Origin of the sequence: Mycobacterium sp. (genome assembly GCF_052143115.1) — a bacterium.
Lineage (GTDB): Bacteria > Actinomycetota > Actinomycetes > Mycobacteriales > Mycobacteriaceae > Mycobacterium.
The window spans coordinates 1-81613 of sequence record NZ_JBKQTQ010000050.1 but is presented as its reverse complement, the minus strand read 5'-3'; the positions used below and the strand labels follow the sequence as shown (position 1 = coordinate 81613).

The following is an 81613-nucleotide window of genomic DNA, read 5'->3' as shown; positions in this document are numbered from 1 at the left end:
CGAGCACCTTCTTGGCGCGCGGAGTGAACGGGATGTGCCCCGACGGGGCCTGCTGGCCCTGGCCGATGATCTCCTCGACCTGGCTGCGGACGCCCTCCAGCGAGATGCCCAGCGACTCCAGCGACTTTGCGGCTACGCCTTCGCCTTCGTGAATAAGACCCAACAGGATGTGCTCAGTGCCGATGTAGTTGTGGTTGAGCATCCGGGCCTCTTCTTGCGCCAGGACGACGACCCTGCGGGCACGGTCGGTAAATCGTTCGAACATCGGTGGTTACCTGCTCTCCCTCACCATCGGTACAACGGACGACACCGCGTACCTGCCATCCACTGTAATGGGCGGCTCGCCGGGCTTCCTACCTTGCGGTCCATTACGTCACACGCATATACCCGGTTACGTCACAGCCGTAATAGGAGCAACGCGGTAGAACGGCAAATCGTTTCCCGACCCAGCGGGCGATCAGTTCGCCACCAGCGAAAGCCGGACCAGCCCACGTTCGATGCTGGGCCGGCGTCGCAGTGTCAGGTGGACGGTCAGGTCGCGGCGTGGAATGCGTCGATGACGTCAGCCGGGATCCGGCCCCGCGTCGACACGTTGTGCCCGTTACGACGGGCCCATTCCCGGATCGCGGCGCTCTGCTCGCGGTCGATGGCTCCGCGGCCGCGACCGGCGCTGGCACGTCCGCGTCGACGACCGCCGACGCGACGGCCGGCTTCGACCCACTGCTTCAGATCGTTGCGCAGTTTCGTCGCATTTTTGGTCGAAAGGTCGATCTCATAGGTCACCCCGTCGAGACCGAATTCGACGGTTTCATCGGCGGCGCCCTCACCGTCGAAATCATCGACCAGGGTGACGGTCACTTTCTTCGCCATTGGCTGCGCCTCACACTTTCTTCCTGAGCACTTACTGTGCAAGTTGTTGGACCGCCCCCGTGGGCATCAATCTGCCATAGGAAGGCGCGGTATTCAATACACCACCATAGATGAGATCAGTTGCTATGCGGACGGACAATCGGAAACAATACTGTCTCTCTAATTGACAGGCCAGTCAAAGCCATCAACAACCGATCGATACCCATTCCGGTTCCCGTGCATGGCGGCATGGCGTACTCCAAGGCAGCGAGGAAATCTTCGTCGAGCGCCATCGCTTCGTCGTCACCGGCAGCCGCCGCTCGCGCCTGCTCAGCGAACCTCTCCCGTTGCACCACCGGGTCTATCAATTCTGAGTATCCCGTCGCCAGCTCGACCCCGCGTATATAAAGGTCCCACTTTTCAGTAACACCCGGGATGCTGCGGTGCTGACGCGTCAAAGGCGTTGTCTCTACTGGAAAATCCCGAACAAAGGTGGGCGCCGTCAAGCTGGCGCCGACAGCGTGTTCCCACAATTCCTCGACCAGCTTGCCATGCCCATACCCCCGGCCCGCCGGCACCTCCACACCGAGCGACTCGGCGATGCCGCTTAAGCGCTCAACCGTGGTGTTCGGTGTGATCTCTTCGCCGAGTGCCTCAGATAGCGACGGATACATTTGTATCGACGCCCATTCTCCGTCGATGTCATAGACAGTCCCGTCCGGCAGCGACAGTTCTCGGGTGCCGATCGCCTCGTCGGCCACCTGTTGAATAAGCTCGCGGGTGACGACCGCCGAATCATCATACGTTCCATACGCCTGGTAGGTCTCCAACATGGAGAATTCCGGGGAATGCGTGGAATCGGCTCCTTCGTTTCGGAACACCCGATTTAGTTCGAAGACCTTGTCGAACCCACCAACGACGCATCGCTTGAGGAACAGTTCCGGTGCGATCCGAAGGTACAGATCGATGTCGAGGGCATTGGAGTGGGTGACGAACGGCCGGGCCAGTGCGCCGCCGGCCAAAGTTTGCAACATCGGCGTCTCGACTTCGAGAAAGCCACGCTGCTCCAGAGCGGTCCTTAACGCGCGAATGACGGCGATCCGCAGTCGGGCAACCGTGCGTGCCTGGGGACGGACTATCAGGTCCACGTAGCGTTGCCGCACCCGCGACTCTTCATTCATCTCTTTATGCGCCACCGGCAGCGGCCGCAACGCTTTGGACGCCATTTGCCAACTATCGCCAAGGACAGACAACTCGCCGCGCCGTGAGCTAATTACCTCCCCGCGAACGCAGACGATATCGCCGATATCCACGTCGGCCTTCCACGCATCAAGCGCTTCTTCACCGACGCTGGCAAGGCTGAGCATCACCTGGAGTTGGGTGCCGTCGCCCTCTTGGAGTGTCGCAAAACACAGCTTGCCCGAGTTACGCGCGAACACCACCCGGCCGGCCATACCGACGATGTCGCCGGTGGTCGAATCAGCAGCCAGGTCGGGGTAAGCGGCACGGATCTGCGCCAGCGTGTGGGTGCGCCCGACTTCGACCGGGTAGGGGTCGCGCCCCTCAGCCCACAGCCGAGTCCGCTTGTCCCGGCGGATCCGGAACTGCTCGGGGATGTCCTCAGGTAGGTCTTGACCGCCGGCGTCCACGACGTGCCAGCTTAATGAATACCCGCGATGGGAATTCGCCGGTCAGGGCTAGCGCGCCGTCTTGAGCCGTCCGCGCTGGCTGTCCCGGTTGCGTTCGAACACCAGCCGCAGACCGTGCAGGGTCAGGTGCTGGTCGTAGTGATCCACGGAATGCAGTTCCGCCAACAGCAGCGGTGCGGTGTGGCCGGTGGCCACCACGGTGACGTTGTCGCCCGCGAAACCGTCCACATCGTCGCGGATGCGTTGGACCAGACCGTCCACCAATCCGGCGAAACCGAAAACCGCACCCGCCTGCATGCATTCGACGGTGTTCTTGCCGACCACCGAGCGCGGCCGGGCCAACTCGACGCGCCGCAATGCGGCAGAGCGCGCAGCGGCCGCGTCAGAGGAGACCTGTATTCCCGGCGCGATAGCGCCGCCGAGGAATTCGCCTTTGGCGGACACCACGTCCACGCAGATCGATGAGCCGAAATCGATCACGATGGCGGCCGTCGTGTACTTCTGAAAAGCCGCGAGGCAGTTGACGATTCGATCGGCGCCGACCTCTTTCGGGTTGTCGACCAACAGCGGGATGCCGGTGCGGACCCCAGGTTCGATCAGCACATGCGGCACCGTCGGCCAGTACTGGTCGAGCATCACCCGCACCTCGTGTAGCACCGATGGGACTGTGGACAGGGCGGCCGCGCCGGTGAGCTGGTCGGAATCCTCGCCAATCAGACCATCGATGGTCAACGCCAGTTCGTCGGCAGTGACTTCGGATTCGGTGCGAATCCGCCACTGCTGCACTACCTTCGCGTGCTCCTTTGCACCGGAAAGCAGTCCCACAACGGTGTGGGTGTTGCGGACGTCGATTGCCAGCAGCACGCTACCGACCCTTCATCGCGGCGAGACCAGCTCGCCGGCATCGGCAGGTACGAACGCCGGGTCGCTCCCGAGATCGATCGCCTGGTTGTCGGCGTCGACGAAGACGATCTTCGGCTGGTAGCTGCGCGCCTCGGCGTCGTCCATCGTCGCGTAGGCGATTAGGATCACTAAGTCACCGGGATGTACGAGATGCGCTGCAGCCCCGTTGATTCCGATTACGCCGCTACCACGCTGACCGGTGATCGCATAGGTGACAAGCCGGGCGCCGTTGTCGATGTCGACGATGGTCACCTGTTCGCCCTCGAGCAGGTCGGCCGCATCCATCAAGTCGGCGTCGATCGTCACCGAGCCGACGTAGTGCAGGTCTGCCTGCGTGACGGTCGCCCGGTGGATCTTCGACTTGAGCATTGTTCGTAACATCAATTCCTCCAGGGTGATTCGAGGGTCCGATTGCCGGTAACCGCGGGCTCTCGCCCGTCGGCGCCGACGGCAGTGCTGATTTCAACCGCGACATTGTCAAGGAGCCTGGTAGCACCGAGCCGGGCCGCGACGAGCAGCCGGCCCGGGCCATACGCCGGGGCGGGCCCGAGTTCAGGGTCACGCACCTGAAGGTATTCCAGGTCGATCGCGGGTATCTCGGACAGCACGGCGCAGGCCGCCGCCAGCGCCGTATCCGCACCACCCGAGGCCGCACGCGTCCCGGCCAGCAGTGCCGCCGATAGCACGCCGGCCAGTTCGCGTTGCGTGGGATCGAGGTAGCGGTTGCGTGAGGACATCGCCAGGCCGTCTGATTCGCGCACGATCGGCACACCGATCACCCGCGTATCGACGTTGAGGTCGGCGACCATCTGCCGGACCAACACCAGTTGCTGATAGTCCTTCTCACCGAAGAACACTCGGTCCGGGCGCACAATCTGCAGCAGCTTCAGCGCCACGGTGAGCATGCCGGCGAAATGGGTGGGCCGGGCGGCTCCCTCGAGTTCGGATCCCAACGGACCCGGATGCACCGCCGTACGCGGGCCGTCGGGGTACATCGCCGAAACACTTGGGGTGAAAGCTATTTCAACGCCTTCGCCACGCAACAACGCCAAATCGTCTTCGACGATCCGCGGGTAGGCGTCGAGATCTTCATCCGCACCGAATTGCAGCGGGTTGACGAAGATCGACACCACCACCACCGAGCCGGGCACCCGTTTGGCGGCGCGGACGAGGGCGAGGTGTCCGTCGTGCAGCGCCCCCATGGTCGGTACCAGCATCACTCGCCGACCGGTATGGCGCAGCGCACGGCTGACCTCGCCAACATCGCTGGGGCTCGCGTACACGTTGAGTTCGCCGGCGTTGAACTTCGGCGGCCTGTTGACGGTCACCGCGCCGAAACCTCAAGCATCCGGAGGACCTCGTCGGGCGCATGCGCGCGTTGCGCGGTGCGCAGGGCATTGACCCGGTAGGCCTGGGCCAGTTCCGCGTTGACCGCCGCCAGCGCGCTCAGGTGACCGGCGACCGCGCCGGCATCACCGCGCGCGACCGGACCGGTCAGCGCCGCCTGCCCTCGTCGCAGGGTGTTCTCCAACGCCGCGCGGGCCAGCGGCCCCAGTATCCGTTCGGCGACGCCGCCGGGTTGATCGTCGACGAGCTGTTGACCGAGGAGTTCGGTCCCCGACAGCGCGGCTCGCAATGCGTCCAGGGCATCGGCGAGCACCGTGACGATGTGGTTACCGGCATGGGCCAACGCGGCGTGATACAGCGTCCGCGCGTCCTCGCGGACCCGGAACGGCTCACCGCCGATCTCCAGCACCAGGGACTGCGCGATCGCGTAACCGACCTCGTCGGCCGCGGTGATCCCGAAGCAGGTGTCCGGCAGCCGGGCGATGTCCTCGTCGGAGCCGGTGAACGTCATCGCCGGATGAATGGCCAGCGGTATGCAGTCCTGCCTGCTCAGCGGCCCCAGCACGGCCACGCCGTTGGCGCCCGAGGTGTGCGCGACGATGGTGCCCGGCCGCACCGCCGAGGTGGCGGCCAACCCCGAAACCAGCGCTGGCAGCTCGGTGTCGGGCACGGCCAGCAGCAGGAGCTCGGCGTTGCCGGCAACGTCCGGTACCGGCGACACCGGGGTGTCGGGCAACCAGCGTTCGGCACGGTGGCGCGACGCCCGGGAAACCGCGCTGCACGCCACCACGACGTGGTCGACGCGTTCCAGCGCGACCCCCAACGCCGTTCCCACCCGGCCGGCGGAGATGATGCCCACCTTGAGCCGGGCGGGGCGCAATCCGTCGAGCTGCACCATCGCAGACGACCCTCACAAGTCTCTTGTTTCGTTCCAGTCCCGCGGTGCGGGTACCGGACGGTCGCTAAGACTCTACCCCGCCGAAGACGCGAATCGCGCTGTGGTCTTCGCCTCAGTCCTCACGGCGCCGGCGTCGGCCGCCTCCGGACGGGCTGGTTTGCAACCGCGCCAGCAACTCGGCGACCGACTGGCCGCCGGATTGCGGAGCGTCGACATCCAACGGATCGGTGCCGCGATGCCGGGCCGCGGGTGGGGGTGCCGGCGGTGGCGGCGACATCACCGGCTCCCTGTCGGGTGGCGGCGGGGGCGAGGGTGGTATCGGCGGCGGTGGCGGCGACATTGCCGGCGCCGGCGTCGCGGGTCCGCCGATGCCGGAGTCGGGGTATGCGGAGCTTTCAGCGGAATGACGAGCCCGCGCGGGACGATCTGGCTCGCGCCAATCGGATTCGGATTCGCCGATCTGACTTGCCGACTCGACGGCGCTGGAATGGCGGCCGCGCCGCTCAACCGGCGGCGGCGACGCCGGCGCGGCTTCACTGATGCTGGGAGAACTGTGCGAAGTCCGGTCGCGGGACGGGGAGTTGTCGTATTTCCACGGCCCGCTGCCGGCGTTTTCGCCCGATTCGGGATTCCAGTTACCGCCAGGTGCTCCGGCGGGGAGCCATTGTCCTTCGGGGCTCACCGGCTGCCAGGCCGCGGGCGTTTCTTGATGCCGGGGCTCCATGGTGGGCGCCGACCACTCGCGCCGCGGTTGTTCCGGCGGCGGCTCGGGCGGCGCGGGTGGAGGTACAAACCGCGGCTCGGGTTGTGGGGGCGCCTCTTGCCGCCGGTGCGAACGGCGTGGCGGTGGCGGCTCGTACCGCTCTCCGGGGCTCGCGGATGAGGCCGCGGGCGCGGCCCAACCACCGTTCTCCGACGCTTGCTCCGGCGGGACCCAGCCATGGCCCTCGGGTTGCCGCTCTGCCCCGCCCGCGGATGACACTCCCGGCGGGGCCCAACCGGTGGGTGGTGTCGCCTGATCCGGTCGGGCCCCAGCGGATCGCTCACCCCAGCGCCGATGCACACCACGGTCCGCCTCTGCCGGCTCATTCACCTCAGCGGCGCCGTTTGCCCCGGAAGCCTCGTGAGCCCCAGCGGGTTGGTAGGCGTAGGCCGCAGGCTGGTAGCTATCCGCGGCCGGCTGCCGCGGCGGCGGCGCCAGCGGTTCCTCGTGCACGTCGATGATCGAGCTGTCGTCCGTGCGCCGAGGAGGCTCTTCGGCCCGCACCGAGGTCACCCGGTTGACCCGTTCGCGTACGCTTTCGTGTTCGCGATCCCAGTCGCTGGAAGCACGCACGGTCCTGCGTTCGGTCTCCAGTGCCGGCCGGTCGCTGAGTTCGGCGTCGAACAAGATCTCCAAATTGGTGCGCAGCGCGGCCAACTCGGCCCGCAGCGCCGAGACCTCGTCTCCGGCGTGCGCGCGCAGTTCGCTGGCCAGCTCGCGACGCAGCTGAGACTCCACCGTGAGCTCATACTCGCGGCGAGCCGAGATTTCGCGGTCCAGTTGCAGGTCGTAAACCAGCTTCAGGTCCCGCGCCCGGGCCTGATCCACGTCGCTTTGCCGGCGATAGATCACCGACACGAACGCAGCGACGACGGCGGCCCACAAGGCGAGGATCACGGCGAGCTTGAGGAGCTCCACCCGGCTGGTGAAAACCAGCGCAGAACTGGCGCCGATAGCGAGCACCAGCAACGCCGTCAGCAGTACCCAACCCGGTCTGCGGCCGCCGCGCCGCAACCGGGCGCCGCGGGACAGATCGGTCATGGCCCGACTGTACCGGGCCGAGGTCACTCCGCGTGTCGCCGTGCTCCGGCGATTCTCACGTGGGCTGATTGCCCGCCGCTCCCCCGCAAGCGGGAGGTGCCTCCACCTCGGGCCGTTCCGGCGGCCCGCATCGTCACCGAGCGAAACTCATCGCCCGCCTCCCACTCGGGCCGCCGGACGGCCCGCATCGTCACCGAGCCGAGCTAATTTTCGGCGCCCTCGCCATGCTCGGTCGGATCCGCCGGCGACTTGCAGCAATGTTGCAGCCACAGCGCGGCAACCACCAAAGCCAGCGCGCTGACCGCCGCCACCGCCGTACCGGCGGTGTCTTCGCCAGCCACCCTCAGCCACGACCGCCGCGGCAGCAAGTAGACCAGAACCCCGACCCACCAACCCAGCGCCAACGCGCCCACCCAGGCCGATGCTTTGGCGATGACCAGGCTGCGGGCCACCGACAGCGGATGTAGCCAGCCGGGCCCGTCACCGATCTCGCCGTCACTGATCTTGGCCCGGACATAACGCCCCCACAGCGCCTCGGCGACGCCGACCGCAAGCAACGACAGCCCCGTCCACACCGTAATCGGTGGAAACCACCGGTATAGCAACACGACAAGCAGGTATCCGAGCACCGCGGTGCCGATCACCGCGGCCGTCAGATCACGTTTCCGGGTCGGACCCATCAAGTTTCCGGGGCCGAGTCGAATTCCGTACTCTCGCCTCGCGGTTCGAGCACCAGCCCGGTCAGTTGCACACTGGCGCGGTCGGCGGGATCCAGCTGCGCGAGCAGCTTTGCGACGGGCTGCTTTCCACCGGCCACCGTCAGCGCCGCCTCCGGGTCAACGGCCAGCCACGGAATCATCACGAAGGCTCGCAAGTGAGCCAGCGGATGCGGCAGGGTCAGACCATCTTCCAGCGAGAACACTTCGGTGTCCCCGGCTGCCGACGTCTGATAGCAGCTGATCAGGTCCACATCGAGAGTGCGCGGGCCCCAACGCTGTCCCCGGACCCGATCCGCCGACTGCTCCATCTCCTGGGCGCGACGCAACCAACCGTGTCCGTCGAGCGTCGCGTCCTCGGCGATCAGCACGGCGTTGAGGAACGGGCCCTGCTCGACGCCGCCCCAGGCCGCGGTCTCATAGACCGGAGAAACCGCTTGCACCGCCTCGCCCAGCCGGTCGAGCACCGACTGCAGCCGCGCCAACCGGTCACCGAGGTTGGATCCGATCGACAACACCACCCGCATCAGCGTCCCCCTCCGGCAGGAATCACCGAACCCCGTCCGCCGCGCCGCGACCGTCGGGCCACCACCGCCACATCGCCGAAGGTCTGGGGTATCGGAGCCTGCGGCTTGTGCACCGTCACCTCAGCGGCGTGCACCCGCTGGTCTTTCATCACATCCTCGGCGATCTCGGCGGCGACCGTTTCGATCAAATTGCGAGCCGGCCCGGCGATGATAGCGGCCGCCCGCTGAGCCAGGACACCGTAGTCGTAGGTGTCTGCCAGGTCGTCGCTGGCCGCGGCGTCCACCAGGTCGATCCAGACAGTGATATCGACGACGAAGTCCTGACCGTCGGCACGCTCATGGTCGAAGACCCCATGCTGGCCGCGAACCGTCAAGCCGCGCAACTCAATTCGGTCAGCCATCGGATTCGACCGCCCCGGCTTGCGTCCATGCGTCGACGACCTTCAGCGCGTCGACCGAGGCCCGCACATCGTGCACCCGCACCCCCCATGCGCCATGCAGCGCGGCCAATGCTGAAAGCACCGCGGTAGCCGTCTCACGCCCGTCAGGTGGCCGTACCGCACCATCGGGACCAGCCAGCAGGGTACCGAGAAACCGTTTCCGCGACGCCCCGACCAGAACCGGGACACCGATCGCCACTAGCTTCGGCAAGGCATGCAGCAACGCCCAATTATGTTGGCCGGTCTTGGCGAATCCGAGACCGGGGTCGATGATCAGCTTCGCCGGATCCACGCCCGCGGCAACCGCGTCGTCGATGCTGGCGAGCAGCTCGGCGCGCACTTCGGCAACCACATCGCGGTAGCGGGGCACTTCGTGCGGATGGTCAGAGGAAACGGATCGCCAGTGCATCAACACCCAAGGCACACCGGCCTCGACGAGCAGATCGGCCATACCCGCGTCGGCGCGTCCGCCGGACACGTCGTTGACTATCTGGGCGCCATTTTCCAGCGCCGCCCGCGCCACGCCAGCGTGCATGGTGTCGATGCTGACTGTAATGCCCTGCGACGCCAACTCTTTGACGACAGGAATGACGCGGGCGGTCTCGACCCGCGGATCTATCCGGACGGCACCGGGCCGGGTCGACTCTCCCCCGACGTCGATGATCGCCGCGCCGTCGGCGGCCAACGCCAAGCCCTGCTCGACAGCATGCTCGGGGTCCAGGTAGTGCCCGCCATCCGAGAACGAGTCGTCGGTGACGTTCACCACCCCGATGACCTGGACGCACATCGTGCTCACTTGCGCAAGATCAGTTCGAGCGCCTCAGCTCGAGATGCACTGTCGGTCTTGAACTGTCCACGCACTGCCGACGTCGTGGTGACAGCTCCGGGCTTGCGGACGCCTCGCATGGACATGCACAGGTGTTCGGCTTCGATGATGACGATTACCCCGCGCGGATCGAGTTTCCGCATCAGCGCGTCGGCGATCTGGGCCGTGAGCCGCTCCTGCAGCTGGGGCCGCTTGGCGTAGAGGTCGACCAGCCGCGCAATCTTCGACAATCCGGTGACCCGGCCGTCGTGACCGGGGATGTATCCCACATGCGCCACACCGTGGAACGCCACCAGATGGTGTTCGCAGGTGGAGTACAGCGGGATCTGGTTGATCATCACCAACTCGTCATGCTGCTCGTCAAACGTGGTGTCCAGCACGGCGTCGGGATCGGTGTACAGACCGGCGAACATCTCCCGGTAACTGCGTGCGACGCGGGCCGGGGTGGCCAGCAGACCGTGCCGATCCGGGTCCTCTCCGATCGCGTACAGCAGTTCGCGGACCGCGGCCTCGGCACGCGCCTGGTCGAAGACCGCGGTGCTCAGGGTCGCGGTTCGGGAATTCGGCTGCGCCATCGAAGCCTCCGTTCGTTTCAGCCGTGCGTCGACGGGTTGGACGGGCTCGGGCCGCCGCTTGGCGGGTCGACGGCCTGCCCTGCCTCCGGTGCGGGTGTACCAGGCGGCGGATACGGCGGATACGGGGGATAGGGCTGGCCCTGGGAGCCCGCGTAGTTGTGCGGCGGTGGCGGCCAGTGCGGTGGTGGCGGCGGGGAGGATGGCGGCGGGTACCAGTAGCCCGGCGGCTGTTGCGGGGGTGGCCATCCTGGAGCGTGCCAGCCCGCCGGTGCACCGTAATCGGGTTGTGTCGACTGGTGCGGCGGAACGCCTGCAACGGCAGGGCCCTCGGGGCCGCCCGGCGCACCATGAGAACCGTTGGCGCCGTTGGTGGCCCGATCGGCCTCGACCTGCGCGGCATCCCGCGCCGCCGCCGCGATGGCAGCCTTGAAGGCCGGTTCGGGCGCCGGTTTCGGCCACGGCTCGCCGCGCTCGATGGCCAGCTCGCCGGGTGTTTTGATTGGCGGCTTGTCCGACGGAATGCGGCCACCGAAGTCGTCGAACAGGGTCAGCCGGGGCCGCTTTTCGACGTCGGCGAAGATCGCCTCCAACTCGGCCCGGTGCAGGGTTTCTTTCTCCAGCAACTCGCCGGCCACGATGTCCAGCACGTCGCGGTATTCGGTGAGAATCTCCCACGCCTCGGTGTGCGCGGTCTCGATGAGCTTGCGCACCTCGTCGTCGATATCTCGCGCGACCTCATGGGAGTAATCGGCTTGGTTCCCCATGGTCCGGCCGAGAAAGGGGTCTCCGTGTTCGGTGCCGTATTTGACCGCGCCGAGTTTGGAACTCATGCCGAATTCGGTGACCATGGCGCGGGCGATTTTGGTGGCCTGCTCGATGTCGGACACCGCGCCCGTGGTGGGCTCGTGGAACACCAACTCTTCGGCGGCACGCCCGCCCAGCGCCATCACCAGCCGGGCGATCAATTCCGAGCGAGTGTGCAGGCCCTTGTCGTCCTCGGGCACCGCCAGCGCGTGGCCGCCGGTGCTGCCCCGGGCCAGGATCGTCACCTTGTAGACCGGGTCGACGCCCGGCATCGCCCAGCCCGCCAGCGTGTGCCCGGATTCGTGGTAGGCGGTGATTTTTTTTTCCTGCTCGCTGATGATCCGGCTCTTGCGGCGCGGGCCGCCGACCACCCGGTCCACCGCCTCTTCCAGCGCGGCGCCGGTGATCACCGTGCCGTTCTCGCGGGCAGTCAGTAGCGCCGCCTCGTTGATGACGTTGGCCAGATCGGCGCCAGTCATGCCGACGGTCCGCTTGGCCAGCCCGTCGAACTCGACGTCGGGGCCGAAGGGCTTGCCCGTGGAGTGCACGCGTAGCACCGCACGTCGGCCGGCCAGGTCGGGGCTGGACACCGGAATCTGGCGGTCGAACCGGCCGGGCCGAAGCAGCGCCGGGTCGAGGATGTCAGGCCGGTTGGTGGCCGCGATCAGGATGACGCCGGTGCGGTCACCGAACCCGTCCATCTCGACCAGCAACTGGTTGAGCGTCTGTTCGCGTTCGTCATGGCCGCCGCCCAGCCCGGCGCCGCGCTGGCGGCCGACGGCGTCGATCTCGTCGACGAAGATGATGCACGGGCTGTTCTGCTTGGCCTGCTCGAACAGGTCACGGACCCGGGATGCGCCGACCCCGACGAACATCTCGACGAAGTCCGACCCGGAGATGGTGAAGAAGGGCACGTTGGCCTCCCCCGCTACAGCGCGGGCCAACAGCGTCTTACCGGTTCCCGGCGGCCCGTACAGCAGCACGCCCTTGGGGATCTTGGCGCCCAGGGCCTGGTAGCGCGAAGGGTTCTGCAGGAAGTCCTTGATCTCGTAGAGCTCCTCGACCGCCTCGTCAGCGCCGGCGACGTCGGCGAAGGTGGTCTTGGGCATGTCTTTGGAGAGCTGCTTGGCCCGCGATTTGCCGAAACCGAAGCCCATCCGGGCACCGCCCTGCATGCGGGAAAACATCATGAACAGGCCGACCAAGAGCAGCAACGGCAGCACGTAGATCAGCAGCGAGCCCAGGATGTTGCCCTCGGTGACGACAGTGCTGGTCTGGGCGTCTTTACTGGTCAACGCGTCGAACAGGGGAACCGCGTAACCGGTCGGGTACTTGGTGATGATTTTGTCGGACCCGTCGGTGCCGCTGTTGGCGCTTTTCAGCGTCAACCGCACCTGTTGTTCGCGATCGTCGATCTGTGCACTTTTGACGTTGCCGGACTTGATCTGGGCCATCGCCACCGAGGTGTCGACCGGCTTGTAGCCGCGGGTGTCATCGCTGAAGTAAAAGAATGACCAGCCAAGCAGCAACACGACAGCGATCGCCGTGAGGGTGCGGATCACATTTTTCCGGTTCATCAATCATCGGCCGTCGCCGGCCAGGTCCCTTCCCGATACACGCAGCTGGAATAGTCCAGGTTACCGCCCCGTGGCGATTGCCAGCCCGGCACGGCCGGGCGCAGCAGGTCACCGCGATGTTCACGGTCGGATTGCCCGGCTCCCCGCGTCCGCGGGGTGGCCGCCTCGTCCGATGCCGGGAGCTGGCCGCCAGCAGCAGCGGAACAGCGAACCTCGGGCCGGAAATCATCCCGTTTCGATCTGCCGTGAAAAACAACGAATGGCAGTTCCCGACAATCCTCATCGCCGGCGCAGCCAACTCCCGAACACCTTTCGGGCGGACCCGGGGGTGTGCTTTGGTGAGACGGTGCCCGAGAGCGTACCCATCACCGCGCGGATCATTGAAACGAATGGCGTGCAGTTGCACACCGTCGAAGCGGGTGAGCCCGGCGCACCAGTGGTAGTGCTGGCTCACGGTTTTCCGGAACTCGCCTATTCATGGCGTCACCAGATCCCGGTGCTGGCAGCCGCCGGGTACCACGTGCTGGCGCCGGATCAGCGCGGCTATGGCGGTTCCAGCCGACCCCAGGACATCTCCGACTACAACATCGCCAAACTATCCGCCGACGTGATCGGCTTGCTCGACGACGTCGGCGCCGAGCGGGCGGTGCTCATCGGTCACGACTGGGGCGCCCCGGTGGTGTGGAGCTCGGCGCAACTGCATCCCGATCGGGTCGCGGCCGTGGTCGGTTTGAGCGTTCCGCCGGTGCCACGCGCCCAGATCCCACCAACGCAGGCGTTCCGCATGCTGTTCGGCGACAACTTCTTCTACATGCTCTATTTCCAAGAGCCGGGGGTCGCCGATGCCGAACTGGCTGCCGACCCGGCCAAGACCCTGCGGCGCATGATCGCCGGACTGCGCGCGCCGGATGACCATGCGGCCGCAATGCGGATGATCGCGCCCGGGCCGGAGGGCTTCATCGATCGGCTGCCCGAACCCGACGCCCTGCCGGGCTGGATCAGCGCCGAGGAGCTCGACCACTACACCGCCGAGTTCAGCCGCACCGGATTTACCGGCGGACTGAACTGGTACCGGAACCTGGACCGCAACTGGGAGATCTTGGCCGACCCGCCGGCCGCCACCATCACGGTGCCGGCGCTGTTCATCGCCGGCACCGACGATCCGGTGGGGGGCTTCATGCGCCGCGACCGTACCGGCGAAGTGGTCACCGGTCCCTACCGCGAGGTGATGATCGACGGTGCCGGGCACTGGCTGCAACAGGAGTGCCCGGATCAGGTCAACGAGGCGGTACTGGACTTCCTATCGGGCGTGAAGCTGACATGAACCGCCCGCTGAACTTCGGCGTCTTCATCACCCCATTTCACCCGACCGGCCAATCTCCTACGGCGGCACTCGAATACGACATGGAGCGAGTGGTCGCGCTGGACCGTCTGGGTTTCGACGAGGCGTGGTTCGGTGAACATCACTCAGGCGGCTACGAGCTGATCGCCTGCCCGGAGGTGTTCATCGCCGCGGCAGCTGAACGGACCAAGCACATCCGGCTGGGTACCGGTGTGGTGTCGCTGCCCTACCACCATCCGCTGATGGTGGCCGACCGCTGGGTGTTGCTGGATCATTTGACCCGCGGGCGGGTGATGTTCGGTACCGGTCCGGGCGCCCTGCCGTCGGACGCCTACATGATGGGCATCGATCCGGTCGAGCAGCGCCGGATGATGCATGAATCGCTGGAGGCGATCCTCGCGCTGTTCCGGGCCGCACCTGGTGAGCGGATCAGCCGCCACTCGGACTGGTTCACGCTGCGCGATGCCCAGTTGCACATCCGTCCCTACACCTGGCCTTATCCGGAAATCTCGACGGCGGCAATGATTTCGCCGTCCGGGCCGCGGCTCGCCGGCGCGTTGGAGACGTCGCTGCTGTCGCTGTCGATGTCGGTGCCGGGCGGTTATGCGGCGCTGGAAAACACCTGGCAAGTCGTGAGCGAACAAGCCGGCAAAGCCGGCCACGACGAGCCCGACCGGGCGAACTGGCGGGTGCTCGGCATCGTGCATCTGGCTGACAGTCGAGATCAGGCCATCGACGACTGCACCTACGGCCTGCAGGACTTCGCCAAGTACTTCGGCGCAGCGGGGTTCGTGCCGCTGGCCAATCTGGTCGAGGGCGCGCAGTCACCTCGGGAATTCGTCGAAGACTATGCGGGACGGGGCAATTGCTGCATCGGCACACCCGAGGATGCGATCGGCTACATCCAAGATCTGCTCGACCGGTCCAGCGGATTCGGCACCTTCCTGTTGCTCGGCCACGACTGGGCGTCGCCGGAGGCGACGTATCATTCCTATGATCTGTTCGCCCGCAAGGTGATTCCGCATTTCAAAGGTCAATTGGAGGCGCCGCGGGCATCACATGAATGGGCCAGGGGCATGCGTGACCAATTACTCGGCCGCGCCGGCGAGGCCGTGGTGAAGGCGATCACCGAGCACACCGATGAACTCAAGATGGAAAGCGAGAACAGCTGATGCGCGCCGCGGTGCTACGAGAAGGCCGCATGGTCTGTCGGGACGACGTACCTGACCCCGTCCCCGGTCGGGGCCAGGTTCTGGTCGGCGTGCGATCGTGCGGAATCTGCGGCTCCGACCTGCATTTCGCCAAGCACGGCGCCGCGGTGCTTTCGTTGAGCGAGGAGATGGCCGACAGTCTCGGCGGTGGTATGAACGTCGACTTGAGCCACGACATCTTCATGGGCCACGAGTTCAGCGCCGAGGTGCTCGAAGCCGGCCCCGACACCGATACCTATCCGGCGGGCACGCTGGTCACGTCGATCCCGGTGCTGATCTCAGGCCAACACGTTGAACCGATCGTCTACAGCAACAACACGCTCGGCGGCTACGCCGAGCGCATGCTCCTTTCGGCGCCGTTGCTGCTGCCTATCCCCAACGGCCTGGACCCGCGACACGCCGCGCTGGCCGAACCGATGGCCGTCGGGCTGCACGCCGTCAACAAGTCCGGTGTTCAGCCCGGCGAAACCGCGCTGGTGCTCGGCTGTGGTCCGATCGGCATTGCGGTGATCGCTAATCTACGAGCCCGCGGAGTTGAAACCATTGTGGCAGCGGACTTTTCGCCAAAGCGACGCGAGGTCGCCACCATCATGGGCGCACATCAGGTGCTTGACCCCGCGCAGGGCTCACCATTCGACACCGTCACTCCCGCTGTGATATTCGAGGCGGTTGGGGTGCCCGGCATCATCGACGACGTGATGCGGAGAGCCGCGCATGGCACCCGGCTGGTCGTTGTCGGCGTGTGCATGCAGCCCGACACCATGCATCCGTTCTTCGCCATTGCCAAGGAGATCAACGTCCAGTTCGTTCTCGCCTACGACCCGAACGAATTCGCCGATTCGTTGCGCGCGATCGCCGAGGGTGGCATTGACGTCGCCCCGGTCATCACCGCCGATGTCGGTCTCGAAGACGTCGGCACGGCGTTCGACGATCTCGCCGATCCCGAACGGCACTGCAAGATACTGGTCACCCCGTAGCCGCCGGCCGCTTTGCCAGTGCTTTTGTCGGGCAGCCGGATCATCCGTGCGTTATCTTGAGCCAGGCTGGCTAGCTCACGGAGGAGGCACCATGCCGACGCCGGCGCTCAGCTTGCGAGGGCAGATGCTGCGGCGCCGGCCCGTGAGCGGCGCGCCGGTCGCGAACGGGGCCTCCTATCAGCTGGAACGCAGCCTTGGAACCTTCCTGCTCACCATGTTCGGCGTCGGCGAGACGGTCGGCGCGGGCATCTTCATCGTTCTCTCACAGTCCGTGCCGCAAGCCGGCCCTGCAGTGGTCATCTCGTTCATCATCGCCGGCATCGCGGCGGGTCTGGCCGCGGTCTGCTACGCCGAGATGGCTTCGGCGGTACCGGTTTCCGGATCGGCCTACTCGTACTGCTACGCCACCCTGGGCGAGCTCGCGGCAATGGGCGTCGCAGCATGCCTGCTGTTGGAGTACGGCGTGTCCACCGCCGCGGTGGCCGTCGGGTGGAGCCAGTATCTGAACAAGTTTTTGGACAACGTCTTCGGATTTCATCTGCCGCAAGTCATTTCGGAGGGACCGTGGGGTGACGTGCCGGGTGTCATCAACCTGCCGGCCATCGTCTTGGTGGCGATGTGTGCGGTCCTGTTGATCCGCGGTGCCCATGAATCCGCTAAGGCCAACGCGGTGATGGTAGTGATCAAGCTCAGCGTGCTGGTGGTGTTCGCGGCCATCGCGTTCACCGCGTTCAAGGCCGACCGCTTCAGTGACCTGGCACCGTTCGGCGTCTCGGGCATCAGCTTGGCCGCGGGGACAATCTTCTTCGCCTACATCGGCCTTGACGCGGTATCCACCGCCGGCGACGAAGTCAAAGATCCACAACACACGATGCCGCGGGCAATCATTTACGCCCTGCTGATCGTCATGGGTATCCATTTGCTCGTCGCGGTTGCCGCGATGGGTAGCCAGCCGTGGCAAGACTTCAAGGGTGAAGAGGCAGTGCTGGCCGTGATCTTGGATCGCATCACCGGAAACACCGCAGGCAGCACCCTGGTGGCTGCCGGCGCGGTCATATCCATCTTCTCCGTCACCCTCGTGACGTTGTATGGCCAGACACGCATCCTGTTCACGATGGGCCGTGACGGCCTGCTGCCGGCCACATTCGCGAAGGTCAGCCCGCGCACGATGACGCCCGTCAGAAACACCGTGATCGTCGCGCTCGTGGTGGCCATCCTGGCCGCGCTGGTGCCGCTGGACCGCCTGGCCGAAACGGTCTCCATCGGCACCCTGACCGCATTCATCGTGGTGTCAGTGGGCGTGATTGTCCTGCGCATTCAGCAACCGGATTTGCCCCGCGGTTTCAAGGTGCCTGGCTATCCGGTGACACCGATCTTGTCGATCGCGGCCTGCGGTTACATCCTGTACAGCCTGCACTGGTACACCTGGATTGCGTTCAGCGCCTGGGTAGCGGTGGCGCTGATCTTCTACTTGGTATGGGGCCGCCGGCACAGCGCACTCAACGACACCGGGAACGGCGGCATCACAACGGCCGTGCCCGTCCCCGATGACGTCGCCTAGCCGAGCCGTCGTGCTCCCAACCCGTACACCAGCGCGCGGGCACTGCCGGGATCAGGTCGACGTGGTGGAGGCTATATTTTGGCGAAGCAGCCCCAATCTCCGTTGGTATTCCTCGTCGTCGACCTCGCCGCGCGCGTAGCGTTCAGCCAGCACTTGCTCTGCGTTGCCCGCTCCCCCGGCGTGCGTCGTGCCGGCGGGCCGCTGCGACAACGACAGCAAATACCGCGCGAGAACCACCACCGCAGTGATTACCAGCGCCCAGAACACAATCGTTGTTCCGGTCGTGAGGATCCAGCTGCCCCATCCCCAGTGACCATCGTCCATCATCATCATCGAGACCGCCTTTCCAAATTCACTATGCCCCAACGCCTTCAACGGTGTGGGTGCTGCGACTAGTCCTGCTGGGCCTATGTTGAGGTTTGCATGCATCCCCGGACCCCACACATGAGAGCGCCAGACGCAGTCCGCGACGGCGATCAGCGGCCCGGCAGCCATGATGGCAATGACACTCGTCAGCGCAGCTCGAGTTTTGACTTTCATCGACTCCTTCGGCGGCCTCGCCAGCCGTTCGGCTCGCGCCAGTACGGCCAAATCGGCGGCCGCGAGCGCTTCAGCTGGGGCCGCCGTGCACAGCGTGATCAGCCCAGACAGCAGCGCTCGGCTGCTATGCCGGCGCACCGCAACGTCATCCGCGCACATCTCCAACAATCGCGAAACCTGTTGTTCCCCTTCGGTAATTAGGCTTATCCGAGGAAACACCGCGGCCAGAGCGCGCAGCACGCTGACGATCACCGCGTGGTGCCCGGCCAGGTGGGCTCGTTCATGGGCAAGCACCGCGGCCAGTTGGCGATCATCGAGTGCGGCTCGGGCGGCGCTGGTCACGACGATCGCCGGCGGTCGACCCGCGACACAGTAGGCGGCAGCTTTGGCGGCCTCGACCATCACCACGTCGGCCTCACCGGTGCGATGACCAACCAACCGCACAGCCCGAGCGTGCTCGTGCGCGCGAGCACGCATTCCCAGCACGGCGGTGGCCAGCCGCACACCGATGATCGCGGCCGCCACCGTAGCCGCCGCAGCGATCGCGAGCAGCGTGATCTGCGGCGCAATCCCGGCATCTCCGCTCATCGTGCGCTGCAAGCGGGCCAGGCAGGACGCGGCAACCGTGCGGGGATGAGTCCAATGGCTTATCACTTCGATGATGACCATCACCGAAGTCGCCACCCAGGAACCCACCACAGTGCCGATCGCGCTCAACCATGTCACCACCCCAAGGCGCGGGGCGTTTCCGCTGCCGGTCATTGCCCGTAGCAGCGGAGGCGCCGCGACGAGCATCGCCATGCTGTACAGCAGCAGGCCAACCACAACGCTGATCACTGGTTCCTTCCTTTGGCCAGCCGTCGCAGAACAGAGCGCAGGCGCTCGGATTCCTCGGCGCCGATTTGTTCGACGAAATGCTGCAGTACCAATTCGGGGCTGCCGCCGCCATCGAGGGCCTCGCGCATCAACCGCGCACTGTGCTGCTCACGCGACAGGGTGGGCCAGTACCGATAGGCCTTCCCGTCGCGTTCTCGCGCGAGCCAGCCCTTTGTATGCAAGTTGTCCATGGTGGACATCACGGTGGTGTACGCGATGGTGCGCTCGGCGGCAAGTTCATCGAAAAGCTCACGCACCGTGGTCGGTATCGCGGAGTCGCGCCTCCATATACGGTCCATGATGACTGCCTCGAGTTCGCCGAATCCTCGAATCCGCACTGCTGGTCTCCCGGTTATTACAGAGCCGCTGGTCTCGTTCGCGAGGGCTGGAACCGCGACAGCTCGAACACGCCGTCTCCAACATCTACGTACCAACATAGTACGACCACCGCCGGACGGCGGGAACCAAGAGCGAGCACACACCTAGGGGCTCTAGCTGATTCCCCCGCCTCCGCTTGCCAGCACTCCCCGCCCGGATCTAGTATCTACGTAGTTAGATAGTAGACCGGACGGTAGGCGCTCATCCACCGGAGATGTAGTCCGTTCGCAGAGGTGCTCCGCCAGTCCGAATGAGAGGAATCGACGATGGGATCTTTCGGCGAGCTGGGTTCCAGGCTCCGTGAGCGCAAGCGCGTGATCGGCGCCGTCTTGGCTTTCGCTTGTATCGCGGTGGCCAGCTTCTTGGCCGGGACCTGGGCCGGCTCCTCGCGAGTCCCCGCGCCGCGCCCGGTGACGACCTCAGCCCCGCACCCCAACAACCCGCCTAAACCGGGCGCTTCTAAGCCCGACGACATGTGTTGCGGCATGTCCATGCCCGAGATGCCCATGCCTAGCGGGATGCCCATGCCTAGCGGGATGCCTATGCCGAGTGGTATGCCCAGGCCGAGTGGTATGCCCATGCCCAGCAAAACCGGCTAGCCAGAACCAATATTGAGTTTGCGGTTGAGATCAGAGAACACCTTGCTTTATACGGTCAATAGGTCGGCAATACGTTGAGCGCCAAGCGGTCTCCGCGGCGGATGACCAGACGTGCTGCGCTCACCACGGTCGGCGCGGGCGCCGTCGTGGGTCTCGGGTATGTGCTGCGTGGGGTCCTCGGATCGCCCGCCCCAGCCGTCCGACTCGTCGACGACGGCGGCGGCATGATGGGCGTCTCCCCGACGGACATGTCCCGCTACATGGAGATGTTCAACCGGCACAACGAGTTAACCCGCACCGTCGAGGAGATCCCAGGTGGCATTCGCACCACCACCCAATCCGATTCCCCAGAACTTGCTGCGCAGCTCAAGGCGCACGTCTCGAGCATGTATTCCCACCTCGAACAGGGCGGCGAAGTCATGTGCATGAGCGACAGCCTGCCGACGCTCTTCCGGCGCGCCGACAGATACCGCCGTCAGCTCACACTCACGCCCACAGGCGTGATCGCTGAGGAAACCGCAGATGATCCCCAGCTGGTTGCGGCCATCCGTGCGCACGCCCAGGAAGTGACTGGGTTTGTACGCGACGGCATGCCGCCGATGATGCGGGGAATGATGGGTTCCGGCATGATGGGACCGGGTAGCATGATGGGACCGCCATGAGTGGCTGGAAGCCCAATACATAAGATCTGCAACCGAATTCACTCTCCGGCTGCACGTGATGAGCTCCGCCTCCTCGCGTCATCTACCCCAAGAGGCCCTGCATGGTGTTGACCTCCTGTTGTTCGGTCGTAGCGATTGAATGCGCCATCGCAACAGCCGGAGGGTACTGACCAGAACTAATTTCGCTCTGCGCCAACATGATTGCATGCTGGTGGTTTTGGATCATCATCGTCAGGAATTGCTTACTGGCATCGGCACCTAGAGCGTTCTGCAACGCTGTAATTTGCTCGGGCGACATCATCCCCGCCATTCCTTGCATTGCGGGCATCCCGGCGGTTGGGCTGGGCATCATCGGCGTCGTCGGCTGTTGCCACTGGCTCAGCCAACTCTGCATCCGCTGGATGTCGGGGTCCTCCGCAGCCTTGATCTGGTTTGCCACCTGTACCACCCGCGGGTCGATGCCCTGTTTGGTCAGGACGACGTCACTCATCTGAATGGCCTGCTTATGGCAGGGCATCATGTTTTGGGCAAACGTAATGTCAGCCGAGTTGTGCGCTTGGGCGGCCGAGGGCGCCGGAGATCCGGTCGCGGTGCCGGCAGACGGGCTGCTGGTCGCGGCCTGGTGACCTGAGCTGCTGCATGCGCTGAGCGTCACGGTGACCGCGACGGCGGCCGCGCTCAGCCTCACCAACTGTTGTCTCATGACTTACCTGTCCTTCCTGCCGCGAAAAGTGTTTACCCGTTGCTGAATCGGCACGCCAGTACGGAGACGGGTGCCCGTAAAGGAGTCTGGTTGCCGCAGAAAAAGACTACTATCTCCGTACGTAGATAGCATTATTTTGATTCCTGGACACCCCAGCGCCTGGGTAGCGGTGGCGCTGGTCTGCTACCTGGTCTGGGGCCGCCGCCACAGCGCACTCAATGGGGGCGGGGACGGCCGCGCCACTGCGGTCGTGCCCGTCGCCGAAGATGCGACTTAGGCGCTCAGACCGGAAACAGCGTGGCGAGGAACAAGATCGCCATACCCGCGGCCATCATCGCCTGACCCAGGTCACCCAACGACCGGCGCAACGTCTCGTGTTGCCGCTCATTGAAATACCGGTATGTCCAGAAGACCGCCGCGACCGCGAAGCCGGCTGCACCGATCCAGCCAACGGCACTGACTCATAAGGGCGTTTCGTGGGTTGCCGGCATGTTCATCGCAGACATGTCCATGCCCGGCATCGACATATCCGGCTGCGTGCTCGATCCGGCCGGCATCAGATGCCTGTCCATGATGGCGTACATCCAGGCCGTCGCCAGCATCATCAGGCCGTGATAGAAGTACAGCTCCCGCCGGGAGGTGGTTCGGACTGCAAAGATGGCCATCGCCGCGAACGTCACGGCCGCAAGCAGGAAAAACACTGCAGGTCCCGTTGTGGGAAGCCGTGTGCTCCACGGCCAGGCCATCACCACCATCGCGACTGCCATGACGACATGCAGTGCATGGTTGACGGCCGACGTCCATGGTCGGGGTTTGGCGATGACCGCTACCCCATATCCGACCGCGGTCAGCGCAAACAGTCCGATGACCACCCATCGGAGCACGATGTCGTGAATCATTTGATTCCCGGCCGCTCGAAATCGACGCTGGTACAAGCATCTTTCATGCCTCGCGCCCGAAGCGTCGCAACCGGAGCGAGTTTGTCACCACACTGGCGAGGAGAGCCGCCTCGGGCATACCTCACTCCAGTTCTGCTCGCCGCCCACCATATCCCACCCCACCTGGGGTGGGTAGACATCGCGCGTAGGGTCCCAATCATGCCCGTCCCCAAACGCGCCAGACTGCCAATCCGGATCGCGCTCGCGGTGGGTCTCGCGGCCGCCGTCTCGTCCGCCTGCGACAGCCACTCAGAACGGTTGGCGGACAACACACGTCAGGTGACGGTCGTGGGCTCCGGACACGTCCAAGGCGTGCCCGACACCCTCACCGCCGACATCGGTATCGAGTTCACCGCGCCGGACGCCACTCTGGCGATGAATCAGACCAACGACCGTCAGCAGGCTGTCATCAATGCCCTGGCGGGCGCCGGCGTCGATCGCAAGGACATCAGCACCACCGAGGTCGGCCTGCAACCCCAGTACGACAATTCCGGCGGCGCCATCACCGGGTACCGCGCCGACAACTCGATCCGGGTCAAGATCCACCCCGCCGACTCGGCGTCGCATGTGCTGGCAATCATCGTGGGTACCGGCGGCGACGCCACCCGGATCAATTCGGTCAGCTACTCCATCGCGGACGACTCGCAGCTGGTGAAGGACGCGCGTGCGCGGGCTTTTCAGGACGCCAAGGACCGGGCCGAGCAGTACGCAAAGCTATCCGGGCTGAAGCTGGGCAAGGTCATCTCGATCTCGGAGGCATCCGGAGCCGCGCCACCCATCCTGGCTCCGGCTCCGCGAGGCGGGGCCATGCCGTCGAATGTTCCGCTGGAGCCCGGCCAGCAGACGGTGAACTTCTCGGTCGCCGCGGTCTGGGAACTTCGGTAGGGATATCCCCGGCTTCTCCCCGGGCCGTTGACGGCCCGCATCGTCGCCGGGCGAGCGCTCAGTCTTGGTAGACCCTGGGGTCCAGGGTTCCGATGTAAGGCAGGTCGCGGTAGCGCTCGTCGTAGTCGAGGCCATAGCCCACCACGAACTCGTTGGGGATGTCGAAACCCACATAAGCGATATCCGCGTTGGCGCGCAGCGCATCTGGCTTGCGGAGCAGCGTGCAGACCCGCAGTGAATGCGGATGCCGAGTGGCCAGGTTGCGTAACAACCACGACAACGTCAGCCCGGAGTCGACCACGTCCTCGACGATCAGCACATCCCGGTCGTTGATATCGCGATCGAGGTCTTTGAGGATGCGCACCACCCCCGACGACGACGTCGACGATCCGTAGGAGCTGACCGCCATGAACTCGAACTGGGTCGGCAGCGGGATCGCGCGCGCCAGGTCGGTGACGAACATGATCGCGCCTTTGAGCACGGTGATCAACAGCAGGTCTCGGTCGTCGGCCACAGCCAGTTCGCGATAGTCCGCGCCGATCTGCGCCCCGAGCTCGGCGATGCGGGTCTGGATCTGCTCCTCGCGCAGCAACACCGATTTGATGTCCCCGGGGTACAGCTCCGGCGATTCCGCTGCCACGACCACAGCGTGCCATGTCATCGGGCTGACGACCAACGGTGGTCGGCTTAGGTTTGAGGGCCCGGCTCCTCGTCCTCGCGCTGCACGTCCCCCTCGCCGCTGCGCGGCTGGGGGTGCCCCCACTGCATCGTCGCCGGGCTGATCGGTTCCCGACGCAACGTCAAAAGCCCGCCGCTGCGGCCGGCGACCAGGCGCTGATTGCGCAGCGCGGACCCGACGGCCACTCCGCCCTGGCCACGCCAGGCGGTGATCAGCCTGTTCACGCCGCGGATCTGCTTGTCGGTCAGCCCGATCGCGCCGCCGGCAAGCAGCCAGCTGCGGATGACGCCGCGACGCACGGGGTCGGGCAGCGCCGCCAACGCCCGGGTGTCGAGTCCCTCGGCGGTCGCGGAAGTCATCATCGCCTGCGCGATCAGGGCATCGACCAGCTCGGTGTCCTCGCGCAGCGCGGTCGCGGTGCGAGCCAGCGCCTCCGCGACACCGCCGCCGAGCACCTCTTCCATCAGCGGCAGCACCTCATGGCGCAGCCGGGTCCGGGTGAAGCGGCGGTCGGTGTTGTGCGGGTCATGCCAAGCGGCCAGCCCCAGCTCAGCGCACGCGGCGTGCGTCACGCCGCGCCGCATACCCAGCAGCGGCCGGCACCAGGGCGGGTCGTAGCGGCGCATTCCGGCGATCGAGCGGGCGCCCGAACCACGGCCCAGCCCGAGCAACACGGTCTCGGCCTGATCGTCGAGGGTGTGGGCCAGCAGCACCGGACGATCGCGACGGGCGGCCTCCAGCGCGTGGTAGCGAGCATTGCGCGCGGCGGCCTCCGGACCGCCGTCTCCGCTTACCTGCACGCAAAGCACTTGGGCGTCAACGCATCCCAATTCCTCGGCTTGGCTTTTCGCGGTCGCGGCAATCGCTGCCGAGCCGCCTTGCAGACCATGGTCCACGATCAGCGCTGTGGTCGGCAGCAGGCCGGCCGCAACGGCGGTGAGCGCCAACGAGTCCGGGCCCCCGGAAAGCGCCACACACCAGTGATCGGCGGTGGCGAGGTATTCCTTGGCGAACGCCGCCACAGCCGCGCTGAGGTCGGCTACAGCACCCTGTCGATCCATCGTTGCGGGTATTCGATCTCAATCGGCCGGGGCAGGGTGTCCGGACCGGTCCAGACGGTGTTGAACCGCTCCATCCCTACCCGGCCCACTACGTGGTCCACGAACGCCTTGCCCCGGGTGTATTGGCTCAGTTTGGCCTCGATGCCCAGCAATGCGCGCAGCAGCCGTTGCAGCGGCGGCTGCTTGCGGTGCCGGCGCTCGTCGAAGCGGCTCCGGATGGTCGCGACCGACGGCACCACGACGGGCCCAACGGCATCCATCACGTGATCGGCGTGGCCCTCCAACAATGTGCCCAACACCAACAGCTGATCCAGGGCCTCGCGCTGCGGCTCGGACTGCACGGCACGCAGCAATCCCAGAACGCCTCTCGAGTGTGCGTCGGGATCGGCCGGCGACGGTTCGCCGCGGCCCCGGACGAAGTCGGCCAGCCTGCTGACGATCTGGGCCACGTCTTCGCCGCCCTCCTGAGTCAACACACCCAGCGCTTTGGACATGTAGCCGGACAGCCACGGATTGGCGGTGAACTGCACCCGATGGGTGACCTCGTGCAGGCACACCCACAACCGGAAATCGGAAGGCTCCACCCGCAATTGCCGTTCGACCGCAATGACGTTGGGATACACCAGCAGCAAGGCACCGCCGTCATGGGAAGCGGCGAACGGGTCGTACTGGCCGAGGATCCCCGATGCGACGAACGCCAGCACGGCACCGGTCTGCGCGCCGGTGACGCGTCCGGAGACGACGCCCCGCGGCTTGTCGGTGCCGCCGGTCATCACCCGCATCGACTCGGCGGCCGCGCGGATCCATCCCGGCCGGTCGACAATGCGGGCCTCGGGAACCACGCCGTTGGTGTGCAGACCGGTGATGTCGCGCACCGGAGGTTCGGCCGCCTTGGCCGCGCTCGCCAGGTTGTCGATCACCTGGCGACGGGTGTAGTCGGTGGATGGCGGACCGGGACGGGCCAGCCACTGGCCGACCGTCGCCGCGAATCCCCAGTCGACAGTGCGCCCGACGGTCAACTCCGCTGATGTAGTCACGTTGCGCATCCACACGACCATAGGGTGGCGGCCAGCGCGTCGATCGCCGTACGGCCGGTTGGGCCGGCGTCGTTGGAGATCAGCGCGAAGGTCAGCACCCGTCCACTGCGGTCGGTCACCACTCCAGCTAACGCGTTGATGGCCGTCAGCGAGCCAGTTTTAGCCCGCAACCACCCGGCCGGCCCGACGCCGGGGGCCGTATCGGCGAATCGGTCGGACAGCGTGCCGCTGCCACCGGCGATCGGCAACAGGTCCAACAGCGGCCGCAGCGCGGGCTGATCGGGCCCGGCTGCCGCCTGCACCACGGCATCGAGGATCTTGGCGGTGAGGCGGTCATCGACCGACAACCCGCTCGAGTCCTGCAGTGTCGCGCTGCCGGTATCGATATGCGCGGTGTTCAATCGGTTGGTCACCGCGTCGACGGCGCCGGCGAAGCTCAGCGACCGCTGCATGGACGCCGCCACCTCGCGGGCGATGCATTCGGCCATCACGTTGTCGGAGACGCTCATCATTTCGTTTAGTCGCTCGATCAGCGGCGCCGACTGGACAGCGGCCAGCTGCCGGGCCCCGACAAGCGCTGCATGGTTCGCGATAATCACCTGCCGCGGGTCAATACCGAGCGCGCTGGCCAGTGCGTGTCCGGCGTCCAGCGCCGGGGTCACCGATCGGCGGGACTCGTCGGTTGCCGGCTGGATACGTCCGGCGTCGAGCATCACCGATTCGATCGGCGCGATGTCGCCGCCCTCGATGTCGGCCGGATCCCAGCCGGGCGCCATGGTCGGGCCACTGAACAGCGAGGTGTCCACCTGCACCGCCGTCGGCGTCACGCCACTGCGGCGTACCTGATCGGCGAGATCGCTGATGCGCGCCGCACCGTGATACCAGGTGTCCTGGCCGGGCGGGGCCGCCGAAAGCGTTGGGTCGCCACCCCCGACCAGCACGACGGTCCCGGGCCGGTCGGCGGCCACGACTCGAGTTGTGACCCGCGCCTCGCGGTCCAGCGCCAACAGCGCGGCGGCGGTAGTGAGCGTTTTGTTTGTCGACGCCGGCTGCATCTGCACGTCGTCATGCTGCTGCCAGAGTTCTTTGGCAGTCATCGCGTCGGTGACCCGACCGCCCAGTTTGCCGAGGTTGGGATCGGCCACTACCGCCGCCAGCGTCGCGGCCAGCCCGGATTTGGTCGGCACCGGCGCGGTCGCCGCCACCGCGACGATGCTCGGCTTGGCGGTGACAGCCGGCGGCGGGGGTGGGGTCTGGGGGCCGCTGGCGCCACGACCGCTGGCGCTGAACAACGCCGTCGCCGCCACCACGGCGGCAACGATCGCCAGCACGCCCACTCCCACGATCAGGTGCGTAGACGTCCGCCACTGAGTGGGACGCATGACTCTCCTGACTCCTTTGCACCTATTGTGCCGAACCATCTGCCGGCCGACGTCTGTGGGAGCTGCCTTACACGTCCGATCCCTGGACTAGGGTTGACCCTCGACCAATGCCGACGGGCAGCGACCACCCCAGCCGAAGGAGCCGAGACGGTGGAATTCGACGTCACCATCGAGATCCCCAAGGGTCAGCGAAACAAATACGAGGTGGACCACGAGACAGGAAAGGTGCGCTTGGATCGCTACCTGTACACCTCGATGGTCTACCCGACCGACTACGGCTTCATCGACGACACCCTGGGCGAGGACGGCGACCCGCTCGACATCCTGTTGTTGCTTCCAGAGCCGCTGTTCCCGGGCGTGGGACTGACCGCGCGGCCCGTGGCCATGTTCCGGATGACCGACGAGCACGGCGGCGACGACAAGGTGCTGTGCGTGCCGGCCGGCGATCATAGGTGGGACCACATCCAGGACATCGGAGACGTCCCGGAGTTCGAGCTGGACGTCATCAAACACTTCTTCTCGCAGTACAAGGCGCTGGAGCCGGGCAAGTACGTCAAGACCGCCGATTGGGTAGGTCGCGCCGAGGCCGAAGCGGAGGTGCTGCGCTCACAGGAGCGGTTCAAGACCGACGGGCACTGACACCGACGACCGCTCGCGACAACGACGTCGTCCACGGGCACAGCGACATAAACAACATGGGCGACGTCCTCGGTTCTTCGCGCACAGCGAAATACACGACGCTGGTCTACGACGCTCTGGGGTCGAGCCGGTAGCGCCGCAAGTGGCATCCTGGCAATGTGGGCCCGCTGTTTCATTTCGCCGCGAATTTCTGGTGGCTGGTCTTCCCGCTGGGGGGCGCGATCGGCGGGAGCATGCGCGCAATCGCCGCGGCCAACGAACGGCGAGCCGAGCGACGGCTCGAACGGTACCGGCTCAAGCAGCAGGCCAAGATCGCGATCGCGGAAGCAACCGGGCGACGGCAGAACAACGCGGAGGGCTACCGGCGCGAGATCGCCAAACTCCTCACCGTGCACGATCGAACCGACACGCGCTGGCTGGACTATGAGGTCGACATCGCCAAACTGCTCGACTTCCCCCTGATGACCGACATGAGGAATCCGCTCACCATCGCCTTCCACAAGGCGAAGCGGCAGGCCGACCTGCTGCGCCCGGAACAGCCCGAGAACCTGCTCAGCGATCGGACCGCGCAACTGGAATACCGCGACGCCGTGCACGAGTACGTCAGTGCATTCGAGATCGCCGAGGCCGAAGCGATTCGCCGGCGCCGCAGCGACTTCTCCGAAGACGACCAACAGCGGCTGGCGCGGGCCCAGCACCTGCTGCAGCTCGCCCAAGACGACGCCGCCTCCCCGCAGGAACGGCAGAACGCCTATGCACGGGCAAGCAAGGAACTCGACGGGCTGATCGTGTTGCCAGCCTCCGCACGGACCAGCATCGAGCGACGCATCGCAGGCGCCATCGAGGCCTAATCGAGGCTCAGCCGCGGGTGGTGTCGCGGGTGGTGTAGAGGCTCGCGGCGGCGGCGACGGCGAGGGTCACCAGGATGACCCCGAGGGTGAGCAATGTCGGGACCTCAGGAACGTCGACATGCTCGCCGCCGTTGATGAACGGCAGGTTGTTTTCCCGCAAGGCCTGCAGGATCAGCTTGATCCCGATGAACATCAAGATGACGCCAAGGCCTTTGGAGAGATATACCAGCCGCTGCAACAGATTCGCGAGCATGAAGTACAGCTGCCGCAGGCCCATCAACGCGAATACGTTGGCGGCGAACACCAAGTAGGGCTCGCGGGTGATCCCGAAAATCGCGGGAATGGAATCGAGGGCGAAGATCAGGTCGGTACTACCGAGGGCCAGGATGACGAGCAGCATCGGCGTCAACCGCCAGCCGGAGCCGTCCTTGACGTAGAGCTTGAGACCGCGCCACTGGTCGGTGATATTCACATGCCGGCGGACGAATCGAACGGCCGCATTCTCCGCGTCGGAATCGTGGTGGTCGCGAGCCAATCCGACGGCGGCGTAGACCAGAAACGCGCCGAAGATGTAGAAAACCCACGAGAACCGCTGAATCGCCAGTGCGCCAAGGGCAATGAAGATCCCGCGGAATACCAACGCGATCACGATTCCGACGAGCAAGGCTTGCTGCTGATACACCTTGGGCACTCTGAAGGCCGTCATGATGATGATGAACAGAAAAAGGTTGTCGATGGACAGGCTGTACTCGGTGATCCATCCGGCGAGGAATTCAAGCGCGAACCGGTGGCCGTGAAACAACCAGACCCAGATATCGAAGATCAGCGCGAGTCCGACATACGCCGACAACGCGATCGTGCATTCGCGCATCGATGGTTCGCGGGGGCGGCGCGCGACAATCGCGATGTCGAACAACAGGACCGCGATCGTCACGATCACAATGACGACCCATTCGAGCACGGAAACGGACACGAGAGGCCTCCGGTCGCTGAAGTGCACTGCAACGCCCGAGGTCTCTTCCGCCGTCGCGACCATAGTCGCAACGGCCCGCGGCACGGTCGCTCGATCGTGGGCGACGTGATGACGACACCGCGGCGGAGGAATACTCCCCTCTGCCGTCAGTCTGCAGGACGGAATCATCCCAGCCCACGGCGGCACCGCGATTTCACTGAGTATTTTCGAACCGTGGTGATGCCCGAGGTCTGCGACGTGGCGTCACGGTGACGGACGTCGGCGGGACCCCTAACATCGGAGCCTCCGCCAGCCCGATCGCGCGCGGCAACGTGGCCCGGGTGGGTACGGCGACCGTGCTGACCGCCCTGTGCGGCTACGCGGTGGTCTACCTGGCGGCCCGTGATCTGGCTCCGGCGGGCTTTTCGGTCTTCGCGGTCTTTTGGGGGGCGTTCGGGCTGGTCACCGGGTCCGCCAACGGCCTGCTGCAGGAAACCACCCGAGAAGTCCGCGCCGAGGGCTATGAAAGCCGAGCCGAAGTGGTGCCGGGCCGGCGCACCCATCCGCTGCGGGTGGCCAGCATGGTCGGGGTCGGCGCGGCTCTGGTGATCGCTGGCAGCTCACCGTTGTGGAGCAGCCGGGTCTTCGTCGAAGCCCCCTGGCTGTCGGTGGGCCTGCTCAGCGTCGGGCTGGCCGGGTTCTGCTTGCACGCCACGTTGCTGGGCATGCTGGCCGGGGCCAACCACTGGACACAATACGGGGCGCTGATGGTCACCGACGCGGTAATCCGAGTGGCGGTTGCGGTGGCCACTTTTGTGATCGGCTGGGGCCTGGTCGGGTTCCTGTGGGCCACCGTCGCGGGCGCGATGGCCTGGCTGATCATGATCCTGGCCTCGCCGACGACCAGGGCCGCGGCCCGGCTGCTGACACCGGGCAACACCGCGACATTCCTGCGCGGGGCGGCTCATTCGATCACCGCGGCCGGTGCCAGCGCGATTTTGGTGATGGGGTTTCCGGTGCTGCTGAAGGCGACTTCCAACCAGCTCGGCGCGGACGGCGGGGTGGTCATCCTGGCGGTCACCTTGACTCGCGCGCCGCTGCTGGTGCCGCTGACCGCGCTGCAGGGCAATCTGATCGCGCACTTCGTCGACGAGCGGACCGAACGGCTGCGGGCGCTGATCGCACCGGCGGCGCTGGTCGCCGGGATCGGCGCGCTCGGCGTGCTGGCGGCGGGGCTGGTCGGGCCCTGGCTGCTGCGGGTCGGCTTCGGCGCCGACTACTACGCCGGCGGCGCGCTGTTGGCCTGGTTGACTGCTGCCGCGGTGGCGATCGCCATGCTGACCCTCACCGGGGCGGCCACGGTTGCGGCTGCGATGCACCGCGCCTATGCGCTGGGCTGGGTCGGGGCGACGGTGGCGTCGACGCTGCTGCTGTTGTTGCCGCTGCCGCTGGAGACTCGCACCGTGGTCGCGTTGTTGTGCGGTCCGCTGGTGGGTATCGGGGTGCATCTGGCCGCGCTGTCGCGCGCCGGCGGCTGATCAGCCGAGTTGGGTGCTCAGGCGTGTAACTTGTGGGCATCGAAATGCTCAGCGAAACGCGCAACGTCTGGATCATCGTCCCAGCCTTCAACGAAGCCGGCGTCATCGGCGACGTCATCGGCGATCTGCGCTCGGTTTTCGCCCACGTCGTGTGCGTGGACGACGGCAGCGGCGACGACACCGGCGACATCGCGCTGCGGGCCGGGGCCCATCTGGTGTGCCACCCGGTGAACCTGGGCCAGGGTGCGGCGATCCAGACCGGCGTCGAGTACGCCCGGCGCCAGCCCGGCGCGCAGGTCTTCGCCACCTTCGACGGCGACGGTCAGCACCGCGTCAAGGACCTCGTCACGATGATCGATCGGCTGGGCGCCGGCGACGTCGACGTCGTCATCGGAACGCGATTCGGCCAGGGTGTCTCCAGGCCGCCGCTGCTGAAACGCGTTGTGTTGCAGACGGCCGCGAGGCTGAGCCCGCGCGGCCGCAGGCTGGGGTTGACCGACAGCCATAACGGACTGCGGGTGTTCAACAAGACCGTCGCCGACGGGCTGGACATCACCATGATCGGGATGAGCCACGCCACCGAGTTCATCATGCTGATCGCCGAGAACCGTTGGCGCGTTGCCGAGGAACCCGTCGAGGTGCTCTACACCGAATACTCCCAATCCAAGGGCCAACCACTGCTCAACGGTGTCAACATCATTTTCGACGGATTCCTGCGAGGAAGGATGCGGCGATGAACTGGATTCAGGGTCTGCTGATCACGTCGATCGTCGCGTTGCTGGTTTACCTGCTGAGGTCTCGTCGCAGCGCTCAGTCGAAGGCCTGGGTCAAAGTCGGCTATCTGGTGTTCGTGCTGGCCGGTGTGTACGCCGTGCTGCGGCCCAACGACACCACGGTGGTGGCGCACTGGGTCGGGGTGGACCGCGGCACCGACCTGATGCTCTACGCGCTGATCATCGCGTTCAGCTTCACCACGTTGAGCACCTACATGCGGTTCAAAGACCTGGAGCTGCGTTATGCGCGATTGGCCCGCGCGGTCGCGCTGGAAGGCGCGCAAGTGCCCGACGGGGTTTAGGCAACAGAAGTACCTGCCCCGATAACCCAGCCGAACACCCGTGAGGTAAGCAGTACAAGCCCGAGTGAAACGGCCGCGACGACGACGAGGCCGACGACCGCCACCAGCAGGGGGCGCCAGCCCGTGCGGACCAGTTCCCGAATGTTGGTGTTCAACCCGACGCCGGCAAAGGTCAAGAGAAATGCCCACTTCGACACGTTGGCGATGTTGGCGCTTTGGCCCTTGCTCAACCAGCCTGCTGTCGCGATCGCCGACACCGCCAGGAAACCCAGGATGAACTTGGGGAATTTCTCCCAGATGAACGACGCCCGCGCCCGCAGCCCCGGTGCGATGTGGTCTGCCTGACCGCGCGAAGCCCAGTAAAGAGCGAAACCCAGTACCACGAAACCAATGAGAGCGTTGCGTGTGGACTTCACCAGCACCGCAATCTTTCCCGCTTGCTCGGAATACAGGTAGCCCGTGGCGGTGGTCTCGGCGGTGTTGTCGACCGCCAGACCGGCCCACAAGCCGAATTCGTGGTCGGTGAGCCCGATCCCGTGTCCAAGTAGCGGCAATGTGAACAATGCGACGGCCCCAAGCGCCAAGATCGCCGCGATCGCATAGCCGACGTCGGAGTTGCGGGCGCGGATGGCTCCCTTGGCGGCCACGATGGCCGAGACACCGCAGATCGAGGTCCCGATGGCGAGCAGCGAACCAAGCTTTCCCGACAATCCGAACAGGTGCGCAGCCGCGAGAATGATCGCGCCGGCGACAACCATGTCCACCAGGATCTGGACCAGCGAGATACCGCCGAGTCTGACGATATCGCCAAGTACGAAACGCACTCCGAGGGCCACAATCCCGACCTTCAACCAGAATTCGTAAGTCTGGACTCCGGGCCGGAAGACGCGATGCAGACCGACGGTGTTCGTGACGAGCAAACCGAACACGATCGCCCACAACACATATTCGATGTCGGGTACTGTCCAATGCTCTTGCCGGGCAAGGGATTTCCATCCTACCTGCGCGTATTTGCCGAGCAACCCGACTGCGATCAACAGCAAGACGCCCGGCAGGTACACCAGCAGGTTACGGCTGCTGAAGATGGCCTCCTCGGAAGGCTCCGTCGTATCGACGAGTTGGGTGCTCACCGCGTCACCACGGAATCTTGGGCAGCAGCCCGGCCACGGCCAACAGCACCACAACGCCGGCCACTATCGTGGCCCACCAATCAACGCCGATCCGCCCCAGCCGTTCGCCCCAGTTTGGCGCACCCTGGGCGGCTGTGTGATCGGCTCGATCTTCCTCGGTCACCGCAATCTCCTTAACGCCGATTCCTTGGCAGATGCTGACTGCCAACCCGCGCACCGGACAAGAGATTGGCTCCGCTTGATTATTGGCCCGCGCGGTCGCGCTGGTAGCCGCGCAAGCACGCGAACCAGCCTAAGCCGTTGGCGCAGGTTTGTCGTATGATCATGACATGGCTACGACAACCGCTGACCTTCATGCCCTCCTTGGTCGCGTTAATGAAGCGACCAAGTTGTTACAGCGGTCTAGGACAGTTCCCGACACGGTTTCCCAATTGATCGACAGCTTCGCTCCGACGCTTGGGGCCGAAACGCCCTTGCGCCTCGATGCCGACCCATATCTGACAACAACTTTATGGGCTGCCGCGTATAGCGCGGAAAAAGCGCTGCGCCGCGATAACGATGCAGACCGGCGGCGCGACGTTCGCATTGCGTTGGAGCAGTTTCGCCACGCATTGGGTGACATTACTGAAAATCAGCCGTACAACGATGATGCGCCCGTTCGCGACGTACTTGCCCGGACGGCCGAGATCCTCGCCGCCCCGCAGAAGACTCTCGCCGACCTGCTCGGGGTTTCCGTTCGCCAGCTTCAGCGCTGGCTCAGTGAGGACGGACCCGAGCCGGCGGCAGATGATGCGGCGCGCATCCGTGCGGTTGGGCAACTCGTGAACCAACTACGCCACTCATTCACGGGTCCCGGAGTAGTCGCCTGGTTCTATCGGGAGCACCCACTGCTCGGCCGACGCCCGATTGAGGCGCTCGACGATCCGCTCAGCTTCCCGCAAGTGTTAGGGGCCGCCACTGCAGCTCGTGCCATGACGGTATGAGACTGACGGTATTTCGTCACGCCGCGTACGACTCGCCGTTGTGGGCGTTTCCCAGCTCACGCGGTGGTCGTTTTAATCGGGGCAGGACCGAAATCGTGCAGTACCTGAGTCTTCACCCGCTCGGCCCCGCCGCCGAGATGCTTCGTCACAACGTCGGACCGAACGGTAATCCGGACGACGTCATTTTGAACTTGTGGACAGCGCTCATCGACGTCGATGACGTGACACGCGTCGACTTCGACGATTGTGTCAGGTACGGTCTGACGCCCGATGAGCTCGTCGGCGACGACTATGCCCCCACGCGGGCGTTGGCAGATCACGTCCGAGGTAGCGGAGCAATGGCAATGATTGTCCCATCGGCCGCACTGCCCGGAACGCACAACCTCGTCTTGTTTGGCGTCCGAGTGCTGAATCCGTTTCTCAGCCAACCGCTTACGCCCGAAGAGATCCCGACCGGCCACCTTACCGACGGAGCACGCTCTCCGGCCGAGGTGGTCTCAACCGTGCGGTGGCTCGGCGCTCCGCATAAGGCGTTGGAGCAGTGGAAAACTACTGGTAACTACGACCTATTCGACGATCCCATGGCGACCCCTTGGTGATGGCGAGAACGACGCTGGCACTTTAGTCGGCGTGGGTGCGCCGGAAGTACTCCACTGTGCGGCGGACACCGTCATCCAGCTTCACCTGCGGGCACCAGCCCAAAACCCTTTCGGCTAAACCGATGTCGAGGCAAGACCGTTCCAGGTCGCCCAGTCGCGGTGGAAAAAACTCCGGGTCATCGTGTGCGCCGACGGCAGCGGCCACCGCTGAATGCAGTTGGCGGTCCGAGGTTTCCGCACCGGTGCCGATGTTGAACCGCTGCCCGCCGCCGGCCGGACCCGAGGCCCTGACGAACGCCTCCACCACGTCGTCGACGAACACGTAGTCGCGGGTGTGTGAGCCGTCGCCAAAAACCTTGGTGGGCTTCCCGGACAGCAGCGCCTGGGCGAAGATCGCCACCACCCCGGCCTCACCGTGCGGATCCTGACGCGGGCCGTAGACATTGGCCGGCGCGATGTGCGAGCACTCCAGGCCGTATAGATGCCGGAACGTGTTGAGGTAGATCTCCCCCGCAACCTTGCCCGCCGCATACGGCGACGCCGGGTCGGTGGGCACGTCCTCACCGGTCGGATACGACGGCGGGGTTCCGTAGATCGATCCACCCGACGAGGTGTGCACAACCTTGCGCACACCGGCGCGCCGGGCTGCGTCAGCGAGCCGCACGGTGCCGACCACATTGACCGACGCGTCGAATTGCGGATCGGCCACCGAGTGCCGCACGTCGATCTGCGCGGCTAGGTGAAACACCACCTCCGGGCGGTGCTCGTCCAGGATCGTCTCCAGATCGGCAGTTACGATGTCGGCCTCGAAGAAGACGAATGCAGGGGTGTCGGCCAAGTGCTCGATGTTGGTGGCCCGCCCGGACGCGAAGTTATCCAGGCCCACGACGCGGTGCCCGTCGCTCAGCAACCGGTCGACTAGCGTCGACCCGATGAACCCGGCTGCCCCGGTGACCAGTGCGCGCACCGGCCCACCATACCGACGGGCTGCCCGGATTCTGTCGGCGGCGCGGATGCCCGCCAGCCTGGCCGGAATTCCGAAGGTCGCGCTGGCGGCGGCCGCGCTGATCGCGGTGCAGCTGGTGATCCGCGCGGTGCTGGCGTTTCGGGGCTACTTCTATTGGGATGACCTGATCCTGGTCGGCCGGGCCGGCACGCACGGCCTGCTGTCGCCGTCGTATCTGTTCGACGACCACGACGGCCACGTGATGCCGGCGGCCTTCCTGGTTGCCGGCGCGATCACCCGGCTGGCGCCGTTGAGCTGGACCGGACCCGCCATCAGCCTGCTGGTGCTGCAATCGTTGGCTTCGCTGGCGCTGCTGCGGGCGCTGCATGTGATCCTGGGCTGGCGGCCGGTCCTGCTCATTCCCTTGACCTTTGCGCTGTTCACGCCGTTGGGTGTTCCGGGATTTGCATGGTGGGCGGCGGCACTGAACTCGCTGCCGATGCTGGCCGCGCTGGCCTGGGTCTGCGCCGATGCGATCATGCTGATCCGAACCCGCGACCAGCGCTACGCGGTGAGCGGCGTGCTGGTCTACCTCGGTGGGCTGTTGTTCTTCGAAAAGGCGGCGGTGATTCCCTTCGCCGCGTTCGCGATTGCCGCACTGCTGCGCCACGTACACGGTGATCGCGGGGCGCTGGCAGCGGTTTCAGCGGTGTGGCGGGCGGGGATTCGGCTGTGGACGGTGTCGCTGGCGCTGACCGCCGCGTGGATCGCGGTCTATGTGGTCGTGGTCAACCAACAGCGGTGGAGTTCAGATCTGCCGATGACGTGGGATCTGCTGCGTCGCTCGGTCACTCACGGGATCGTTCCCGGTTTGGCCGGAGGGCCGTGGGCCTGGGCGCGCTGGGCACCGGCCTCGCCGTGGGCTACCCCGCCGCTGGCGGCCAGGGTGCTCGGCTGGCTGGTGCTGGCCGCGGCGTTGGTGGTCACGCTGGCCCGCAAACGGCGCATTGTCCCGCTCTGGCTAACTGCGGCCGGATACGTCGTCGCCTGCCAAGTGCCGATCTATCTGATGCGCTCATCGCGGTTCACCGCTCTCGAACTGGCCCAGACGTTGCGATATTTCCCCGATCTCGTCGTAGTTCTGGCGCTGCTGGCCGCGGTCGGGTTCTGCGCACCGAACCGTCCGTCGTCACACTGGCTGGACGTGTCCGCGGGCCGCGCAGTGGTGACGACCGCTGTGGCGGCGGCCTTCGTGGCCAGCAGCTGGTATTCGACGGCGACGTTTCTGACCTCCTGGCGGGACAACCCCGCCGAGCCCTACCTGCAGAATGCCCGCCGTGGTTTGGCCGCCGCGCACGCGGCCTCGAATGCGCCGCTGCTGGATCAAGAGGTCGATCCGCTGGTGTTGGGTCGGGTGGCCTGGCCGGAGAACCTCGCGAGCCACATGTTCGCGCTGCTGCGGGACCGCCCGGAATTCGCTTCGGCAACAACGCAATTGCGAATACTGGACAGCTCAGGCCGATTAGCCGACGCGCAAGTGACCTGGGTCCGCACGATCCTGCCGGGGCCGGTGCCGCAGTGCGGCTACTTCGTTCAGCCGGACCGGCCGGTGCGACTCGGTCTCAGCGGCCCACTGCTGCCGACGGATTGGACCACCGAGATCAACTATCTGGCCAACAGCGACGGCTCGATGACGCTGTCGCTGTCCGAGGGGCCCGACAGAAAGGTTCCGGTGCATCCGGGGCTCAACCGGGTCTTTGTCCGGCTGCCCGGCGCGGGCAATGCCATCACGGTGCGAGCCGACACGGCCGCGCTCGCGGTCTGCGTCGCGGCCGGGCCGGTGGGCTATGCCGCGCCACGATCGAGCCACCTAGGAGAATCGAACTCCTGACCTGCTCATTACGAGTGAGCCGCTCTACCGACTGAGCTAAGGTGGCGTGCCCTGCCGGGCGGCACGAGTCTACGGCAGCGCGACTTGCGCACCCAACTTCAGCCGGGCGTCGTCAATCGCGCAGTGCCTGGCCGATCGTGGCGACCATGGCGTCGACGGCGAACTTGGGCTTGACGTTGACAGCCAGCGCTTCGCGGCACTCCAGCACAGCTTCGATGCAACGCAGCAACCGCTCTGGCGGGACGTGTGCGGACATCGCCGCGATGGGCTCCGCCATGTCGGGGTGGTTGCGCCGCACAACTCCGGCATTGGCGGCCACCAACAGCGCGTCGCGAAAGTAGGTCGCGAGGTCGATCAGGGCGCGGTCTAGGGCATCCCGCGACGCCCTAGTCTGACGCGACTTCTGCCGTCGCTCAAGGTCTTTGATCGCGCCGGTGGCTCCGCGCAACGCGCCGGCAGTGCCCTTGCCGGTGCCTCCCGCGCCCAGCGCAGTGCGCAGCTCCTCGGTTTCGGCCTCGTCGCGCCCGGCGGTCAGCACCGCCGCCTCGGCCTCGGCCGCGGCCACCAGCGCCTCGGCGGCAGCGTAGGCCTTCGATCGGGTGGCCGCGTCGCGGGCCAGACTCAACGCCTGCAACCGCCGCTCGCGCGCCTCCGGATCGGTTGCCAGCCGCCGCGCCCGCCCGACGTGGCCGCCACTGACCGACGCAGCCCAGGTCGCGGTCTCGGCCGTCAGAGCGTCGCCGTCGATCAATACCTGAGCGATGGCCTCCGGCGAGGGAGTCACCAGCGCGATATGCCGGCAGCGGGAGCGCAGCGTGAGCGCGATGTCCTCGGGATCAACCGACGGCGCGCAGAGCAGAAACACCGTGGATGGCGGCGGCTCCTCGACCACTTTCAGCAAAGCATTCGCTGCGCCTTCGGTCAGCCGGTCCGCGTCCTCGATCAGCACGATCTGCCAGCGGCCGGTGCTCGGCCGGCGAGACGCGATCTGGACTATCGCACGCATCTCGTCGACGCCAATGGACAGCCCCTCGGGGATGACGCGGCGAACGTCGGCGTGCGTGCCGGCCATCGTCGTAGTGCAGGCACGGCATTCTCCGCAGCCGGGCACGCCGGCCGATCTGCACTGCAACGCAGCGGCAAAGCACAGCGCCGCCACCGAGCGCCCCGAGCCGGGTGGGCCGGTGATCAGCCAGGCATGCGTCATCGCGGCGGTGTGAGCCGAATCACCGCGGGCCGCCTCGGCGGCGGCCACCAGGTCGGCTTCGACCGACTCCTGGCCAACCAGCCGTGTGAATACCCGCGACATCACCGGCAACAGTACTGGTCACCGCTGACGTCCCCGCAACACAAGCGGCTGTGCACGGAACGTTTTGGCTACTTTTTCGTCGCCGACGACCGATACGGTGGTTTGGTGAGCACGGCAGCAGCACTCCCCGGGCGGATCAGCGCATTCGTCCAATGGTTTGTGCGCACGCCGTGGCCGGTTTTTACGCTGAGCCAGCTGCAGGCCGACATCATCGGCGCACTGCTGGTGCTGGGCTTCCTGCGTTACGGGCTGCCACCCGAAGACCGCATCGAACTGCAAGAACTGCCGGCCCTCAACCTGGCCGCCTTCACCGGATCGATCGTCCTGCTGTTCCTACTCGGAACCGCGATCAGCGCGCGGCTGCTGGTGCCGGTGTTCCGGTGGCAGCGCCGCGATGCTCTGCTCACCGACACCGACACCGACCCCGCCGCCACCGAGCTGGCCCGCAGCCGCGCGCTGCGGACGCCCTTCTATCGCACGGTGATCAACTTGGCGTCCTGGTGCATCGGCGGCACGGTCTTCATCATCGCCAGCTGGCCGGTGGCCGGGCACGCCGCGCCGGTGGTGGCCGTCGCCATCGCCCTGGGTGCCACTGCCACCGCGATCATCGGCTATCTGCAGTCCGAGCGGGTGCTGCGTCCGGTGGCCGTTGCCGCCCTGCGCGGCGGGCTGCCGGAGAACATCCGGGCATCGGGTGTCATCGGGCGCCAGATGCTCACCTGGGCGCTCTCCACCGGGGTGCCGTTGCTGGCGATCGTGCTGGCCGTGGTGGGAGACAAGGCTGCGTACCTTCATGGGCCGCCGGAGAAGCTGTTGAACCCGATCCTGCTACTGGCGCTGCTGGCGCTGGGCATCGGGCTGGCCAGCACGCTGCTGGTAGCCATGTCGATCGCCGACCCGCTGCGCCAGTTGCGCTGGGCCCTCGGCGAGGTACAGCGCGGTAACTACAACGCGCACATGCAGATTTACGACGCCAGCGAGTTGGGGCTGCTGCAGGCCGGCTTCAACGACATGGTGCGCGACCTGTCCGAGCGGCAGCGGCTGCGCGACCTGTTCGGCCGCTACGTGGGTGAGGACGTCGCTCGCCGGGCATTAGAGCGCGGCACCGAATTGGGCGGCCAGGAGCGCGATGTCGCGGTGCTGTTTGTCGATCTGGTCGGCTCGACCAAGCTCGCGGCGACACGACCGCCCGCAGAGGTGGTCCTGCTGCTCAACGAGTTCTTCCGCGTGGTGGTCGACACCGTCGGCCGGCACGGTGGTTTCGTCAACAAATTCCAGGGCGATGCCGCACTGGCCATCTTCGGCGCACCGATCGAGCACCCCGACGCGTCTGGCGGCGCACTGGCAGCGGCCCGTGAGCTGCACGACGAGCTGCTCCCGGTGATCGGCTCCGCGGAGTTCGGCATCGGGGTGTCCTCCGGGCGCGCCATCGCCGGCCACATCGGCGCGCAGGCCCGTTTCGAGTACACAGTGATCGGTGATCCGGTCAACGAGGCCGCGCGGCTCACCGAGCTCGCCAAGCTTGAAGACGGCCACGTGCTGGCCTCGGCCGTCGCGGTCAGCGGCGCGCTTGACGCCGAAGCCTTGTGCTGGGACGTTGCCGAAGTCGTCGCGCTGCGCGGACGCAACGCCCCCACTCAACTGGCGCGGCCGCTCAACCTTGCCGCACCGGAGGAGGTGTCCAGCGAAATCGGCTAGCTGCCCGGCGGCGGGCTAGTCGGCACTGCAGTGAGGTCGCCCGGCGTCAGCGGGCCGATGTCCACAGACGTCTTCCCGGGCTGCCCGGCGGGGTCGGTACCGAGGTTCAACAGGTCGCTGAGGCCCGGCACGCTAGACGGCTGGTCGCCGTTCGGGGCGTCGGACTCGGTGATGTTCTGCACCACCACCGGGGTCTCCAACCCGTACATGACCTGCAACAAGTCGCCGACGGACGGGCTGTTCGCATCCGGGTTGTCGTGCGTGTTCCCGGAGAGTTGCACCGCGGGCACCTCAATGTCACGTAGCGGCGGCGCCGCTGGCGCTGCGATGATGATGCTGACGCCACCGAGCGCAATACCTGCGGTTAAGCAGTATCGTGCAGCGGATCGCATGGCTCTCCTAGGTGCCACCGTGACCGGTTCACAGCGGACATAGCGTTACTCTACCTGAGAACAGGCTGAGAATCACCAGTTTTTAAGCAAAAAACTGGAAAAAAGAAACCTGAGGAGACGCGATGCCGCGACGCGCTCGCGTGTCCGGCGCCCTCCACGCCCCGGAGCGCCCCGGAGCAGGGGTTTCAGCCGCCTGCCGACGATGCGGGCCGTGCCAGCGGCCCGAGGTGGGGGAACCGGGAGAGCCGGGCCATCAGGTGCGCTTGGCCGCCTTTTTCGCCGGACTCTTGCGCGCGGTCTTCTTGGCCGTCCGTTTCACCGGGCCCCGGGCCCGCCGGTCGGCCAGTAGTTCCGCCGCGCGCTCATCGGTGATCGACAACACGTCGTCGCCTTTGCGCAGACTGGCGTTGGTCTCGCCGTCGGTGACGTACGGGCCGAACCGGCCGTCCTTGATCACCATCTGCTTGCCCGACGCCGGGTCGTTGCCCAGCTCACGCAGCGGCGGTGCCGCGGCGCCCTGCCGACCACGACGTTTCGGCTCCGCATAGAGCTTCAGCGCTTCCTCGAGAGTGATCTCGAACATCTGGTCTTCGGTGGCCAGCGAGCGAGAGTCGTTGCCGCGCTTCAAGTATGGGCCATAACGCCCGTTTTGCGCGGTGATCTCCTCACCAGAGTCAGGATCGACACCGACGACGCGGGGCAGCGACAGGAGTTTCAGCGCGTCGTCGAGCGTGACGGTCTGCAAATCCATACTGCGCAGCAGCGAACCCGTGCGCGGCTTGGGCCCGGTGGGTTTCTTGCCCTTCTTGGCCCCCTGATCAGCGGGGCCGTCGGGGTCATTGGGCGGCTCCGGCAGGATCTCGGTGACATATGGCCCATAGCGACCGTCTTTGGCGACGATCTCGTGGCCGGTCTCCGGATCCACGCCGAGCGTGCGGCCCTCCTGCGGTGCGGCGAAAAGCTGCTCGGCCACCTCTAAGGTCAGCTCATCGGGGGTGAGCGTGTCGTTGAGGTTGGCCCGCTGCGGTTTCAGCTCCCCGTCGTCGCCAAGTACCATCCGTTCCAAGTAGGGCCCGTTCTTGCCCACCCGCACAGAGATGGTGCGTCCTTCGGCATCGTCAAAAAGCTTGATGGAGTTGACTTCCCGAGCGTCGATCCCTTCGAGATTGACCCCGACCAGCTTTTTCAGCCCGCCGGATCGGGCTACCGAGTCGGGCACGCCATGGTCGCCGCCGAAGTAGAAGTTGTTGAGCCAGTTGGTGCGATGCTCGTTACCCGAAGCGATCTCGTCGAGCTCGTCTTCCATCGCGGCGGTGAATCCGTAGTCGACCAGCCGCCCGAAATGCTGTTCCAGCAGCCCGGTGACGGCGAACGCCACCCACGACGGCACCAGGGCGCTGCCCTTCTTGTGCACGTAGCCGCGGTCCTGGATGGTCTTGATGATCGACGAATAGGTCGACGGGCGGCCAATGCCGAGCTCTTCGAGCGCCTTGACCAGAGAGGCCTCGGTGTAGCGCGCGGGCGGGTTGGTGGAGTGGCCGTCGGGGGTGAGTTCGGTGGCGTCCAGCCGCTGCCCCTCGCTCAGGTGTGGCAGCCGCCGCTCGGCGTCGTCGGCTTCGCCGCCGGCCAGTTCGTCCACGGTTTCCACGTAGGCCTTGAGGAAGCCCGCGAAGGTGATCGTGCGCCCGCTGGCAGAGAACACCACCTGCTGGCTTCCCGATTGGCCGCCGATCCGCAGGCTCAGCGTCGTGCCGCGGGCGTCGGCCATCTGCGAGGCCACCGTGCGTTGCCAGATCAGCTCGTAAAGCCGGAAGTCGTCGCCGTCGAGTTCGCGGCGCACCGCGTCCGGAGTGGCGAACGTGTCACCGGCCGGCCGGATCGCTTCGTGCGCTTCCTGGGCGTTTTTCACCTTGCGGGTGTACTGCCGGGGCGACGGGTAGACGTACTCCTCGCCGTAGAGCTGGCGGGCCTGGGTGCGCGCGGCGTTGATCGCCGACTCCGACAGCGTCGTCGAGTCGGTCCGCATATAAGTGATGTAGCCGTTCTCGTAGAGCCGCTGCGCGATGCTCATCGTCCGCTCTGAGGAGAACCGCAGCTTGCGGCCGGCTTCCTGTTGCAGCGTCGAGGTCATGAACGGCGGATACGGACGACGGGTGTAGGGCTTTTCCTCCACCGAGGCCACGGTCAGCTGCGCGCCGCGCAAACCCGCGGCCAGCTCATTGGCGCGAAACTCGTCCAGCACCACGACCTCGTCGGGCTTGCGCACGGCGCCCAGCGAGTCGAAGTCGCGTCCGGTCGCCACCCGCAACCCGTCGACGTTGGTCAGTCGCGCGGTGAAGGTGGGCGGCTGGGCCTTCGGGTCGGACACGCTGGCGTCCAGTTCGGCGACCACGTCCCAGTACGCAGCGCTGCGGAACGCCATGCGGTCGCGCTCACGCTGCACGATGATGCGGGTGGCCACCGACTGGACCCGGCCCGCCGACAGCTTGGGTGCGACCTTCTTCCACAGCACCGGGCTGACCTCGTAGCCGTACAGCCGATCCAGAATCCGGCGGGTCTCCTGGGCGTCGACCAGGTCGATGTCCAGGTCACGTGGGTGTTCGGCAGCCGCGCGGATCGCCGGTTCGGTGATCTCGTGGAAGACCATGCGCTTGACCGGAATGTTGGGCTTCAGCGTCTCCAGCAGATGCCAGGCAATGGCCTCGCCCTCGCGGTCGCCGTCAGTGGCCAGATAGAGCTCGTCGACGTCTTTAAGCAAGCCTTTGAGTTCACTGACCGTGCTCTTCTTGTCCGGGCTGATGATGTAGAGCGGCTCGAAGTCGGCGTCGACGTTCACCCCGAGCCGGGCCCACGGCTGCGACTTGTACTTCGCGGGCACGTCGGCCGCCGCCCGCGGCAGGTCGCGAATGTGACCTCGCGAGGACTCCACGACGTAGTTCGCGCCCAGGTAGCCGGCTAATTTGCGCGCCTTCGTCGGCGACTCGACGATAACGAGTCGCCGCGTGGTTCCATTGCCCCGCCCATTGACAGGGCCAGCCCGGTCGGCTTCAGCCACCTGCGGTTACGCTCACTTTCCACTTCTCCCCGAGGCATCTCCAGGCCCCCGAGCCAGTCCCGCCGGCGCAGGTCCAGCGACCGGCCGGCTCCTGAAATTTAGGTTCTGCGGTGCCCGTTCGGCCGTGCAGACACCTGACAATGTGGCACCCGGGATGGGCCGACGCAAACCGACCCCCCGTTTAGAGCCCATCAAATTGCCGCTAAACGTGCGGCCAGTAGGGCAACGCCGCTGCGGCGTCAGGGGGTTCCCCAACGCTTTCTACTAGGCGCGATAGCCTGCGGCGGCCGCTGATCCGCAGCGCCGGCCGGGCTCCGCGAGTGCCGATCAGCGTCGGTGCTATCCCGACCCGCATCAGCGCCGACGCCAGCGGTGAGTGGGTGTCCGGTGCGTGCGGATCCAGTCCGAGCAGATAACGGTCGGCTTCCGGGTTGCCCGCCGCCAGGATCCAGGCCCGCAGCTCCCGCGGCCCCGGCAACCACAGCGGGGGGACGGTCTTCACCGCGCCGCGCGTCCAATCGCCGGCGATGGAACGTAGCCGCACGTCGACTGTGGTCCGTACCAGCGGAGTGTTTTCGTCAGTCTGGGTGATTTCGGCCACCAAACCGGCCTCGTCGATCATCTCGGCCAGCGCCTCCGCCCGCCAGGGCTGATCGACGACCACCGACAGCCTGGCTCCATCGCCGACCGTCACAATCTGGCCCGCGGCGGCCAGCACCCCGGTGAGGTCGCCGACCGCAGGCGGCACCGACTCCGCCGAGAAGAAGGACAGCTGGCTCACATCACCGACACTAAGCGCCCGGATGACGTTGTGCGCCGTGACACGGCGCGCACTGTAGCCGGGCAATGGTGGCCGCCGGCCGCGTGCTTTGCGCAGCGGCCGGGCGACCACAGCGAGAACCCCCCGACCGAACCCGGTAACTCCGGACCGCGCGGGGGGTTGTCGTTAGAGGCTGCTCAGATTGAGCGGACGCCGGTGGCCTGGGGACCCTTGGGGCTCTGGCCGACTTCGAATTCGACCCGCTGGTTCTCCTCAAGGGTGCGGAAGCCGGATCCCTGGATCTCCGTGTAGTGGACAAACACGTCGGCCGAACCGTCCTCGGGGGCGATGAAGCCGAATCCCTTCTCCGCGTTGAACCACTTCACAGTTCCCTGTGGCATTTCTTGATGTTTCCTTTACTTCTCGGGTGCGGTGCACCGCCTTTCGGTGCCCCGGGCCCCGTTCCGACCGCTAGACCTTGCCGAGTCGCCGGAACTTCACCCGACCTACAACCTCGCAGGAACCGCGGCCGCAACGTCGATCCTGCGAAAGTTTTACACGAACACAGAAGCTGCGACCGCAAACAGTCAATCATGTTCATCGCGTCTGCGACAGCCTCAGGTGATCAATTCAGCTACCAAGAGGTAAACAATTCAGGTGCGAAGCCGAAACCGCTGGCCGCAGGCCCGCCGCCGGTCGAGGTATTCGGCAATTGGTTCACGTCAGGAGGAGCGGAAACATGGTGACGTTCGGCAGCGAACTGCTCGCCGCCGCGGTCGCCGGCAGCGAACCGGGAGACCATCCGCTGCGCCACGTCGCCGAGCTGCCACCAAGGCTCGGCCGCCGACGCCCGTGGCCGGCATGGGCCGAGCCGGACGTGGTGCGCGCGTTCACCGATCGCGGTGTCAGCTCGCCGTGGGCACATCAGGTTGAGGCGGCGGACCTGGCCCATGCCGGCCGTCACGTGGTTATCAGCACCGGCACGGCGTCGGGGAAATCGCTGGCCTATCAACTCCCCATCCTGAACGCGCTGGCGATCGATCCGCGGGCCCGGGCGCTCTACCTGTCGCCGACGAAAGCGCTTGGCCACGACCAGTTGCGCGCCGCGCATGCGCTGACCGCGGCGGTGCCCCGGCTGGGTGACGTCGCGCCCACGGCCTACGACGGCGACAGTCCTGCCGAGGTGCGTCGGTTCGCGCGGGAGCGCTCCCGGTGGCTGTTCTCCAACCCCGATATGGTCCACTTGGCGCTGCTGCGCAACCACGCCCGGTGGGCGGTGTTCCTGCGTGGCCTTCGCTATCTGGTCATCGACGAATGCCATTACTACCGCGGTGTTTTCGGCTCGAACGTGGCAATGGTTCTGCGCCGCCTGCTGCGACTGTGCGCGCGCTACTCCGCGGACCCGGCCGCGACGCCGACGGTGATCTTCGCCAGTGCGACAACGGCCGCGCCTGGTGCAACTGCCGCCGAGCTCATCGGCCAGCCGGTCGAAGAGATCACCGAGGACGGCTCGCCACAAGGCGCCCGTACGGTGGCGTTGTGGGAGCCGGCCTTGCGCACGGACCTCGTCGGTGAAAACGGCGCTCCGGTCCGGCGGTCCGCCGGTAGCGAGGCTGCGCGAGTGATGGCCGACCTAATGGCCGAAGGGGCGCGCACTTTGACATTTGTCCGATCGCGTCGGGGCGCCGAATTGACCGCGCTGGCAACTCGTGCGCGACTGGAGGACATTGCCCCGGAGCTGACCGAGAAGGTGGCGTCTTATCGGGCAGGTTATCTGCCCGAGGACCGCAGCGCGCTGGAACGCGCACTGGTCGACGGGCAGCTGCGAGGTCTCGCCACCACGAACGCGCTGGAGCTGGGTGTCGATATCGCAGGGCTCGACGCGGTGGTGCTGGCCGGCTTTCCCGGAACAGTCACGTCGTTTTGGCAGCAGGCCGGCCGATCCGGGCGACGTGGTCAGGGCGCGCTGGTCGTGCTGGTCGCCCGTGACGATCCACTGGACACCTATCTGGTGCATCACCCCGCCGCACTGTTGGATAAGCCGATCGAGCGCGTGGTGATCGATCCGGCCAACCCGTACATCCTCGGCCCGCAGTTACTCTGTGCTGCAACGGAGTTGCCGTTAGACGAAGCCGAGGTGCGCACACTGGGCGCTGTGGAGGTGGCGGAGGCGCTGGTCGACGACGGGCTGCTGCGGCGACGTTCCGGCAGGTACTACCCGGCGCCGGGCGTGGATCCGCATCCGGCGGTGGACATTCGGGGGTCGACGGGCGGCCAGATCGTCATCGTGGAGAGCGAGACCGGACGGTTGCTGGGGACCGCCGGTGTCGGCCAGGCCGCCGCTTCGGTGCACCCCGGGGCGGTATACCTGCACCAGGGTGAGAGTTACGTTGTCGATTCGCTGGACTTCGAAGAGGGCATGGCTTTCGTTCACGGCGAAGATCCCGGATATGCCACGTTCGCAAGAGAACTCACCGACATCGCGGTCACCGGAGAGGGTGAACGCCGAGTCTTCGGATCGGTCACGCTGGGCCTGGTACCGGTCAGCGTCACCAGTCGAGTCGTCGGCTACTTGCGCCGTCGGCTGAGCGGGGAGGTGATCGACTTCATCGAGCTGGATATGCCGGCCCACACCCTGGCCACCACCGCGGTGATGTACACCATCACACCGGAGGCCCTGAGCCGCAATGGGATCGACGCGCCGCAGATCCCCGGATCGCTGCACGCCGCCGAGCACGCCGCGATCGGACTGCTCCCCCTGGTGGCCAGCTGTGACCGCGGCGACATCGGCGGTTTGTCCACCCCGGTGGGCCCCGAATGGGACGGACTGCCCAGCGTCTTCGTCTATGACGGCTATCCGGGCGGGGCGGGCTTCGCCGAGCAGGGTTTCCGCCGGGCGAGCACCTGGCTGGGCGCTACCGCTGCCGCTATCGAGGCATGCGAATGCCCGTCGGGATGCCCGTCCTGCGTGCAGTCACCGAAATGCGGCAGCGGTAACGAACCACTGGATAAAGCCGGGGCTGTGCGCGTGTTGCGCTTGCTGCTCACAGCGCTGACTCACGAGGGCGAGACATACCGATGACGACCGACCCCTCGACGGTCGCCCTCCACGCGTCTGTGTCGTGGCAGCGCTTTTCCTCACTGCCGAAGAAACGCGCACATGCCGAAATTACGAAGCAGTGCGGCGAACGGTCGGACAACGCAATCCGTTCGCGATCCCAATGGGTGCAGCAGCAAAATACCCGGCCGCGCTAACCTGTGCAAGTCACCGGCTGACGTGTAAAGGTCACCCTTAGGTTGACCGCCGTCAAATGTCGCCGGATTGGGCAGGGAGGCAACGAGTTATCCGCTGGATGACCAGTAAAATGTCGAGGTATGGCCTCCGACTGGCTGCTTGTGGAAACGCTGGGCAAGGAACCGGCCGTAGTAGCGCTAGGCCGTCAATTGAAAAATCTCGTCCCGGTTACCACGTTTCTGCGGCGTAATCCGCACCTTGCTGCCATCCAGAGCGCAATCGCCGAGTCGTTGCAAACCGGCCAAAGCCTGGTCAGCATCACACCCAAAAGTCACCGGGTGATCCGCACCGAGCCGGTGTTGATGTCCGACGGCCGCATGCACGGTGTGCATATCTGGAGCGGGCCGGCTGAGGCCGAACCGCCGGAGCGGCCGATCCCGGGCCCGCTGAAATGGGATATGACCCTCAAAGTGGCCACCGATACGCCGGAATCGCTGGTCAACATAGGCAGGAATCTCGAGGTCGAGGACCCTGAGCGTCGCGCATTCGCGGACATTTGGCCGTCGGGTGATCTCAAACCCAACGAAGGCAAGGCGCTCGCGGCGGCGGTCAAGTCCCAACCAGGGCAGACCCTGTGCGACACCTGGGACGGCACCGATTGGCAGGGCAATCACATTCGGGTGAGCTTCGTCGCTCGCAATGGACTGGAGCCGGGGCCGGATGGCCGCGACCACGTCATCGCACGAGGGATGAATTGGCGCGCCGAATCGGCCGACCCGGCGCGGCCAACCGACCGACTCGCGCAGCGGATCCTGCACGGGTTGGCGCAGCCCGGCGTGCACCGGGCGTTGTTCGATCCGAGCAACTGGACCCTGTTGAAATGGCTCGACGAGCCGTGCCCCTTCTATGACTGGCGACGTATCGCGACCGATGCCCTGCGAATACATCCCAGCGACCAGGCGAGGATGGCAGCGATGACCGCCGAGTTCGCCGGCGGGGCCACCACCGGGGTGCTGCGCATGCCGGGCCACGACGGCGGCTGGGTTCCGGTGCATGTGACCGTCAACCGGGTGGAAGTCGAGCAGGAGACGTTCGCCGGGCTGGTCGCACTGCGGTTGCCCACAGCGACCGAACTCGCCGACGCGGGCCTGTCCGATCCGGGTCCAAGCGGCGATTAGGCCGTCTCGGCCGGGCCTGCCCGGGCGGCGGCCCGGGCGCTGCCCCATCCGCCCACGGCGAGACGCACGTCGACTGTGACGACGACGTCCAGGTCGTCCACGTCGCAACCGGTGGTGCTTACCCGCATCTGACGGGCCACTGCTTTCGCCTGCGCACAGGCAGCCTCGGCTCCAGCCGCCAGCCGCGCCGCGGCGGCCAGTGCGGCCAGATCGGCCGCCGCCTGGGCCCGGTGGCGCGCTACCACTGCAGAGCCCAGGTACGCGCCGCCGCCGGTGATGGACAGCAGTACGGCGACCATCGCGGCCGCGACCACGGTGGCAGATCCGCGCTCACTGCGACGGCTCCACAGCCGAGACGCCGGTGGCCGTGATGCCCAGCGCGGGAAGCAGATTCGACCGCGCGGTGACCGTCGCAACGACGAAGTCGCCGTCGCGACGCAGCTGCACCAGGGCGCCGCCCGGTGCGATACCAGCGGCGGTCGCGATGGCTGAGCGATCATCGCCACGTGCGGCCAACCGGGCAGCCTCGCGGGCAGCGTCGATGCAGCGGACCAGCATCGACACCGCGGTGATCCCGGCCAGGCACAACACCAGCACCGCGACCAGCGTGGCGACGCCCAGCGCCGCCTCCACGGTGCTCGCGCCGACATCGTCGACTAGGCCTTGGTGTTGAGCGCGCGGGCGATGATGTTGGTCAACGCCGAGACGATGGAGTCGCCCGTCACGACCGTGTAGAGGATCGCAGCAAACGCCGCCGCCGCGATCGTCCCGATCGCGTATTCGACGGTGGACATCCCGGACTCGTCTACCGCCAACAGCGTCACACGCGCTCGTAGCGCACGAAACATGTTGGTTAACTTCATAATTCCCTCCTCCGTTACCACGTGTAGCGCTGATACGCGCCGTCACAGCAAACCTGACCGCAGTAAGTCGCCGGCCAGTCCGGCCACCACCGGAATAATGCCCAGGCACACGAACGCGGGTAAGAAACACAGTCCGAGCGGACCGGCGATCAGCACCCCGGCTCGCTCGGCAGTCGCCGCGGCCATGTGTGCGGCGTCCTGTCGACATTGCGTGGCAAGCGAGGCCACCGCCTCAGCGAGCGCCACACCCGAGGCCGAAGACCGGCGCGCCAGCCGCAGCAACGCATCGGTCTGCGGCTCGAGGGAACCGGGCGGCAGATCCGGCGGTGCCGACCATGCGACGCCCGGGTCGGCGCCCAGCGCCAGCAGGTCGGCGGCGCGCCGTAGCACTCGGGCCAGCAGCGGCGGCGCCGACGGCGCAGTCGCAGCCGCGGCGGTCGACACTGCCATGCCCGCTGCCAGGCAGACCGCCAGCACATCCAGGCTCGAGGCGACGGCCAGCGGATCGGTGCCACGCACCGGTCGCCGCGGCGTCGCGGGTGCGCGGGTCACCAGCGTGGCGCGCGCCCGCACCGTCGACGGTCGGGCACCACTCAATAGAGCGGCGGCCAGCAACAGCGCCGCCGTACTCACGATGTCGCCCGATCGGTGATGCGGTCGGACCAGAGCAGCCCGCTGCAGACCAGCGTCACCCCGACCATCAGCAGCCAGCCGCCTGCGTGCCCGGCCAGCAGGAACGCCACCGGGTCCGCGCCGATGAGTTGGCCAAGCACCACCGACAGCACCGGCAGGCCCGCCAGGATGGCCGCCGTGGCGCGGGCGCCGGCCATTGCCGACGTCACCTGCCCCGAGAATCGTTGTCGTTCAGCAATATCGCGTTGAGCCGCCCGCATCAGGGTGGACATCGCCAGACCGTGTTGCGATGCCAGTTGCCAGCACACTGCGAGCCGATTCCATTGCGCCGGTAGCGCAGAAGCCTCGGCAACCCCGCTCAAACCGGCGGTGACGTCGGCCCCCAAGCGGGCGCGCGCCGCCACGGCACGACATGACTGCGCGACCGGCCCAGCCGTTTCGTCCGCCGCGACGGCGAAGGCCTGCGCGGGGTGGGCACCGATCCGCAGTTCACCCACCAGCACATCGATCGCGGTTTCTAGTTCCCGGCTTTCGTCCATCGCACGACGGCTGCGGCGACGGCGGCGGTAGCGCAGGCCTGCGGTAGCGGCGAACACCCCGGCAGCGTAAACCGTTGTCAGCGGCAGCAATATGGCACCGACGGCCCCAGCGCACACCGCTAAGCATGCGGCGACCCGCGCCGACGACCAGCTGCGGCCGCGGTCGGGGCGAGCGAGTCGTCGACGCGGCGATGACGGCAATACGAGCACAGCTGCTGACAACGCCAGCGCCGCTATCGGTGCGCTCATCTCGCTGTCCGGCTCTGCAACAGCCGGCGCAAACCGGCGACCTCGTCGGTCAGTCCGGTGTCGGCGTGCCACACGGTGACCGCCCCAACCCTTCCGTCAGTTTGGCGCAGCACGGCGATTTCGCTGAGTCGCCGCCGCCCGCCGCGGTCGCGGGCGACGTGCAACAGCACCTGCACCGCTGCAGCCACTTGACTGTGCAGCGCGCCACGATCCAGGCCGCCGAGAGCGCCCAACGCCTCCAAGCGAGCCGGCACCTCGCCCGGATTGTTGGCATGCACCGTGCCGGCACCGCCGTCGTGACCGGTGTTCAGCGCAGCGAGCAGATCGACCACTTCGGCGCCCCGGACCTCTCCAACGACGATGCGGTCCGGCCGCATTCTCAGCGCCTGCCGGACGAGTTGCCGCACCGTGACTTCGCCGACGCCTTCAACGTTGGCGCATCGCGCGACCAGCTTGACCAGATGCGGATGCGGCGGCGCCAGCTCAGCGGCGTCCTCGACGCACACGATCCGCTCGTCCGGCGCCACTGCATTCAGCATCGCCGACAGCAACGTCGTTTTGCCTGCTCCGGTGCCGCCGGACACCAGAAACGCCAACCGGGCCGCGATGATGTCGGCGAGCAGTGCGGCGGCCGTCGGCACGATGGCACCCGCCGCGATCAGCGCGGGCAGATCTTGAGTGGCCGGTCGAAGCACCCGCAACGACAGGCAGGTCCCGCCGACGGCGACCGGCGGCAGCACGGCATGCAACCGGACCGCGAAACCTCCGGCGCCCACCCTGGTCAGCTGACCGTCCACCCATGGTTGCGCGTCGTCGAGACGTCGACCCGCCGCCAGGGCGAGCCGCTGCGCCAAGCGCCGCACGGCTGCTTCGTCGGCGAACCGAACATCGGTGCGCCGCAAACCGTTTCCATCGTCGACCCACACCGCGTCCGGTGCGGTGACCAACACGTCGGTGGTGCCGTCCGCGCACAACAGTGGCTCGAGGATCCCGGCGCCGGTCAGCTCGGTCTGCAATACCCGGAGATTGCTCAGCAACTCGGTGTCGCCGAGCACCCCGCCCGATTCGGCGCGGATCGCGTCGGCGACCACCATGGGGCGCAGCGGGCCGGACTCCGTCGCCAGCCGCTCACGCACCCGGTCGATGAGAGAACCGGTCATGCTGCCCGGCCTTCCGACCGGACCACCGGGCGCGCAGGCAGCACAGCCATAACCCGGCGGGCCGCCGCCGCCAACGCAGAGCGCCGCCCGAACTTCAGACCACCGTGTTCGAGTTGCTCGGCCAACCTCGGGTACGGCCTCATCGCCGCCAACAGCGGTACGCCGGCGATCGCAGCCACCTCCTCCGCGCGCAGGCCGCCCGGCGACGGTCCGCGTACGACCAGTCCGACATTGGGATTGATACCGATGAGCACCGCAGCGATCGTCGCCGTGGCCGCGCACGCCCGCACATCGCACGGGGTGACCACCACGACGAGATCGGCGGTGTCCAAGGCGGTTTGAGTGGCGTCGGTCAACCGACGCGGCAGGTCGCAGACCACGGTCGCCCCGCCGCGGCGGCCGGCGTCGACGACGGCGTCCACGGCCCCGGAGTCCAATTCGTATCCGCGACGGGTGCCTGACAGCATGCAGATCCCGCGGTGTCGCGGCAGCGCCCCGCGCACCGCCGACCAGTTCAGCCGTCCGCCCTGCAACGCCAGGTCGGGCCAGCGCACGCCCGGGGCGGTTTCGCCGCCCACCAGCAGGTCGATGCCACCACCCCAAGGGTCGAGATCGACCAACAACGGATCGGTGGCGACTTGTGCCAATGCGGCCGCAAACAGTGACGCACCCGCCCCGCCGCGCCCACCGATAACGGCGACTACCTGGCCGAGAGCGCCGTCGTCGCGCGCGAATTCGCCCGCATCGGCGAATCCGCGGACCAGATCGCGCTCTTGTGCGGGCAGCCTGAGCACGTGCCGGGCACCCACCTCGATGGCCGCGGCCCAGGTCGCCGACGCCGGTTCGCCGCCGGTCACGACGATCACGTGCGCGCGGCGTGGCAGTCCAGCGCGTGCGCATCCTTCCGCCGCGGCCTCGTCGAGCACCACCGCTGCGGCCGCCGACCACGTTTTCCTGCTAATCGGAAATGTGCTGCCGGCGTGGACGACCCGCACACCGACGGCCGCGGCGACCCGGTCGACCTCATCGCGCATTGCGGATTCGGCCAGGACAGCCAGGATCCCGCGGGCGCCGCCAGTGCCGGTAGGGGTGGTCATTGGCCCACCGTGCCCGGGCGCGATCCTGCGCCGCCAGTCCCGAACGAGGATCTGTGGACAACGCCCGATCTGTGCACAATTCGCGGCCTGCGCCCGTCAAAGTCGGCGCCGACGGCGGGAATTCACCCCACAAAAGGGACGACCCCCGCCAGGGGGGGAGGAGGCGAGGGTCGTCGTGTATAAGCCCCGGGGGGTCGGGCTGATACACCCTCGGCTAAGCCGAGTACTGCTTACTATACACATGACAGCATCGCGCGGCGCAAGTGCTGTTTGAAGTTGCACGCATGGCATTCGGCCATATTCAGCCAGGACAGCGCGGTCGTCGCGAGCAACCGAACCATGGTTGACCGGGTGTTTTGTGGGCCACCTCGCGTTTTGTCGCGTGGTCCCCCTATGCTGGGGCCGTGACCGTCCCGGACTCGGCCGCTGACCAGCAAACATCACCAACAGGCACCGGTTCCAGCCCTCGCACCGCCGCGTTTTTCGATCTTGATAAGACCATCATCGCCAAGTCCAGCACGCTGGCGTTCAGCAAACCTTTCTTCGATCAGGGATTGATCAACCGCCGCGCCGTGCTCAAGTCGAGCTACGCCCAGTTTCTGTTCCTGCTCTCTGGCGCGGACCACGATCAGATGGACCGGATGCGCATCCATCTGACCAACATGTGCACCGGCTGGGATGTCCAGCAGGTCAAGTCGATCGTCAGCGAAACGCTGCACGACATCGTCACGCCTCTGGTATTCGCCGAGGCCGCGGACCTGATCGCCAGCCACAAGCTGTGCGGCCGCGATGTCGTGGTGGTGTCGGCGTCCGGCGAGGAGCTGGTGGCACCGATCGCGCGTGCGCTCGGCGCCACCCATGCGATGGCGACCCGCATGGTCGTCGAGGACGGCAAGTACACCGGAGAGATCGGGTTCTACTGCTACGGCGAAGGCAAGGTGCAGGCGATCCGAGAGTTGGCTGCGCGTGAGGGCTACCCGCTCGAACACTGCTACGCCTACTCCGATTCGATCACCGACCTGCCGATGCTCGAAGTCGTCGGCCATCCGAGCGTGGTCAACCCTGACCGCGCGCTGCGCCGGGAAGCGACCGCCCGCGGCTGGCCGGTGCTGGCATTCTCGCGGCCGGTATCGCTGCGCGACCGTATCGGAACACCGTCGGGAGCCGCGGTCGCCACAACCGCCGCGGTGGGCGTCAGCGCGCTGGCCGCCGGCGCGCTGACGTATTCGCTGCTCCGCCGGTTCTCGCTGTAGCAGCGCGCCGTCGCTGCTACAGCAAACTTCTCCGGGTCACTGGTCGATATCACTTCAGCGTTTTCACGGCAATTGACTCTTGATGTGACCCGAGTCACGGAGTACAAAGGAGTGACGGAAGCCCGGTGAGGCCAAGATCGAGCCGGAAGAGAAGGCACAATCTCCCGAAATCGGGCAACCCAGCACGGTTCCCGGCACCCACGCGGAGTCACAGCCGCGATAATGGCAGAAGTGTTGCGGGCCTGCGTAATTGCGAAAAGTGGACGGCGTCGACAGCCCTTTGGGTGGGGTTGCAGCCGGAAGTGTCGCAAGATCGCCGAGGCCATCCCACGCAACCCAGAGTTGCACGCTTGGTAACCGAGTTCCGTGCTAGCGGGCGGCGAGCCGAAATCCTTCGGATCGTCGCCCGCTTTATTCGTCCGTACCGCTACCGCCGGCCGCTGAACCGCTCACCGCGACGCGGCTTCGGCAACCTATTCAGCAAGCGCTTCAGCAATCGAGAACGCCTCTTGCGCGCCGGTGCGCAGGGCCCGGCAACACAGCACCAACCAGGCGGCCATGCCGTCGGGCGTTCCCGCCGCAAAGCCCCGCGCGGCGTCGCGGTACTCGGCCGCACGACGCATCCAGCTGACCTCCGGTACGCCCAGCCCATGAGGGTCGAGCCCGGTGGCAATCGTCACCAGCCGCGACACCGCCCGCGCCACCACACCGTCCGCGCTGCCGAATGGCGCCAGGGTCAGCAGTTCGCCATGCGCGACCGAGGCGATCACCGGGGCCGGCGCCCGGGTGCCGCCCGTGACGATCTTGCCGAGCAACTCGAGGCGCGGCCCGACATCGGCGTCGGCGCGTGGCCGGCCCAATCGGCTCTCGTCGACCATGTCGGCGGCGGCGAGCATATGCAGTCGTGCCAGCGCCTGCAGCGGCGCCCGCTGCCACACGCCGACCAAGGCGGTCTCGCCACCTTCCAGCGCCTGCGCGACGCGCATCGCACCGGCGAATACCGGGTCGCTGGTCGCGGAGACGTCCAGTTGCTCGTCCAGTTTCAGCCCGCCGTCGAGCACCGCCGAGGCCCTCGCGGCCCGCAGCGAAGCCTCGGCCGCCGTCACCGGCCAGCGCCGCAGGTTGGCCCGATGGCGATGCGCGCGGCCGAGCGCATCCCGGGCCTGGTCGCTGGCGGCGGCGACACCGGGCAGCTCCATCAGCGGAGCCAACGGGTCAGAAGTCACGAGCTGTCACGATAGGGCTCGGTTTCTCGCGGCGACCCGCCGCGCCCGGCTTCGCCGCCCTTGCGATCGCCGCGGGTTTCTCGCGGCGACCCGCCGGGAATCGCCGCCAGCAGTTGCCGGGTGTAGTCGTGCCGCGGCTGCGTAAATACCTCGTCAGCGGGCGCGTGTTCAACCACCCGGCCGGCTTGCATCACCAGCACTTCATCAGCGATCTGCCGGATGACGGCCAAGTCGTGACTGATGAACAGATAGCTCAGGCCCAGCGCGTCCTTCAGCCCGGCAAGCAATTCGAGTATCTGCGCCTGCACCAAGACGTCGAGCGCGGAGACAGCTTCGTCGCAGACCAGCACCTCCGGCCGCAACGCCAGCGCCCGCGCGATCGCAACCCGTTGGCGCTGGCCACCCGACAATTCGCGAGGGCGGCGGTCCAGCAACGACAACGGAAGCGCCACCTGCTCGACCAACTCTCGCACAGCCGCGCGCCGCTCGCGGCGGCTACCGACGCGGTGAATGCGCAGCGGTTCCTCGATGGCCCGGAACACTGTGAACATCGGATCCAGGCTGCTGTAAGGGTTTTGGAAGACCGGTTGCACGCGCCGGCGAAACCCCAGGGCCGCTCGCCGGTTCAGCGCGGCAACGTCAAGGCCGTCGAAGGTCACCGTCCCGGAGGACGGCGCAAGCAGACCCAGCACCATGCGCGCCAGAGTGGATTTCCCAGATCCGGATTCGCCGACGATGGCCAGTGTGGTCGCTCTGCGCAGACGAAACGACAGGCCGTCGACGGCACGGAATTCAGCTTTCCGCCAAGGTGTTCCGCGGCTTGACCGGTAGACCTTGGTGAGCTCGGAGGCAACCAGGAGATCGCCGACGTCGGTGTCGGATTCTCCGCCGGACGTTGCATTGCCGGTCCGCGGTCGAGCCGTCGTCCCACCGGCCGCGCGCGGTGCCGCGGCAACCAGCTGTCGGGTGTAGGGATGCTGTGGGTCGCTCAAGATCGATTGCGCTGCGCCGGTTTCTACTACGCGGCCGCGGCGCATGACGGTCAGTTGCTCGGCTCGCTCGCCCGCGAGCGCGAGATCGTGGGTGATCAGCAAGACCGCCGTGCCCAGTTCCGCGGCCAGATGCCGCAGGTGGTCGAGCACCTGCCGCTGCACGGTGACGTCTAGTGCAGACGTCGGCTCGTCCGCGATCAGCAAGCGCGGGCGGCCGGCCAGCCCGATCGCAATCAGCGCACGCTGAGACATCCCGCCAGACAGCTGATGCGGATACCGTCGCGCCTGAGTCGGCGGGTCGGACATTCCGGCTTCCTCGAGCAGTTGCAGTGATCGTTGCCTCGTGTCGCTGATATTGTTGGCGCGCAACGCCTCCCGTATCTGGAAGCCGACCTTCCACACCGGGTTGAGGTTGGTCGTCGGGTCCTGCGGCACATAGCCGATGCCAGTCCCCCGAATCGAGCGCAGCCGTCGCGGATCCGGCGACGTGATGTCGACGCCGTCGAACACGATGCGGCCGGCGGTGATTCGTCCGCCGGGCGCCAGCAGGCCGAGAATCGCAGCGGCCGTCGTCGATTTTCCGGAGCCGGATTCGCCGACAACGGCAACGGTCTGACCGCTGCGCACGGTCAGCTCGACGTTATGCACGGCGGGAGCGTCGTCGCCGAACCTGACTTCCAGGCCCGCGACACTCAGCAGCGGCTGCTCGACGGTGGTCATGTGCGCCGCTCCTCCGCATCACTGCGCTCTGCATCGTCGCCGACGCGGGTCATGTGCGCCGCTCCTCCGCATCACTGCGCTCTGCATCGTCGCCGACGCGGGTCATGACCGCCACTCCTCCGCATCACTGCGCTCTGCATCGTCGCCGACGCGGGTCATGTGCGCCGCTCCTCCGCATCACTGCGCTCTGCATCGTCGCCGACGCGGGTCATGACCGCCACGCTCGTGATGTGGAATCCAGGGCGTCGCGCAACACGTCACCCATCATTAAAAACGCCAGTACCGCAAGCGCAAGGGCCCCAGCGGGATAGAACAAGATCGGCGAGCCCGCCCGCAGCCGCGTCTGCGCCACGTTGATATCGCCGCCCCATGACACCACTGAAGGCGGCAGCCCCACACCGAGGTAGGACAACGTCGCCTCGGTCACGATGAACAGGCCCAGCGAGATGGCGGCGACGGCGATCACCGGGCCAAGGGCATTGGGCACGACATGACGTATCAGGATCCCGAACCTGCTCAATCCCAGCGCCTGCGCGGCCACGACGTAATCGTTGTCGCGCACCGCGAGCACCGCCCCGCGCGCGATTCTGGCCAGCTGCGGCCAACCGAACAGCGCCAGAATCGCGACCACCGTCCATACGGTGCGATGATGCATGACCTGCATGAACACAATGGCGGCCAACAACAGCGGGATTCCGAAGAACACATCGGCGACGCGGGAGACCACCGCGTCGATCCAGCCGCCGTAGAAGCCGGCCAGCGCCCCCAGCGCCCCGCCGACAACGAAAACCACGAGGGTGGCACCAACGCCGACGGTGATCGAAGCGCGGGCACCGTAAACCGTGCGCGCGTAGATGTCGTGGCCCTGCAGGTCGGTACCGAACCAATGCGCGGCCGACGGTGCGAGCAGGCTCTGATACGGATCGGCGTAGCCGGGATCGGCTGACGTGAACAACGCCGGAAACATCGCCACCACAAGAAAGAACAGGATGAGCGCGGCGGCGACGACGAATTTCGGACGTCGCCGCAGACTCCGCCAGGTATCACGCCAAAACCCGTCGCCGCCAAGCACTTCGGTGTCCCGATCAGCCATAGCGGATCCTGGGATCCAGCGCCGCATACAGCAGATCCACGACCAGGTTCGTCACCAGATAAATCACCACCAGCACCGTCACAATCGACACCACTGTCGGTGCCTCCTGGCGGGTGACGGCCTGATAGAGCACGCCACCGACACCGTGGATGTTGAAGATTCCCTCGGTGACGATCGCCCCGCCCATCAGCGCCCCGAGATCGGCGCCGAGGAACGTCACCACCGGGATCAGTGAGTTTCGCAGGATGTGGACCGTGACCACCCTGGGCCGCGACAGGCCGGTCGCCGTCGCGGTGCGCACATAGTCGGCGTGCGCGTTGGCGGCCACCGCAGAGCGGGTCAACCGCACCACGTACGCCAACGACACCGACCCCAGCACCACACCGGGCAGCAGCAGCCGCGCGAATGTCGGCTGATCACCGACGGTGACCGCGGCGACGCCCAACCGGACACCGAAGACGAACTGCGCCAGGAACCCCAACACGAAGATCGGCACCGCGATGACGAACAGACTAGTGATCAGCACCGCGGCATCGAAGATCCCGCCTTGCCGCAGCCCGGCGATCACCCCGAAGCCGATCCCGAGGACCGCCTCCACCGTCAGGGCAATCAACGCCAGCCTGATGGTCACCGGAAACGCCTGGGCCAGAACGACACTGACCGGCAACCCGGAGTAGCCACGCCCCAGATCGCCGTGCACGATGCCGCCCAGATAATGCAGGTACTGGATCAAGAACGGGTCGTTCAGGTGGTATTGGGCGCGCAGTTGCGCGGCCACCACAGGGCTCAGCGGACGGTCACCGCCGAGGGCGGCGATCGGATCACCGGGCAGCAAGAAGACCATGCCGTAGATCAGCAGGGTGGCCCCGAGAAAGACCGGAACCATGATCGCGGCGCGTCGAGCGATATACCAGCCCATCTCAGGCCTTCACGATGTGCTCGTAGTCAGGCAAGCCGTTCCAGGTCAGTGCGACGTGGCTGACGGCCGGTGATCGGCCGGCCACGCTGATCGTGTACCACAACGGCACGACGGGCATGTCCCGCAACAGGATTCGCTGTGCAGCGTTGGCCAGGGCAAACGAGTGCTGCAAGCTGGGCGCGGCTTCGGCCGCGGCGATCGCGGCGTCGAATTGCTGGTTGGAATAGCCGACGTCATCAGCGCCCGCCCCGGTAACGAACAGCGGCTCCAAGAACTCCAGCATCGATGGGAAGTCGCCCTGCCAACCTGCGCGGAAAGCGGTGGCGATGCTGCGGGTGGTGACCTGGGTGCGAAACGTGGCGAAGGTGGGCTGCGGCACACCGACCGCGTCGATACCCAAGATGTTCTTGATGCTGTTGGCCACCGCGTCCACCCACTCCTGGTGCCCGCCGTCGGCGTTGTAGGCGATCGCATACCGGCCAGACCATTTCGCGATGGCATCGGCTTGCGACCACAGCCGCCGCGCACGGTCCGGATCGAAGTCGAGCGCATCGTTGCCCTCGATGTGCGGGTCGAAACCGGGCAGCGAACTCGCGGTGAAATCGAGGGCCGGTGCACGCGCTCCGGCATAGATCTGGCGGCAGATCTGTGCCCGGTTGATGGCCGCCGAGAGCGCCAGTCGGCGCAACCTGCCTTCCTCACCGCCGAAATGAGGCAGCCGCAGCGGGGTGTCGAGGGTCTGGTTCACCGCTGCCGGCGCACTGACGTAACGATCGCCCAGATCTCGGCGGTAGACCGACAGCAAGCTGGACGGAATGGTGTCCAGCACATCGAGATTGCTGGACAGTAAGTCGGCGTATGCGGTCTCCAGGTTGGCGTAGAAGACGAAACGTAGACCCTTGTTCTGCGGGATCCGGTTGCCGTGGTAGCCGGGATTGGGCACCAGGTCCAGTTTGACGTTGTGTTGCCAGGCCGCACCGCCCGGCGCGTCGTCAAACTTGTAGGGGCCGTTGCCGATCGGGTGCTGACCGAAGCTCGTCATATCCTTGAGCGCTGCCGCCGGCAATGGATAAAACGGCGAAAACCCAAGCCGCAGTTTGAAGTCGATGGTCGGCGCCTTGAGCTGCACGGTGAACTGGTGGTCGTCGACGACGCGCAACCCGGACATTGTGGTTGCCGCCGGTTTGGGCGCAGCCACTTCGTCGAAACCGGCGATCGGGTTGAAGAAGCTCTGCTGTAGTTGCGCGTTGGCGGCCAGCGCGCCGTAGTTCCAGGCGTCCACAAAGGAGTGCGCGGTCACCGGTGTGCCGTCGCTGAACGTCCATCCGGGCTTGAGGGTGATCCGGTAGTTGATGTCATCGCTGGTCTCGATCGACTCGGCAACCTCCAGTTCGGGCCTGCCCTTGGCGTCATAGGACATCAGGCCCGCGAACAGCCGGTCGATGATGCGGCCCCCATTGCTGTCATTGGTATTGGTCGGAACCAGCGGATTCTGCGGCTCACCGGCGTTGACGATCACCACATCGGTGCGCACGTTTCCCGCACCGCAGCCAGTCAGCGACGCCGCGGCTAGGAATGCACAAGCCACAAAGGCCGCTGCAGCACGGACCCGACGCATGGGCCCGACCCTAAAGCCCTCGGCCGGGCCGGCTTAATGCGGTAGAGGTTGTTGCCACCGCGGCAGGCAAACTTCTTCTTAACTGAGCGACGCCCGGACACGACGCCGAGCGATCCCGATTACGCTCGTGCAGGTGACCGAGACCCATGCCGCGACCCTGTCTTACCCGCCGTCCGCGGAGTTCACCGCACAGGCGAACGCCGGCGAGCGGTTGTACCGCGAGGCCGAGCGAGACCGGCTCGCGTTCTGGGCCGAACAGGCCAACCGGCTGTCATGGTCCAAGCCATACGACCAGGTGTTGGACTGGTCGGCGGCACCGTTCGCGAAGTGGTTCACCGGCGGAACCCTCAACGTCGCGCACAACTGCGTGGACCGTCATGTGCAAGCCGGTAACGGCGATCGAGTCGCCATCCACTGGGAGGGTGAGTGGGTCGGGGAAGGCCGCACCCTCACCTACTCAGACCTGCAGACCGAGGTGTGCAAAGCCGCCAACGCGCTCAGCGGTCTGGGTCTGGTCGCCGGCGACCGCGTCGCCATCTACATGCCGATGATCCCGGAGGCCGTCGTCGCGATGTTGGCCTGCGCGCGGCTGGGTGTCCTGCACAGCGTGGTGTTCGCCGGGTTCACGGCCACGGCGCTGGGCGCCCGGATCGCCGACGCCGAGGCCAAGCTGCTGATCACCTCCGACGGGCAGTTCCGCCACGGCAAGCCGGAGCCGTTGAAGGAAGCGGCCGACCAGGCGGTCGCCGACACCAGCACGATCGAACACGTCTTGGTGGTCCAGCGCACTGGCATCGACGTCCCGTGGAGGCAGGGACGCGACGTGTGGTGGCACGACGTCGTCGACTCGGCGTCGCCCGAACACAGCGCCGAGGCGTTCGACGCCGAGCATCCGCTGTTCCTCCTGTACACCTCGGGCACCACCGGCAAGCCCAAGGGCATCGTGCACACCAGCGGCGGCTATCTCACCCAGGCGTCCTACACCCACCACAACGTCTTCGACATCAAGCCGGAAACCGACGTGTTCTGGTGCACCGCCGACATCGGCTGGGTCACCGGACACACCTACGGTGTCTACGGCCCGCTGTCCAACGGCGTAACCCAGGTTATCTATGAGGGAACCCCAAGCACGCCCAGCCAGCACCGGCATTTCGAGATCATCGAAAAGTACGGCGTGACAATCTATTACACCGCGCCGACGATGATCCGGACGTTCATGAAGTGGGGCCGCGAGATCCCGGACGCCCACGACTTGTCCAGCCTGCGGCTGCTGGGGACGGTCGGCGAGCCGATCAACCCGGAGGCGTGGCGCTGGTATCGCAAGGTCATCGGCGCCGACAGCACACCGGTGGTGGACACCTGGTGGCAGACCGAGACCGGTGCGGCGATGATCTCGCCGCTACCGGGCATCGCTGCGGCCAAACCGGGATCGGCGATGACGCCGCTGCCGGGTATCTCCGCAAAGATCGTCGACGACGACGGCAATCAACTGGATCCTTGTCCCGACCGCGGGGAGCACGTCACCGGATACCTGGTCGTGGACCAGCCCTGGCCGTCGATGCTGCGCGGCATCTGGGGTGACCCGGACCGCTACCGCGAGACGTATTGGTCCAAGTTCGCCGAGCAGAACTGGTATTTCACCGGCGACAGCGCCCGCTACGACCCCGACGGCGCTATCTGGCTGGAGGGCCGCATCGACGACGTGATGAACGTTTCCGGGCATCGAATCTCCACCGCCGAGGTGGAGTCGGCACTGGTCGGCCATTCCGGAGTGGCCGAGGCCGCGGTGGTCGGCGCCACCGACGACACCACCGGCCAGGCGATCTGCGCGTTCGTCGTCCTGCAAGCCGATCACGCCGACACCGTCGGCGAAGAGATCATCGACGAATTGCGCGCCGAAGTGGCCCGGGAGATCTCACCGATTGCCCGGCCTCGCGAACTGCATGTGGTACCCGAATTGCCAAAGACCCGCAGCGGCAAAATCATGCGGCGCCTGCTGCGCGACATCGCCGAGAATCGAGAACTCGGCGACACATCGACGCTGCTCGATCCGGGCGTGTTCGACGCGATCCGCGCCACCAAGTAGCCGACACAGGCCAATCCGGCCAATCAGACCTAGGCGGGGACGGGGACGAAGCCCGCGCCGGGACGGTTCTTGGCGTTGAGGTCGGCCAAGATGGCATTGATCGACTGAACTACCGCCGGGGTGTGCAGCGGGATGTACTTGATGATGCAAACCGGCAGGTTTTCGCTGAAGGCGCCGTGGATCATCCCGACCAGGAGGTTGTTGACGGTAACCGGGCCGCCTGAGTCGCCCGGTTGTCCGCACACCTGCATGACGATCGTGCCCGGGTCCTGGCCCGGGCCCCACGTGACGCCGCAGGAGTTGCCGGTCGAGCGGCCCTGCTTGCAGGCGATCTGGCCGAAGGCCGGATCCGGCCCGATGCCGTTGATCGCGAAGCCACCGAAGTTGGCCACCGGTATCACCTTGGCCGGATCGAACTGGATCACCGCGTAGTCGAGGTTGTCATTGCCGGACACCATGGTTCCCAGGGTGCCGCGGTCCTTTGCCGCCTCGGCGGCCACCGGAGCGCCGGGGCCACCGCAATGGGCCGAGGTGAATCCGATCAGCTCACCTTTGCCATCGGTGCCGATGGTAGTCAGCGTGCAGAGGGTGTCACCGTTGACCACGATGCCTGCCCCGCCGCCGAGCGGGAGTTTGTCGTCAGCTCGTGCGGGCATGCCCGGCACACCGGCCAGGCCCACGGATGCCGCCGTGACCAACGCCGCCGCGAAGCGAAGCAGCCGGCGGTACGTGGTCTCCAATGCAATACTCCCGTCGACAAGCCTGGACGCGTACCCGAAGCGGCGGCGCCAGTCTAGCGTGATCAATGCCCACCAGCCTCGATCCCTAACCGGCCTCTCCTGATCGCCCGCCTCGCCCCCTCGCCGCTGCGCGGCTGGGTGGTACCCCCACCTCAGCCGTACCGGCTGCATGGTCGCCGGGCGGCGCTGTCCGGTTGGCCTCGTCTGGCACCGGACCGCATGGCAACATGAACCGCGACGACCGCGAACGCCCGGCGACGATGCGAGCCGGGCAACGGCTCGAGGAGAAGCCGGCAGCCAAACCGGGAGGACCGTCTGTGAGCAAGACAGATCGAAAGAGCGCCGACCGCAAGGATGGGGTTCCTCGCACGCTGACCACCATTCCATTGACCGATCCGCACGCCCTGTCCGTCGAGCCGTCGATCGGTGAACTGGTCAAGGACGCCACGGCTCAGATATCGACCTTGGTGCGCGCCGAGGTCGAATTGGCCCGCTCTGAAATCACCCGCGATGTCAAAAAAGGTCTTACCGGCAGTGTTTTCTTTATCTCGGCGCTGGTGGTGTTGTTCTACTCGACGTTCTTTTTCTTCTTTTTCCTCGCCGAACTGCTCGATACCTGGCTGTGGCGCTGGGTCGCTTTCCTGATCGTGTTCGGGATCATGGTGGTGGTGACTGCGGTGCTGGCGTTGTTCGGCTACTTGAAGGTGCGGCGCATCCGCGGACCGCGGCAGACCATCGAATCGGTCAAAGAGACACGGACCGCTCTCACGCCGAGTCATGACAAGGGCCCGGGTCGCGCGCTCAGTTCGGCGCAGGGCGGGACGCCCGCCGACCCTTCGGGTTGGTAGATGGCGCCACCAGATCCGTCGATCACCCGTATCGACGGGCCATGGCGCCATCTGGATGTGCACGCCAACGGCATTCGGTTCCACGTCGTCGAGGCCGTGCCCGCCGACCGGAGTGCGGCCACCCCGCCGACTGCGCAGCCGCTGGTGATCATGCTGCACGGCTTCGGCTCGTTCTGGTGGTCGTGGCGTCACCAACTACGCGGTTTGCGCGGAGCCCGGGTCGTCGCGGTGGATCTGCGCGGCTACGGCGGTAGCGACAAACCGCCCCGCGGCTACGACGGTTGGACGCTCGCCGGGGATACCGCCGGACTGATCCGCGCGCTGGGGCACACGTCGGCAACCCTGGTCGGTCATGCCGACGGCGGGCTGGTCTGCTGGGCAACCTCGGTCCTGCACTCGCGGCTGGTTCGCGCCATCGCGGTGATCAGCTCGCCGCACCCCGCCGCACTGCGCAGGTCGGCGTTGACGCGTCGCGATCAGGGCCGTGCGCTGTTGCCCTCGCTGCTGCGCTATCAGGTGCCGATCTGGCCGGAGCGCGCGCTGACTCGGTATCACGGCGCGGAGATCGAGCGTCTGGTCCGTAGTCGGGCCAGCGCTAAATGGGTTGCTTCCGAAGACTTTTCCGAGGCCATCGGCCATCTGCGGCAGGCGATCCAAATTCGGGCGGCGGCGCACTCCGCGCTGGAATATCAGCGTTGGGCAGTGCGTAGCCAGCTGCGCGAGGAGGGCCGCCGCTTTATGAAGTCGATGAACCGGCCTTTGGGGATTCCGATGCTGCACATTCACGGTGATGCCGATCCGTACGTACTGGCCGATCCGGTCGAGCGAACGCAGCGCTACGCGCCGCACGGTTGCTACGTATCAATCGCCGGCGCAGGACATTTCAGTCACGAAGAGATGCCGGAGGAAGTCAACGGTCACCTGAAGCGCTTCCTCGACCGGGTGTACAGGTCGCCCCTTAGCTGACACACTCCCCGGTGGCCACCGGCGCAGTGTCGCCGATGTGCGCCAGCTGAGCGGCCACTTCCTTGGCCGTCAGGACGAAACCGGTGTCGTTGTCGTCGACCGCCGCGCCGAACACCACACCGAGCACCTGGCCGTTGAGGTCGATTAATGGTCCGCCCGAATTACCTTGCTCGACACTCGCTCTGACCGTGTAGACCTCACGGTTGACCGTCGCGCTGCGGTAGATGTCGGGTCCGCTGAGCTCGATGAGTTCCCGGATTCTGGCCGGAGTTGGCACAAAGCCACCGCCACCGGGGTAGCCCATCACTATTGCCTGGGTGCCCGACGTCACCGGGGTGTTGGCGAAGGCCAGCGGTCCGGACGGCAAGTTGGGCACCGACAGGATCGCGATGTCGACAGTCGGGTCGTAGGACACCACGGTGGCGTCATAAGGATTGCCGCTGGCCTCCACGGTGACGCTGTTGGCGCCGGCCACCACGTGCGCATTGGTCATCACGCGGTCGGGAGAGAGGACAAATCCGCTGCCCTCCAACACTTTCTGACAACTCGGTGCAATCGCGCGGATCTTGACCACGCTGAGTTCGGTGGACTCCACCACCGGGTTGTTGGCCAGCGTCGCGTCCGGGGCCGCCACCGCCACGACCGGCGTGCGACTGAACGGCTCCAATACCTGCGGCAGCCCGGAGGTGTCCAGCAGCGCCGACAACCGTTTGGGCACGGTCTTGAGCCACTCCGGCGCGAAGTCGTTGACCTGTGCCAACACCCGCGAGCCGCGCACCGCAGCAGCCAGGTTCGGCTGGCCCGACGAGGACGTCAGCGGCGTCGCCAGCAGCCATGCCGCCACCAACACCACCACCAGCTGCACCGCCACCCCGATCAGCGAGTCGAAGAATCGGACCGAGTTGCTGTGGATCGCGCCGCGGACCGCGCGGCCCAAAACCACACCGGCGACCTCGCCGACGACGACCAGCCCCAGGATCAGAAACAGCGCGGCGAACAGCTTGGCCCGCGGCGCGCTGATGTGCGCGACAAGGTGCGGGGCCAGCAGCACGCCGGCGATCGCTCCGAGTAGCACACCGACGAATGACAGCAGTGAGCCGAGCGCACCCGAACGCCAACCTGAGATCGCCGCGATGAAAGCCACTGCCAGCACAGCGATGTCGAGCCATTGTGAGGAGGTCATCAGGCATCATCCCCGTCGCCGACCAGGGCCATCGCTTCATTCAACTCGCGGACATCGCTGGTGTCCCAGGACTCAGCCCAACCAGCCACATCAAGCATTGCCGAAATCACTTGGCCAGTGAATCCCCAAACCAGCATCTCGTTCAACAAGAAAGCCGGCCCGGCGAAGCGGCGGCTGAAGGAGCTGCGGTACACCATCAGCCGGTTGGCCGGATTGATGAAAGCCCGCACCGGGACCCGGGCCACGATTGCCGTCTCCGCCGGATCGACGACGGCCACCGGCCCCGGATCCGGCGAGTACGCCAGCACCGGGACGACGTGAAAACCGGACGGCGCGATGAACGTTCGCTCCATCGTGGCCAGCGGATGCAGCCTGCCGGTGTCGATACCGGTCTCCTCGCGCGCTTCCCGCAGTGCAGTGGCCACCGGCCCGTCATCATCCGGATCGGATGCGCCACCGGGGAACGCCGCCTGGCCCGCATGGTGGCGCAATGTGGAGGCCCGCACCGTGAGCAGTAGGTCGGCTTCTTCAGGAAGGGAGTCGGGCGGAGCGCCATTGGTTTGGCCCGACGGCGGGCCGGAAAACAACACCAGCACCGCTGCGTCGCGTCCGTCTTTGCGTAGCGAGGCCGTCGCCTTGGCGGCGGTCACCATGGCCAGGACGTCGGCGGGAAGACGACGACGGAAAGCGTCGGGCACCTCACCAACGTTGTCGACCAATGGACGCAGCCAGGACGGACCGAGCTCAGGCGTCAAAGGAATCGTCCCTCGCGCGTGGGTGAGCTCTCCACCGCTCGGTCGCGGAGTGCCCCCTGCGCTCACCGGCGCCTCCTTCGTCCGTCGTCGCCGGGCGCGTCCAGATGCCCGGTCCCCCGCACCGCTCCGCGGCCCGCATCCTCGCCGTGCGTCATCGCGTCTGATCTCCGAGCACAGTTGCGATCTCGTCGGCATTAGCGAAAGCTCGCGGCAGGGTCTGCGCAACGCTACCGTCCGAGCCCAGCACTACTGTCGCGGGCATCACATTTGGCACCCGCAGTGCCGCTGCTACCCCACGACGACCGTCCTGCAGAGTCGGTAGTCGAACACCGAGCTCCGCCAACCGCAGCAAAGCGGCCGTTTCGTTCTCGTCCTGGTGCACCGTCACCACCATCACAGCCGGCCCGACCCGTCGTTGATACTCGGCCATCGCAGGGAGTTCGGCCGCACAGGGTGCACACCAATACGCCCACAAGTTGAGAACTACCCGATGCCCGGCCAATGCCGGGCCGACGTCGACGACCGAGCCGTCGGCTGCGCACTCCGCCGTCACACCGCGCAACGCCGGCGGACCGGGCTCCGCGCCCGGGTGGGGACACGCCGCGAGGTCAGCACGCTGCCGCGGTCCGGCCAGCGCGGCCGGGTTGTCCGCGTCGCGATGCTCGCGACCGGCGCCGATTGGCGGGGCGGTTGACCGGTGGGCGCTATCGCGCAGCTCGACCACCAACGCCACGATCAATGCCGCGACCACCGCCAGCACCGCGAGGGTCCAGCGGGTGGCTCGAGGGGTGAAAGTGGTCAAATTGGGCCCCGTTTGCAGCTCAGTCCGGTTCTGGTGGGCGGTGCTGCGCTACAAGCCGACCATCGCCAGCAGGTGCTCGGTTTCCGGGCCCTGTACCAGAGCGGCCGCGATCAGCGGTTCGGTGGGCCCGGTCCCGAACGAGGGACAGTCCTTGGCCAGCACGCAAACTCCGCACGCCGGTTTGCGGGCGTGGCACACCCGGCGACCGTGGAAGATCACCCGATGACTCAGCACAGTCCACCCGCTGCGTTCGATGAGTTCACCGACCGCATGCTCGACCTTGACGGGGTCTTCCTCAGCCGTCCAGCGCCAGCGCCGAACCAGCCGCCCGAAATGGGTGTCGACGGTGATTCCGGGCACGTCGAATGCGTTTCCCAGGATGACATTGGCGGTTTTACGTCCGACCCCGGGCAGCGTCACCAGTTCGTCCATGGTGGCCGGCACCTCGCCGTCGAATCGCTCGACCAATGCTTGTCCCAGGCCGATCAACGACGAGGCTTTGTTCCGGTAGAAGCCGGTGGGGCGAATTAGGGCTTCAAGTTCTTCACGGTCCGCCTCTGCGTAATCCACCGCGGTGCGGTAGCGGGCGAACAGCGCCGGGGTCGTGAGATTCACCCGCTTGTCCGTGCTTTGGGCCGACAAGATCGTCGCCACCGTCAGCTCCAACGGTGTGGTGAAATCCAACTCACAGTAGACGTGTGGAAACGCTTGCCCAAGTTTGCGATTCATGCGGCGCGCTCGTCGCACCAAACCCAAATGGGTTTCCGAAGACCAACGGCGGGCGGCGGCGGCGGCGGCCGCACCGGACGCTGGGGCGGCGGCGCGCGAAGGTTTGCCCATTATCACTCTCAACAGAGTACTAATTCGTGATCCCGCTGAGACCTTAGCCGTGTTTACTTGCCACTTGTGTCTTGGTTGCTCGTGGCATTCATCCCGGGGTTGCTGATGCTGGCGACTTTCGGACTTGGACGGCTGGAAGCGGGCTTGGTAGAGAACACAGTTACGGCAAGCGATGTCGCGGAGTTTCTCGAGCAGGCCGAGCCTATTGACGTGCGCACATTGGCCCGGGAAGGAATGCCCGAGGCTCTGGAGAGCCTGCACCGCCGCATCGGGCGGGTGGGAGATGAATCGCCTTATCGATCCGGCCGGGTCGAGCCGGTCACCGATCCGTTGCTGAGGGCCACCGTTATTTCCGCCCCCCGACACCCCGGCCTACCCAGACAGCCGCATAAGCATTCGCAGGCGAATCGGCAATTTGGCCCGCCTCAGCATGCCAATCGTGTGTAGCGTTGGCACGTCGAGTTAATGGCTTACCTCTAGACTCAGCCTGCGAGTGCGTAGAGGTACCCCCTCGGGGAGCCAGACAACCCGGCCCGGGCACCAGACCCGCCCGATGACGATGCGGACCGCGAAGCGGCCCGAGGAGGAGTCGGGCACCAGACCTGTGCATATCAGAGTCATTGAAATAGCTAAGGGGCAACGTGGACGAGATCCTGGCGAGGGCCGGAATCTTCCAGGGGGTTGAACCCAGCGCCGTCGCCGCGCTGACCAAGCAGCTGCAGCCCGTCGACTTCCCTCGCGGACATACGGTTTTCGCGGAGGGCGAGCCGGGTGATCGGCTGTACATCATCATTTCCGGAAAGGTCAAGATCGGCCGCCGTTCACCGGACGGTCGGGAGAATCTGCTGACCATCATGGGTCCGTCCGACATGTTTGGTGAGCTGTCGATCTTCGATCCCGGCCCTCGGACCTCCAGCGCGACCACGATCACCGAGGTGCGCGCAGTGTCGATGGATCGCGACGCGCTGCGGGCCTGGATTGCGGATCGTCCCGAAATCGCCGAGCAGCTGCTAAGGGTGCTGGCCCGGCGGCTGCGACGCACCAACAACAACCTCGCCGACCTCATCTTCACCGACGTGCCGGGCCGAGTCGCCAAGCAGCTACTGCAGCTGGCCCAGCGTTTCGGCACCCAGGAAGGCGGCGCGATGCGGGTGACGCACGACCTGACGCAAGAGGAGATCGCCCAGCTGGTCGGCGCGTCCCGTGAGACGGTGAACAAGGCGCTGGCCGACTTCGCCCACCGGGGCTGGATTCGCCTGGAGGGCAAGAGCGTGCTGATCTCGGACTCGGAGAGGCTGGCGCGGCGCGCCAGGTAGCTTCCCTGACGTTGAGATTGCACTCAGGGTCGCGACCTCGGCGAGTTCACAGCCCTGAGTGCAATTTCAGCCCCGCAGATAGTCCAACTGCGCCTGCACCGACCATTCCGATGCGCCCCACAGCTCCTCGTCGACGTCGAAGTAGACGTGCTCGACAACCTGGCGTGCGGTGGCGTCGTCGCCGAGATCCCGCAACGCCGAGCGCACCTGCTCCAGCCGCTGCTCGCGGTGTGCCAGGTATCCCGACGCCGCGGCTTCCACATTGGCCAGATCCGGCCCGTGGCCGGGTAGCACGCTCCGCCCGCCCAGTCCGCGCAGCCGGTGCAGCGACTCCAGGTAGTCGGCCAGGCTGCCGTCTTCGGTGTCGATGACGGTCGTTCCGCGACCCAATACGGTGTCTGCCGTCAGCACTGCGTCGTCCAGTACGAACGACAGCGAATCGGCGGTGTGGCCAGGCGTCGCCAACACCGTGATCCGCAGGCCCGCAGTATCGATCACCTCACCGTCGGTCAGCTCAGCGCTGAGGCCCCGCAAGAACCCGCTGCCCGCCGAGCGCACCGGTGCGCCGGTCAGGTCGACCAGCTTGTCGATGGCATCGGTGTGGTCGCCATGACGGTGGCTGATCAGCACCAGGGCGATGCGGCCCAGGTCGGCGATTCTCGCGATGTGCTCGTCGTCGTCGGGACCGGGATCGACGACTACCATCTCGTCGCTGCCTGGTCCACGCAGCACCCAGGTGTTGGTGCCGTCCAGCGTCAGCAAGCCCGGATTGTCAGCCAGCAGCACCGATGCGGTTTCGGTGACCGGGCGTAGCCGGCCGTAGGCGGGATGTGTCAGCGATTCAGCGCTGCCGGTCACGGTCGTTAACCGACCTCGACCACCAGCTCGACCTCCACCGGCGCGTCCAACGGCAATTCGGATACGCCGACCGCCGAGCGGGCGTGGCTGCCGCGATCGTCGAACACCTCCGTAAGCAGATCCGATGCGCCGTTGACGACGCCCGGCTGGCCGTTGAATCCGGGTGCGGACGCGACGAATCCGACCACCTTGACCACTCGGGCTACCGCGTCGATGCCCACCAGCGAATCGACCGCGGCCAGCGCGTTGAGCACGCAGATCCGCGCCAGTGCCTTGCCCTGCTCGGGGGTGACATCCGCTCCGACCTTGCCGGTCTCGGCCAGCTTGCCGGCCTGCGTCGGCAACTGACCCGACGTGAACACCAGGTTGCCGCTGCGCACAGCCGGAACGTAGGAGGCCAACGGCTTCGCCACCTCGGGCAGTTCGACCCCCAACTCTTTGAGCCGGGCAGACGCACTCATTTCGGGCGTTTCAGATACGCCACGTGCTGCTCACCGGTCGGCCCGGGCAGCACGGCAACCAGCTCCCAACCGTCGGCGCCCCACTGATCGAGGATCTGTTTCGTGGCGTGTGTCAACAGGGGGACCGTGGCGTACTCCCACGCGGTCGGTTGGCTCATACTTCGAGTTTATCGGCAGGGCAGTCGGATGATCTGGTTAGCATGCACTGGTGGCGACCACACCGAGCGGCGGCAGTACTGTCCGCTGGCCATCGCGATTGTCGAAGGCCCGTCTGCATTTCGTGACCGGCAAAGGCGGTACCGGTAAGTCGACGGTGGCCGCTGCGCTCGCGCTGACTCTCGCGTCCGGAGGCCGCAAGGTTTTGCTCGTCGAAGTCGAAGGGCGCCAAGGGATTGCGCAACTCTTCGATGTGCCGCCGCTGCCCTACAAAGAGCTCAAGATCGCGATTGCCGAGCACGGCGGCCAGGTCAACGCGCTAGCGATCGACATCGAAGCCGCGTTCCTGGAATACCTCGACATGTTCTACAACCTCGGCATCGCCGGCCGGGCGATGCGGCGCATCGGGGCGATCGAGTTCGCCACGACGATCGCGCCGGGCCTGCGCGACGTTTTGCTCACCGGCAAGATCAAGGAATCCGTGATCCGCGTCGACAAGGACAAGCTGCCGGTTTATGACGCAATCGTCGTCGACGCGCCCCCGACCGGCCGTATCGCACGCTTTTTGGACGTCACCAGGGCGGTGTCCGATCTCGCCAAGGGCGGCCCGGTGTACTCGCAGGCCGAAGGTGTGGTGAAGATCCTGCACTCGGATCAAACGGCCATCCACTTGGTGACCCTTCTGGAGGTGCTGCCGATGCAGGAGACGATGGAGGCAATCGACGAGCTGCAGGAGCTGCGCATACCCATCGGTAGCGTGATTGTCAATCGCAATATCGAGGCTTACCTGAAACCCGACGATCTCGCCAAAGCCGCTGAGGGCGATGTCGATGCCGACGCGGTGCGTGCGGGTCTGGCCGCCGCCGGGATCAAGCTCCCCGATGCAGACTTCGCGGGCTTACTGACCGAGACCATCCAACACGCCACCCGGATGACCGCGCGTGCAGCAACCGCCTTGCAGCTCGACGAGCTGAAGGTCCCACGCCTGGAGCTCCCCACCATTGCCGACGGTGTCGACCTCGGCAGCCTCTACGAACTTTCTGAATCCCTTGCACAGCAGGGGGTTCGATGAGTACCACACCACCGACACTCGATATCGCATCGATTCTGGGCGACACCACTAATCGCGTGGTGGTGTGCTGCGGCGCGGGCGGGGTCGGCAAGACCACCGCCGCCGCCGCGATGGCGCTGCGCGCAGCCGAATACGGCCGCATGGTAGTCGTTTTGACGATCGACCCGGCTAAGCGGCTTGCGCAGGCGTTGGGAATCAGCGACCTCGGCAATTCCCCCCAGCGCGTGCCGCTGGCTCCGGAAGTGCCCGGCCAGCTGTTCGCGATGATGCTCGACATGCGCCGGACATTCGACGAGATGGTGATCCAATATTCGGGACCCGATCGGGCGCAGGCGATTTTGGACAACCAGTTCTACCAGACGGTCGCCACGTCACTGGCCGGCACTCAAGAGTACATGGCGATGGAGAAGCTCGGCCAGCTGCTGAACGAGGACCGCTGGGATCTGGTCGTGGTGGATACCCCACCGTCGCGCAACGCGCTGGACTTCCTGGACGCACCGAAACGGTTGGGCAGCTTCATGGATAGCCGGTTATGGCGGCTGCTGTTGGGACCCGGGCGTGGGATCGGGCGGCTTGTCACCGGCGCGGTCGGCTTAGCGATGAAGGCACTATCAACCGTCCTCGGTTCGCAGATGCTTTCCGAAGCTGCGAGTTTCGTGCAATCACTGGATGCCACCTTCGGCGGCTTCCGGGAGAAGGCGGACCGCACCTATGCGTTGTTGAAGCGCCGCGGTACCCAGTTCGTGGTGGTGTCGGCCGCCGAGCCTGACGCGCTCAGGGAGGCGTCGTTCTTCGTGGACCGGCTTTCGGAGGAGCGTATGCCGCTGGCCGGACTCATCCTGAACCGAACCCATCCGATGTTGTGTTCATTGCCGGTTGAGCGAGCCATCGACGGAGCCAAGACGTTGGAGAGCGAGCCGGAAGGCACCGACGGCACCAAGGCCTTGGCAATGGCCGTCCTGCAGATCCACGCTGACCGCGCGTCGACTTCCAAGCGCGAGATCCGGCTGCTGTCGCGGTTCACCGGGGCCAATCCCCACGTCGCCATTGTCGGGGTGCCGTCGCTGCCGTTCGACGTCTCCGATCTGGAGGCGTTGCGTGCAATCGCCGACCAGATGACAACGGTCGGCGACGATGCGGGGCGAGTGGGCTAGCCGCGCGGCTACCTAGTCGCGCGGCTACTTAGCCAACGCTGCGGTGCTTGCGCTGCGCAGCGAAGAACTCAGACCAGGACACCACCTCGGGGTGTTGTTTGAGTAGCGCCCGACGCTGGCGTTCGGTCATGCCGCCCCACACGCCGAACTCGACACGGTTATCCAGCGCGTCGGCGCCGCATTCCAGCATCACCGGGCAATGCCTGCAGATCACTGCGGCCTTGCGTTGTGCAGCCCCCCGCACGAACAGCTCATCGGGATCAGCCGCCCGACACAGCGCCTTGGAAACCCAGGCGATCCTGGACTCGGCTTCGGCCCCGTACAGGATGCTGCTTGTCGGGGCTGCGCTCGTCTTCCGCACTGCGGTCCGTGTACCTGACACCAGCGATTCCCCTTCGCTCCTGCCACCGGTGCGGCGGTTGTGTGCTATATCCAGACCACCGATGCGATCTGCGCCACGCTCTGCACGTCGGTGTTACCTGTATCTCATTGTGTGCATAAGCTACGTGGTCAGGTGTCAATTACGCAACAGTCTCTTACCCCCTTTTTTGGGACGACCGTGCAGTCCGATCATGAAGGGGCCCCCGAAATGGGCCGAGGCAACGGCTGAAACACCCCTGAGCTGCCACTGAGAGGAACCTGAGCGCTCACGCGGGCGAGACTATCGCCCGGACACCACACGGGACAACTTGCGTCGCAGCGCCGCTAATCTAGTAGCCATGCCGGAGCGCCCCACGCCTGCCATCACGGTCGCAAAGCTCGTCGGGTGCTGTCTGTTGGCCAGCGTCGTGGTCGCGGCCCTGCTGTTCCCCGTGGTCGGCGGAGTCGGTCTGGTATCCAATCGGGCCTCCGAAGTCGTCGGCAACGCGTCGGCTCAACTGCTCGAGGGCGAAGTCCCAGCGGTGACCACGATGGTCGACGCGAAGGGCAACACGATTGCCTGGCTGTACTCGCAGCGCCGGTTCGAGGTGCCCACCGACAAGATTGCCAACACGATGAAGCTGGCAATCGTCTCGATCGAAGACAAGCGGTTTGCCGAGCACAACGGCGTGGACTGGAAGGGCACCCTGACCGGGTTGGCCGGCTACGCCTCCGGCGACGTGGACACCCGCGGCGGATCGACGATCGAGCAACAGTATGTGAAGAACTATCAGTTGCTCGTCATCGCGCAAACCGACGCAGAAAAACGCGCAGCCATCGAGACCACGCCGGCGCGCAAACTGCGCGAGATCCGGATGGCGCTCACCCTGGATAAGACCTTCGCCAAACCAGAGATCCTGACCCGCTACCTGAACCTGGTGTCCTTTGGTAACAACGCCTTCGGTGTGCAGGATGCAGCGCAAACCTACTTCGGTGTCAACGCGTCCGACCTGAATTGGCAGCAGGCGGCCCTGCTGGCCGGCCTGGTCCAGTCGACCAGCGCGCTGAATCCCTATACCAACCCGGACGGGGCGCTGGCCCGCCGGAACCTCGTTCTGGACACCATGATCGAAAACCTGCCCAACGAGGCCGACGCGCTGCGCGCCGCCAAGGCTGAGCCACTCGGGATTTTGCCGCAGCCCAAAGAGCTACCCCGCGGCTGCATCGCGGCGGGTGATCGGGCCTTCTTCTGCGACTACGTGCAGGCCTACTTGGCCCGCGCCGGCATCAGCAAAGATCAGGTCGCCCGGGGCGGCTACCTGATCCGCACCAACCTGGACCCCGATGTGCAGGAGCCGATCAAACACGCGATCGACACCTACGCCAGCCCGACCCTCGAGGGTATTGCCAGCGTGATGAGCGTGATCAGGCCCGGTAAGACCTCGCACAAAGTGGTTGCGATGGCCAGCAACCGCACCTACGGGCTGAACACCGAGGCCGGCGAGACTATGCGATCGCAGCCGTTCTCTTTGGTCGGCGACGGCGCCGGATCCATCTTCAAAATCTTCACCACCGCCGCGGCGATGCAGATGGGCATGGGTATCAACGCCACACTCGATGTCCCAGGCCGGTTCCAGGCCAAGGGCATGGGCAGCGGCGGCGCCAAGGGCTGCCCCAAAGAGACCTGGTGCGTCATCAACGCCGGCAACTATCGCGGGTCGATGAATGTGACCGACGCGCTGGCCACGTCGCCCAACACGGCTTTCGCCCGGCTGATCCAGCTCGTGGGGGTACAACGCGCGGTCGACATGGCGATCAAGCTCGGACTGCGGTCCTACGCCGATCCGGGGACCGCCCGCGACTACGACCCGGACAGCAACGAAAGCCTGGCCGACTTCATCAAACGGCAGAACATCGGGTCGTTCACGCTGGGCCCATTCGAGCTGAACGCGCTGGAACTGTCGAACGTCGCGGCGACACTGGCCTCGGGCGGCATGTGGTGCCCACCGAACCCCATCGACAAGCTGATCGACCGCAACGGCAACGAAGTGGCTGTCAGCACCGAAGCCTGCGACCAAGCGGTACCAGAAGGGCTGGCCAACACGCTGGCCAATGCGATGAGCAAGGACGCCCTGGGCGGCGGCACCGCATCCGGGTCGGCCGGTGCGGCGGGGTGGAACCTGCCGGTGTCCGGCAAGACCGGCACCACCGAGGCACACCGGTCGTCGGGCTTCGTGGGTTTCACCAATCAGTACGCCGCGGCCAACTACATCTACGACGACTCCACCTCGCCGTCAGATCTGTGCTCGTCGCCGCTGCGGCGCTGCGGCGACGGCAACCTCTACGGCGGCAACGAGCCGGCGCGCACCTGGTTCACCGCGATGAAGCCCATCGCCACGATGTTCGGCGATGTGCACCTACCGCCGACCGACCCGCAGTACGTCGAAGGCGGCCCCGGTTCTCGGGTGCCGAGCGTCGCGGGTCTTGACGTCGACGCCGCCCGCCAGCGCTTGAAGGAGGCCGGGTTCCAGGTCGCCGAGCAACCCAGCTCGGTCAACAGCAGTGCGAAGTATGGCGAGGTGGTCGGAACCTCGCCCAACGGCCAGACGATCCCCGGTGCGGTGATCACCATTCAAACCAGCAACGGCGTCCCGCCGGCGCCGCCCCCACCGCCACAAGGCGGCCCAGGTGTCCCAGGTGTTCCGGTGCCGGTGGGTTCCCAGGTCATCGAGATTCCGGGTCTCCCGCCGATCACGATCCCAATTCTGGCACCACCCCCACCGTAGGCGGTTGCAATAGCGTGTGGCCTGATGCCAGGCGACCGACGGCAGTAGGCTGGCCTGCATGCCTTCCGCGATTTCTGCTCAGAAAGCTGCCGGCGCCATCGCGCTTGGATCGACCGTCGCCGGAATCGGTTACGCCGCTGTCATCGAACGCAATGCGTTTGTGCTGCGAGAGTTGACCATGCCTGTGCTGGCGCCGGGTTCGTCGCCGCTGCGGGTGCTGCACATCAGCGACCTTCACATGCGGCCCGGTCAGCGCCGCAAGCAGGCGTGGCTACGCGAACTCGTTGGCCTTGAGCCCGACCTCGTCGTCAACACCGGCGACAACCTGGCGCACCCCAAGGCGGTGCCCGCGGTCATCCAGAGCCTCAGCGATCTGCTTTCGCTGCCGGGCATTTTCGTCTTCGGTAGCAACGACTATTTCGGACCACGACCCAAGAATCCGCTGAACTACCTGACGAACCCGGGTCATCGCGTGCACGGTCAGCCGCTGCCCTGGCAGGACCTGCGGGCGGCGTTCACTGAACGCGGCTGGCTGGACCTGACCCACAACCGTCGCGAGTTCGAGGTGGCCGGACTGCACATCGCGGCCGCAGGCGTGGACGACCCGCACATTGCGCGGGATCGCTACGACGCGATCGCGGGGCCGGCCAGCCCGGCCGCCAACCTGCGGCTGGGCCTGACCCATTCGCCGGAGCCCCGGGTGCTGGACCGCTTCGCCGCCGACGGCTACCAGCTGGTGATGGCCGGCCACACTCATGGCGGACAGCTGTGCTTGCCGTTCTATGGAGCCCTGGTGACCAATTCGGGTCTGGACCGGTCCCGCGTTAAGGGCCCATCACGGTGGGGCGCCACCATGCGATTACATGTCTCCGCCGGGATCGGCACTTCGCCGTATGCGCCGGTGCGGTTCTGCTGCAGGCCTGAAGCCACCCTGCTGACATTGATTGCGGCGCCGATAGGCGGCCGCGATTCGCACAGCGATCTGGGCCGGTCGGAACCCACGTATTCAGCACGTTGAGCCCGCCGGCCCAGGTCGCAGTTCGTAGCCGACCACGCGACCAGGTCAACAACGCGATCCGACTGATCGAGGCGGACGCCCATCGCGGTGCCGACACTCACCTGCTGCGCTATCCGCTGCCCTCGGCCTGGTCCGACAACGCCGGTATCGAGCTCTACCTCAAAGACGAGACCACGCACATCACCGGCAGCCTCAAGCATCGATTGGCTCGCTCGCTGTTCCTTTGGAATCGATATTCCTTCAAATGCGCGACGAGAATCATCCGATCCCGGTTTGGATCGTGATCGGGGCGGGCACGGGTGGAACCGGCGCGACGATCGGCCGCTACCTCCGCTATCGGCGACATGCAACCCGGCTATGTGTGGTCGACCCGGAGAGCTCGGCATTTTATCCGGCCTACGCCGAATCTCGATATGACATCGTGATTTCTGCGTCGTCGCGGATCGAGGGAATTGGCAGGCCACGCGTCGAGCCGTCCTTTCTGCCCGAGGTAGTTGACCGCATGGCCCGACGCCGCGTCGATTGCGGCGGCCCGCCACGCCAGTGCGGTGCTGGGCCGGCGTGTAGGCGCCTCGACCGGCACCAATTTGTGGGGAGCCTTCGGCCTGCTCGCCGAAATGGTCGCCGACGGCCGCAGCGGTTCAGTGGTCACATTGCTCGCCGACAGCGGCGACCGCTACGCCGACACCTACTTCTGCGACGAGTGGCTCAAGACCCAGGAACTGGACACATCCGCGCCCGCCATGGCCCTGACCGAATTCGAACGCTCGGGCCACTGGGACTGATCCCAGGCCTCGTCAACATCGCTGCCCGGAGCGGTAACCAGCAGCCACAGCACTCCCAGGGCCAGGAATCCGCCGAACACCACGGCGCCTAACACCGTCATGATTTTCTCGCTTCCTTTGCACCGACTGTGCAGTAATTAGTCTATTAACGTCGCCGACATCCCGGTTATTCCACGCCGGACCGTGCTGCAAATCCCTGGACCGGGCCGGATGTGGGCGCAGAGCACCGACGCCCTGCCGATCCCGAGCCAGGCGTGGGTACCGCAATCGGCTTTGGCGAATCGCCGGGTCGGTGCGATACGCTGTCGTGGCTTCAAGCGGGGTGTGGCGCAGCTTGGTAGCGCGCTTCGTTCGGGACGAAGAGGCCGTGGGTTCGAATCCCGCCACCCCGACCGCGTAGGCGCAGGTCACAGCGTTGACCGGTGACTACGGTGTTCGGGCGGTCCGCAGTGGGTCCGCAGCAGATTTGATCGCCGCGTCCAGCCGGTCCGCAACCCCGTCCAGATCCTCATCGAACAGGTCGGCGTAGACGTCCAGCGTCATCGATGCCTTGGCGTGCCCGAGCATCCGCTGTACAGCCTTCACATTGGCCCCGGCGCTGATGGCCAGGCTGGCCGCGGTGTGCCGCAGATCGTGCGGTGTGATCGTCGGGAAGGTGTCATCAGCCTTGCGGCACGCGACAACCGCGGGAGCGAACACTTTGCTCCGGTAGTTGGAGACACGCAGCACGCCATCACGCAGATCGGTGAACACCAGCTCGTCGCGACCCTTGCCCACCATCAGTGCGGCCAGCTCATCGGCCAGTGCGGCCGGGAACGGCACTGAGCGGCGCTCCCAGGTCTTCGGTGTCGACCACACCAGGCCGCTGGACTCGGTGACCGAGCGGGACACGTTCACCCGGCGACGCAACATGTCGAAATCCTGAACACGCAATGCGGCCATCTCGCCCCAGCGTAAGCCGGTGTAGGCCAGGAACCGGACGACCTCGCCCTGGCGGTCGACCGCCACGGCCAGCGCCGCCACCTGAACGTGGCTCAGGTATCCGCGGTCGGCGTGCTGACGTTTGGGCAGCCGCACCCCTTCACACG

General features: G+C 66.3%; 77 protein-coding genes, 2 tRNA genes and 5 pseudogenes. 29 read left to right on the top strand and 55 right to left on the bottom strand.

Going from position 1 to position 81613, the window contains the following annotated elements:
- The 14 genes and pseudogenes from ACLQI9_RS05455 to ftsH all read right to left on the bottom strand — a co-directional run.
- Positions 1-265, bottom strand: a 265-nt coding sequence (locus ACLQI9_RS05455) for a Clp protease N-terminal domain-containing protein (protein WP_442391250.1), incomplete at its 3' end; no start/stop codon positions are given.
- Between the two features lie 266 nt (positions 266-531).
- Positions 532-870, bottom strand: coding sequence for a histone-like nucleoid-structuring protein Lsr2 (gene lsr2 / locus ACLQI9_RS05450; protein ID WP_442381386.1), 339 nt, complete (start codon positions 868-870; stop codon positions 532-534).
- A gap of 116 nt (positions 871-986) precedes the next feature.
- Positions 987-2498 (bottom strand): lysine--tRNA ligase, encoded by a 1512-nt coding sequence (lysS, locus tag ACLQI9_RS05445; RefSeq protein WP_442381384.1) that lies wholly within the window; start codon positions 2496-2498, stop codon positions 987-989.
- Between the two features lie 48 nt (positions 2499-2546).
- Positions 2547-3362, bottom strand: coding sequence for a type III pantothenate kinase (locus tag ACLQI9_RS05440; RefSeq protein WP_442381382.1), 816 nt, complete (start codon positions 3360-3362; stop codon positions 2547-2549).
- A 12-nt stretch (positions 3363-3374) separates the two neighbouring features.
- Positions 3375-3782, bottom strand: coding sequence for an aspartate 1-decarboxylase (gene panD / locus ACLQI9_RS05435; RefSeq protein WP_442381380.1), 408 nt, complete (start codon positions 3780-3782; stop codon positions 3375-3377).
- Positions 3782-4729 (bottom strand): pantoate--beta-alanine ligase, encoded by a 948-nt coding sequence (panC, locus tag ACLQI9_RS05430; RefSeq protein WP_442381378.1) that lies wholly within the window; start codon positions 4727-4729, stop codon positions 3782-3784. Before panC ends, panD begins: the two co-directional genes overlap by 1 nt.
- Positions 4726-5646 carry a Rossmann-like and DUF2520 domain-containing protein gene (locus ACLQI9_RS05425; protein WP_442381376.1) on the bottom strand — a complete coding sequence of 307 codons (921 nt, stop codon included), beginning with the start codon at positions 5644-5646 and terminating at the stop codon, positions 4726-4728. The genes panC and ACLQI9_RS05425 overlap by 4 nt, the downstream gene beginning before the upstream one ends.
- A gap of 1347 nt (positions 5647-6993) precedes the next feature.
- Positions 6994-7450, bottom strand: a pseudogene (locus tag ACLQI9_RS05420) (DUF6779 domain-containing protein); the annotation flags it as partial.
- 203 nt (positions 7451-7653) lie between these two features.
- Positions 7654-8130, bottom strand: a complete 477-nt coding sequence (locus tag ACLQI9_RS05415) for a DUF3180 domain-containing protein (protein ID WP_442381374.1) — start codon at positions 8128-8130, stop codon at positions 7654-7656.
- Positions 8130-8696: a 2-amino-4-hydroxy-6-hydroxymethyldihydropteridine diphosphokinase gene (gene folK / locus ACLQI9_RS05410; protein ID WP_442381398.1), complete on the bottom strand. Its 567-nt coding sequence runs from the start codon at positions 8694-8696 to the stop codon at positions 8130-8132. The genes ACLQI9_RS05415 and folK overlap by 1 nt, the downstream gene beginning before the upstream one ends.
- Complete coding sequence (folB, locus tag ACLQI9_RS05405) at positions 8693-9094, bottom strand: dihydroneopterin aldolase (protein ID WP_442381372.1); 402 nt, start codon at positions 9092-9094, stop codon at positions 8693-8695. The genes folK and folB overlap by 4 nt, the downstream gene beginning before the upstream one ends.
- Entirely contained in the window at positions 9087-9929 is an 843-nt protein-coding gene (folP, locus tag ACLQI9_RS05400; protein ID WP_442381370.1) for a dihydropteroate synthase, read from the bottom strand. Before folP ends, folB begins: the two co-directional genes overlap by 8 nt.
- The gene (gene folE / locus ACLQI9_RS05395) at positions 9926-10534 is read right to left on the bottom strand and encodes a GTP cyclohydrolase I FolE (RefSeq protein WP_442381368.1); all 609 of its coding nucleotides are present in this window, start codon (positions 10532-10534) and stop codon (positions 9926-9928) included. Before folE ends, folP begins: the two co-directional genes overlap by 4 nt.
- A gap of 17 nt (positions 10535-10551) precedes the next feature.
- Complete coding sequence (gene ftsH, locus ACLQI9_RS05390) at positions 10552-12915, bottom strand: ATP-dependent zinc metalloprotease FtsH (RefSeq protein ID WP_442381366.1); 2364 nt, start codon at positions 12913-12915, stop codon at positions 10552-10554.
- 328 nt (positions 12916-13243) lie between these two features.
- Between ftsH and ACLQI9_RS05385 the strand changes: the two genes are divergently transcribed.
- From ACLQI9_RS05385 to ACLQI9_RS05370, 4 genes are all read left to right on the top strand, one after another.
- On the top strand, positions 13244-14239 hold the full coding sequence (locus ACLQI9_RS05385) for an alpha/beta fold hydrolase (RefSeq protein ID WP_442391258.1): 996 nt from the start codon (positions 13244-13246) through the stop codon (positions 14237-14239).
- Complete coding sequence (locus ACLQI9_RS05380) at positions 14236-15429, top strand: LLM class flavin-dependent oxidoreductase (protein ID WP_442381362.1); 1194 nt, start codon at positions 14236-14238, stop codon at positions 15427-15429. The genes ACLQI9_RS05385 and ACLQI9_RS05380 overlap by 4 nt, the downstream gene beginning before the upstream one ends.
- Positions 15429-16445, top strand: a complete 1017-nt coding sequence (locus tag ACLQI9_RS05375) for a zinc-binding dehydrogenase (RefSeq protein WP_442391248.1) — start codon at positions 15429-15431, stop codon at positions 16443-16445. The genes ACLQI9_RS05380 and ACLQI9_RS05375 overlap by 1 nt, the downstream gene beginning before the upstream one ends.
- A gap of 91 nt (positions 16446-16536) precedes the next feature.
- Positions 16537-18006 carry an APC family permease gene (locus ACLQI9_RS05370; protein WP_442391246.1) on the top strand — a complete coding sequence of 490 codons (1470 nt, stop codon included), beginning with the start codon at positions 16537-16539 and terminating at the stop codon, positions 18004-18006.
- A 51-nt stretch (positions 18007-18057) separates the two neighbouring features.
- Here the strand turns inward: ACLQI9_RS05370 and ACLQI9_RS05365 are convergent, their stop codons facing one another.
- The 3 genes from ACLQI9_RS05365 to ACLQI9_RS05355 form a co-directional block, all read right to left on the bottom strand.
- A complete protein-coding gene (locus ACLQI9_RS05365) occupies positions 18058-19383 on the bottom strand; it encodes a M48 family metalloprotease (protein WP_442391244.1) in 1326 nt (441 codons plus the stop codon).
- Positions 19380-19760: a BlaI/MecI/CopY family transcriptional regulator gene (locus tag ACLQI9_RS05360; protein WP_442381355.1), complete on the bottom strand. Its 381-nt coding sequence runs from the start codon at positions 19758-19760 to the stop codon at positions 19380-19382. The genes ACLQI9_RS05365 and ACLQI9_RS05360 overlap by 4 nt, the downstream gene beginning before the upstream one ends.
- 206 nt (positions 19761-19966) lie before the next feature.
- Positions 19967-20380, bottom strand: coding sequence for a hypothetical protein (locus tag ACLQI9_RS05355; protein ID WP_442391242.1), 414 nt, complete (start codon positions 20378-20380; stop codon positions 19967-19969).
- Between the two features lie 120 nt (positions 20381-20500).
- Between ACLQI9_RS05355 and ACLQI9_RS05350 the strand changes: the two genes are divergently transcribed.
- Positions 20501-21061 (top strand): hypothetical protein, encoded by a 561-nt coding sequence (locus tag ACLQI9_RS05350; RefSeq protein WP_442381352.1) that lies wholly within the window; start codon positions 20501-20503, stop codon positions 21059-21061.
- An 82-nt stretch (positions 21062-21143) separates the two neighbouring features.
- Here ACLQI9_RS05350 and ACLQI9_RS05345 read toward each other — a convergent pair whose 3' ends face one another.
- Together ACLQI9_RS05345 and ACLQI9_RS05340 are read right to left on the bottom strand one after the other, a co-directional pair.
- The gene (locus tag ACLQI9_RS05345; protein WP_442381350.1) at positions 21144-21551 is read right to left on the bottom strand and encodes a DUF305 domain-containing protein; all 408 of its coding nucleotides are present in this window, start codon (positions 21549-21551) and stop codon (positions 21144-21146) included.
- 494 nt (positions 21552-22045) lie between these two features.
- Positions 22046-22663: pseudogene (locus ACLQI9_RS05340) on the bottom strand (DUF5134 domain-containing protein).
- Between the two features lie 198 nt (positions 22664-22861).
- Here ACLQI9_RS05340 and ACLQI9_RS05335 point away from each other — a divergent pair.
- The gene (locus ACLQI9_RS05335) at positions 22862-23587 is read left to right on the top strand and encodes an SIMPL domain-containing protein (protein WP_442381347.1); all 726 of its coding nucleotides are present in this window, start codon (positions 22862-22864) and stop codon (positions 23585-23587) included.
- A gap of 58 nt (positions 23588-23645) precedes the next feature.
- Here ACLQI9_RS05335 and hpt read toward each other — a convergent pair whose 3' ends face one another.
- From hpt to dacB, 4 genes and pseudogenes are all read right to left on the bottom strand, one after another.
- Positions 23646-24248: a hypoxanthine phosphoribosyltransferase gene (gene hpt / locus ACLQI9_RS05330; protein ID WP_442381345.1), complete on the bottom strand. Its 603-nt coding sequence runs from the start codon at positions 24246-24248 to the stop codon at positions 23646-23648.
- A 119-nt stretch (positions 24249-24367) separates the two neighbouring features.
- Positions 24368-25327, bottom strand: a pseudogene (gene tilS / locus ACLQI9_RS05325) (tRNA lysidine(34) synthetase TilS); the annotation flags it as partial.
- A complete protein-coding gene (locus ACLQI9_RS05320) occupies positions 25306-26364 on the bottom strand; it encodes a zinc-dependent metalloprotease (RefSeq protein WP_442381343.1) in 1059 nt (352 codons plus the stop codon). The gene ACLQI9_RS05320 and the pseudogene tilS, both read right to left, overlap by 22 nt.
- The gene (gene dacB, locus ACLQI9_RS05315) at positions 26361-27746 is read right to left on the bottom strand and encodes a D-alanyl-D-alanine carboxypeptidase/D-alanyl-D-alanine endopeptidase (RefSeq protein WP_442391240.1); all 1386 of its coding nucleotides are present in this window, start codon (positions 27744-27746) and stop codon (positions 26361-26363) included. Before dacB ends, ACLQI9_RS05320 begins: the two co-directional genes overlap by 4 nt.
- A gap of 150 nt (positions 27747-27896) precedes the next feature.
- On the opposite strand from dacB, the gene ACLQI9_RS05310 reads away from it, so the two are divergent.
- Together ACLQI9_RS05310 and ACLQI9_RS05305 are read left to right on the top strand one after the other, a co-directional pair.
- The gene (locus ACLQI9_RS05310; RefSeq protein WP_442381339.1) at positions 27897-28385 is read left to right on the top strand and encodes an inorganic diphosphatase; all 489 of its coding nucleotides are present in this window, start codon (positions 27897-27899) and stop codon (positions 28383-28385) included.
- A gap of 158 nt (positions 28386-28543) precedes the next feature.
- Positions 28544-29236: a hypothetical protein gene (locus ACLQI9_RS05305; protein ID WP_442381338.1), complete on the top strand. Its 693-nt coding sequence runs from the start codon at positions 28544-28546 to the stop codon at positions 29234-29236.
- Positions 29237-29243: 7 nt separating this feature from the next.
- Here the strand turns inward: ACLQI9_RS05305 and ACLQI9_RS05300 are convergent, their stop codons facing one another.
- Positions 29244-30209, bottom strand: a complete 966-nt coding sequence (locus tag ACLQI9_RS05300) for a TerC/Alx family metal homeostasis membrane protein (protein ID WP_442381336.1) — start codon at positions 30207-30209, stop codon at positions 29244-29246.
- 230 nt (positions 30210-30439) lie between these two features.
- On the opposite strand from ACLQI9_RS05300, the gene ACLQI9_RS05295 reads away from it, so the two are divergent.
- Genes ACLQI9_RS05295 through ACLQI9_RS05285 form a run of 3 tightly spaced genes read left to right on the top strand, consistent with a single transcriptional unit; the run spans position 30440 to position 32801 of the window.
- A complete protein-coding gene (locus tag ACLQI9_RS05295; RefSeq protein ID WP_442381396.1) occupies positions 30440-31726 on the top strand; it encodes a hypothetical protein in 1287 nt (428 codons plus the stop codon).
- Between the two features lie 44 nt (positions 31727-31770).
- Positions 31771-32463: a glycosyltransferase family 2 protein gene (locus ACLQI9_RS05290; protein WP_442381394.1), complete on the top strand. Its 693-nt coding sequence runs from the start codon at positions 31771-31773 to the stop codon at positions 32461-32463.
- Positions 32460-32801, top strand: coding sequence for a DUF2304 domain-containing protein (locus ACLQI9_RS05285; protein ID WP_442381335.1), 342 nt, complete (start codon positions 32460-32462; stop codon positions 32799-32801). The genes ACLQI9_RS05290 and ACLQI9_RS05285 overlap by 4 nt, the downstream gene beginning before the upstream one ends.
- Here ACLQI9_RS05285 and ACLQI9_RS05280 read toward each other — a convergent pair.
- Together ACLQI9_RS05280 and ACLQI9_RS05275 are read right to left on the bottom strand one after the other, a co-directional pair.
- Positions 32798-33886: a YeiH family protein gene (locus ACLQI9_RS05280; RefSeq protein WP_442391256.1), complete on the bottom strand. Its 1089-nt coding sequence runs from the start codon at positions 33884-33886 to the stop codon at positions 32798-32800. The two genes, ACLQI9_RS05285 and ACLQI9_RS05280, sit on opposite strands and share 4 nt — an antisense overlap.
- Before the next feature lie 49 nt (positions 33887-33935).
- On the bottom strand, positions 33936-34094 hold the full coding sequence (locus ACLQI9_RS05275) for a hypothetical protein (protein WP_442381333.1): 159 nt from the start codon (positions 34092-34094) through the stop codon (positions 33936-33938).
- A gap of 166 nt (positions 34095-34260) precedes the next feature.
- Between ACLQI9_RS05275 and ACLQI9_RS05270 the strand changes: the two genes are divergently transcribed.
- The gene (locus tag ACLQI9_RS05270; RefSeq protein ID WP_442391238.1) at positions 34261-34914 is read left to right on the top strand and encodes a hypothetical protein; all 654 of its coding nucleotides are present in this window, start codon (positions 34261-34263) and stop codon (positions 34912-34914) included.
- Complete coding sequence (locus ACLQI9_RS05265) at positions 34911-35513, top strand: RES family NAD+ phosphorylase (RefSeq protein WP_442391236.1); 603 nt, start codon at positions 34911-34913, stop codon at positions 35511-35513. Before ACLQI9_RS05270 ends, ACLQI9_RS05265 begins: the two co-directional genes overlap by 4 nt.
- 22 nt (positions 35514-35535) lie before the next feature.
- On the opposite strand, the gene ACLQI9_RS05260 is transcribed toward ACLQI9_RS05265, so the two are convergent.
- Complete coding sequence (locus ACLQI9_RS05260; RefSeq protein ID WP_442391234.1) at positions 35536-36480, bottom strand: NAD-dependent epimerase/dehydratase family protein; 945 nt, start codon at positions 36478-36480, stop codon at positions 35536-35538.
- 46 nt (positions 36481-36526) lie between these two features.
- Between ACLQI9_RS05260 and ACLQI9_RS05255 the strand changes: the two genes are divergently transcribed.
- Positions 36527-38350 carry a hypothetical protein gene (locus ACLQI9_RS05255; RefSeq protein WP_442391254.1) on the top strand — a complete coding sequence of 608 codons (1824 nt, stop codon included), beginning with the start codon at positions 36527-36529 and terminating at the stop codon, positions 38348-38350.
- Here the strand turns inward: ACLQI9_RS05255 and ACLQI9_RS05250 are convergent.
- Positions 38324-38396 (bottom strand) — tRNA-Thr (locus ACLQI9_RS05250). The two genes, ACLQI9_RS05255 and ACLQI9_RS05250, sit on opposite strands and share 27 nt — an antisense overlap.
- 66 nt (positions 38397-38462) lie before the next feature.
- The gene (locus ACLQI9_RS05245; RefSeq protein ID WP_442381325.1) at positions 38463-39659 is read right to left on the bottom strand and encodes a DNA polymerase III subunit delta'; all 1197 of its coding nucleotides are present in this window, start codon (positions 39657-39659) and stop codon (positions 38463-38465) included.
- 48 nt (positions 39660-39707) lie between these two features.
- Between ACLQI9_RS05245 and ACLQI9_RS05240 the strand changes: the two genes are divergently transcribed.
- Entirely contained in the window at positions 39708-41357 is a 1650-nt protein-coding gene (locus ACLQI9_RS05240) for an adenylate/guanylate cyclase domain-containing protein (protein WP_442381388.1), read from the top strand.
- On the opposite strand, the gene ACLQI9_RS05235 is transcribed toward ACLQI9_RS05240, so the two are convergent.
- The 4 genes from ACLQI9_RS05235 to ACLQI9_RS05220 all read right to left on the bottom strand — a co-directional run bounded on the left by ACLQI9_RS05235 (position 41354) and on the right by ACLQI9_RS05220 (position 45965).
- Positions 41354-41749, bottom strand: a complete 396-nt coding sequence (locus tag ACLQI9_RS05235; protein WP_442381323.1) for a hypothetical protein — start codon at positions 41747-41749, stop codon at positions 41354-41356. The genes ACLQI9_RS05240 and ACLQI9_RS05235 overlap by 4 nt on opposite strands.
- Before the next feature lie 253 nt (positions 41750-42002).
- The gene (gene topA / locus ACLQI9_RS05230) at positions 42003-44804 is read right to left on the bottom strand and encodes a type I DNA topoisomerase (protein WP_442381321.1); all 2802 of its coding nucleotides are present in this window, start codon (positions 44802-44804) and stop codon (positions 42003-42005) included.
- Between the two features lie 202 nt (positions 44805-45006).
- The gene (locus tag ACLQI9_RS05225; RefSeq protein ID WP_442381319.1) at positions 45007-45585 is read right to left on the bottom strand and encodes a hypothetical protein; all 579 of its coding nucleotides are present in this window, start codon (positions 45583-45585) and stop codon (positions 45007-45009) included.
- Positions 45586-45761: 176 nt separating this feature from the next.
- Entirely contained in the window at positions 45762-45965 is a 204-nt protein-coding gene (locus tag ACLQI9_RS05220) for a cold-shock protein (RefSeq protein ID WP_003925183.1), read from the bottom strand.
- 338 nt (positions 45966-46303) lie between these two features.
- Here ACLQI9_RS05220 and ACLQI9_RS05215 point away from each other — a divergent pair, with 338 nt between their 5' ends.
- Positions 46304-48646 carry a DEAD/DEAH box helicase gene (locus tag ACLQI9_RS05215; protein ID WP_442381317.1) on the top strand — a complete coding sequence of 781 codons (2343 nt, stop codon included), beginning with the start codon at positions 46304-46306 and terminating at the stop codon, positions 48644-48646.
- A 293-nt stretch (positions 48647-48939) separates the two neighbouring features.
- Positions 48940-49977, top strand: a complete 1038-nt coding sequence (locus tag ACLQI9_RS05210; protein WP_442391232.1) for a PAS domain-containing protein — start codon at positions 48940-48942, stop codon at positions 49975-49977.
- On the opposite strand, the gene ACLQI9_RS05205 is transcribed toward ACLQI9_RS05210, so the two are convergent.
- The 7 genes from ACLQI9_RS05205 to ssd are packed head-to-tail and all read right to left on the bottom strand — an operon-like array spanning position 49974 to position 54518.
- Positions 49974-50291 (bottom strand): Rv3654c family TadE-like protein, encoded by a 318-nt coding sequence (locus ACLQI9_RS05205; RefSeq protein WP_442391230.1) that lies wholly within the window; start codon positions 50289-50291, stop codon positions 49974-49976. The two genes, ACLQI9_RS05210 and ACLQI9_RS05205, sit on opposite strands and share 4 nt — an antisense overlap.
- A 16-nt stretch (positions 50292-50307) precedes the next feature.
- Entirely contained in the window at positions 50308-50610 is a 303-nt protein-coding gene (locus tag ACLQI9_RS05200) for a TadE family type IV pilus minor pilin (RefSeq protein WP_442391228.1), read from the bottom strand.
- A gap of 23 nt (positions 50611-50633) precedes the next feature.
- The gene (locus tag ACLQI9_RS05195) at positions 50634-50840 is read right to left on the bottom strand and encodes a DUF4244 domain-containing protein (protein WP_442381309.1); all 207 of its coding nucleotides are present in this window, start codon (positions 50838-50840) and stop codon (positions 50634-50636) included.
- 42 nt (positions 50841-50882) lie between these two features.
- Positions 50883-51473: a type II secretion system F family protein gene (locus ACLQI9_RS05190; protein ID WP_442381307.1), complete on the bottom strand. Its 591-nt coding sequence runs from the start codon at positions 51471-51473 to the stop codon at positions 50883-50885.
- The gene (locus ACLQI9_RS05185) at positions 51470-52261 is read right to left on the bottom strand and encodes a type II secretion system F family protein (protein WP_442381305.1); all 792 of its coding nucleotides are present in this window, start codon (positions 52259-52261) and stop codon (positions 51470-51472) included. Before ACLQI9_RS05185 ends, ACLQI9_RS05190 begins: the two co-directional genes overlap by 4 nt.
- Positions 52258-53421 carry a TadA family conjugal transfer-associated ATPase gene (locus tag ACLQI9_RS05180; protein WP_442381303.1) on the bottom strand — a complete coding sequence of 388 codons (1164 nt, stop codon included), beginning with the start codon at positions 53419-53421 and terminating at the stop codon, positions 52258-52260. Before ACLQI9_RS05180 ends, ACLQI9_RS05185 begins: the two co-directional genes overlap by 4 nt.
- Complete coding sequence (gene ssd / locus ACLQI9_RS05175; RefSeq protein WP_442381301.1) at positions 53418-54518, bottom strand: septum site-determining protein Ssd; 1101 nt, start codon at positions 54516-54518, stop codon at positions 53418-53420. Before ssd ends, ACLQI9_RS05180 begins: the two co-directional genes overlap by 4 nt.
- A 404-nt stretch (positions 54519-54922) precedes the next feature.
- On the opposite strand from ssd, the gene ACLQI9_RS05170 reads away from it, so the two are divergent.
- Entirely contained in the window at positions 54923-55771 is an 849-nt protein-coding gene (locus ACLQI9_RS05170) for an HAD-IB family hydrolase (RefSeq protein ID WP_442381298.1), read from the top strand.
- Between the two features lie 473 nt (positions 55772-56244).
- Here ACLQI9_RS05170 and ACLQI9_RS05165 read toward each other — a convergent pair whose 3' ends face one another.
- The 5 genes and pseudogenes from ACLQI9_RS05165 to ACLQI9_RS05145 all read right to left on the bottom strand — a co-directional run bounded on the left by ACLQI9_RS05165 (position 56245) and on the right by ACLQI9_RS05145 (position 62339).
- Positions 56245-56997 carry an oxidoreductase gene (locus tag ACLQI9_RS05165; RefSeq protein ID WP_442381296.1) on the bottom strand — a complete coding sequence of 251 codons (753 nt, stop codon included), beginning with the start codon at positions 56995-56997 and terminating at the stop codon, positions 56245-56247.
- A 62-nt stretch (positions 56998-57059) separates the two neighbouring features.
- A pseudogene (locus ACLQI9_RS05160) lies at positions 57060-58709 on the bottom strand (dipeptide ABC transporter ATP-binding protein); the annotation flags it as partial.
- A 208-nt stretch (positions 58710-58917) separates the two neighbouring features.
- Entirely contained in the window at positions 58918-59802 is an 885-nt protein-coding gene (locus ACLQI9_RS05155; RefSeq protein ID WP_442391226.1) for an ABC transporter permease, read from the bottom strand.
- Entirely contained in the window at positions 59795-60721 is a 927-nt protein-coding gene (locus ACLQI9_RS05150) for an ABC transporter permease (RefSeq protein ID WP_442376183.1), read from the bottom strand. The genes ACLQI9_RS05155 and ACLQI9_RS05150 overlap by 8 nt, the downstream gene beginning before the upstream one ends.
- Position 60722: 1 nt before the next feature.
- A complete protein-coding gene (locus ACLQI9_RS05145; protein ID WP_442376181.1) occupies positions 60723-62339 on the bottom strand; it encodes a peptide ABC transporter substrate-binding protein in 1617 nt (538 codons plus the stop codon).
- 133 nt (positions 62340-62472) lie between these two features.
- On the opposite strand from ACLQI9_RS05145, the gene acs reads away from it, so the two are divergent.
- The gene (gene acs, locus ACLQI9_RS05140) at positions 62473-64425 is read left to right on the top strand and encodes an acetate--CoA ligase (protein WP_442376179.1); all 1953 of its coding nucleotides are present in this window, start codon (positions 62473-62475) and stop codon (positions 64423-64425) included.
- Positions 64426-64454: 29 nt separating this feature from the next.
- On the opposite strand, the gene ACLQI9_RS05135 is transcribed toward acs, so the two are convergent.
- Positions 64455-65165, bottom strand: coding sequence for a serine protease (locus ACLQI9_RS05135; protein WP_442376177.1), 711 nt, complete (start codon positions 65163-65165; stop codon positions 64455-64457).
- A 317-nt stretch (positions 65166-65482) separates the two neighbouring features.
- Between ACLQI9_RS05135 and ACLQI9_RS05130 the strand changes: the two genes are divergently transcribed.
- Positions 65483-66013, top strand: a complete 531-nt coding sequence (locus ACLQI9_RS05130) for a phage holin family protein (RefSeq protein WP_442376175.1) — start codon at positions 65483-65485, stop codon at positions 66011-66013.
- The gene (locus ACLQI9_RS05125) at positions 66014-66979 is read left to right on the top strand and encodes an alpha/beta fold hydrolase (RefSeq protein ID WP_442376173.1); all 966 of its coding nucleotides are present in this window, start codon (positions 66014-66016) and stop codon (positions 66977-66979) included.
- On the opposite strand, the gene marP is transcribed toward ACLQI9_RS05125, so the two are convergent.
- The 4 genes from marP to nth form a co-directional block, all read right to left on the bottom strand.
- Positions 66972-68162 carry an acid resistance serine protease MarP gene (gene marP, locus ACLQI9_RS05120; RefSeq protein WP_442376171.1) on the bottom strand — a complete coding sequence of 397 codons (1191 nt, stop codon included), beginning with the start codon at positions 68160-68162 and terminating at the stop codon, positions 66972-66974. The genes ACLQI9_RS05125 and marP overlap by 8 nt on opposite strands.
- On the bottom strand, positions 68162-68983 hold the full coding sequence (locus tag ACLQI9_RS05115) for an NUDIX hydrolase (protein WP_442376169.1): 822 nt from the start codon (positions 68981-68983) through the stop codon (positions 68162-68164). Before ACLQI9_RS05115 ends, marP begins: the two co-directional genes overlap by 1 nt.
- A gap of 85 nt (positions 68984-69068) precedes the next feature.
- On the bottom strand, positions 69069-69719 hold the full coding sequence (locus ACLQI9_RS05110; RefSeq protein WP_442376167.1) for a TlpA family protein disulfide reductase: 651 nt from the start codon (positions 69717-69719) through the stop codon (positions 69069-69071).
- A 48-nt stretch (positions 69720-69767) separates the two neighbouring features.
- Positions 69768-70448, bottom strand: a complete 681-nt coding sequence (gene nth, locus ACLQI9_RS05105) for an endonuclease III (protein WP_442376165.1) — start codon at positions 70446-70448, stop codon at positions 69768-69770.
- Between the two features lie 216 nt (positions 70449-70664).
- Between nth and ACLQI9_RS05100 the strand changes: the two genes are divergently transcribed.
- Positions 70665-71006 (top strand): hypothetical protein, encoded by a 342-nt coding sequence (locus ACLQI9_RS05100; protein WP_442391252.1) that lies wholly within the window; start codon positions 70665-70667, stop codon positions 71004-71006.
- Between the two features lie 194 nt (positions 71007-71200).
- Positions 71201-71875, top strand: coding sequence for a cAMP-activated global transcriptional regulator CRP (crp, locus tag ACLQI9_RS05095; RefSeq protein WP_023368605.1), 675 nt, complete (start codon positions 71201-71203; stop codon positions 71873-71875).
- 66 nt (positions 71876-71941) lie between these two features.
- Here crp and ACLQI9_RS05090 read toward each other — a convergent pair whose 3' ends face one another.
- The 3 genes from ACLQI9_RS05090 to ACLQI9_RS05080 are packed head-to-tail and all read right to left on the bottom strand — an operon-like array spanning position 71942 to position 73352.
- Entirely contained in the window at positions 71942-72733 is a 792-nt protein-coding gene (locus ACLQI9_RS05090) for an MBL fold metallo-hydrolase (protein WP_442375818.1), read from the bottom strand.
- A gap of 5 nt (positions 72734-72738) precedes the next feature.
- Entirely contained in the window at positions 72739-73194 is a 456-nt protein-coding gene (locus ACLQI9_RS05085) for a RidA family protein (RefSeq protein WP_442375819.1), read from the bottom strand.
- Positions 73191-73352: a DUF4177 domain-containing protein gene (locus ACLQI9_RS05080; RefSeq protein WP_090350112.1), complete on the bottom strand. Its 162-nt coding sequence runs from the start codon at positions 73350-73352 to the stop codon at positions 73191-73193. The genes ACLQI9_RS05085 and ACLQI9_RS05080 overlap by 4 nt, the downstream gene beginning before the upstream one ends.
- Positions 73353-73399: 47 nt before the next feature.
- On the opposite strand from ACLQI9_RS05080, the gene ACLQI9_RS05075 reads away from it, so the two are divergent.
- Positions 73400-74422 (top strand): ArsA family ATPase, encoded by a 1023-nt coding sequence (locus ACLQI9_RS05075; RefSeq protein ID WP_442375828.1) that lies wholly within the window; start codon positions 73400-73402, stop codon positions 74420-74422.
- The gene (locus tag ACLQI9_RS05070; protein WP_442375820.1) at positions 74419-75576 is read left to right on the top strand and encodes an ArsA family ATPase; all 1158 of its coding nucleotides are present in this window, start codon (positions 74419-74421) and stop codon (positions 75574-75576) included. Before ACLQI9_RS05075 ends, ACLQI9_RS05070 begins: the two co-directional genes overlap by 4 nt.
- Before the next feature lie 28 nt (positions 75577-75604).
- Here the strand turns inward: ACLQI9_RS05070 and ACLQI9_RS05065 are convergent, their stop codons facing one another.
- Positions 75605-75958 (bottom strand): WhiB family transcriptional regulator, encoded by a 354-nt coding sequence (locus tag ACLQI9_RS05065; protein ID WP_442375821.1) that lies wholly within the window; start codon positions 75956-75958, stop codon positions 75605-75607.
- A gap of 337 nt (positions 75959-76295) precedes the next feature.
- On the opposite strand from ACLQI9_RS05065, the gene ponA2 reads away from it, so the two are divergent.
- The 4 genes and pseudogenes from ponA2 (at position 76296) to ACLQI9_RS05045 (ending at position 80917) form a co-directional block, all read left to right on the top strand.
- Positions 76296-78722 carry a transglycosylase/D,D-transpeptidase PonA2 gene (gene ponA2, locus ACLQI9_RS05060; RefSeq protein WP_442391224.1) on the top strand — a complete coding sequence of 809 codons (2427 nt, stop codon included), beginning with the start codon at positions 76296-76298 and terminating at the stop codon, positions 78720-78722.
- Between the two features lie 58 nt (positions 78723-78780).
- Complete coding sequence (locus tag ACLQI9_RS05055) at positions 78781-79740, top strand: metallophosphoesterase (protein ID WP_442375823.1); 960 nt, start codon at positions 78781-78783, stop codon at positions 79738-79740.
- Positions 79737-80525 (top strand): annotated as a pseudogene (locus tag ACLQI9_RS05050) (pyridoxal-phosphate dependent enzyme). Before ACLQI9_RS05055 ends, ACLQI9_RS05050 begins: the two are co-directional and overlap by 4 nt.
- Before the next feature lie 318 nt (positions 80526-80843).
- A tRNA-Pro gene (locus tag ACLQI9_RS05045) sits at positions 80844-80917 on the top strand.
- A gap of 34 nt (positions 80918-80951) precedes the next feature.
- On the opposite strand, the gene ACLQI9_RS05040 is transcribed toward ACLQI9_RS05045, so the two are convergent.
- The coding region (locus tag ACLQI9_RS05040) for a site-specific integrase (RefSeq protein WP_442391222.1) at positions 80952-81613 on the bottom strand (662 nt) is incomplete at its 5' end.

Coding starts and splice junctions, on each gene's coding strand:
- lsr2 (WP_442381386.1), bottom strand. CDS start 870: ATGGCGAAGAAAGTGACCGTCACCCTGGTCGATGATTTCGACGGTGAG.
- panD (WP_442381380.1), bottom strand. CDS start 3,782: ATGTTACGAACAATGCTCAAGTCGAAGATCCACCGGGCGACCGTCACG.
- ACLQI9_RS05425 (WP_442381376.1), bottom strand. CDS start 5,646: ATGGTGCAGCTCGACGGATTGCGCCCCGCCCGGCTCAAGGTGGGCATC.
- ACLQI9_RS05415 (WP_442381374.1), bottom strand. CDS start 8,130: ATGGGTCCGACCCGGAAACGTGATCTGACGGCCGCGGTGATCGGCACC.
- folB (WP_442381372.1), bottom strand. CDS start 9,094: ATGGCTGACCGAATTGAGTTGCGCGGCTTGACGGTTCGCGGCCAGCAT.
- folE (WP_442381368.1), bottom strand. CDS start 10,534: ATGGCGCAGCCGAATTCCCGAACCGCGACCCTGAGCACCGCGGTCTTC.
- ftsH (WP_442381366.1), bottom strand. CDS start 12,915: ATGAACCGGAAAAATGTGATCCGCACCCTCACGGCGATCGCTGTCGTG.
- ACLQI9_RS05380 (WP_442381362.1), top strand. CDS start 14,236: ATGAACCGCCCGCTGAACTTCGGCGTCTTCATCACCCCATTTCACCCG.
- ACLQI9_RS05375 (WP_442391248.1), top strand. CDS start 15,429: ATGCGCGCCGCGGTGCTACGAGAAGGCCGCATGGTCTGTCGGGACGAC.
- ACLQI9_RS05370 (WP_442391246.1), top strand. CDS start 16,537: ATGCCGACGCCGGCGCTCAGCTTGCGAGGGCAGATGCTGCGGCGCCGG.
- ACLQI9_RS05355 (WP_442391242.1), bottom strand. CDS start 20,380: ATGGGCATACCACTCGGCCTGGGCATACCACTCGGCATAGGCATCCCG.
- ACLQI9_RS05350 (WP_442381352.1), top strand. CDS start 20,501: ATGACCAGACGTGCTGCGCTCACCACGGTCGGCGCGGGCGCCGTCGTG.
- ACLQI9_RS05345 (WP_442381350.1), bottom strand. CDS start 21,551: ATGAGTGACGTCGTCCTGACCAAACAGGGCATCGACCCGCGGGTGGTA.
- ACLQI9_RS05335 (WP_442381347.1), top strand. CDS start 22,862: ATGCCCGTCCCCAAACGCGCCAGACTGCCAATCCGGATCGCGCTCGCG.
- hpt (WP_442381345.1), bottom strand. CDS start 24,248: ATGACATGGCACGCTGTGGTCGTGGCAGCGGAATCGCCGGAGCTGTAC.
- dacB (WP_442391240.1), bottom strand. CDS start 27,746: ATGCGTCCCACTCAGTGGCGGACGTCTACGCACCTGATCGTGGGAGTG.
- ACLQI9_RS05290 (WP_442381394.1), top strand. CDS start 31,771: ATGCTCAGCGAAACGCGCAACGTCTGGATCATCGTCCCAGCCTTCAAC.
- ACLQI9_RS05285 (WP_442381335.1), top strand. CDS start 32,460: ATGAACTGGATTCAGGGTCTGCTGATCACGTCGATCGTCGCGTTGCTG.
- ACLQI9_RS05270 (WP_442391238.1), top strand. CDS start 34,261: ATGGCTACGACAACCGCTGACCTTCATGCCCTCCTTGGTCGCGTTAAT.
- ACLQI9_RS05265 (WP_442391236.1), top strand. CDS start 34,911: ATGAGACTGACGGTATTTCGTCACGCCGCGTACGACTCGCCGTTGTGG.
- ACLQI9_RS05255 (WP_442391254.1), top strand. CDS start 36,527: ATGCCCGCCAGCCTGGCCGGAATTCCGAAGGTCGCGCTGGCGGCGGCC.
- ACLQI9_RS05245 (WP_442381325.1), bottom strand. CDS start 39,659: ATGTCGCGGGTATTCACACGGCTGGTTGGCCAGGAGTCGGTCGAAGCC.
- ACLQI9_RS05235 (WP_442381323.1), bottom strand. CDS start 41,749: ATGCGATCCGCTGCACGATACTGCTTAACCGCAGGTATTGCGCTCGGT.
- ACLQI9_RS05220 (WP_003925183.1), bottom strand. CDS start 45,965: ATGCCACAGGGAACTGTGAAGTGGTTCAACGCGGAGAAGGGATTCGGC.
- ACLQI9_RS05215 (WP_442381317.1), top strand. CDS start 46,304: ATGGTGACGTTCGGCAGCGAACTGCTCGCCGCCGCGGTCGCCGGCAGC.
- ACLQI9_RS05210 (WP_442391232.1), top strand. CDS start 48,940: ATGGCCTCCGACTGGCTGCTTGTGGAAACGCTGGGCAAGGAACCGGCC.
- ACLQI9_RS05195 (WP_442381309.1), bottom strand. CDS start 50,840: ATGAAGTTAACCAACATGTTTCGTGCGCTACGAGCGCGTGTGACGCTG.
- ACLQI9_RS05185 (WP_442381305.1), bottom strand. CDS start 52,261: ATGAGCGCACCGATAGCGGCGCTGGCGTTGTCAGCAGCTGTGCTCGTA.
- ACLQI9_RS05180 (WP_442381303.1), bottom strand. CDS start 53,421: ATGACCGGTTCTCTCATCGACCGGGTGCGTGAGCGGCTGGCGACGGAG.
- ssd (WP_442381301.1), bottom strand. CDS start 54,518: ATGACCACCCCTACCGGCACTGGCGGCGCCCGCGGGATCCTGGCTGTC.
- ACLQI9_RS05155 (WP_442391226.1), bottom strand. CDS start 59,802: ATGGCTGATCGGGACACCGAAGTGCTTGGCGGCGACGGGTTTTGGCGT.
- ACLQI9_RS05150 (WP_442376183.1), bottom strand. CDS start 60,721: ATGGGCTGGTATATCGCTCGACGCGCCGCGATCATGGTTCCGGTCTTT.
- ACLQI9_RS05145 (WP_442376181.1), bottom strand. CDS start 62,339: ATGCGTCGGGTCCGTGCTGCAGCGGCCTTTGTGGCTTGTGCATTCCTA.
- ACLQI9_RS05125 (WP_442376173.1), top strand. CDS start 66,014: ATGGCGCCACCAGATCCGTCGATCACCCGTATCGACGGGCCATGGCGC.
- marP (WP_442376171.1), bottom strand. CDS start 68,162: ATGACCTCCTCACAATGGCTCGACATCGCTGTGCTGGCAGTGGCTTTC.
- nth (WP_442376165.1), bottom strand. CDS start 70,448: ATGAATCGCAAACTTGGGCAAGCGTTTCCACACGTCTACTGTGAGTTG.
- ACLQI9_RS05100 (WP_442391252.1), top strand. CDS start 70,665: ATGCTGGCGACTTTCGGACTTGGACGGCTGGAAGCGGGCTTGGTAGAG.
- ACLQI9_RS05085 (WP_442375819.1), bottom strand. CDS start 73,194: ATGAGTGCGTCTGCCCGGCTCAAAGAGTTGGGGGTCGAACTGCCCGAG.
- ACLQI9_RS05080 (WP_090350112.1), bottom strand. CDS start 73,352: ATGAGCCAACCGACCGCGTGGGAGTACGCCACGGTCCCCCTGTTGACA.
- ACLQI9_RS05070 (WP_442375820.1), top strand. CDS start 74,419: ATGAGTACCACACCACCGACACTCGATATCGCATCGATTCTGGGCGAC.
- ponA2 (WP_442391224.1), top strand. CDS start 76,296: ATGCCGGAGCGCCCCACGCCTGCCATCACGGTCGCAAAGCTCGTCGGG.
- ACLQI9_RS05055 (WP_442375823.1), top strand. CDS start 78,781: ATGCCTTCCGCGATTTCTGCTCAGAAAGCTGCCGGCGCCATCGCGCTT.